This is a genomic window from Streptacidiphilus sp. MAP12-33 (assembly GCF_041261265.1).
Lineage (GTDB): Bacteria > Actinomycetota > Actinomycetes > Streptomycetales > Streptomycetaceae > Streptacidiphilus.
The window spans coordinates 54,587-159,278 of record NZ_JBGCCA010000019.1 but is presented as its reverse complement, the minus strand read 5'-3'; the positions used below and the strand labels follow the sequence as shown (position 1 = coordinate 159,278).

86 protein-coding genes, 1 tRNA gene and 4 pseudogenes (1 of these 91 only partly in view) are annotated in these 104,692 nt (G+C 72.8%); 48 read left to right on the top strand and 43 right to left on the bottom strand.

Going from position 1 to position 104,692, the window contains the following annotated elements:
• From ABH931_RS20315 to ABH931_RS20275, 9 genes and pseudogenes are all read right to left on the bottom strand, one after another.
• Positions 1-1,436: pseudogene (locus ABH931_RS20315) on the bottom strand (hypothetical protein); the annotation flags it as partial.
• Positions 1,437-1,640: 204 nt separating this feature from the next.
• Positions 1,641-2,246, bottom strand: coding sequence for a hypothetical protein (locus tag ABH931_RS20310; protein ID WP_370115187.1), 606 nt, complete (start codon positions 2,244-2,246; stop codon positions 1,641-1,643).
• Positions 2,247-2,334: 88 nt separating this feature from the next.
• Positions 2,335-2,559, bottom strand: coding sequence for a ferredoxin (locus ABH931_RS20305; protein WP_370115185.1), 225 nt, complete (start codon positions 2,557-2,559; stop codon positions 2,335-2,337).
• 5 nt (positions 2,560-2,564) lie between these two features.
• Positions 2,565-3,902, bottom strand: coding sequence for an NADH-ubiquinone oxidoreductase-F iron-sulfur binding region domain-containing protein (locus ABH931_RS20300; RefSeq protein ID WP_370115184.1), 1,338 nt, complete (start codon positions 3,900-3,902; stop codon positions 2,565-2,567).
• The gene (locus ABH931_RS20295) at positions 3,899-4,639 is read right to left on the bottom strand and encodes a ferric reductase (RefSeq protein WP_370115182.1); all 741 of its coding nucleotides are present in this window, start codon (positions 4,637-4,639) and stop codon (positions 3,899-3,901) included. The genes ABH931_RS20300 and ABH931_RS20295 overlap by 4 nt, the downstream gene beginning before the upstream one ends.
• The gene (locus ABH931_RS20290; protein ID WP_370115180.1) at positions 4,636-5,799 is read right to left on the bottom strand and encodes an FAD:protein FMN transferase; all 1,164 of its coding nucleotides are present in this window, start codon (positions 5,797-5,799) and stop codon (positions 4,636-4,638) included. The genes ABH931_RS20295 and ABH931_RS20290 overlap by 4 nt, the downstream gene beginning before the upstream one ends.
• Entirely contained in the window at positions 5,796-6,272 is a 477-nt protein-coding gene (locus ABH931_RS20285) for a hypothetical protein (protein ID WP_370115179.1), read from the bottom strand. The genes ABH931_RS20290 and ABH931_RS20285 overlap by 4 nt, the downstream gene beginning before the upstream one ends.
• Positions 6,273-6,412: 140 nt before the next feature.
• Positions 6,413-7,810 carry a sensor histidine kinase gene (locus tag ABH931_RS20280; protein WP_370115178.1) on the bottom strand — a complete coding sequence of 466 codons (1,398 nt, stop codon included), beginning with the start codon at positions 7,808-7,810 and terminating at the stop codon, positions 6,413-6,415.
• The gene (locus tag ABH931_RS20275) at positions 7,807-8,631 is read right to left on the bottom strand and encodes a response regulator transcription factor (RefSeq protein ID WP_370115176.1); all 825 of its coding nucleotides are present in this window, start codon (positions 8,629-8,631) and stop codon (positions 7,807-7,809) included. The genes ABH931_RS20280 and ABH931_RS20275 overlap by 4 nt, the downstream gene beginning before the upstream one ends.
• Before the next feature lie 119 nt (positions 8,632-8,750).
• On the opposite strand from ABH931_RS20275, the gene ABH931_RS20270 reads away from it, so the two are divergent.
• The 4 genes from ABH931_RS20270 to ABH931_RS20255 all read left to right on the top strand — a co-directional run bounded on the left by ABH931_RS20270 (position 8,751) and on the right by ABH931_RS20255 (position 11,413).
• Entirely contained in the window at positions 8,751-9,089 is a 339-nt protein-coding gene (locus ABH931_RS20270; protein WP_370115174.1) for an alkylmercury lyase, read from the top strand.
• Positions 9,090-9,121: 32 nt separating this feature from the next.
• Positions 9,122-9,195, top strand: a tRNA-Met gene (locus ABH931_RS20265).
• Between the two features lie 85 nt (positions 9,196-9,280).
• Entirely contained in the window at positions 9,281-10,960 is a 1,680-nt protein-coding gene (locus ABH931_RS20260; RefSeq protein ID WP_370115172.1) for a DEAD/DEAH box helicase, read from the top strand.
• A 159-nt stretch (positions 10,961-11,119) separates the two neighbouring features.
• The gene (locus ABH931_RS20255; protein WP_370115171.1) at positions 11,120-11,413 is read left to right on the top strand and encodes a DUF2568 domain-containing protein; all 294 of its coding nucleotides are present in this window, start codon (positions 11,120-11,122) and stop codon (positions 11,411-11,413) included.
• Between the two features lie 34 nt (positions 11,414-11,447).
• Here ABH931_RS20255 and ABH931_RS20250 read toward each other — a convergent pair whose 3' ends face one another.
• On the bottom strand, positions 11,448-12,278 hold the full coding sequence (locus tag ABH931_RS20250; RefSeq protein WP_370115169.1) for a transglycosylase SLT domain-containing protein: 831 nt from the start codon (positions 12,276-12,278) through the stop codon (positions 11,448-11,450).
• A gap of 578 nt (positions 12,279-12,856) precedes the next feature.
• Here ABH931_RS20250 and ABH931_RS20245 point away from each other — a divergent pair.
• Both ABH931_RS20245 and ABH931_RS20240 read left to right on the top strand, forming a co-directional pair.
• Positions 12,857-13,201 (top strand): hypothetical protein, encoded by a 345-nt coding sequence (locus tag ABH931_RS20245; protein ID WP_370115167.1) that lies wholly within the window; start codon positions 12,857-12,859, stop codon positions 13,199-13,201.
• A gap of 157 nt (positions 13,202-13,358) precedes the next feature.
• On the top strand, positions 13,359-15,035 hold the full coding sequence (locus ABH931_RS20240) for a penicillin-binding transpeptidase domain-containing protein (protein ID WP_370115165.1): 1,677 nt from the start codon (positions 13,359-13,361) through the stop codon (positions 15,033-15,035).
• 37 nt (positions 15,036-15,072) lie between these two features.
• On the opposite strand, the gene ABH931_RS20235 is transcribed toward ABH931_RS20240, so the two are convergent.
• Positions 15,073-16,461, bottom strand: a complete 1,389-nt coding sequence (locus ABH931_RS20235; protein ID WP_370115163.1) for a DUF1254 domain-containing protein — start codon at positions 16,459-16,461, stop codon at positions 15,073-15,075.
• A 227-nt stretch (positions 16,462-16,688) separates the two neighbouring features.
• Here ABH931_RS20235 and ABH931_RS20230 point away from each other — a divergent pair, with 227 nt between their 5' ends.
• Positions 16,689-18,392: a SulP family inorganic anion transporter gene (locus tag ABH931_RS20230; RefSeq protein WP_370115161.1), complete on the top strand. Its 1,704-nt coding sequence runs from the start codon at positions 16,689-16,691 to the stop codon at positions 18,390-18,392.
• On the opposite strand, the gene ABH931_RS20225 is transcribed toward ABH931_RS20230, so the two are convergent.
• Positions 18,381-19,430, bottom strand: a complete 1,050-nt coding sequence (locus tag ABH931_RS20225) for a GlxA family transcriptional regulator (RefSeq protein ID WP_370115159.1) — start codon at positions 19,428-19,430, stop codon at positions 18,381-18,383. The two genes, ABH931_RS20230 and ABH931_RS20225, sit on opposite strands and share 12 nt — an antisense overlap.
• 45 nt (positions 19,431-19,475) lie before the next feature.
• On the opposite strand from ABH931_RS20225, the gene ABH931_RS20220 reads away from it, so the two are divergent.
• Positions 19,476-20,063 (top strand): isochorismatase family protein, encoded by a 588-nt coding sequence (locus tag ABH931_RS20220; protein WP_370115157.1) that lies wholly within the window; start codon positions 19,476-19,478, stop codon positions 20,061-20,063.
• Positions 20,064-20,139: 76 nt separating this feature from the next.
• Here ABH931_RS20220 and ABH931_RS20215 read toward each other — a convergent pair whose 3' ends face one another.
• A complete protein-coding gene (locus ABH931_RS20215; RefSeq protein WP_370115155.1) occupies positions 20,140-21,867 on the bottom strand; it encodes an alkaline phosphatase family protein in 1,728 nt (575 codons plus the stop codon).
• Between the two features lie 211 nt (positions 21,868-22,078).
• Between ABH931_RS20215 and ABH931_RS20210 the strand changes: the two genes are divergently transcribed.
• From ABH931_RS20210 to ABH931_RS20195, 4 genes are all read left to right on the top strand, one after another.
• Positions 22,079-23,242: a 4-hydroxybenzoate 3-monooxygenase gene (locus ABH931_RS20210; protein WP_370115196.1), complete on the top strand. Its 1,164-nt coding sequence runs from the start codon at positions 22,079-22,081 to the stop codon at positions 23,240-23,242.
• 82 nt (positions 23,243-23,324) lie between these two features.
• The gene (locus ABH931_RS20205; protein ID WP_370115153.1) at positions 23,325-25,052 is read left to right on the top strand and encodes a methyltransferase; all 1,728 of its coding nucleotides are present in this window, start codon (positions 23,325-23,327) and stop codon (positions 25,050-25,052) included.
• Between the two features lie 9 nt (positions 25,053-25,061).
• Positions 25,062-25,682 carry an L-threonylcarbamoyladenylate synthase gene (locus ABH931_RS20200; RefSeq protein WP_370115151.1) on the top strand — a complete coding sequence of 207 codons (621 nt, stop codon included), beginning with the start codon at positions 25,062-25,064 and terminating at the stop codon, positions 25,680-25,682.
• Between the two features lie 7 nt (positions 25,683-25,689).
• On the top strand, positions 25,690-25,866 hold the full coding sequence (locus tag ABH931_RS20195) for a hypothetical protein (protein WP_370115149.1): 177 nt from the start codon (positions 25,690-25,692) through the stop codon (positions 25,864-25,866).
• Positions 25,867-25,904: 38 nt separating this feature from the next.
• Here ABH931_RS20195 and ABH931_RS20190 read toward each other — a convergent pair whose 3' ends face one another.
• Positions 25,905-27,077 carry a serine hydrolase domain-containing protein gene (locus tag ABH931_RS20190; protein ID WP_370115147.1) on the bottom strand — a complete coding sequence of 391 codons (1,173 nt, stop codon included), beginning with the start codon at positions 27,075-27,077 and terminating at the stop codon, positions 25,905-25,907.
• 61 nt (positions 27,078-27,138) lie between these two features.
• On the bottom strand, positions 27,139-29,703 hold the full coding sequence (locus ABH931_RS20185; RefSeq protein ID WP_370115145.1) for a phosphatidylglycerol lysyltransferase domain-containing protein: 2,565 nt from the start codon (positions 29,701-29,703) through the stop codon (positions 27,139-27,141).
• Between the two features lie 164 nt (positions 29,704-29,867).
• Here ABH931_RS20185 and ABH931_RS20180 point away from each other — a divergent pair, with 164 nt between their 5' ends.
• The 3 genes from ABH931_RS20180 to ABH931_RS20170 all read left to right on the top strand — a co-directional run bounded on the left by ABH931_RS20180 (position 29,868) and on the right by ABH931_RS20170 (position 33,050).
• On the top strand, positions 29,868-31,211 hold the full coding sequence (locus ABH931_RS20180) for a lipase family protein (protein ID WP_370115143.1): 1,344 nt from the start codon (positions 29,868-29,870) through the stop codon (positions 31,209-31,211).
• Between the two features lie 85 nt (positions 31,212-31,296).
• Positions 31,297-32,286, top strand: coding sequence for an ATP-binding cassette domain-containing protein (locus ABH931_RS20175; RefSeq protein ID WP_370115142.1), 990 nt, complete (start codon positions 31,297-31,299; stop codon positions 32,284-32,286).
• Positions 32,283-33,050 (top strand): ABC transporter permease, encoded by a 768-nt coding sequence (locus ABH931_RS20170; RefSeq protein ID WP_370115140.1) that lies wholly within the window; start codon positions 32,283-32,285, stop codon positions 33,048-33,050. Before ABH931_RS20175 ends, ABH931_RS20170 begins: the two co-directional genes overlap by 4 nt.
• A gap of 43 nt (positions 33,051-33,093) precedes the next feature.
• Here the strand turns inward: ABH931_RS20170 and ABH931_RS20165 are convergent, their stop codons facing one another.
• Positions 33,094-36,336 (bottom strand): BTAD domain-containing putative transcriptional regulator, encoded by a 3,243-nt coding sequence (locus tag ABH931_RS20165; protein ID WP_370115138.1) that lies wholly within the window; start codon positions 36,334-36,336, stop codon positions 33,094-33,096.
• A gap of 77 nt (positions 36,337-36,413) precedes the next feature.
• Here ABH931_RS20165 and ABH931_RS20160 point away from each other — a divergent pair, with 77 nt between their 5' ends.
• Positions 36,414-37,793, top strand: a complete 1,380-nt coding sequence (locus ABH931_RS20160) for a YhgE/Pip domain-containing protein (protein ID WP_370115136.1) — start codon at positions 36,414-36,416, stop codon at positions 37,791-37,793.
• On the opposite strand, the gene ABH931_RS20155 is transcribed toward ABH931_RS20160, so the two are convergent.
• Positions 37,687-38,670, bottom strand: coding sequence for a LysR family transcriptional regulator (locus ABH931_RS20155; protein ID WP_370115135.1), 984 nt, complete (start codon positions 38,668-38,670; stop codon positions 37,687-37,689). The genes ABH931_RS20160 and ABH931_RS20155 overlap by 107 nt on opposite strands.
• Before the next feature lie 144 nt (positions 38,671-38,814).
• Between ABH931_RS20155 and ABH931_RS20150 the strand changes: the two genes are divergently transcribed.
• Genes ABH931_RS20150 through ABH931_RS20140 form a run of 3 tightly spaced genes read left to right on the top strand, consistent with a single transcriptional unit; the run spans position 38,815 to position 41,176 of the window.
• Positions 38,815-39,288 (top strand): RidA family protein, encoded by a 474-nt coding sequence (locus ABH931_RS20150; RefSeq protein ID WP_370115133.1) that lies wholly within the window; start codon positions 38,815-38,817, stop codon positions 39,286-39,288.
• Complete coding sequence (locus tag ABH931_RS20145; protein ID WP_370115131.1) at positions 39,285-39,983, top strand: DUF1028 domain-containing protein; 699 nt, start codon at positions 39,285-39,287, stop codon at positions 39,981-39,983. Before ABH931_RS20150 ends, ABH931_RS20145 begins: the two co-directional genes overlap by 4 nt.
• Positions 39,980-41,176: a M20 family metallopeptidase gene (locus ABH931_RS20140; protein ID WP_370115130.1), complete on the top strand. Its 1,197-nt coding sequence runs from the start codon at positions 39,980-39,982 to the stop codon at positions 41,174-41,176. The genes ABH931_RS20145 and ABH931_RS20140 overlap by 4 nt, the downstream gene beginning before the upstream one ends.
• Here ABH931_RS20140 and ABH931_RS20135 read toward each other — a convergent pair.
• Positions 41,154-41,759, bottom strand: coding sequence for a TetR/AcrR family transcriptional regulator (locus ABH931_RS20135; protein ID WP_370115128.1), 606 nt, complete (start codon positions 41,757-41,759; stop codon positions 41,154-41,156). The genes ABH931_RS20140 and ABH931_RS20135 overlap by 23 nt on opposite strands.
• 128 nt (positions 41,760-41,887) lie before the next feature.
• Between ABH931_RS20135 and ABH931_RS20130 the strand changes: the two genes are divergently transcribed.
• From ABH931_RS20130 to ABH931_RS20115, 4 genes are all read left to right on the top strand, one after another.
• Complete coding sequence (locus ABH931_RS20130) at positions 41,888-43,387, top strand: aldehyde dehydrogenase (RefSeq protein ID WP_370115126.1); 1,500 nt, start codon at positions 41,888-41,890, stop codon at positions 43,385-43,387.
• A gap of 38 nt (positions 43,388-43,425) precedes the next feature.
• Positions 43,426-44,781: an aspartate aminotransferase family protein gene (locus tag ABH931_RS20125; RefSeq protein WP_370115125.1), complete on the top strand. Its 1,356-nt coding sequence runs from the start codon at positions 43,426-43,428 to the stop codon at positions 44,779-44,781.
• Positions 44,782-44,884: 103 nt separating this feature from the next.
• A complete protein-coding gene (locus ABH931_RS20120; protein ID WP_370115123.1) occupies positions 44,885-46,435 on the top strand; it encodes an APC family permease in 1,551 nt (516 codons plus the stop codon).
• On the top strand, positions 46,432-47,859 hold the full coding sequence (locus ABH931_RS20115; RefSeq protein WP_370115121.1) for an aspartate ammonia-lyase: 1,428 nt from the start codon (positions 46,432-46,434) through the stop codon (positions 47,857-47,859). The genes ABH931_RS20120 and ABH931_RS20115 overlap by 4 nt, the downstream gene beginning before the upstream one ends.
• 252 nt (positions 47,860-48,111) lie before the next feature.
• On the opposite strand, the gene ABH931_RS20110 is transcribed toward ABH931_RS20115, so the two are convergent.
• On the bottom strand, positions 48,112-49,368 hold the full coding sequence (locus ABH931_RS20110) for a flavin-containing monooxygenase (RefSeq protein ID WP_370115119.1): 1,257 nt from the start codon (positions 49,366-49,368) through the stop codon (positions 48,112-48,114).
• Positions 49,369-49,548: 180 nt separating this feature from the next.
• On the opposite strand from ABH931_RS20110, the gene ABH931_RS20105 reads away from it, so the two are divergent.
• Complete coding sequence (locus tag ABH931_RS20105; RefSeq protein ID WP_370115195.1) at positions 49,549-50,235, top strand: alpha/beta fold hydrolase; 687 nt, start codon at positions 49,549-49,551, stop codon at positions 50,233-50,235.
• Between the two features lie 86 nt (positions 50,236-50,321).
• On the opposite strand, the gene ABH931_RS20100 is transcribed toward ABH931_RS20105, so the two are convergent.
• From ABH931_RS20100 to ABH931_RS20090, 3 genes are all read right to left on the bottom strand, one after another.
• On the bottom strand, positions 50,322-52,229 hold the full coding sequence (locus ABH931_RS20100) for an alkaline phosphatase family protein (RefSeq protein ID WP_370115117.1): 1,908 nt from the start codon (positions 52,227-52,229) through the stop codon (positions 50,322-50,324).
• Between the two features lie 329 nt (positions 52,230-52,558).
• Positions 52,559-53,107 carry an Lrp/AsnC family transcriptional regulator gene (locus ABH931_RS20095; protein WP_370115115.1) on the bottom strand — a complete coding sequence of 183 codons (549 nt, stop codon included), beginning with the start codon at positions 53,105-53,107 and terminating at the stop codon, positions 52,559-52,561.
• A 59-nt stretch (positions 53,108-53,166) separates the two neighbouring features.
• Entirely contained in the window at positions 53,167-53,424 is a 258-nt protein-coding gene (locus ABH931_RS20090) for a hypothetical protein (RefSeq protein WP_370115113.1), read from the bottom strand.
• A 224-nt stretch (positions 53,425-53,648) separates the two neighbouring features.
• On the opposite strand from ABH931_RS20090, the gene ABH931_RS20085 reads away from it, so the two are divergent.
• Positions 53,649-55,385 carry a flavin monoamine oxidase family protein gene (locus ABH931_RS20085; protein ID WP_370115111.1) on the top strand — a complete coding sequence of 579 codons (1,737 nt, stop codon included), beginning with the start codon at positions 53,649-53,651 and terminating at the stop codon, positions 55,383-55,385.
• On the opposite strand, the gene tatC is transcribed toward ABH931_RS20085, so the two are convergent.
• Together tatC and tatA are read right to left on the bottom strand one after the other, a co-directional pair.
• Positions 55,376-56,170 carry a twin-arginine translocase subunit TatC gene (gene tatC, locus ABH931_RS20080; RefSeq protein WP_370115110.1) on the bottom strand — a complete coding sequence of 265 codons (795 nt, stop codon included), beginning with the start codon at positions 56,168-56,170 and terminating at the stop codon, positions 55,376-55,378. The genes ABH931_RS20085 and tatC overlap by 10 nt on opposite strands.
• Before the next feature lie 20 nt (positions 56,171-56,190).
• A complete protein-coding gene (gene tatA, locus ABH931_RS20075; protein WP_370115108.1) occupies positions 56,191-56,442 on the bottom strand; it encodes a Sec-independent protein translocase subunit TatA in 252 nt (83 codons plus the stop codon).
• 126 nt (positions 56,443-56,568) lie between these two features.
• Here tatA and ABH931_RS20070 point away from each other — a divergent pair, with 126 nt between their 5' ends.
• Positions 56,569-57,855 (top strand): agmatine/peptidylarginine deiminase, encoded by a 1,287-nt coding sequence (locus ABH931_RS20070; protein ID WP_370115106.1) that lies wholly within the window; start codon positions 56,569-56,571, stop codon positions 57,853-57,855.
• 141 nt (positions 57,856-57,996) lie between these two features.
• On the top strand, positions 57,997-58,599 hold the full coding sequence (locus tag ABH931_RS20065; RefSeq protein ID WP_370115104.1) for a TetR/AcrR family transcriptional regulator: 603 nt from the start codon (positions 57,997-57,999) through the stop codon (positions 58,597-58,599).
• Between the two features lie 62 nt (positions 58,600-58,661).
• On the opposite strand, the gene ABH931_RS20060 is transcribed toward ABH931_RS20065, so the two are convergent.
• Genes ABH931_RS20060 through ABH931_RS20040 form a run of 5 tightly spaced genes read right to left on the bottom strand, consistent with a single transcriptional unit; the run spans position 58,662 to position 63,280 of the window.
• Positions 58,662-60,428 (bottom strand): urease subunit alpha, encoded by a 1,767-nt coding sequence (locus ABH931_RS20060; RefSeq protein ID WP_370115102.1) that lies wholly within the window; start codon positions 60,426-60,428, stop codon positions 58,662-58,664.
• Complete coding sequence (gene ureA, locus ABH931_RS20055; RefSeq protein WP_370115101.1) at positions 60,425-61,132, bottom strand: urease subunit gamma; 708 nt, start codon at positions 61,130-61,132, stop codon at positions 60,425-60,427. The genes ABH931_RS20060 and ureA overlap by 4 nt, the downstream gene beginning before the upstream one ends.
• A 37-nt stretch (positions 61,133-61,169) precedes the next feature.
• Entirely contained in the window at positions 61,170-62,351 is a 1,182-nt protein-coding gene (locus ABH931_RS20050; RefSeq protein ID WP_370115099.1) for an agmatine/peptidylarginine deiminase, read from the bottom strand.
• Positions 62,352-62,378: 27 nt separating this feature from the next.
• Complete coding sequence (locus ABH931_RS20045) at positions 62,379-62,666, bottom strand: sec-independent translocase (RefSeq protein WP_370115098.1); 288 nt, start codon at positions 62,664-62,666, stop codon at positions 62,379-62,381.
• Positions 62,651-63,280 carry a TetR/AcrR family transcriptional regulator gene (locus ABH931_RS20040; protein WP_370115096.1) on the bottom strand — a complete coding sequence of 210 codons (630 nt, stop codon included), beginning with the start codon at positions 63,278-63,280 and terminating at the stop codon, positions 62,651-62,653. The genes ABH931_RS20045 and ABH931_RS20040 overlap by 16 nt, the downstream gene beginning before the upstream one ends.
• Positions 63,281-63,427: 147 nt before the next feature.
• Here ABH931_RS20040 and ABH931_RS20035 point away from each other — a divergent pair, with 147 nt between their 5' ends.
• The 7 genes from ABH931_RS20035 to ABH931_RS20005 all read left to right on the top strand — a co-directional run bounded on the left by ABH931_RS20035 (position 63,428) and on the right by ABH931_RS20005 (position 71,516).
• On the top strand, positions 63,428-64,429 hold the full coding sequence (locus ABH931_RS20035) for an agmatine/peptidylarginine deiminase (RefSeq protein ID WP_370115094.1): 1,002 nt from the start codon (positions 63,428-63,430) through the stop codon (positions 64,427-64,429).
• A 76-nt stretch (positions 64,430-64,505) separates the two neighbouring features.
• Entirely contained in the window at positions 64,506-66,167 is a 1,662-nt protein-coding gene (locus ABH931_RS20030; protein ID WP_370115092.1) for an ABC transporter substrate-binding protein, read from the top strand.
• The gene (locus tag ABH931_RS20025; RefSeq protein ID WP_370115091.1) at positions 66,164-67,123 is read left to right on the top strand and encodes an ABC transporter permease; all 960 of its coding nucleotides are present in this window, start codon (positions 66,164-66,166) and stop codon (positions 67,121-67,123) included. The genes ABH931_RS20030 and ABH931_RS20025 overlap by 4 nt, the downstream gene beginning before the upstream one ends.
• The gene (locus ABH931_RS20020; protein WP_370115090.1) at positions 67,120-67,989 is read left to right on the top strand and encodes an ABC transporter permease; all 870 of its coding nucleotides are present in this window, start codon (positions 67,120-67,122) and stop codon (positions 67,987-67,989) included. The genes ABH931_RS20025 and ABH931_RS20020 overlap by 4 nt, the downstream gene beginning before the upstream one ends.
• On the top strand, positions 67,986-68,981 hold the full coding sequence (locus ABH931_RS20015; protein ID WP_370115088.1) for an ABC transporter ATP-binding protein: 996 nt from the start codon (positions 67,986-67,988) through the stop codon (positions 68,979-68,981). Before ABH931_RS20020 ends, ABH931_RS20015 begins: the two co-directional genes overlap by 4 nt.
• The gene (locus tag ABH931_RS20010) at positions 68,974-69,795 is read left to right on the top strand and encodes an ABC transporter ATP-binding protein (RefSeq protein ID WP_370115086.1); all 822 of its coding nucleotides are present in this window, start codon (positions 68,974-68,976) and stop codon (positions 69,793-69,795) included. The genes ABH931_RS20015 and ABH931_RS20010 overlap by 8 nt, the downstream gene beginning before the upstream one ends.
• A 95-nt stretch (positions 69,796-69,890) precedes the next feature.
• Positions 69,891-71,516 (top strand): protein kinase, encoded by a 1,626-nt coding sequence (locus tag ABH931_RS20005; RefSeq protein ID WP_370115084.1) that lies wholly within the window; start codon positions 69,891-69,893, stop codon positions 71,514-71,516.
• Here the strand turns inward: ABH931_RS20005 and ABH931_RS20000 are convergent.
• Positions 71,477-72,127 (bottom strand): hypothetical protein, encoded by a 651-nt coding sequence (locus tag ABH931_RS20000; protein ID WP_370115082.1) that lies wholly within the window; start codon positions 72,125-72,127, stop codon positions 71,477-71,479. The genes ABH931_RS20005 and ABH931_RS20000 overlap by 40 nt on opposite strands.
• Before the next feature lie 159 nt (positions 72,128-72,286).
• Between ABH931_RS20000 and ABH931_RS19995 the strand changes: the two genes are divergently transcribed.
• On the top strand, positions 72,287-73,522 hold the full coding sequence (locus ABH931_RS19995) for an agmatine/peptidylarginine deiminase (protein ID WP_370115080.1): 1,236 nt from the start codon (positions 72,287-72,289) through the stop codon (positions 73,520-73,522).
• Positions 73,523-73,576: 54 nt separating this feature from the next.
• On the opposite strand, the gene ABH931_RS19990 is transcribed toward ABH931_RS19995, so the two are convergent.
• Entirely contained in the window at positions 73,577-74,848 is a 1,272-nt protein-coding gene (locus ABH931_RS19990; protein WP_370115078.1) for an ATP-binding protein, read from the bottom strand.
• A gap of 214 nt (positions 74,849-75,062) precedes the next feature.
• On the opposite strand from ABH931_RS19990, the gene ABH931_RS19985 reads away from it, so the two are divergent.
• Both ABH931_RS19985 and ABH931_RS19980 read left to right on the top strand, forming a co-directional pair.
• Positions 75,063-75,503, top strand: coding sequence for a DUF6325 family protein (locus tag ABH931_RS19985; protein ID WP_370115076.1), 441 nt, complete (start codon positions 75,063-75,065; stop codon positions 75,501-75,503).
• A 6-nt stretch (positions 75,504-75,509) separates the two neighbouring features.
• Entirely contained in the window at positions 75,510-75,863 is a 354-nt protein-coding gene (locus ABH931_RS19980; protein ID WP_370115074.1) for an SHOCT domain-containing protein, read from the top strand.
• 58 nt (positions 75,864-75,921) lie between these two features.
• Here ABH931_RS19980 and ABH931_RS19975 read toward each other — a convergent pair whose 3' ends face one another.
• A complete protein-coding gene (locus ABH931_RS19975) occupies positions 75,922-77,544 on the bottom strand; it encodes a cellulose binding domain-containing protein (RefSeq protein ID WP_370115072.1) in 1,623 nt (540 codons plus the stop codon).
• 166 nt (positions 77,545-77,710) lie between these two features.
• Between ABH931_RS19975 and ABH931_RS19970 the strand changes: the two genes are divergently transcribed.
• Positions 77,711-79,621, top strand: a complete 1,911-nt coding sequence (locus tag ABH931_RS19970) for a protein kinase (RefSeq protein ID WP_370115070.1) — start codon at positions 77,711-77,713, stop codon at positions 79,619-79,621.
• Between the two features lie 29 nt (positions 79,622-79,650).
• On the opposite strand, the gene ABH931_RS19965 is transcribed toward ABH931_RS19970, so the two are convergent.
• On the bottom strand, positions 79,651-81,921 hold the full coding sequence (locus ABH931_RS19965) for a SpoIIE family protein phosphatase (RefSeq protein ID WP_370115068.1): 2,271 nt from the start codon (positions 81,919-81,921) through the stop codon (positions 79,651-79,653).
• 485 nt (positions 81,922-82,406) lie between these two features.
• Between ABH931_RS19965 and ABH931_RS19960 the strand changes: the two genes are divergently transcribed.
• Together ABH931_RS19960 and ABH931_RS19955 are read left to right on the top strand one after the other, a co-directional pair.
• A complete protein-coding gene (locus ABH931_RS19960; RefSeq protein WP_370115066.1) occupies positions 82,407-83,939 on the top strand; it encodes an FMN-binding glutamate synthase family protein in 1,533 nt (510 codons plus the stop codon).
• Positions 83,940-84,010: 71 nt separating this feature from the next.
• Positions 84,011-84,769 carry an alpha/beta hydrolase family protein gene (locus tag ABH931_RS19955; protein WP_370115064.1) on the top strand — a complete coding sequence of 253 codons (759 nt, stop codon included), beginning with the start codon at positions 84,011-84,013 and terminating at the stop codon, positions 84,767-84,769.
• Between the two features lie 15 nt (positions 84,770-84,784).
• Here ABH931_RS19955 and ABH931_RS19950 read toward each other — a convergent pair whose 3' ends face one another.
• The 3 genes from ABH931_RS19950 to ABH931_RS19940 form a co-directional block, all read right to left on the bottom strand.
• Positions 84,785-86,296, bottom strand: coding sequence for an APC family permease (locus tag ABH931_RS19950; RefSeq protein ID WP_370115193.1), 1,512 nt, complete (start codon positions 86,294-86,296; stop codon positions 84,785-84,787).
• Between the two features lie 172 nt (positions 86,297-86,468).
• Positions 86,469-86,918: a DUF3237 domain-containing protein gene (locus ABH931_RS19945; protein WP_370115062.1), complete on the bottom strand. Its 450-nt coding sequence runs from the start codon at positions 86,916-86,918 to the stop codon at positions 86,469-86,471.
• Complete coding sequence (locus tag ABH931_RS19940; protein ID WP_370115060.1) at positions 86,915-88,081, bottom strand: flavin-dependent oxidoreductase; 1,167 nt, start codon at positions 88,079-88,081, stop codon at positions 86,915-86,917. The genes ABH931_RS19945 and ABH931_RS19940 overlap by 4 nt, the downstream gene beginning before the upstream one ends.
• A 93-nt stretch (positions 88,082-88,174) precedes the next feature.
• On the opposite strand from ABH931_RS19940, the gene ABH931_RS19935 reads away from it, so the two are divergent.
• The 5 genes from ABH931_RS19935 to ABH931_RS19915 all read left to right on the top strand — a co-directional run bounded on the left by ABH931_RS19935 (position 88,175) and on the right by ABH931_RS19915 (position 94,844).
• A complete protein-coding gene (locus tag ABH931_RS19935; RefSeq protein ID WP_370115058.1) occupies positions 88,175-88,708 on the top strand; it encodes a MarR family winged helix-turn-helix transcriptional regulator in 534 nt (177 codons plus the stop codon).
• Between the two features lie 263 nt (positions 88,709-88,971).
• Positions 88,972-90,804, top strand: coding sequence for an ABC transporter substrate-binding protein (locus tag ABH931_RS19930; RefSeq protein ID WP_370115056.1), 1,833 nt, complete (start codon positions 88,972-88,974; stop codon positions 90,802-90,804).
• Positions 90,805-90,841: 37 nt separating this feature from the next.
• Positions 90,842-91,795 (top strand): ABC transporter permease, encoded by a 954-nt coding sequence (locus tag ABH931_RS19925; protein WP_370115054.1) that lies wholly within the window; start codon positions 90,842-90,844, stop codon positions 91,793-91,795.
• Positions 91,782-92,747 carry an ABC transporter permease gene (locus tag ABH931_RS19920; protein ID WP_370115052.1) on the top strand — a complete coding sequence of 322 codons (966 nt, stop codon included), beginning with the start codon at positions 91,782-91,784 and terminating at the stop codon, positions 92,745-92,747. The genes ABH931_RS19925 and ABH931_RS19920 overlap by 14 nt, the downstream gene beginning before the upstream one ends.
• 33 nt (positions 92,748-92,780) lie before the next feature.
• Entirely contained in the window at positions 92,781-94,844 is a 2,064-nt protein-coding gene (locus tag ABH931_RS19915) for a dipeptide ABC transporter ATP-binding protein (protein ID WP_370115050.1), read from the top strand.
• Positions 94,845-94,955: 111 nt separating this feature from the next.
• Here ABH931_RS19915 and ABH931_RS19910 read toward each other — a convergent pair whose 3' ends face one another.
• Complete coding sequence (locus tag ABH931_RS19910) at positions 94,956-95,828, bottom strand: hypothetical protein (protein WP_370115049.1); 873 nt, start codon at positions 95,826-95,828, stop codon at positions 94,956-94,958.
• Between the two features lie 102 nt (positions 95,829-95,930).
• Here ABH931_RS19910 and ABH931_RS19905 point away from each other — a divergent pair, with 102 nt between their 5' ends.
• On the top strand, positions 95,931-96,494 hold the full coding sequence (locus ABH931_RS19905; protein ID WP_370115191.1) for a Chromate resistance protein ChrB: 564 nt from the start codon (positions 95,931-95,933) through the stop codon (positions 96,492-96,494).
• A 9-nt stretch (positions 96,495-96,503) separates the two neighbouring features.
• Here the strand turns inward: ABH931_RS19905 and ABH931_RS19900 are convergent, their stop codons facing one another.
• The 4 genes and pseudogenes from ABH931_RS19900 to ABH931_RS19885 form a co-directional block, all read right to left on the bottom strand.
• A complete protein-coding gene (locus ABH931_RS19900; RefSeq protein WP_370115047.1) occupies positions 96,504-96,722 on the bottom strand; it encodes a hypothetical protein in 219 nt (72 codons plus the stop codon).
• Positions 96,719-97,492 (bottom strand): COG4280 domain-containing protein, encoded by a 774-nt coding sequence (locus tag ABH931_RS19895; protein WP_370115046.1) that lies wholly within the window; start codon positions 97,490-97,492, stop codon positions 96,719-96,721. The genes ABH931_RS19900 and ABH931_RS19895 overlap by 4 nt, the downstream gene beginning before the upstream one ends.
• 89 nt (positions 97,493-97,581) lie before the next feature.
• Positions 97,582-98,538: pseudogene (locus tag ABH931_RS19890) on the bottom strand (chitinase); the annotation flags it as partial.
• A gap of 222 nt (positions 98,539-98,760) precedes the next feature.
• A pseudogene (locus ABH931_RS19885) lies at positions 98,761-99,204 on the bottom strand (carbohydrate binding domain-containing protein); the annotation flags it as partial.
• Between the two features lie 254 nt (positions 99,205-99,458).
• On the opposite strand from ABH931_RS19885, the pseudogene ABH931_RS19880 reads away from it, so the two are divergent.
• Positions 99,459-99,683: pseudogene (locus ABH931_RS19880) on the top strand (hypothetical protein); the annotation flags it as partial.
• A gap of 25 nt (positions 99,684-99,708) precedes the next feature.
• Here ABH931_RS19880 and ABH931_RS19875 read toward each other — a convergent pair.
• The gene (locus ABH931_RS19875) at positions 99,709-102,480 is read right to left on the bottom strand and encodes a molybdopterin-dependent oxidoreductase (protein WP_370115044.1); all 2,772 of its coding nucleotides are present in this window, start codon (positions 102,478-102,480) and stop codon (positions 99,709-99,711) included.
• Positions 102,477-103,301, bottom strand: a complete 825-nt coding sequence (locus tag ABH931_RS19870) for a xanthine dehydrogenase family protein subunit M (RefSeq protein WP_370115042.1) — start codon at positions 103,299-103,301, stop codon at positions 102,477-102,479. Before ABH931_RS19870 ends, ABH931_RS19875 begins: the two co-directional genes overlap by 4 nt.
• Positions 103,302-103,485: 184 nt before the next feature.
• On the opposite strand from ABH931_RS19870, the gene ABH931_RS19865 reads away from it, so the two are divergent.
• Positions 103,486-104,692, top strand: the 5' portion of a protein-coding gene (locus tag ABH931_RS19865; RefSeq protein WP_370115040.1) for a metallophosphoesterase. Its footprint extends 38 nt past the window's final position; the window shows 1,207 of its 1,245 coding nt (coding positions 1-1,207); it begins with the start codon at positions 103,486-103,488; the stop codon falls past the right edge of the window.

Genomic DNA, 104,692 nt, shown 5'->3' with positions numbered 1-104,692 from the left:
AGCTGCTCGGCTTCAGCCTCGGCGGCGACGGGCTCGGTCTCGGCTTCGGTGACCGGCTCCGTGTGAGCGTCGGTGTCCTGCGCCTCGGGCGCGGTTGTGGCGAGCTGCTCGGCTTCAGCCTCGGCGGCGACGGGCTCGGTCTCGGCTTCGGTGACCGGCTCCGTGTGAGCGTCGGTGTCCTGCGCCTCGGGCGCGGTCGTGGCGACCTGCTCGGTCTCGGCCTCGCCGACGAGCTCCGTGTCCCGAGCCTCCGGCTCGGTCGTGGTGGCCTGGTCGGCGGCCGCCTCGGCGACCAGCGCCGGCTCGGCCTCGGTGACCGGCTCCGCGTCAGCGGCGGTGTCCGGTGCGCTCGCGAGGGCGGTGGACGACTCGGTCTCGTCGGCGTCCTGCGCCTCCGCCTCGGCGGCGAGCGCCGGCTCGGCCTCCGCCTCGGTGACGAGGTCTGCCTCCGCCACGTCGGCCGCGCCCGGCAGGAGCTCGACCTCCGCGTCCACGAGCGCTGCCACGTCGCCGGCCTCTTCCGCGTCCAGCGACTCCGCCGCAGGCGGGGTGCGCTGGGCGAGGAGGGTGGTGGTGGCCGTGGCGTCGGCCTGTTCGGCCGTCAGTTCGGTGAGGAGGGTGGAGAAGCCCTGGGCCGTGAGGGAGTCGTGGAGCTCGCGGAGGCGGGGAAGGCGGTAGAGGGTGCCCTCGTCCGCCGCCAGGGAGTCCAGGAGAGAGGTCAGGACCGCCAGGGGGAGTTCCTCGAGCGGGGTGGTGGGCTGAAGGAGCAGCGTCAGCTGCTCCAGGCCCGCGAGGGCGGCCGTGGCCGCGTCCGCCGCGGCGTCGAGGAACGCGAGGTCGGCGGGGAGGGACGGCGGGGTGTCGTCGCCGGTGAGGGCCTGCCACTTCGCGCGGGCGGTGGACGCCTCGACCAGCGCCGCGTGGAGGTCCTCGCGCCGGACGCGGCCCGTCGCGGCCAGCGCGCGGGCGCGGCGGCCGAGGCGGGCGCGGTGCCACCAGGACTGGCCGACGCCGCGCTCCGCGCGCCATGCGGCCGTCGCGGTCGCGGCGGCCAGCGCCTGGAGGGTGTCCGAGGAGGCGACGTAGGCCTGCGGCTGAAGGATCGAGAGCGTGGCGCGGACCCGCGCGAGGACGGCGACGACGGCCGCCGTCTCGTGGACGGTCGCCGGCGTGTGGAGGTCGCGCACCGACTCCAGCCGTTCGGCGGCGTCCCGCAGGCCGGGGACGTCGCGGCCGCGCAGCTCCGTCAGGACGGTGGAGGCGGCCCGGGCCTCGTCCATGCGGGACACGAAGTCGAACGCCGCGTACCAGGGGTGGGTCTCGGCGCGGAGCGTGAAGCCGCCTGCCTCCGCGTAACGGTGCAGGTCCTCCCGGGCTTCGGGCGACAGGAGTGGTGCGGGAAGGGCGCTGCTGCTGTGGACGGACGCGACAGTCATAAGCGGAAGGTTCCCTGGCTGAGTCGGTGACGGGTGGCGGTGGACACACACGATAGGGGTAGTGACCGACGCCGCGTCGGGCACGTCCCCGCGAGTCGCGACGGGCGCGTCGCGACTCGCGGACCGGTGCGGTCCGGCCCCGCCGACCTGCGGCGGGCGCCGAAGGCAACAGCCGCCGTTGCCTGCCGGGGAGTTCGGCCGGGCTCAGCCCCAGTTGGCGGCGAGGTGGACGCCTGCCAGGGCGACGACCGCGCCGGTGGCGAGGGACGCCGTCAGCAGGGTCCAGCGCAGGGCGCGGCCGGAGACCGGGTCCTGGCGGCGCAGGTCCGCGGTGACCAGGCGGGGCAACCGCAGCAGGTGGGCCAGGACGTGGATCGAGGTCAGCGCGACCCAGAGGTAGAAGGCGGCTTTGTGCAGGAAGAGCACGGTATGGGCCAGGTCGCCCGGGCCGACCAGCGCGAGCGTGCAGCCGGTGGCCAGCACCGCCACCGTCAGCAGGATCTGGAGCGGGCCGAGCAGGCGCAGCGCCATCGGCGGGGCGCCGTGGCGGCGGTAGGCGGGGTCGCCCGTGTAGTACCGGTAGACCCGGTAGCCCGTCGTGCCGATCTTGAGCGCGACCGGGCCGGTCAGCATCAGACCGACGAAGAAGTGGACGGTCAGCAGCCGCGTCACCGACAGGATGGTGAAACCCTGGACGGCCAGCAGCACGAGCAGGACCGTGCCCACGGAGGCGGTCAGCCGCGTGTTGCCCTCGGGGCCGCGTGACTGCCGCTGCTCCTGACGTGAGGGGGCGACGGGCGCAGTGGTCACCGGATGTTCCTTTCCACACGGACCTGGGGACGTGCGCTGAGTCTGCATGATCGGTGACTAAGAACTCGTTCAGCCCCTGCCTCGGCGCTCAGCCGCCGGAACGTTCCAGCCGCAGCGCCAGCACCGGGCAGGCGGCCACCGCGCGGCGCGCGTGCGAGCCGAGTTCGGGCGGCACGGCCGTGCCGTGGACGATCGGATAGCCCCATTCGTCCGGTGAGAGCAGTTCGGGCAGCAGCTCCGTGCAGGCACCGTGGCCCTCGCAGGCGATGCGGTCGAGCCGTAGGGTCAGTTCACGCGCGCGTGTGAAGGGCACGAGGTTCACCTCCACTCTTCGGGGCCGGGCACCGCGCCCTGCGGCACGGTGAGCAGCGATGGTTCCGCCGCCCCCGCGCACGGACCGAACCGCCGGTGCCACGCGACGTCCTGCGCGAAGGTGCGCAGCGCCGTCGCGGCCAGGCGGGAGGCGCCGTCCGGGTGCCGGCAGGCGCCCCGCCCGGCCAGCAGGCCGACGCGTCGCTCCAGCCGCTCGTACGACGCGTCGTCGAGCCGGCCGGCGGCGAGCGCGGCGAAGTCCTCGGCGACGGCGGGCAGGCCGAACCGGCACGGCCCGCACTGCTGGGCGCCGTTTCGGGCCAGGAAGCCCAGCACCGCCGCCGTTTCGGCCAGTCCGCAGGCGCGCTCGGGCAGGGCGACCAGCACCCCGGCGCCGGGACCCGCGCCGAGCTCGGCCAGCCCCGGCCCGGTGAACCGGGCCGGGAGTGCCGCGTCGGCCGGCAACCAGCTGCCGAAGTAGCCGCCGACCAGCACGGCGGAGAGCCGTTCGGTCGGGCCGCCCGCCAGGTCCAGCAGCGCGCCGACGGCCGCGCCGGTCGGGGCCTCGTAGACGCCGGGGTGGTGGACGCCGCCGGTCAGCGTGACCAGCGTCGTACCCGGCGCCTCCGCAGCGCCCTCCTCCCGGTACCAGGCGGGACCGTAACGGGCGATCAGGGCGAGCTGGGCCAGCGTCTCGACGTTGTCGACCAGGGTCGGACGCTTCGCGACGCCCTTCTCGAACGGGCGCGGCGGCGTCGCGGTGGGGCGCGCGTCGCCGCCGTTCAGCCAGTTGACCAGTGCGCTCTCCTCGCTGGAGACGTAGTGGTGCGGCAGCTCGTGCAGTCGCACCGGGACCGGGTCCAGCCGGAGCCGGGCACGTTCCGCGAGCGCGGCGCGCAGCTCGCGCACCTGCTCCGTCCGGGTCCGGGCGACGCACAGGTGGGCGGCGTCCGCGCCGACGGCGCGCACGGCCAGTGCGATGCCGTCCAGGACCAGGTGCGGCGCCAGGTGGAGCAGCGTCTCGTCCTTGCGGCTGGCCGGCTCGCTCTCCATGCCGTTGGCGAGGACGACGGCCCGGCCGCGACCGGCGGCGACGGTCCGTAGCTTGCGGCCGGTGGGGAAGGCGGCCCCGCCGCGGCCGGTCAGCCCGGCCTCCTCGACGGCGTCGCGCAGCGGTGCTGGCGGCGTCTGCGGGAGCGGGCCGTAGCGGTCCCGGTGGTCGCTCAGGTCGGCGGCGTGGCCGGTGGTGAACCAGCCCGCGAGGAGCCGGGTCCCGTGCGGGCCGGGGCGGGCGCCGTCATCCCGCGTGAGCGGCAGCCGCCGGGTGGTGTCGAACGTGGTCATCGGGTCACCTCCGCGACTCGCACCTGGTGGTCCGTCACGGGCGCCGCACCGAGGGCGCGGTGCGACCAGCCCGGGGCGAGCGGACCCGCGTGCAGGAAGCCGACCAGGGCCAGCGGTACGACAAGGGTGCCCAGGGCCGCCGTCAGCCGGGCGGGCGCGCGTCCGGGCCCGGCCCGGAACAGCCGCCACCAGACCGCGAGCACGACCACGCCCAGGCAGCCCAGGTAGAGGGCGAGTTGGAGGGTGTCGCGGGTGTCCGTCCCGGTCCCGGCGGCGTGGAAGAGGGCGACCGGCCAGGACGCGTAGGCGAGCCAGTGCAGCGCCTTCCAGCGGCGCTGCCCGAACCGCAGCCGCAGGCCGCTGGTCGCGCTGGTCAGCGCGACGGCGAGGAGCAGGTCGAAGGCGACCGTGCCGAGCCCCAGCCACAGCGTCCGGTAGCCGGCGGTGAACGGCACCAGCGTGATCCACCAGCCCAGGTGGACGAAGCTGTCCAGGATCGCGGTGACGATGTGGATCGCCAGGAAGACGAGCGTCAGGAACGCCAGGTTGCGGTGCAGCGCGGTGATCTCGAAGCGGGCGACCACGCGGGGCGCGTGCCGTCCGCCGACGGCGACGCCGAGCGCGACCGTCGCCGTCAGCAGCACCAGCGCCACGGTGCCGCCCGCGCGGGTGGCGAACCACAAGGGGCTCGGGGCGGTGCTCGCCGCGCTGCCGGCGGCCAGCAGGAAGCCGTTCATGCGGCACCTCGCGGGGTGGCGTGGGTCGGGGCGTCGTGTGTCGGCGCGTCGTGGGTCGGGGTGTCCTCGGGCCAGCCGCAGACGCGCAGCACGCCGCCGTCGTCGTGCACGAGCCGCGCCGGGAGCCCGGCGTGCCGCAGCATCGCCGGGGCGTCCGGGCCGAGCACGAGGGCGGCTGTGGCCGCGGTGTTCGCGGCCAGGCAGGTCGCGGCGGCGACGGTGACGGTACGCCAGCAGGCCTCGGGGTTGCGTCCGGTGCGCGGGTCCACGACGTGGTGCACGGGGTGGCCGTCACGCCACCAGGTGCGGACGGTGGTGCCGGAGGTCGCCAGGCCGCCGCCGGTGACGGCGACGACGGGGGCGTCGGGCGCGGGCGCGCGGTGGTCGTCGGCGACCGCGATCCGCCACCCGCCGTCCGGGCTCCCGCCCACCACGGCCAGGTCCCCGCCGAGGTTCACCAGCACGCCGCAGCCGAGGGCCGCGGAGAGCAGCCGCGCGCTGCGGTCGGCGGCCCAGGCCTTGGCGGTCGCCCCGAGATCCAGCGCGACCCCCGCGGGCACCCGTAGCCGCCGCTCGGTTGGGTCCCACTCCAGCGCTCGCGCGCCGACGCCGGGGAGGTACTGCGCTCGCGCGGCGGTCGGGCCGCTCGGGGACCAGACGGTTCCGGTGCCTGGGCCACCGCCGGGCTCCGACCAGTGGCCGGGCTGGGACGCCTGCGAAGCGGGGCCGCCGGCCTGCTGCGCTCGCGCGGCGGTCGGGCCGCTCGGGGGCCGGGGGGCGTCGGGGCGGATCGGGGCTGCTGCCGGGGCGGGCGGGAGCCCGAGCTGCTCTGGGCGGAGGGAAGCGAAGGTGCGGTCGTAGCCGAGGTTGATGACGGCGGTGCCGACCGTCGGGTCGACCAGGCCGCCGGTCCGGGCCGAGGCCTGGAGGGCCGCGTCCAGGGCCTCCGCGAGGCGTGGGCCGACCGTCACGGCGCGGCCTTCGGCGGCGGCCGTGTTGGCGCGGGAGAGCTCGGAGTCGGGGCGGAACCGGCTGCAGGCCGCGTCGATCGCGGCCAGCTCGGTGCGCAGCAGCCGCAGCGCGCGCGGCAGCGCGTCCGGGTCGGTGACCAGCAGGTGCGCCGTGGTCCCGAAGACCGGGAAGCTCGCCCGGCCGGTCACGAGCCACCCGTGGTGGTGTGCGTGGGCTGCGGCGTCGGGGCGGGCGGGGGCGCGGCCTGCGTCGGGACGGGCGGCGGTGCGGCCTGCGTCGGCGGCGCGACCGTGGTGGGGGCCGGCGCGGGCGGGACGTAGGCGCGGGTGGTCGCCGGGGCGGGCTGCACGGGCACGGTGGTGTGCGTGGGGTGCGGGGTCGGCCGCGGCGTCGTCGGGGTGACGGACGGGGACGCGCTGTGGCGGGGACTCGCGCTTGCCGAGGCCGAGGCCGTCGTCGGGGCCGCGGTGGACGGGGAGGGCGACGGCGTCACGGCGCTGCCGCCGGCCGTCGAGGCCTGCGCGTAGCCGGTGGCGAGCGCCACCGATCCGGCGGCCGCGGCCACGGTCACCCAGCGGGTGGCGCTGCCGACCCGGCGCACCGACCGGTCCCGGCGGTGGGCGCGGGCCCTGGCGGCGGGCTGCTGCTCGGACGAGTCCATCCTGGCTCTCCTCGAACGGTCGGCGACGGCTGGTCTGCCCGTCCAGCGTGCCGAGCGGCCCGTGGGGTTCCGGTTCAGGAAGTACTAAGAACTGGCAAGCATCGGCCGCCGCCCGTGACCGCGGGGACCGCACCACCGCCTCAGCCGCCGGGGCGCTCCCTGCGGTCGCGCCGGTCGCGGCGTTCCGTGCGGGAGGAGGCCGGGGCGGCGAGGAACCAGAGGTGGACGGTGAGGCCCCCGCCCGGGGTGGGCTCCAGCGCGGCGCGGCCGCCGTTCGCGGACACCAGGCGGTGGACGATGGCGAGGCCGAGGCCGGTGCCGCTCTCCCGGCCGGTGTCGAAGCGGAGGAACGCCCGCTCCCGCGCGGCCTCGTCCATGCCCGGGCCATTGTCGACGACCGAGAGCCGGACCTCGGCCTGGCGCGGGTCCGGCGTGGTGCGGACCACGATCTGGCCCCCGGCGGGGACCGCCTCCAGCGCGTTCGCGAACAGGTTGTCCAGCACCTGCTCCAGATCCCCGTTGGTCAGCAGCGCGCTCACCCCGCTGGGGCCCTGCGCCGCGAGCCGTACGCCGCGCTCCTCCGCCACCGGCTCCCACGCCGCGATCCGGTCCGAGACCACCGTGTCGAGCCGTACCGCCGACTGCCGCGGCACGGAGTTCTCCGCACGGGCGACCGCGAGCAGGCCGTCGACCAGGCGGGACAGCCGGGCGATCTCGTCCTGCGCGCCGCCCAGCTCCTGCGCGGTGTCCGCGTCCGCGTCGGCCGCCAGCAGGTCCAGGCGCAGCCGCAGCGCGGTCAGCGGGGTGCGCAGCTGGTGCGAGACGTCGGCGATCACGGCCCGGTGGCCGTGCATGAGGTTCTCGGTGCGGGAGGCCATGGTGTTGAAGGTGGTCGCGAGCCGCCGCACCTCGGGCGGCCCCTGGGTGATCGTCGCGCGGGCGTCCAGCCGGCCCTCGCCGAGCCGGGCGGCCACCTCGTCCAGTTCGACCAGCGGGCGCCCGACCCAGCGGGCCAGCCGCACCGCCACCAGGACGCCCGCGCCCAGCGCGCCCAGCGCGCACACACCGAGCCAGCCCCAGATCGCCAGCAGCTGGTCGTCCAGACCGTCGGTGGAGCGGGAGTAGAGGAGGGCCCCGGCGGGCGGCACGGTGTCGCCGACCGGCACGGCCATGGTCAGCCAGTTGCCGTTCTGCGCGGACTGCTGAGTCCCGGTGCGCAGCACCTGTGCGAGCGCGCCCTGCGGGAGCGCGTCGGCGTGGCAGGGCGTGGCGAGGAACAGGGCGCCGTGGGCGTCGAAGACCTGCGCGCAGTCGCCGTGGGCGGCCGCCGCGTCGATCTGCTCGCGGGCGTCGGCGTCGGAGCGATTGTCGGAGAGGTGCTCCTCGGCGGCCGAGGCGACCGTGCGGGCGCGGGCGGCGGTCTCCTCGCGGAAGGAGTCGTTCTCCCGGGCGGTGATCGAAATGCCGAGGGGCACCACCGCGAGCACCAGCAGCGCCACCACGAGGCTCAGCACGCTGACGGCGATGCGCCTGGTCACCGGCCGGGCTCCGGCGTCCGGGTTCCCGGCTGCGTCGTTCCCGGCTCCCTCGTTCCGGTCCCGGTGGCCGTTTCCGGTCCGGCCTCAGCCTCGACTCCGGCTTCCGCTTCGGTTCCGGCCTCGCCGAGGCGGAAGCCGCGTCCGTAGACGGTCTCCACCAGGCCCGGCACGCCCAGCTTGCGGCGCAGCGCGGCGATGTGGACGTCCAGCACCTTGGTGGGCCCGTACCAGTGGGCGTCCCAGGCGCGCTCCAGGATCTCCTGGCGGGTCACCACGCGGCCGGGATCGGTGGCCAGTACCCGCAGGATGTCGAACTCCTTCGGCGTCAGCGCGATCTCCTGCCCGCCGACGGTGACCCGCTGCGTGCGCGGGTCCACGGTCAGCGGGCCGTGGACGACCGGCTCGCCGCCGCTGGGCCGGGTGCGGCGCAGCACCGCGCGCAGCCGGGCCAGCAACTCGGCCAGGCCGAACGGCTTGACCAGGTAGTCGTCGGCGCCCTCGTCCAGCGCCGCGACCCGGTCGGCCTCCTCGCCGCGCGCGGTGACCACGATGATCGCCGCGTCGGACTGGCGGCGCAGTCGGCGGCAGACCTCCACGCCGTCCAGGTCCGGCAGGCCGAGGTCGAGCAGCACCACGTCCGGCGTGGGCCGCGCGGCCAGGGCCTCGGCGCCCGTCCCGGCCCGGCGCACCGCGTAGCCGGCCCGGGTCAGGCCCCGGACCAGGGAGTCCGCGATGCCCTGGTCGTCCTCGACGACCAGGACGGCCAGCGCGGGCCCCGCCGTCGCCCCCGCCGCCGCTGCCGTGTCGCTGACCTGTGCCATTGGGCCAGCGTAGAACGCGGGAGGGTGCCGGAAGGGCACCGCAGGGGACCTTTACCGCATCTGAACCAGGGCCGGGGAGACACTGGAGACCCGGCGAAGCCGACCCCGAGAGGGAGACGATGCGGATCACCGTGCTGACGGTCCCCGACTGTCCCAACGCCGCCGTCGTCCGCGAACGGCTGGCGCAGGCGCTGGACGGTCGGGACGTGCCGGTCGAGTGGGTCGAGGTGACCGACGCGGCACAGGCCGCCGCCACCGGGATGACGGGCTCGCCGACGCTGCTGCTCGACGGGGTCGACCCGTTCGCCGCGCCCGGTGCCGCCCCGAGCGTCTCCTGCCGCCTCTACCGGGGTGCGGACGGGGCGGTCCAGGGAGCTCCCGGCGTCGCGGAACTGCGCAGTGTGCTGGGCGCGGCCCCGGGTGGGTGGGCGCCGTCACACCGTGCCGATCCGACGTGAGCGCCGGAATTCTGTTACGGTTCAAGTACCGACGCGGGGTGGAGCAGCTCGGTAGCTCGCTGGGCTCATAACCCAGAGGTCGCAGGTTCAAATCCTGTCCCCGCTACTACATCCCTGTGGGCCCGGCCGAACGGCCGGGCCCACAGGGCTTTTTGTGGCTTCTTTGTGTGGCTTCTTGTGGAAGGTCCGTCGTGAACCACCGCACCAACCGTTCCAACGATCAGCGTCCGGCGACCCGTTTCGGTCGCCCGCTCTCCCCCGAGGAGCGTGCCGGTAAGAAGCGTGGTGGCGGGCAGCGGGCGAGCGCGGAGGCCGGGCAGCGCCGCGGCGCAGGCTTCGCCGCGCCCAACCGGCGTCCGGTGAAGCGTCAGACGGTGGCCCCTCAGGGCGAGTTCGAGGTGGTCGCCCCCGAGCAGCCTGCGCTGCCGGCGGCCGCGTCCTTCGCCGAGATGGAGCTGCCGCGTGCCCTCCAGACGACGCTGACCCGTCAGGGCGTCACCGAGCCGTTCCCGATCCAGGCCGCGACGCTCCCCAACGCCCTCGCCGGACGCGACGTGCTGGGCCGCGGCCGCACCGGCTCCGGCAAGACCCTGGCCTTCGGCCTCGCGCTGCTGGCGCGCACCGCGGGCCGTCGCGCGGACGTCAAGGCGCCGCTGGCGCTGGTCCTGGTCCCGACGCGTGAGCTGGCGCAGCAGGTCAACGCCGCGCTCACCCCGTACGCGACCGCCGTCAACCTGCGCATCGCCACCGTCGTCGGCGGTCTGCCGATCGGCCGCCAGGCGGGCGAGCTCAAGCGCGGCGTCGACGTGCTGATCGCCACCCCGGGCCGACTGCGGGACCTGCTCGACCGCGGCGACGTGCGCCTGGACCGGGTCGAGATCACCGTCCTGGACGAGGCCGACCAGATGGCCGACATGGGCTTCCTGCCGCAGGTCACCGCGCTGCTGGAGCAGGTCCGCCCGGACGGCCAGCGGCTGCTGTTCTCGGCGACCCTGGACCAGAACGTGGACCGCCTGGTCCGCCGCTTCCTCAGCGACCCGGTCACGCACTCCGTGGACCCGAGCGCGGGCGCGGTGACCAGCATGGAGCACCACGTGCTCTACGTCACCGACCAGCACAAGCGCGACGTCACGCTGGAGATCGCCGCCCGCGAGGGCCGCGTGATCATGTTCGTGGACACCAAGCGCGCCACCGACCGGCTCGCCAAGGACCTGCTGGCCAACGGCGTCCCGGCGGGCGCGCTGCACGGCGGCAAGTCGCAGCCGCAGCGCAACCGGGTACTGGACCAGTTCAAGCAGGGCCAGGTCACCGCGCTGATCGCGACGAACGTCGCGGCCCGCGGCATCCACATCGACGACCTCGACCTAGTCGTCAACGTCGACCCGCCGACGGACCCGAAGGACTACCTCCACCGGGGCGGCCGCACGGCCCGCGCGGGCGCGTCCGGCACCGTGGTGACGCTGGTGCTCTCGCACCAGCGGCGCGACATGACGCAGCTGCTCAAGGACGCCGGCGTGCGTCCCAACGACGACCGTGTCCGCCCCGGCGACCCGGAGCTGGTCCGGATCACGGGCGCGCGCCGTCCGTCGGGCGTCCCGGTCACCCTCCCGGTCCCGACGCCGCCGGCTCCGCCGGCGCAGCGTGCCCCGCGCGCGACCTCCGCCCGCGGCGGCCGTCCGGGCAGCAGTGCCCGCCCGGACCGCGCCGGTGGTCGTACGGAGCGGCCCCGTCGCGCCTCGGGCGCGGGTGCGGGCGCGGCTGGGGAGCGTACCGAGCGCACGGGGCAGCAGTCCCCCCGCCGCTCCGGCGCCGCCCGCCCGGACGCCCCCCGTCGCACCCAGCGCCGTCCGGACGGCCCGGCCAAGGGCTGAAATCCGCCTGTCGACGTCATGAGGCCGGGGCCCCGTACCAGGGGTCCCGGCCTCTTTGCGTCGCTGCCCCTTTGCGTCGCCGCCTCTTGACGTCGCTCACCAGGAGGGTGTTACTGTCTCCATATCATTCACAGCTCGAATGATTATGGGGGAGATGAGATGAGCATGGTGGTGGACGTCCTCGGCTTCGCGGCGGAGCTCGCGGTCTACGCGGCGGCGATCTGGTGGGCCTGGACCCTGAGGCGTCCCCGGGTGGTCCGGCTGGCCGTCGCGGTGGTGGCGCTGGTGCTGCTCGCCGCGGTGTGGGGGGAGTGGGCGGCCCCTACGGCGGCGCATCCGCTGCACGGGGCCGGGCGTGCCGCCTTCGAGATCTGCTGGTTCGGTGCGGGCGCGCTGGCCGCGCTCCGCGCCTGGAACGCAGAACGTGCCCGCCGGCAGCGGGATCGCTGCTGACGGGCACGTTCTGCGTGCTACGGGGAGGGCGGGATCAGTAGCCGCTCGTGCCGTAGGCGATGTTCTCGAAGGCGCCGTAGGTGGCGTTCGCGTAGCGGACCGCGGCGACGATGTTGTCGACCGGGTTCCAGATGTCGTTGTGGCCCGCCAGTGCGTAGGTGTCGAACGTCGGCTGGATGACCTGCATCAGACCGATGGACGGCGTGCCGGCGGCCGCGTTGGAGTCCCAGTTGTTCTCGGCGCTGGGGTTGCCGGAGGACTCGGTCATGGCGCGGGCCTCGATGGCGGCGGCCGGCGGCACGTGGTCGCCGTCGGCGGCCAGGATGGCCTGGGCCTGGGCGATCCAGCCGCTCATGTCGTTGGAGTAGGTCGGCGTCGCGGCGGCGGCAGCAGCAGCGGCAGCGGCGGCCTTGGCCTTCGCGGCGGCAGCGGCCTGCGCCTGAGCCTGGGCCTGCGCGGCAGCGGCGGCCTTCGCCTGAGCGGCGGCAGCGGCCTGCGCCTTCGCCTTCGCGTCGGCCTCGGCCTTGGCCTTGGCCGCGGCGTCCGCCTTGGCCTTCGCGGCGGCGTCGGCCTTCGCCTTCGCGGCGGCGGCGGCCTTGGCGGCGTCCGCGGAGGCGGAGGCCAGCGGCGCGCGCTGCTCGGAGCGGTTGGCGGTGTCGGTGGTGGGGCGCGCCACGGCCGAGGTGGAGGCCACGGCGGCGGTGTGCGGCGCGGAGTCGCTGCCGGTGAGTGCGACGGCGGTGCCGGTCGCGGCACCGGTGACGAGCAGGGCGGCGCCGACGCCCGCGGTGATGCGCTTGTTCATGCGCACCACGGAGAGGCGCTTGTTGAGGTGCACGAGGGAAAGACGGATCCGGGGACGCATGACACTCCGATGTCGAGGGGGCTGCCCACAGCCGCAGGGCGCACGGAGCCACGCGCTCGCCGAGGCGGCGTCGCAACGCGGGGTGCGCCCGGTGGCACTCGGGACTGGCCCGACCGAGCAGGGGAGCAGCGAGGCGTTTGACAGGTCGGCGCGCTGGGCGCCGGTCGCCGTGCTCCCGGCAGGCTTTCCGTTCGCCTGCCTTCAGCACCCTCACACGGCCTTCACAAGCGGAGCAAGCAATACCGCCGGTAACGTGCGTCATGCCACAGACGGCCCGTGAGCTGTGTCTCAGCGGTCTCGCGGAGGTCACGGGCGGCCGGCGGGGCAGGGGTGCCTGCCCGGCCGTGCGGGCCAAGGCCGGGACGCCCACGAACGGGTGCGGGCGGAGACCACCCGATAACGCCCCGGTCACGAGGGTGGCCCGGCGGCCCTTGACGGGGGACCGCCCCCGACCCTCTGACGGGGCGTCGGCCATGGGAAAGCCCGCCGGAACGGGGGACGGCGCACGGCGTTTGCACTACGCTCTGCCCCGCCCGTGCGCCCGTGATGCGGCCCCGTGACGTGACCAGGAGAGCGTGATGACGACGACGGCCCGACGTGGCAGACACCTGCCGGCTGCGGCGGTCACGCTGCTCGCCCTCGCGGGCGTGGCCGGCTGCGGCCCGGACACCGACGCCTACTACGAGCTCCAGAACGCGATGAAGTCCCACATCACCAACGTGGACCACCGTCCCGTGGACTCCGTCTCGTGCACCCCGCACGTCCAGGGCACCATGCGCGGGGACACCGCACACCTGCACTGCGTCGTGGTGTTCAAGGACGGGACGTCCTACACCGCCAACGCCTCGATCGAGAACCAGAACTCCGGCGGGCGGCACAACATGCCCGACCTCTACACCTGGGACAGCCCGCCGTCGAAGTGACACCACCGCGGCGTCCCCACGCAAATGGCACGGCGTGTAACAGAACGTCCACAATCCGGGACCGGCGTCGGGGCGTTCGCGAAACCCCCATACGATCTCCCTGATTCCGTTTCGGATTTCGGATTCGCCCGACCGCACCCAGCACACCGGGGAGATCATGCAGCGCGACCGCGACCTCGACATGCCCGTGTGGTCGGGGGACGCCCCCACGCCCCGGCGCCGGAGCAGGAAGTGGCTGATCGTCTCGGTGGCCGCGGTGACCGTGGCCGGGGCCGGCGGTGTCGCGGCCCTCGCGTACGCGCGCGGCTCGCAGCCGGCCGCCAAGCCGGCCGCGCACGTGCCGGTGGTCACCGCGCCCACCGCGGCGCAGGCGGTGGCCGCCACCCGCCAGTTCGTCACCTCCTGGGCCGGCGGGGACGCGACGGCCGCCGGCCAGGACACGGACCAGCCCACCTCGGCGCAGCCCGCCCTGCAGACGTTCGCGATCGGCCTGCACGCCACGGCGGTCGCCTTCGGCGCGGTCGCCGCGGGCACGTCCGACCCGGCCGTGCCGCACGCGCTGCGCACCTCCTTCAAGGCCACGGCCACCCTCGGCGGCGGTGGGACCTTCGGCTGGACCGGCACCGCCGACGTGCTGGTCGTCGACGGCAAGCCGCTGGTGCACTGGGCGCCGTCGGTCCTCTACCCGGGTCTTCAGGCCGGTCAGACGCTGACCTACGGGAGCGTCCCGGCCACGAGCGCCAAGGTCGTGGACCGGCACGGCGCCACGCTGACCGCCGCCGCCTACCCCTCGCTGGCCGGTGTCCTCCAGGGGCTGCAGAAGCGCTACGCGGGCAAGGCGACCCGCACGCTCGGGCAGGGCGTCGCCATTGTCGGGGCAGGTGGCAGTGGGACCGTCAAGGTCGTCGACGTGGTCCGCCCGGCGAAGCCCGGCACGATCCGCACCACCCTCGACGCCGGCCTGCAGGCCGCCGCCGAACGGGCCGTCAAGGACTCCCACATCGGCACCATGCCCGCCGACGTCGTCGCCATCGACTACACCACCGGGGAGATCCGCGCCCTCGCCTTCCGTGGCGGTGACGCGGCCCTGAACGGCGCGGCGGCGCCCGGCTCGACGATGAAGATGATCACTTCGGCGGCGCTCTTCGACAAGGCCGGCCTGACCCCCTCGTCCTCGTCCCCGTGCGTCAAGAGCACGGTGATCAACGGTCAGACCTTCCACAACTTCCAGAACGAGAGCGACCCGAAGGCCGACATCGTCAAGGACTTCGCGATCTCCTGCAACACCGGCTTCATCGACGCCGCCACCGCGCACCTGCACTCCGGTGACCTGCGCGAGGAGGCCCAGGACGTGTTCGGCATCGGCGACTGGAAGATCGGCGTGCCGACGACCGACGGCAACGTGCCCGACGAGAACGGCAGCACCAACCAGATCGCCGCGCAGTCGATCGGGCAGGGCCAGGTGACCATGAACACCCTGGCGATGGCCTCCGTGGCGGCGACGATCGCCGACGGGGCCTTCCACCAGCCGATCGTCGTTCCCGGCCTGCCCCAGCAGCCCGCCAAGCGCCCGATCTCGGCGGCGACGGCGCAGGCGCTGCGGTCGATGATGGTGGTCACCGCGACCGCGTCGTACGGCACCGCCGAACCCCGCATGGCGGGCATCCCCGGCGGCGCCAAGACCGGCACCGCCGAGACCGCCACGGCCACCAACGGCTGGTTCGCGGCCTACGACACCGCCAACCACCTCGCCGTCGACGCCCTCGTCATCGGCGGCAAGGAGGGCGTTCTCACCGCCGGCTACGTCGCCCGCGACGTCTTCCTCGCGGGCTGATCCCGGCCCGGTCTGCCCGGCGGCGGGCCCGGGCCGGTCAGCCGAGCGGCTCGAAGTCGCCCGGCTTCCAGGAGCCGTCGAACGCGGCCTGCTCCGGGCCGTAGACGCGGAAGTAGGCGAACCAGCCGTGGCCGGGCCGGGTCCGGATCCAGCGGCCCTCCGCCCCCGGCGGCTGCTCGGGGCCGAAGTAGAGGTCGACGTGGTCGGCGCCCTCCGGCTCCAGCTTCTCGAAGAGCGAGCGCAGGGCCGCCTGGTTCTGCTCGGTCGCGACCTCGGAGCGGGTGCGCGCGTCGTAGGCGGTGACGGACCAGAACAGCGAGTACGGCACCGGCAGCGGCACCCGCAGCCGGTAGCCGCGGCCGCCGTCCAGGTAGCCGCCGGAGGCGTCGCGGTGGCCGAGCCAGTACAGCGAGCCGGCGCCGGGGCCGCGGCGGAACATCGCGGGCGAGGCGACGATCGCCTGCGCGAACCAGCGGTCCTTGGCCTCCACGTCCAGCGAGCCGTCCCGCTCGAAGGTGCCGTTCTCCGGGCGCAGGCCCACCCACTCCCAGGCCCGGTCCGGCCACGCCATGCGGTCCGGGCGCCGGGAGGCGAAGGCCGATACCAGCATCTCGTCCCGCCCCCGCCGGGCCGCCTCGGTGAGGATGCCCGCCATCCGCTCGTCGGGGGCGAACGGCCGGCCCGCCTCGATCCCGAGTTCGGCCAGCAGGCCGAGCATGGGGCGCAGTTCGTCGACGGCGGGCTCGGTGTCGACGACGGAGTGCAGCACCCGCCAGAACTCCAGGTTGTCCTCGACGGCCAGGGGCGTGGTGTCCATCGGCATGTCGTCGTCGCGCAGGAAGGTGAACGCCGGCGGGTCGTCCCGGCGGTCCCACGGGTAGATCCTCACGGTCCGCATCAGCTCGACGGCCTGCTCCAGGTCGCCGTTGAGCGGCAGGGCACGCAGGGCATAGAGCACCTGCCAGGTGTCGCAGCGAACGACCTCGTAGCCCTCGGACCCGGCCGGCGGCTCGCCGTCGTGGCCGGGCGGCAGCAGCAGGACCCTGCCGCCCTTCGGGCCGTTGCGGCCCGGCAGGCCGAGGTCGACCAGCCAGCGGTGGTAGTGGTCGTCGACCAGGCCCACCAGCGGGCCCGGAGGCAGCTCGATCACCATCGGGCCGGACTCGCGCAGATCCAGGCCCGCGCCCAGGTAGGGGGTGTCGGAGTTCAGGGTGAAGCCCACCTGGACCGGCCCGGCCACGATGATCCCCGCGGCCGCGTTGCTCGCGCCGATCGCGCGGGTGCCGCGCAGGATCATCTCCAGCGAGACCGTGGGGTAGAAGAACCGGTACGCCTCCACCGCCCGGCGCCGGTCGCTGACCTCGAACGACGCCTGCGCGCTCGCCTCGACCGGGAAACCGTCCCGGAACTCCACCTGCTCCGTCATGACTGCGCCTCTTTCCCACCTGGCTTGTTCCCACCTGGCTCGCGTCCCTGAGCGCCACCCTTGCCGTTGGCCCGGCCCCCGGCGACCGGCGCCCGCCGAACGGGTGACGCGTGGCGGGGCGCACGGGCCGGTCCGACGCACGGCGGGTGTCACCCGTCCGGGTCACCGCTCTCGCGCCACGCTGCGCCGTCCGAAGGATGGGGAGCAGCGGGCACGAGGGAGGGCGGATGGCGGAGAACGCGACGGAGGCCTCGGCGGGGCGGGACTGGCCGGTGGCCGGGTGGCTGCGACGGTACCGGTGGCACCGCTTCGGGCCGGACTCGCTCGGCGCGGCCACGGCGTGGGCGCTGATCGTGCCGGAGTGCGTCGCCTACGCGCAGATCGCCGGGGTGCCGCCGCAGAACGCGTTCTACGCAGCGCCGATCGCGCTGCTCGCCTACGCGCTGTTCGGCACCTCGCGGTTCCTGATCGTCGGCGCCACCTCCGCCGCGTCCGTGCTCTCGGGCGCGACGGTCTCGGGGCTGACGACGGACCCGGGCAAGGCCGCCGTCTTCTCCGCCGCGCTGGCCCTGATGGCCGGGGCCGCGCTGATCGTGGCGGGGCTGTGCCGGCTCGGCTTCATCGCCGACTTCCTGGCCGAACCGGCGCTCGTCGGCTTCCTCTTCGGCATGGCGCTGACGATGATCGTCCGCCAGCTGTCCAAGCTCACCGGCCAGTCCACCGGGGACGGCGACTTCTTCCGACGCCTGTGGCACGTGCTGTCGGAGATCGGTCAATGGAGTTGGACGACGGTGCTGGTGGGGGCGGCCTCGATCGTCGCGCTGCTGGTGCTGGAGCGGTTCCTGCCCAGGCTCCCGGCGGCGCTGGTCGTCCTCGTCGTCGGCATCCTGCTCTCCGTCGCGCTCACGCTGAAGGACCACGGCGTCGACATCGTCGGCACGATCCCGCGCGCCGTGCCCACCCCGGCCTGGCCGGACCTGCCGCTGCACGACTGGCTCACCATGGGCTCCGGCGCCATGGGCGTCGCGCTGATCTGCTTCGCCGAGGGCTTCTCGATCGCCGGGAGCTTCGCCCGCAAGCACGGCGACACCGTCGACGCCAGCCGGGAGATGACGGCCATGGGCGCGGCGAACGCCGCCGTCGGCCTGTTCAGGGGCTTCGCCGTCTCCGGCAGCGCCTCGCGCTCGGCGGCGGCCGAGAGCGCGGGCGGCAGCAGCCCGATGGTCTCGGCGGTCGCGGCCGTGCTGGTGCTGGTGACCGGTGCGTTCCTGACGCCGCTCTTCACCGACCTGCCCGAGCCGGTCCTCGGCGCGATCGTCGTCGTCGCGGTGCGCGGCTTCCTCAACGTGGCCGAGCTGCGCCGGTACTGGGAGCGGGACCGGCCCAGCTTCGCCGTCGCCATGACTGCGCTGCTCGGAGTCCTGGTCTTCGACCTGCTCCCCGGGCTGCTGCTGGCGGTGCTGCTGTCGCTGCTGTTGTTCATCGCCGCCGCCAGCCGCCCGAAGGTCTCCGTACTCGGGCACCTGCCCGGCACCACGGTCTACGCGGACGCGGGCGAGCACACCGCCGCCGTCACCACGCCCGGCCTGCTCGTCGCCCGCCCGGACGGGACGCTCTTCTTCGGCAACGCGGCCCGGGTCAAGAACGCGGTGGTCGACCTGGCCGCCCGCGACGGGGCCCGCGTCGTCGTGCTGGACCTGACGGCCAGCTACCGCTTCGGCGTCGAGGTGCTGGACACCATCGGCGAGCTGCGCGAGGAACTCGCCCACCACGACGCCGACCTGTGGCTCGCCCGGCCGCGGGTGTGGACGCGGGAGTTCATCGAGACCAGCCGCCTCGGCGCCCAGCTCGGCCCGGACCGCATCTTCGACACCGTCGGCGACGCCGTCGGGGCCTTCGGCCGCGTCGGGCCCGCAGCCTCAGCGGACTGACCCCTCGGCGGGATCGGGCTCCGGAGCTCCACGGATCCGCCGGCGGTACTCCGCCGGGGTGGTGTCCAGCCTGCGGCGGAACGCGCGGATCAGGGTGTCGACCGAGCGGAAGCCGCACGCGGCGGCCACCCGGTCCAGGGTGTCCTCGGCGGCCTCCAGCCGGTTGCGCGCCGCCTCCACCCGTAGCGACTCCACGTAGGCGGCGGGCGTCATGCCGAGCTCCGCCTTGAAGACGCGAGCCAACTGCCGTTCGCTGACGTTGGCCTGCCGGGCCAGATCGGGCAGGGTCAGCGGGGCGTCCAGATGGCGCAGGATGTGCAGTCGTAGTTCGTCCGTGCGGCGGGTGGTGGTGGCCGTCGGCTGTGTCGGCACGCTGAACTGGCTCTGCCCGCCCGTGCGCTTCAGGTACATCACCAACTGCCGTGCCACGCGCAGCGCCACGGCCTCGCCGAAGTCCTCCACGACGAGTGCCAGGGCGAGGTCCAGGCAGGCGGTGATGCCCGCGCCGGTCCAGACCCGGCCGTCGCGGACGAAGATCGGGTCCGCGTCCACCCGCACGGCTGGGAACTCGGCGGCGAGCTGTCCGGCCGTCGACCAGTGCGTGGTGGCCCGCTTGCCGTCCAGCAGGCCGGCGGCGGCGAGCAGGTGCGCACCCACGCAGACCGAGGCCACCCGTCGCGAACGCGCGGCCAGCTCCCTCACCTGTGCCACCAGTTCCGGGTCCGTGAGGGCGCGCACGTTCCGTTCCGCGTCCAGCTCGACGGCGCCGGGGACGATCAGGGTGTCGATCCGGCGCTCGGCCGCCTGCGCGAAGGTCACGTCGGGCACGACCCGCACGCCCGCCGCCGTCCGGACCGGCTCCAGGGTCGCGGCGGCGAGCAGCACCTGGTAGCCGGTCGCGTCCGGGGTCTCCCGCCGCAGCAGGGCGAAGACCTCCGGCGGACCGGTGACGTCGAGCAGGTCCACCCCCTCGAACAGCATGATGACCAGGCGTCTGCCGAGCACGTTCCGCTCCCCCGGGTGTCCGATTCTGCGCATCGGATGACATGGTGCGTCATTCCGCCCGGATCGTAGCGTCGAGGCATGACGACGACCCTGCGTGACCTCAACGCCCTCGACCCCACCCCGGCCGCCCTCGCCGATTCGACCCTGATCCTCATCGACTACCAGAACACCTACACCCAGGGCGTGATGGAGCTCGACGGCTGGAAGGAGGCCCTGAATGCGGCCGCCGGTCTGCTGGCACGCGCCCGCGCCGCCGGTGCGCCGGTGATCCACGTCGTCAACGACGGCGGCGCGGGAACCCCGTACGACGTGCGGGCCGAGATCGGCCGGATCCACCCGGCCGTCGCCCCGCTCGCGGGGGAGCCGACGGTGGTGAAGACCGCGCCGAACGCCTTCCTGGACACCGAGCTGGGCGGGCTCGTCGACGCGGCCGGCCGGCGCAGGCTGGTCGTCGCGGGGTTCATGACCCACCTGTGCGTCGCCTTCACCGCCCAGGGCGCGTTCCTGCGCGGCGACCAGGTCACCGTCGTCGCCGACGCCTGCGCGACCCGGCCGCTGGACACGCCCGTCGGCACGGTCACCGCCGGGCAGCTGCATGACGCCGCGCTGGCCACGGTCCACGACCTGTACGGCGTGGTCGTGCCGTACGGCGCGTCCCTCGGCTGACGACGCACGACGGCAGGGCCGCCGGGGAGGGCGGCCCTGCCGGGCGGATCAGCGGGAGTGGATCAGCGGGCGTGGGTCAGGAGGCGGTCAGCGCCGTGTCGTCGACGACGAAGCTGGTCTGCGCCCCGGAGCCCTCGACGCCGGTGAACTTGACTGTCACCGTCTGGCCCGCGTAGGCGGACAGGTTGAAGGAGTACTGCGCGTAGCCGGAGGCCGCGTTCAGGTTGGAGTAGGTCCCCAGCGTCGACAGCACCGTGCCGGAGGCGTTCAGCACCTGCACCTTGAGCGTGTCGGAGGCGGTGGTGCTCGTCTTGTCCGAGTCGACGTGCAGCCAGAAGGAGAGGTTCGCGGCACACCCGGCCGGGACGGCCACCGACTGCGCGAGGGTGTCCGTGTGGGCGCTGCCGTAGCCGTCCAGCCACGCGTCCCAGCTGCCGGAGTGCGCGGGCTCGGAGGAGGTGTCGCTGTTGAGAACACCGGACGTCATGCTCCACGGCGTGGCGCTGCCGGTCTCGAACCCGGGGTTGCCGAGCTTCTGGCCGGGGCCGGTGCAGCCGCCGCCGCTGCTCGGGTTGACCGTCCAGGTGAAGGTGGCGGAGCCGGAGGCGCCGGTGGTGTCCGTGGCCGTCACGGTGACGGTGGAGCTGCCCGCCGTCGTCGGGGTGCCGGAGACCAGGCCCGTCGAGGAGTTGATCGAGAGGCCGGCCGGGAGGCCGGTCGCGGCGTAGGTGAGCGTCTGGCCGGAGGCGGAGTCGCTCGCGCCGAGCTGGAGCGAGGCGGCCGTGCCGACCGTGGCCGTCTGCGTGCCCGGGTTGGTCACGGTGACGGTGTTCGCGCCGCTGCTGCCGCCGCCGAAGGCGTCCGTGATCGGCGTCGCGCTCGCGGCGTTGCCCGTCGCCGCCACGCCGAGGCTGTCCTCGACCGTGCGCAGCACGTTGTCGTGGGTGATGTTCTCGCTGTACTGACCGGCCGTCACGCCCGCGCCGACCATCAGGGTCGGAATCTGGTTGCTGGCGCTGGAGTCGTCCTCGTCCCAAGTGACCACGAGCAGGCTGTTGTGGGTCTTGGCCCACTGGGCGTAGCTGTCGATGTTGTTCTTCAGCCAGGTGTCGCCCTGCTGAATCGTGCCGTCGTGCATGTCGTCCAGCAGGTTGGGGACGACGAAGCCGAGCTTGGGCAGCGTGGTGTAGTCGGTCGGGTAGGCCGCGAAGGTGCGGTTGTCGGCCGCCGGCACGTCGGTGAAGTTCGACCAGGGGTTGTGCTTGCGGGCGTACTCGCCGCTGGTGCAGCCGGTGTAGCCGTCCGAGGGCATCGACTCGGAGTAGCCGGTGAAGCTGTCGCCCGCCGCCAGCGCCTCGCCACCGAGGTCGGGGCCGGAGAAGGTGTGCGGGCAACTGTCGTCGGAGACGCCCTGCGTCGAACCCGAGAAGAGCTCCAGGTAGTTGGGCTCACTGGGGTGGGTGACCGCGAAGGACTGGGTGAAGACGGCGCCCTGCGAGGCGAGGGTGTTGATGTAGGGCGCGGAGGAGCTGCCGATGATCTCGTCGTAGGCGTGGTTCTCCTCGATGACCACCAGGACGTGGTCGAAGTGCGGCACCGACGTGGCGGCGGTGGCCGTCACGGACGCGGGTGTCGCGTGTGCGGCGGGCGCGGTGAGGGCCGCCAGCGCTGCGGCGGTGGCCGCGAGGGCGACGGCCGCTGATCGGATCTTCCGGTTCACGATGGTCTCCCGAAGGCTTCGCGAATCGCTCTGGGGCGACCCGGTCCGGCCGCCCCCGACACGGTCGTCGAGCCGCGTGGGCATGACAAGAGGAATCGGCTACTCCTACGCGGAAGTTCACTTTCTGTGCGTTTCCTGTGAGCGAGGTGAACAGGTGAAAACGCCGCTGATTGCTCAGAATTGCTAGGCATTGCCTGCATACGGGTGAATTCTGTCGGTCGACCCTTGCCGGGCTGCTTATGATCCACTTCCTGTGACGCCAAGTCAGAGCTCAACCCGTACGGACGCCGCCGACGTGGTGATCCTCGGCGCCGGACCCGCCGGGCTGGTGCTGGGCAACCTCCTGCACGCGAACGGGATCGACTGCCTCGTCCTGGAGCGGGCCGAGCGCTCCCACCTGCACGCCCGCGCCCGCGCCGGGTTCCTCGCCGCGAACACCGTGCGCGTCCTCGCACGCCACGGACTCGCGGACGGCCTGCTCAGGCACGGCACCCGCCACGCCGTCTGCGAGTTCCGCACCGAGGACGGCCGGTTCCGGCTCGACTACGGCACCCTCGGCCGCGGCGAGCAGCACACCGTCTACCCGCAGCAGGAGCTGGTCGCGGACCTGCTGGCGCGCTACCTCGACGCGGGCGGGCGGATCAGCTTCGGCACCGAGGCCCTCGCCGTGCTCGGCGCCGAGGGCGACCGTCCCGTCGTCACCGTGTGCGGCGCGGACGGCCGTCCGGGCCGGGTGCCCGCCCGCTACGTCGCCGGCTGCGACGGCCGGCACGGAGCCGCGCGCCGCTCGCTGCCGCCCGAGGCCGTCCGCCACCGCCGCGACCACGGCGTCTCCTGGCTCGGCCTGCTCGCGCAGGCCCCGCCGAGCCTCGACGCGGTCGGCTACGCGGTGCACGAGCGCGGCTTAGCCGGGCACATGGCGCGCACCCCCGACGTGACCCGCTACTACCTGCAGTGGGAACGCGGCGTCCCGGCCGAGGCCTGGTCCGAGGAGCGTGTCTGGGACGAGCTGGCGCTGCGCATGCGCGCCGCCGACCACGGCCCGCTGCGGCAGGGCCGGATCGTCCAACGGGCCGTCGTCGACCTGGAGTCCGACGTGCTGGAGCCGCTGCGGTACGGCTCGCTGTTCCTGGCCGGCGACGCCGCGAGCCTGCTCGCGCCCGCCGCCGCCAAGGGCGCGAACCTCGCCGTCCTGGCAGCGGAGCTGCTGGCCGAGGCCCTGCTCGACGACCTCGTCCACGGCGACCCCTCGGGGCTCGAGCGCTACTCCGCGCGCTGTCTGGAGCACCTGTGGCGGGCGCAGGAGTTCTCCCACTGGATGGTCCAACTGCTGCACCACCCGTCCGGGGTGGGGGGCGAAACGTTGTTCCACGACGCGTTGCGGCGTTCGCGCCTGACCTCCCTGCGCACCTCGCGCGCGCACCAGGACTGGTTCGCCGAGAACTACGTCGGCGTCTGACCACCGCGGCCACCCGGCCACCTGCCACCTGACCACCTGACCACCTGACCACCTGACCACCTGACCCCCGAGGTTGCCCGTGATGACGACGATCCCGACCGACGCCGCCCGCCTGCGCGCCGCGGTCGCCTTCGTCCGGCAGCAGGACACCGCCGCGTTGCTGGCGCTGCTGCTGCCCGGCCTGGACGGACCCGAGCTGCGTGCGCTGGTCGACCGGTGCCGGTTCTCCCACGCCGCCCTGCTCGTCTTCCCGGAGTCCGAGCGGGCGCTCCGCGCCCAGCTGGCCGACTGCGGCCTGGCCCCGGACGTCGAGGCGCTGCCCAGCGTCGTGGTCCGCGACCGCCTCGCCACGCGGCACGGACACGAGGCCGGCCGGCTCGCCGTCACCATCCTGCGTCCGCCCGTACCCGGGCCGGAGGCAGAGCCCCGCACGGTCGAGATCTTCGCGCTGACGGTGCCGCCCGGCTCGCCGCTCGCCCCGGTCGCCGCGCGCGAGCGGGTCGAGCAGCACGAGGCGCACCTGGCCTTCGAGGTCGACCGGCCCGACCCGCTGGTGCTGCGCGGCATGCGCGCGCTGCTCGCACGCCACGGCGCGGTCGCCGACGGCGGCGGCTACAACCCGCACGAGGACGGCACGGTCTTCTACTTCACCGCGCCCGCCGACTCCAAGGCCGGCTACGGTCGCGTCGAGCTCTACGCGCCGGGCGACCACCGCGAGGTGCTGGCGGCCCACCTGGCCGAGCACCGCGCCCAGCAGCCGGCCGAAACGTTGCTGCGCCTGCTGACGGGCGCCTGGACCACGCAGGCGCTGGCCGTCCTCGCGCAGCTGCGGGTGCCCGACGCCATGGCGCTCGACACCGCGACCACGCCCGAGGGCCTGGCCGCGCGGGTGGGCGCCGATCCCGAGTCCCTGGCCCGGCTGCTGCGCTACGCCGGCATGCTCGGCGCCGTCGTGGCCGAGGACCACGTCGAGCACCAAGGCGTGAGGGAGGCCTACCGGCTCACCCCGCTCGGCGAGCTGCTGCGGGCCGACGCCCAGGGCTCGCTGCGACCGCTCGCCCTGATGTACGGGGGGCCGTTCTACCGCTCCTTCGGGCACCTCGCCCACACCGTCCGGACCGGCGAGGTGGCCTTCGACCACCTCTTCGGCGAGAACCACTTCGACCACTTCGCCCGCGATCCGGAGCTCGCGGAGCTGTTCGACCGGTCCATGGCCGCCAGCTCGCGCCTCTTCGAACCGCTCACCGCCCACCCGGTCGTCACCGCGGCGGCCGCCACGCCCGTCCCCGCCACCGTCGTCGACGTCGCGGGCGGCAACGGCGAGCTCCTCGGGCGCCTGCTCACCGCGCACCCGCGGCTGCACGGCGTCCTCCTGGAACGCCCCCACGCCGTCGCGGCCGCCCGCCGGGCGCTGACCGCCGCGGGTTGCGCCCCCCGCTGCGCCTATGTGACGGGCGACTTCGCGGACGTCCCGCCGGACGCCGACGTCTACGTCCTCTCCCGCGTCCTGCACGACTGGGACGACGACCGCTGCCGCGCCATCCTGCGCCACTGCGCGGACGCCATGCCGCCCCACGCGGACCTGCTGATCGTCGAGCGCCTGCTGCCCACCGACGGCTCGCCCTCGCTCGCCACCGCCTGGGACCTCCACATGATGTGCAACGTGGGCGGCCGCGAACGCACCGCGCCCCACTACGCCCGCCTTCTCGCCGACGCCGGTCTCACCCTGGTCGGCCACACCCCCCTTCCGCTCGACGCACACGTTCTCCACGCCCGCGGCATCCACGCCCGCCGGACGGAGGGCCGGTAGCCTCGGGGGATGGCGAAGTACTTCGACGTGCATCCGGAGAATCCGCAGGCGCGCATCATCGACAACGTGGTGGACCTGGTCCGGTCGGGATCGCTGGTCGCGTATCCCACGGACTCGTGTTTCGCGCTCGGCTGCCAGCTCGGCAACCGGGAGGGGATCGCGCGGATCCGGACCATCCGGCAGCTGGACGACCGGCACCACTTCACGTTGGTGTGTCAGAACTTCGCGCAGCTCGGCCAGTTCGTGCAGATCAACAACAACGTCTTCCGGGCGATCAAGGCGGCGACGCCCGGAAGCTACACCTTCATCCTTCCCGCGACGAACGAGGTGCCGCGCCAGTTGCTGCACCCGAAGAAGAAGACGGTCGGGGTCCGCATCCCCGACCACGTCGTCACCCAGGCGCTGCTGGCCGAGCTGGGGGAGCCGCTGCTGTCGAGCACGCTGCTGATGCCGGGCGAGGAGGAGCCGATGACGCAGGGCTGGGAGATCAAGGAGCGCCTGGACCACGTCGTGGACGCGGTGCTCGACTCCGGGGACTGCGGCACCGAGCCGACCACGGTCGTCGACTTCTCCTCCGGCGTCGCCGAGATCGTCCGTTACGGCGCGGGCGATCCCACCCGGTTCGAGTAGGAGCGCCGTGCCGGAGGAGGGGCGGCAGCCGACGAAGCGCCCGCTCACCCTGCGGCTGCCGGCCGATCTGGTCGAGTGGTTGCAGGAGTTCGCCGAGATCTCGCACCGCACCGTCGAGGACGTGGTGCGGCCGCTGGTCGAGGCGGAGCGGGCTCGGGTCGAGGAGAACTGGGACCGGGACTGAGCGGGTCGGCCCGTCGACTCTCCTCGGGTCAGGCCCGCTCAGTTCTGGTCGGAGGCGTCGGCGTAGACGTTCCCCGGGGTGACCACCTGGGTGATCGCGCGGCCGAGCAGGGTGCTGGGGTTCTCGTCGTTCGAGCGGATGTCGGTGTTCAGCAGGATGACCAGCGTGGCTCGCTGGGCGGGCAGGTAGATCGTCAGGCTCTGGTAGCCGGGCAGGGAGCCCGCGTGGCCGATCCAGCCGTGGTTGATGTCGATGCCCAGGCCGTAGGCGTCACCCGGGGCCGGGGTGGGCACCGCCGCCAGGCGTTCCGCCTGGGTCTGTGGCGTCAGCAGGCGGCCGGTCGCCACGTCCGCCGCCCACGCGTGCAGGTCCTCCAGGTCCGAGATCATCGCGCCGGCCGCCCAGCCCCAGCTGGGGTTGAAGTCCGTCGCGTCCGCCTCGGCGCCGGTGGGCGTCTGGTCGGTGTAGCCGTGGGCGTGCGGTGAGGGGAACTCCGCGGCCCTGGGCAGGAAGGTGCGGTCCAGGCCCAGCGGACGGGTGATCATGTCGCGGATGTCGTCCCGCAGCGCGCGGTGGGTGACCTTCTCGACAACCAGGCCGAGCAGCACGGTGTTGGTGTTGGAGTAGTCGAACTGCGTGCCCGGCGCGAACCGGTTCGGGTGCGCGAACGCGAAGGCCAGCAGTTCCCCGGGGGTGTACTGGCGGTGCGGCTCGGTCTGCAGCAGGTGCTGGAAGCCGGTGTCCGCACTGTAGGGGAACAGGCCGCTGCGCATCTCCGCGAGCTGCCGCAGCGTGATGTGGCGCCCGTCCGGGACACCCGGCACGTAGTCGGCGATCGGGTCGTCGAGGCCGACCGCGCCGCGGTCGACGAGCTGGAGCAGCGCGGTGACGGTGAAGGTCTTGGTCTCGCTGCCGATACGCATGAACAGGTCGGGCCGCATCGGGGTGCAGGCGTCCTTGTCGGCGAGGCCGAAGGCCCGGACGTAGCGCGGCTGCCCCTGCCGCCACAGCCCGACGATCACGCCGGGCACCCCGGCCCGCGTGGCGGTGTCCTGGATGACGCGGTCGAGCCTGGCCGCGAGGTCCGCGGGCTGTCGCGGGGCGGCGGGGGCGGCGGTCACGGGCAGGGCGGCGGTCAGGCAGGCGGCGACGGTCGTGGCGACGGCGCGCAGGGTTCGGCGGGGCAGGCCCCGGCGGATTCGGATACGCATGCCTCCTCGATAGGCCCGCGCGGGCCCGGAGGCGCCGCGCCACGCGCGGCCGTCCGGGGGATCAACCCGATCGGGTCTCCCCGGCCCCCTCCTTGGCCGTGGCCTTTCGCTCCGGCTTGCGTGCGGGCGGTCCGGCGGTGAACTTGCGGCTGAGCCGCAGCATCTGGGCGGGTGTCACGTGCGGCAGGTAGGCCTTGCCGATCGCGTTCGCCAGGGCGGGGAGCTGGGCCGGGTCGGGGTAGACCATGTAGAGCGGCAAGTAGGTGGGCTGGAACTTGGCCTTGAAGGCGAGCAGCGAGCGGAAGCCGTAGGCCGGTTCGAGCGCCCGGCCGAGCACGTCCAGCAGGCGCTGAAGCGCCGCCGGCTGCTCGCCGCGGTCCATCCGGGCCAGCGGGGCGCCGGAGAGACTCATGAACCGCGCGCCCTCCTCCTTGAAGGTCGTCGCCGCCGTCGCGATCAGGTACTCCATCACGCCCTGGAAGGACCCGTTGCCCCGGCGCATGAAGTCCAGCGTCCAGCCGACCGGCTCCCCGTCCTCGTGGCAGGGCAGCCAGCTGGTGATCCCCTGGAGGGTGCCCTCCTCGTCGAGAGCGACCACGATGCGTACCCGCGGGTCCTCCAGCTCGTCCAGGCCGCCGAGGGTGAAGCCCATCTCCGGCAGGCCCTTGTCGGCGACCCACTCCTCGGACAGTGCGCGGACCTGCTCCTGCACGGCGACGGGCGCGGTCGGCCAGGTGTACCAGTGCGCGGTCACCCCTGCCTTGCCCGCCCGGTTCAGCGCGCTGCGGACGTCCTGCCAGCGCTTGCCGGTGAAGGCGAGGTCCGGCAGGGGCAGCACGGTGTCCTCGGCCACCTGGAGCGAGGACCAGCCCAGCCGGTCGGTGACGTCCTTGGTCTCCTGGGTGACGCTGTAGAAGCACGGCGTCCAGCCCCGGTCGTCGCAGACGTGGGTGAACTCGGCGACCGCCGGGCCGCGGGCGGCCGGGTCGCCGTAGGGGCCGCCGAGCGTCAGCGCGGTGCTGCCGATGACGCGGAAGGCGATCGCGGCCCGGCCGTCGGGGGAGAGCCAGTGGTCGTTGCCCGGCCAGGTCGTCATGTACGCGAGCGTGGATCCGCCGTACCGCAGCAGCACCTCCTCGGCGAGCGCGGACCGGTCGACCCGGCGGCGCACCCCGGCCCGCCAGAACGCCACGAACAGCCCGATCAGCACGATGATCCAGAACACCGGTCCGGCGAACTCCCACAGCAGCCTCGCGTGCGCGGTCTCCGGCAGGAAGGCGCCCAGATGCTTGCCCAGCAGCGGCAGGTAGACCGGGGGCACCAGGCGCTTCGGGTAGTCCGAGACGATCTGGTGGAAGACCGGCACGGGGGCGAACTGCGTCCGGGCGTCGTAGGTGAACTTGATGTACACCGCGCCCACCACGACGAAGCTGAGCACGGCGATCCCCAGGAAGGTCAGGACCGTCTCGCGCTCCGCCCTGATCCGGAAGTGGCGGCGGGTGAGGAAGAGGACCAGCAGCACGCTCACCGGAATGCACATCTGCAGGATCGAGTAGAAGGTGAACGGGCCGGAGGAGGAGGGGCGTTTGAGGAAGTAGTAGCGCAGTTCGGCCAGGATCATCAGGACGCGCAGCACGACCGCGGCCCACCAGGCCATGCTGCGTCCGCGCCACAGCCCGACGGCGATGACGACGATGAGGCAGAGCGGGACCCAGTAGACGAAGACGGCCGGACTGTTGGCCAGCGCGTAGTCCACGCGGGCGTTCGTGCAGGTCTGGGTGTGCGCCAGGGCGCCGGCGCAGGAGGCCTCGACGTAGGCGGCGGAGGTGTTCACCCCGATGAAGAGCTCGCGGTAGAGCGCGAGCGGCCCGTCGGTGTCGTGGGTGAGCCAGGTGATCAGGGGGCCGAGCGCCGCGACCGAGGCGAAGACGGCGACCAGCAGCCGCGTCTCCGCGTGGGAGGAGGGCAGCAGCCGCACGCCGCGCAGGGAGTGCCGGTCGGTGAGCAGCAGCACTCCGGCGACCAGGCCGATCAGTGCCGCCCCGGTGCGGGCGAGGTCGATGACTTCCCCGGCGTAGAAGAGGAAGAGCAGTGTCGCCGTCACCAGCAGCAGGCGCAGCCGGCGTCGCCACAGCGCGGTCAGCGAGGCGCTGAACGCGAGCCCGACCCCGACCAGGCCCGGCGTCGGGCCGACGGTCCGGTCGCCGATGAGGCTCCCCAGCCAGGGATCGGCGGTGGCGCCGCCGATCTCCATCGCGGCGATCGCCAGCAGGGCACCGCCCACCTGGCAGACCAGGAAGAGCGAGGCGGCCGTGAACGAGCCCAGTCGCCGCTCGGCGGGCAGCAGCGTGATCAGTGTCAGGCCGGTGGCGACGAGGTAGCCGAACCAGCCGTGTTGCCACAGGCCGTAGGTGAACAGCGTCCACCAGCGGCCGCCGGTGATCGTGTCCGTGCCCAGGCCGGCCCAGTGGGCCGCTCCACCGGCCCCCAGGCCGAGGACGAAGAAGACCACGACCAGGCCGAGCGACACCGGTGCCTTCCGCAGGACACCGAGCACGCCGACACCCGCGGTCCACCAGCGGTGCAGCCCACCACCACCCGTCTGCTCAAGAGCAGCTCCGGTCATGCCTCCAGGATTCCACCGTCTGCTCCGGCGGGCGCGCGTACCGGCTCCGACCAGCGCAAACGATGATCTTTGGTCGAACCTCTGGGCATAGTCCTTACTTGACGGTAACTTACTCGGGCGTCAGGTCCAACTGTGATCCGTTTCACGAACCTGGGGGCCCACCCATGCCCAGCACTCCCATGCGCAGAACCGCCTCGCGCCTCCTGGCCGTCGCCGTGGTCGCGGCGATGACCGGTGCCGCCGCGCCGATGGCCGCGGCCGCCGCCGCCCGTTCGGCGTCCACGGCGGACGACTCCTTCTACAGCTACGACGGCAGCGCGCCCCTCGCGTCCTACGCGCCCGGCGACGTGCTGAAGGAGCGGACGCTCCAGTACCACCTCCTCGGCCTGCCGACGCCGGTCCAGGTGATCCAGATCCTGTACCGCACCGTCGACGCGCAGGGCCGACCCGCGGCCAACGTCACCTCCGTGGTCCGCAGTCTGACCGGCGACCGCACCAGGGCGGTGTCCTACCAGTCGTTCTACGACTCGCTGAACCCCGCGGACAGCCCCTCCCGCGCCATCGCCGGAAACCTCACCCTGGGCGGGGCGATCCCCAACGCCGAGGCGATCCTGCTGGTACCCCTGCTGGCGCAGGGCTACAGCCTGGTCATCCCCGACACCGAGGGGCAGACGGCCGACTTCGCGGCCGGTCCGGAGTACGGCGCCACCACCCTGGACTCGATCCGCGCCGCCACCAGGGCCGCCGACACGGGCCTGACCACCGACACCCGCTTCGGGCTGATGGGCTACTCCGGTGGCGCCATCGCCACCGACTGGGCCGCCGCCATGGCCCCCGCCTACGCGCCGGAGGTGAACCGGAAGCTGGTCGGCTTCGCCGAGGGCGGCCTGCTGGTGGACCCGGCGCACAACCTGCGCTACGTCGGCGGCTCGCTGGTCTGGTCGGGCGTCATCCCCATGGCGATCATCGGGGTCTCCCGCTCCTTCGGCATCGACCTCACGCCCTACCTCAACAGCTACGGCCTCAGCGTCTACAACTCCCTGCAGCAGGGGTCGATCGTCAACGCGCTCGGCCGCTACCCCGGGCTGAGCTGGAAGTCGCTGGCCAAGCCGCAGTACGCCAACCCGGACTCGGTGCCCGCCTTCGTCGACGCGGTCAACCGGATCAACCTCGGCTCCGCCGCCACCCCCACCATCCCGGGCTATATCGGCCAGGGCGACGGCGGCGTCCTCGAGGGGACCTTCAGCAACCTCCCGGGCGTCGGCACCGGGGACGGGGTGATGGTCGCCGGGGACGTCAGGGCGCTGGCCCGGCAGTACTGTGCCACCGGCGACCAGGCGATCCAGTACCAGCAGTTCGACGCGCTCAGCCACATCGGGACCGCCGTGGCCTGGGCGCCCACCGCCATCGGCTGGCTCGCGGACCGCTTCGGCGGCCGGACGGCCCCCTCCGACTGCGGCGGCATCGAGGCGGGCAACTCGCTGGCCCCGGAGGCCGTCACGCCGTAACGGACGCGCGGCCTGTCAGCGCCCCTGTCACCCGTGTCAGGCGGGTGACAGGGCGGTGACAGCGCCGCTCGCGACCGTTGTCCTCATGAGGAACTCGGCGATAGCGGTCTCGGGACTGCGCAAGGCATACGGCGACAGGGTCGTGCTCGACGGCATCGACTTCGAGGTCGCCACCGGATCGGTCTTCTCCCTGCTGGGCCCGAACGGCGCCGGCAAGACGACCACGGTCAACATCGCGACGACGTTGACGAAGGCGGACGCCGGCACGGTCCGCGTCGGCGGGCACGACGTCGCCGCGGCGACCCGGCAGGTGCGCCGGGTCATCGGCGTGACCGGCCAGTTCGCGGCGGTGGACGAACTGCTGACCGGCCGCGAGAACCTGCGGATGATGGCGGACCTCAGGCGGATCCGCTCCGCCGACCGCCTCGTGGCGGGGCTGCTGGACCGCTTCGACCTGGCTGGTTCGGCCGACGCGCTCGCCTCGACCTACTCGGGCGGCATGCGCCGCAAGCTCGACCTGGCGATGACGCTGGTGGGCGATCCGGAGATCATCTTCCTGGACGAGCCGACGACGGGCCTGGACCCGCGCAGCCGCCGCACCATGTGGGAGATCGTCCGCGACCTGGTCGCCGACGGCACCACGATCTTCCTCACCACGCAGTACCTGGAGGAGGCCGACCAACTGGCCGACCAGGTCGCGGTGCTCGACCAGGGCCGTGTGGTCGCCCAGGGCACCCCCGCGGAGCTCAAGCGCCAGGTGCCCGGCACCCACGTCCGGCTCCGGTTCACCGCCGAGGCCGAACTCGACGCGGCGGCGCGGGTCCTGGCCGGCGCGGCGCGCGACGACCAGGAGCTGACCCTGCGGGTCCCCAGCGACGGCGGCTCGCGGTCACTGCGCGCCCTGCTGGACCGGCTCGACGAGTACGGGCTCAGCGCCGAGGAGTTCTCCGTCCACACGCCGGACCTCGACGACGTCTTCCTGGCCCTGACCGGGCACAGCGGGCGCACCGGGCACGCCGGGCACTCGAACACCCCTGACACGCAGGAAACCACCTCGGAGGCGATCGCACGATGAGCACCCTGACGACCTCGCTCGGCGACTCGGCCATCATGCTGCGCCGCAACTTCCGGCACACGGTCCGCAACCCCGTCACGGTCTTCCAGGCGGTGCTGTTCCCCATCGTGATGATGTTCATGTTCGTCTACGTCTTCGGCGGCGCCTTCGACGTCGGCGGCGGCAGGTACGTCGACTACGCGGTGCCCGGCCTGCTCGTGATGGCCCTCGGCTACGGGCTGGGCCCGACCGCGGCGGCCGTCAACGGCGACATGACCAAGGGCGTCATCAACCGCTTCAAGGTCATGGACGTCTCCCACGGGGCCGTGCTCTCCGGCCACGTCGTCTCCACCACCGCGCGCGGTCTGATCGCCGACGCGGCGATCATCGGCGTCGGCTTCGCGATGGGGTTCCGTCCGCACGGCAGCGCGCTCGACTGGGTCGCCGCGATCGGCGTCATGGCGCTGCTCGGCTTCGCGCTCAGCTGGCTCACCGTCGCGATGGGCCTGGCGGCCAAGACGGTGGAGTCGGCGGGCATGGCGACCGTACCGCTGATCATGCTGCCCTTCCTGAGCAGCGCGTTCGTGCCCGCCGACAAGATGGGTCCCGGCATCCGGCAGTTCGCCGAGTACCAGCCGTTCACCCCGATCATCGAGACGCTGCGGGCCCTGCTGTCGGGCGGACACGCCTCGACCACCCAGGCGGTCGCCGCCGTCGCCTGGTGTGTCGGACTGGGCCTGCTCGGCTACGTGTGGGCGGTCTCCACCTTCCGGAAGCGTGCCTGATCCGCCCCCGGGTTCACGGCGTGAGCGCTCACGGCGCGAGCGCTCACGGTGCGAGCGTGAGTTCGACCAGAGCGGACCAGTCGCCCGTCGCACCCTCCCGAGCCGCCTCGGCGAGGATCTCCCCGATCCTCTCGCCGAGGCGGTTCCGCACGTCCCGCTCGATCCTGGCCGCGTCCACGTCCGAGCGGTCGGGCAGGCCGCGCACGGTCTCGCTCGCCGCCAGCAACCGCGCGGCGCGCTCGGGTTCGTCGCGGCGCAGGGCCAGGTCCGCGACGCCCACCAGCACGCGGGCGACCAGGGGCGCGTGCCCCGCCTCGCACGCCGCCGACCAGGCGGCGGCCCGGTGGACGCGGGACTCCTCGACGTCCGCGGCGAGGTACCCGAACAGCTCGTGGGTCAGGGCCCGGATCTGCGGCTGCTCCGCGTCCGCGGCCAACAGGGTTGTGGTGATGCCGAGTTGTCTGCGCGCCTCGGTCACGTCTCCCGCCCAGCGGGCCAGCTCCGCCTGGGCGAGGGCCAGTTCCGCCAGCGCGTTCGGCCAGGTGACCCGGGCCGCCCAGCGCCGCGCCTCCGCGAGCGCGGCGTCGGCCGCGGGGTCGTCGCCGAGCAGCCGGTGGAGCTTGGCCTGGGCGGCCCGCATCCGGATCACGTCCTCGGTGGCGCCGAGCTCGGTGACGACCGCGATCGCGCGCTCGTAGTGCGCGCAGGCGGCGGCGAAGTCGCCCCGGACCGCGATCCGGTCGGCGAGTTCGGTCAGCGCGAAGGAGATGCCGAAGCGCTCGCCGAGCTCCTGGAACCGGTCCAGGGCCGCCTCCAGGTAGGCGTCGGCCTCGCGGCCCTGCTGCCCGATCATGATGCGGGTCTTGCCCAGGTGCAGGCAGGCCAGCGCCCGCACCCACGGGTCCTCGTTCTCCAGCAGCGGATCGAACGCCGTCAGGAAGGCGTCCGGGCCTTGCAGCAGGTGCTCGACCGCGTCGATCAGCGCCAGCAGCGGGTAGCCGCCCCTGCCGTTCCGACCGCTCCGACCGCTCTGACTGTTCCGGCTGAGCCGGTAGGCCTCGTGGATCCACTCCGCCGCCTGGTGCTCGTCCCCGCGCCCGGAGCTCACGAAGAGCACGATCAGCCCGTGGACCATGGCCCGGACGTCGTCCGGCGCCTCGCCCGGGGTCCTGGCGGCGGCGGTGATCAGCTCCATGCCCTCCGAGCGGTGCCCGCCGAGCCACCAGTACCAGCCCGCCCCCGCTGCCAGCCGCAGCGCCGGCTCCGCCTCACCCGCGGCGAGGGCGCCGCGCATCGCCGAGGCGATGTCGTCGTGCTCCGCCTCCAGCACCGCGAGCCACTCCAACTGCTCGGCGCGCCGCAGATGCGGGTCGGCCGTCTCGGCCAGCTCGGTGCACCAGGCGAGATGGGCCCGGCGGGCGCTGACCGCCTCGCCCGCCTCGGCGAGGCGCAGCGCGGCGTACTCCCTGATGGTGCCGAGCATCCGGTACCGCGGCGCCTCCCGGTCGCCCTCGGCGCGCAGCAGCGACTTCTCCGCCAGGGAGGTCAGCAGCTCCAGCACCTCGTCCGGCTCGACGTCCCCGCTGTCCTCGCCCGCGCAGACCCGCTCAGCCGCTTCCAGGGTCGCGCCACCGGAGAAGACCGCGAGCCGGCGCAGCACCGCCCGTTCGGCGTCGGACAGCAACTCCCAGCTCCAGTCGACCACCGCCCGCAGCGTCCGGTGGCGCGGCAGGGCGGTGCGGCTGCCACCGGTCAGCAGGCGGAACCGGTCGTCGAGCCGGTGCGCGAGCTGCTCGACGGACATGGTGCGCAGCCGGGCCGCGGCCAGCTCGATGGCCAGTGGCATGCCGTCCAGCGCCCGGCAGACGCGTACCAGCGTCGCGAGCGAGGCGGGGGAGTTGTCGGCGGCGGCGAGGTCCGGGCGCACCGCTGCGGCGCGGTCCCGCAGCAACCGGACGGCGGGGGAGGCCCCGACCTCGTCCGGGGATGCGTCCGGCTCCGGCAGCGTCAGCGGCTCGACCGGCCACAGCGCCTCGCCGGTGATGCCGAGCGGCTCCCGGCTGGTGGCGAGGATCCGTAGCCGGCGGCAGTCGCCGAGCAGGCGGTGGGCGAAGACCGCAGCGGCCTCGATCAGGTGCTCGCAGTTGTCCAGCACCAGCAGCGTTCCTCGCTCGCGGACCGCGGCGACGAGCCGGTCGGTCGCGTCCGCGTGCGGGGTCTCCCCCAGCAGGGTGTCGCGCAGGCCCAGCGCGGTGAGCGTCGCCTGTGCCAGGTCGGCCTCCGTCCCGCCCGGGCCGATCGCGGCGAGCTCCACCAGCCAGGCACCGTCCGGCAGTTCACCGAGCACCTGGCGGGCGGTCTCGGTCGCCAGCCGGGTCTTGCCCGAGCCGCCGGGGCCGATGAGCGTGGTGAGCCGGTGCCCGCCCACCAGCGCGCGAACGGCCGCGAGGTCGGCCTCCTTGCCGACGTAACTGGTCAGCTCGGCCCGCAGGTTCGTCCGCGCGGCCCGTGCCGCCGGCTCCTGGGCCTGGGCCGGTCGCGCTCTCCGTGGAGTCAACTCGCCGCGCAGCAGCGCGACGTGCAGCGCCGACAACTCCGGCGAGGGGTCGACGCCGAGCGCGTCGGCGAGTGCCTCCCGGGCGCGCTGGAAGACTAGCAGCGCCTCACTGTCCCGCCCTGCGGCAGCCAGCGCCCGCATCAGCGCCGCGACGAGCCGCTCCCGCACCGGGTGCGCGGCCACCAGGTCGCTCAGCTCGGTGACCAGCGCGGCTCCGTGTCCGAGCGCGATCTCGGCGTCGGCCCGCTCCTCCGTCGCCGCCAGGCGCATCGCCTCCAGCCGCACGGCCACGGCTTCGCACGCGGCGCTGTCCGGCAGCCCCACGTCCTCCAGCGCCGCGCCCCGCCACAGCTCCAGCGCCTCACCCAGCAGGCGCGCCCGCCCGGCGGCGTCCTCCCCGCGCGCCTGTCCGGCGCCGACGAGCCGCTCGAACCGCACGGCGTCGACGTCCTCGGGCGCCACCAGCAGCCGGTAGCCGTCCGGCTGTCCCTCGATCACCCCGGCTGGCAGCAGTTTCCGCAGCCGCGACACCAGCCGCTGCAAGGCGTTCGCCGCGTCCACGGGCGGGTGCTCGCCCCAGATCCAGTCGACGAGTGCGGCCTTCCCCACCACCCGTCCGGGCCTGAGCGCGAGCGCCACCACCAGCCCCCGCAGCCGCGCCCCCGCCACCTCGGCGACTCCGTCGTCGCCCGTCCGCACCTCCAACGGCCCCAGCATCGCGATCTGCACCCGCTGATTTTGCCACGGGGTCCGCAGGTGCGTGTCGGGGTGGGAAGGTCGGTGGGGGCGCTCTAGCGTGGGTTCTCATGGCCTCTTCGATGACACCGCGTGGTCGTGCTCCCCGGCAGCAGGTGCGGGTCGGTGCGCTGTTGCGCAGACCGATGCTGTGGCTGGTGCCGTCCGTGCTGGCCGCGTTGGTCGCGCTGGTGCTGTCGCTGCTGTACATGGGCGGGGTGATCGACCCGAACGGGAACCTGCACCGGCTGCCCGTCGCCGTGGTGGACGAGGACACCGGTGCGCCGCTGCCGGGGCAGCAGCAGAACCTCGGGGCGCAGGTGGCACGTCAGATCGTCGCGGCCTCGCCCTCCGGGTCGGTCGGGTGGCGGGAGGTCGGCGAGGCGCAGGCGCGGGACCTGCTGGCGTCCGGCAAGGTGTACGGCGCGCTGGTGATCCCGGCGGACTTCACCGCGTCGGTGACCGCGCTGACCACGACGCGGGCGACGGCACGGCCGACGATCACCGTGCTCACCAACCCCGGTGTCGGCAGCCTCGGCTCCTCGCTCGCCGCCCAGATCAACCAGAACGCCGCCCACCAGGCCTCGCTCGCCATCGGCAAGCAGCTCACCGCCTCGCCCGCGACGGCGGCCGCCGACCCGACCACCAGGCTGCTGCTCGCCGACCCGGTGGCCGTGGTGACGCAGGTGGGCCATCCGATCGGGCAGCACAGCGGTCTCGGGCTGAGCGCGTTCTACTACACGCTGCTGCTCGTGCTCAGCGGCTTCATCGGCGGCAACCTCGTCCACAACGGCGTCGACACCGCGCTCGGCTACGCGGACAGCGAGATCGGCCCCTGGCACACCCGCCGGCCGACGGTCCCGATCGACCGCACCCGGACCCTGGTGCTGAAGATGGTGATGACCGCGGGGATCTCAGTGCTGACCACCAGTCTGGTCATGGTGGCCTGCATCGCCGTCCTGGGCATGGACGCCTCGCACATCCCGCTGCTGTGGCTCTTCTCCTACTGCGCCTGCCTCGCCGTCGGTCTCGGCGTGCAGGCCATCAACGCCGCGTTCGGCTCCATCGGGCAGCTGGTGTCGATGTTCGTCTTCATCGCGCTGGCCCTGCCGTCCTCCGGTGCGACCGTACCGCTGGAGGCGACCCCGGCCTTCTACCGCTTCCTCGGCGCGTTCGAGCCGATGCGGCAGCTCAGCGCGGGCGTCCGGTCCATCCTCTACTTCGACGCCCGGGCCGACGCGGGCCTCACCCGCGCCTGGGTCATGATCGCCGTCGGCTTCGTCGCCGCGCTGCTGTTCGGCTTCGCGATGACGCGCTACTACGACCGCAAGGGGCTGGAGCGGCTCACTCCGCAGCCGCAGCACGACCAGCCGCAGCACGATCAGCCGCGGCACGACGAGGCGCCGCACGACCGGCCTGAGGGGCCAGCAGCTCCTGCGCCAGGCGCATGACGGCGGTGGACCGGGCGGTCTGGCGGACGCCGTCCACCCGGGCCAGGACCAGGTCGAGCGGCGGGTGCTCGTTGGTCAGGGCGAGGGCGGCGACGCGGGCGCCGCTGTAGGTGTGGTCGGTCGCCGGGCGCTGGTGCAGGACGGAGAAGCCGTGGCCGAGGGCCACCAGGGAGCGGACGGCCTCGTAGTTGTGAGAGCGGTGCCGGACCACGGGGGTGATCCCGGTCGCGGTGACCAGCGACCAGAAGTAGTCGCGGCTGTGCGGCAGGTCGAGCAGGACGAACGGCTCGTGGGCCAGCTCGGCCAGGTCGATCGAGCCGCGCGAGGCCAGCGGGTGGTCCGCCGCGACGAGGGCGTGCGCGGGCAGCGAGGCGACGGTCTCGCGGGTGACGCCGGCGCCGAGGCCCAGGTCGTAGGTGAGGGCGAAGTCGATCCGGCCGGTGCGCAGGGCCCGGTCGAGCTCGTCGGCCTCGCCCTCCAGGACCTCGACCTGGAGCTGTGGGTACCGTTCCGCCGAGGAGACCAGCAGCTCGGGCAGGACGAACGGCGCGAGCGTGACGAAGCAGCCCAGCCGGACCGGGCCGCTGAGGCCTCCCTCGCCGCCGCGTGCCTCGGCCGCCACGTCGAGGGCGTGGCTGAGCAGCTCCCGGGCCTGCAGCAGCAACCGCTCCCCGGCGGGCGTGGCCACCAGTCCCTTGCCCTTGCGGCGGATGAACAGCTGCACACCCAGCTGGTGCTCCAGGTTGGAGACCGCCGTGGAGACGGCCGACTGGGCGATGAGCAGCCGTTCGGCGGCCGCGGTCATGCTGCCCGCCTCCGCGGCCACGACGAAGTAGCGCAGCTGCGCGAGGGTGAATCCGACTGCCGCCTCCGCCACGATCCGGCTCCTTGGCTCATCTGTTTACACGATGACCCAACCCTAAAAGATCTGCTTTACCAGGGGAAGCCCGGCTTCCATAGTGGTGGTGCGGCCCCTTCGGCCGCCGACATCCCACCCCACCAGCCCCGGGAGCGGTCACTGATGGTCCATCACCGGCTGCGGCGCTTCAACACGGCCGACACCTACCCCGAGCAGCAGCTCGCCAACGACCTGGCCCAGGCCGTCGTCGCCGAGGGAACCGTCTACCTGCGCGGCCAGATCGGGCAGGACCTGGACACCCGCGAGAGCGTCGGCGTGGGGGACGTCGAGGCGCAGGCGGAGCGGGCCATGGCCAACATCGCCATGCTGCTGGAGGAGTCCGGCAGCGCGCTGGACGAGGTCACGAAGATCACCGTCTACCTGACCGACATCCGCTTCCGCGAGCTGGTCTACCGGGTGATGGGCCGCTGGCTCAAGGGCGTCCACTACGTCTCGACCGGCTTGGTGGTCTCCGCCCTCGCCCGGCCCGAGTGGCTGGTCGAGATCGACGCGACCGCCGTCATCCCGGCGTCGCGCAGGGCCGAGGCCGCCGGGATCCGGCACGCGAAGGCGGCCGAGCGAGGGGAGCTCCTGTGACGCTCTCCATCGCCGCCCGGTGCGCCCGGACCGGGCAGGTCGGGGTGGCCATCGCCTCCTCCAGCCCGGCCGTCGCCTCCCGCTGCGCCCACGTGCGGGCCGGCGTGGGGGCGGCCTGCACGCAGAACGTCACCGACCCCAGGCTCGGCCCGTGGCTGCTGGACCTGATGGCGGCGGGCTCGACCGCCCGGGACGCCGTCCGGCACACCGCCGAGACCGAGCCCCTCATCGCCTGGCGGCAGTTGACGGCCGTCGGGATGGAGGGGAGCCCGGCCGCGTTCTCGGGCGAGCACGCGCTCGGCACCTACGCGCAGGCGGTCGGCGCGGACTGCGTGGCCGCCGGGAACATGCTCGTGAACGACGGGGTGCCGCAGGCGATGGTCGACGCCTTCGCCGGCGCCGGTGCCACTGGTGCCATGCCGGCGGAACTGCCGCTCGCGGAGCGACTGCTGGACGCGCTGACGGCCGGCCTGGCGGCGGGTGGTGAGGAGGGGCCGCTGCACTCGGCCGGCCTGCTCGTCGCCGACGCCGTACCGTGGCCCGTCGTCGACCTGCGGGTCGACTGGACCGAGGGCGAGCCGGTCGCGGAACTCGGCCTGCTCTGGCGCCTGTGGGAGCCGCAGCAGGACGCGTACGTCCAGCGCGCGCTGGACCCGGGGCTCGCGCCCAGCTACGGCGTGCCGGGGGACCTGTGAGCACCGCTCCCGCCCCGGCGCGGGAAGCAGCGCAGGCGCCGGACGCCGCGCGGACGGTGCTCCGCGACACGATCGGTGCTCTCGCAGGCGATCTCACCGGCCTCTCCCGCCGCCTGCACGCCAACCCCGAGACCGCGTGGGAGGAGGAGAAGGCGGCCCGCTGGACCGCCTCGCTGCTCGACGACCTCGGCTACACCGTCACCCCGGGCGTCTGCGCGCTGCCCACCGCCTTCTCCGCGCGGATCGGCAGTGGTCCGCTGCACGTCGCGCTCTGTGCGGAGTACGACGCGCTGCCCGGACTCGGCCACGCCTGCGGCCACAACCTCATCGCCTCCTCGGCGGTGGGCGCCGCCGCCGCGCTGGCCCGGGTCGCCGACGATCTCGGGCTGACCGTCACCGTACTCGGCACCCCCGCCGAGGAGGGTGGCGGCGGCAAGATCCTGATGCTGGAGCGCGGCGCCTTCGAGGGCGTGGACGTGGCGATGATGGTCCACCCCGGGCCTGTCGACGTCGCCGAGGCAGAGCCGTTCGCCGTGGCTCACCTCAACGTCCAGTACACGGGCCGTGCCGCGCACGCGGCCGCCTACCCCGAACAGGGCCGCAACGCCGCCGACGCCTTCACCGTCGCCCAGGTCGGCATCGGGCTGCTGCGTCAGCAGTTGCCGCCGACCACCCGCGTGCACGGGTTGGTCACCCGTGGGGGAGAGGCGCCCAACGCCATCCCGGAGCGGACGGAGGGGCGCTGGTACGTGCGCGCCGCCGACCTGGAGGAGCTGGAGCGGATCCAGGGCCGGGTGGAGAACTGCTTCCGCGCCGGGGCGCTGGCCTCGGGCTGCGCGCTGGAGATCGAGCCGGAGAGCCCGCCCTACTCGGAGTTCCGCAACGACGCGGAGCTCACGGCGCTCTACCGCCGCAACGCCGAGTCTATCGGCCGCCGCTTCGCCGCGCCGGGTGATCCGGCCGCGCGGATGAACCGGGCCTCCACCGACATGGGCAACGTCTCCCGGGTGCTGCGCGCCCTGCACCCCTATATCGGCATCGACTCGCTGCCGGCCGTCAACCACCAGCGCGAGTTCGCGGCCGCCTGCGCGACCCCGGCAGCGGACGCGGCCCTGCTGGACGGCGCACTCGCGCTGGCCCTGACGGCGGCCGACCTGGCCGCCGTGGCTTCTAGAGGTCCGGGCACCCGGTGACGGCGCGCGCGTGGGCGCTCAGCAGCGCGAGCGCCGTGGTTCGGTCCACGACCGGGTTACGGGCGACGATGTGCAGGCCGTAGCCGTCCTCCAGGGCCACGAGGTTGCGCGCGGCGTCGGCCACGGGGGTGGTGAGCGTGAACGCGCCTGCCACCGTGCCGACTTCGAGCAGCGTCGAGTAGAGGGCGACTTCACGGGCGAAGAGCGATCCCATCAGCGCGGCGTGCCCGGTGCTGCGGTCGGCCAGGCCGTGCAGTTCGAAGAGCAGCCGGTGCACCGCGTCGTCGGGGCCCTGTGGCAGGCCGGAGGCGAGCGCCGCCCGCATCCGCGCCACCGGGTTGCCGCCCAGGCTCTCGGTCTCGGCTTGGCGCTGCGTCAGATAGCGTTCGACGGCGTCCTGGTGGACGGCCAGGACGAGGTCGTCGAGCTCCGGGTAGTAGTACAGGACCGAGCCGGCCGAGACGCCGGCCGCGGCCGCGATGTCCTTGATCCGCAGGCCGGCCATGCCGCGCTCCGCGATGGCCCGCCCGGCCGCGTCGATCAGCGCGCCGCGGCGGGCTCCTTGGTTCTTCGGTCGTGCCATGGCACACATTCTCTGACACGGACATCAAAAAATCCAAGACAATCTCGCGACAGTCATTGACGTGGGCGTAACCCATTGTTTGAATCTCGCATCAAAGAACTCGCGAGCACACCTGAGGACCCCCTCCCATGAGTGACTCCACCAGCTCCCCCTCCCACGCCGACTGGCAGCGCCTCGCCGCCGGCCTCGCCCCGCAGACCCGCGCCTTCGTCGACGGCGAACAGCGCGACGCGCGCTCCGGTGCCACCTTCACCGACACCGACCCGGCCACCGGCAAGGCGCTCGCCGAGGTCGCCGCCTGCGACGCGGCCGACGTCGACGACGCCGTCCGCTCCGCGCGGACCGCCTTCGCCGACGGCCGCTGGTCCGGGCTCGCCCCCGAGGCGCGCAAGAAGCGCCTGCTGCGGCTGGCCGAGCTGATCGAGCGGCACGGCCACGAGCTCGCCCTGTACGACTCGCTCGACATGGGCAAGCCCGTCGCCGAGGCACTCGCCGTCGACGTCCCCGGCGCGGCGGGCTGCTTCGCCTGGCACGCCGAGGCCGTCGACAAGCTCTACGACGAGGTCGCCCCGGCCGCGCCCGGCAACCTGGCGCTGGTGCGCCGCGTGCCGCTGGGCGTCGTCGGCGCCGTCGTGCCGTGGAACTTCCCGCTCGACCTCGCCTCCTGGAAGCTCGCCCCGGCGCTGGCCGCCGGCAACAGCGTGGTGCTGAAGCCCGCCGAGCAGTCGCCGCAGTCCGCGCTGCTGCTCGCCCGGCTCGCCGTCGAGGCGGGCATCCCCGAGGGCGTGCTCAACGTCGTCCCCGGCCTCGGCGAGACCGCCGGGCGCGCGCTCGGCCTCCACCCCGACGTGGACGTGCTCGCCTTCACCGGCTCCACCGCGGTCGGGCGGATGTTCCTCTCCTACGCCGCGCAGTCCAACGGCAAGCAGGTCTGGCTGGAGGCGGGCGGCAAGAGCCCCAACCTGGTCTTCCCCGACGCCGACCTCGACGCCGCCGCCGAGCGCGCCGCCTTCGGCTTCTGCTTCAACGCGGGCCAGGTCTGCTCCGCCAACACCCGGCTGCTCGTCCACGCGGACATCGCCGAGGAGTTCACCGCCCGCGTCGCCGAGCACGCCGCCGCCTACGTCCCCGGCGACCCGCTCGACCCGGCCACCCGCCTCGGCCCCCTCGTCGACGAGGCACAGGCCCAGCGCCTGCTCGCCGCCGTCGACGCGGCCCGTGCCGCCGGCGGGCAGGTCGTCCACGGCGGCACCCGCCCCGACCGTCTCGGCGCTTACCTGCACCCGACGATCGTCACCGGCCTGCCCGAGACCGCGTCCCTTGCCCGCGAGGAGCTGTTCGGCCCGGTGCTGACGGTCCTGCCGTTCCGCGACGAGGCGGACGCCGTCCGGATCGCCAACGACTCGCCCTACGGGCTGGCCGCCTCCGTGTGGACCCGCGACCTGGGCCGCGCCCACCGCCTCGCCGAGGCGCTCCACGCCGGCACGGTCTCGGTCAACACCGTCGACGCGCTCAGCCCCGCCACCCCGTTCGGCGGCTTCAAGCAGTCCGGCTACGGGCGCGACCTCTCGCTGCACTCCTTCGACAAGTACACCGGCCTGAAGACGACCTGGGTCTCCTACGCCTGAGCGCCACCGAGCGCCACCCCCTCGTGAAAGGCACCACCATGAGCCGCACCCCCCTCACCCCCGACCAGCTGCGCGACGCGGACCGCGCCCGGATCATCCACCCCTACCTGCCCGGCTCCGTCACCGAGCGCGTGGTGATGACCGAGGGCTCCGGCTGCCGCCTGACCGACATCGACGGCCGCTCCTACCTCGACGCCACCGGTGGCCTCTGGCTCGCCCAGATCGGCCACGGCCGCGAGGAGGTGGCCCGCGCCGCCTACGAGCAGATGGCCAAGCTGGAGTACTTCACCAGCTTCTGGGAGTTCTCCAACGACCCGGCGATCGAGCTGGCCACCAAGCTCACCTCGATCGCGCCCGAGGGCCTGGGCCACGTCTACTTCACCTCCGGTGGTTCGGAGGGCAACGAGGCCGCCATCAAGATGGCCCGCTACTACCACCACCGCCGCGGCGACACGGACCGCACCTGGATCCTGGCCCGTGACAAGGCCTACCACGGCATCGGCTACGGCGGCGGCTCGGCGACCGGCTTCCCGGTCTACCACGAGGGCTTCGCCCCGATGATGCCGCACGTCTCCCACCTGACCCCGCCGTGGCCGTACCGCAGCGAGCTCTACAACGGCGAGGACCCGACGGACTTCCTCATCGCCGAACTGGAGCAGCGGATCGCCGAGATCGGCCCTGGCAACATCGCCGCCATGATCGGCGAGCCGATCATGGGCGTCGGCGGCATGCTCGTCCCGCCCGCCGACTACTGGCCGCGTGTGCGCGAGGTGCTGGACCGCCACGGCATCCTGCTCATCCTGGACGAGGTCGTCACCGCCTACGGCCGCGTCGGCAAGTGGTTCGCCGCCCAGTACTTCGACGTCCGCCCCGACATCATCGTCACTGCCAAGGGCATCACCTCCGGCTACATCCCGCTGGGCGCGCTGCTCGTCGGCGACCACGTCGCCGAGGCGCTGCTCGCCGACCACGGCTTCCCGATGGGCTACACCTACAACGGCCACCCCGTCGCCTGCGCCGTGGCGCTGGAGAACCTGGACATCATCGAGCGTGAGGGCCTGCTCGCCCGTGCCACCGAGATCGGCGGCTACCTGCACCGCGAGCTGGAGGCCCAACTGGGCGACCTGCCCGTGGTGGGGGAGATCCGCTCCGTCGGCATGATGCTCGCCGTCGAGCTCGTCGCCGACCGCGCCACCCGCGAGCCGCTGCCGATGCTCCAGCCGATGCTGCCGGACGTGATCCGCCGCGAGACCGGCGTCATCGTCCGCGACTGCGCGCACTCCCTCGTCCTCTCCCCGGCGCTGATCATGACGGAGGGGGAGGCGAAGGAGGCCGTCGCCGCCATGCGCCAGGTCCTGGAGCGCGTCCAGCCCAACGGCGAACTGCGCGGCTGACCCGAACGCCGCCGGGCCGTTCCACCACCCCCACATCCGCCGCCGGAACGGCCCGGCCCCTCCTCTCTCCTCCTCCACCTCCCCCACACCCCGAGGAGTTCGCGTGTCCTCCACCTCCGCACCGGACAGCCAGGTACCGGCCGACAGATCCGACGCCGACCCGGACTCCGTGCCGAACCTGCATCGCAGCCTCGGCCGGTTCGACATCATGGCCCTCGGCATCGCCGCCGTGATCTCCGCCGACGTGATCGGCCAGATCGCCACCGGCGGTGGCGAGGCCGTCACCTGGACCGCCCTGCTGGCCGTGCTCTTCCTCGTGCCCTACGCGCTGCTCTTCGCCGAGACCGGCGCCGCCTTCCCGCAGGAGGGCGGCCCCTACGTGTGGGTCAAGCTCGCCTACGGCCGCACCACCGCCGCCCTGACCACGCTCTTCTACTGGGTCACCAACCCCGTCTGGCTGGGCGGTTCGCTCGTCTTCGCCGCCGCCGCGGCCTGGGACGGCCACGTCACGCACCTGGGCAGCGGGACCGTCGCCGACTACGTCTTCAAGCTCACCTTCATCTGGGTCTCCATCCTCACCGCCGTGGTCTCCCTGCGGCGCGGCAAGTGGATCACCACCGTCGGGGCGATCGCCAAGGTCGGCGTGATGCTGACCGTCACCGGAGCCGCCCTCGTCTACGGCCTCCAGCACGGATTCAAGGGCCTCTCGGGGACCAGCTTCGCGCCCACCACGGGTGGTCTGCTCGCCCTGGCACCGATCCTGCTCTTCGCCTACGTCGGCTTCGAGGCGCCCAACGCCGCCGGCGAGGAGATGCGCAACCCCAAGCGCGACGTGCCGATCTCCATCGGCGTCTCCGGGGCGGTGGCCGCCTGCTGCTACCTGCTGCCCGTCTTCGCGATCCTCGCCGTCGTCCCCGCCAGGCAGATCACCGGCGTGGCCGGCTTCCTGGACGCCGCCGCCCTCGTCTTCGGCAGCTACGGCGCCGCCGGACACACGCTGCTGACCGCCGTCAGCGTGACCTTCGTGTTCGTCCTGATGACCCAGGGCAGCGCCTGGATGATCGTCAGCGACCGCATGCAGGCCATGGCCGCCGCGGACGGCGGCTTCTTCAGCCGCTCGCTGGGCGCCTTCCACCCGCGGCTGGGCACGCCCGTGCGGATGAACCTCGTCTCCGGCGTCACCGCGACCGTCTTCATGCTGGCCGCCACCCTGCTGGTCAACGGCACGGCCGCCGCCGACTTCAAGGTCGTCCTCACCGTCGCCGTCACCACTCTGCTCCTTTCCTACCTCACCGTCATCCCCGCACTGGGCGCCCTGCGCCGGAATCACCCGAACGTGTCACGCCCGTACCGGGTGCCGTTCGGCGCGTGGGGGTTCCGGATCAGCCTCGGCCTGGTCTATGTGTGGATCGTGCTGGGCTCCTGGATCGCGCTCTTCCCGGGCGTCCTGGAGAAGGTGCTCGGCGTGGGCTACGACTTCACCGGCACCTGGGGCGTCTCCCGGACCGTCTTCGAGGCGTTCACCCTCGGCACGGTGGTGGTCCTGCTCGCCGTCGGCATCGTCGGCCGCCTGGTGGCCGCCCGCCTGGACCGCCGCGGCGGGGTGGCCGACGCCGCCGACGATACCCATGCCGTCGAGGAGCTGCGCGCATGAGCGCCCCGCTCGCCCTGTCGCACCGTACGGAGCACGACCTGCTGGGCGACCGTGAGGTCCCGGCCGGGGCCTACTACGGAGTCCACACCCTGCGGGCGGTGGAGAACTTCCCGATCACCGGGATCCCGGTCAGCGCCCACACCGAGCTCGTCGTGGCCCTCGCCTGCGTCAAGCAGGCGGCGGCGCTGGCCAACCAGGAGCTCGGCCTGCTCGACCGGCGCCGCGCCGACGCGATCGTGCGCGCCTGCCAGGAGATCCGCGCCGGGCGGCTGCACGAGCAGTTCGTCGTCGACGTCATCCAGGGCGGAGCCGGCACCTCGACCAACATGAACGCCAACGAGGTGATCGCCAACCGGGCCCTGGAACTCCTGGGCCACCCGCGCGGTGCCTACGCCGAGCTCCACCCGCTGGAGCACGTCAACCTCAGCCAGAGCACCAACGACGCGTATCCGACGGCCGTCCGGGTCGCACTCCAGCTGTGTGCGCGCCCGCTGGCCACCGCGCTCACCGCGCTCGCGGACGCCTTCTCGGCGAAGGCCGCGGGGTTCGCGCCGGTGGTGAAGATGGGGCGCACCCAGCTCCAGGACGCGGTCCCCATGACGCTGGGCCAGGAGTTCGGCGCCTTCGCCGTCACCGTCCGCGAGGACGTCGAACGCCTCACCGAGGCCTGCCGGCTGCTGCTGGAGATCAACCTCGGCGGCACCGCCATCGGCACCGGCCTCAATGCCCCCGACGGTTACGCCGCGACCGCGTGCGCGCACCTGTGCGAGCTGACCGACCTGCCCGTCACCACGGCGGCGGACCTCGTCGAGGCCACCTGGGACGTGGGTGCGTTCGTCCAGCTCTCCGGGGTGCTCAAGCGGATCGCGGTGAAGCTGTCGAAGATCTGCAACGACCTGCGGCTGCTGTCGTCCGGTCCACGGACGGGTCTGGGAGAGATCAACCTCCCTGCCGTGCAGGCGGGGTCGAGCATCATGCCCGGCAAGGTGAACCCGGTGGTGCCTGAGGCGGTCAACCAGGTCGCCTTCCGTGTCGTCGGGCACGACGCCACGGTCACGATGGCGGCGGAGGCCGGGCAGTTGCAGCTCAACGCGTTCGAACCGGTCATCGCGCACAGCCTGCTGGACTCGTTGGCGGTGCTGACCAGCGCCTGCTGGACCCTGACCGAGCGCTGTGTCACCGGCATCACCGCCAACCCGGCGCACCTGCGCCACCAGGTCGACCACTCCATCGGCACGGTCACCGCCCTCAACCCCTTCATCGGCTACACCGCCGCCACCTCGGTGGCGGCGGACGCCCTGGCGACGGGCCGCACTGTCCGCGAGCTCGTCCTGGAGCGGGAACTCCTGACGGAGGAACAGCTCGACCTGCTGCTCAGCCCCGAGCGTCTTGCCTTCGCGCCGTCGGCCGTGCACGAGGGCTGACCACACCCGACGGCCCCGCCGCACCCCGGATGTTCTGACGGGGTGCGGCGGGGCCGTTGTCATGGCCTCGAGAGCCGGGGGTGAGAGCCTGGCAGGCATCGGGACTGTCCTCGTCGTGGCCGGGCATCCGGCCGAGTGGCCGACCGAGCGGCCGGGAGCCGAGCCCCGCTGAGCACGCGCGCAACGGCCGGCCCGGATGCGTTGCTTCGCATCCGGGCCGGCCGTCGGGGTTCGCCGTATCGGCGTCGTGCGTTACCGCTCCTGCGCGAGGTAGCCGCGCTGGACGGTGATGTGGTCGGCGACGTGGCGGGCGTCGTGCCAGACGCCCCAGATGAAGCTGGAGCCGCGGCGGGAGAGCCAGGGCAGGCCGAGGAAGTAGACGCCCGGCTCGGTGGAGACGCCGCGGCGCTGCCGGGGGCGGCCGCGCTCGTCGAAGGCGTCGACCTCCAGCCAGCTGTAGTCCGCGGCGAAGCCCGTCGCCCAGACGATCGACGTGACGCCCGCTTCGGCCAGGTCCAGCTCCAGGCGCGGGTCGGTGACGCAGGACGGCTCCGGGCCAAGGACGTGGGCCTCCGGCTCCTGCGGGAGATCCAGGCCGTTGCGCTCGACGTAGGCGTCGGCCGCGCGGAGCAGGTCGAGGTACTTCGCGTCGCCCGCTGCGATGTTCGCGCCGAGGTCCGGCGCGAACCGGAGCACGCCCGCGTCGTGGGAGGCGGTCATGCCGACCAGCTCGATGCCGGTGGCGGCCAGGTCGCGGAAGTCGACGGTGTGGCCGCCACGGGCGCCGCTGACGGCGATGGTGACGTGCTCCGCACCCTGGGGCGGTGTCTCCGCGTCCCACAGGCCGAGCACGCCGAGCCACCAGCAGAAGTCACGCCCCCGGTACTGGCGTGGCGGACGGTCGTGCGGGCCCACCGAGAGGAACACCCGACGTCCCGAGCGGCGCAGCTCGTCGGCGATCTGCACGCCCGAGGACCCGGCCCCGACCACGAGGACCGCGCCGTCCGGCAGTTGGCCCGGGTTGCGGTAGCCGCTGGAGTGGATCTGCACGGGGACGGCACCGTCGGGGACGACGGGCGGGATCACGGGCCGCTGGAACGGACCGGTCGCCGCGACGACGTAACGGGCGTCGATCGCGCCCTGCGAGGTCTCGACCCGGAACCCGGGGCGTCCCTCGTGCCGGCGCACCGAGGTCACCTCCACGCCGCAGCGGACCGGCGCGCCGATCTTCCCCGCGTAGGCGGCGAAGTAGTCCGCGACCCGTTCCTTCGGCGCGAAGGCGTCGGGGGCGACGTCGTCGAACTCCAGCCCGGGGAACCGGTCGTGCCACGCGGGGCCGTTCGCGACCAGGGAGTCCCACCGCTCCGAGCGCCACCGCTCGGCGATCCGGTGCCGCTCCAGCACGACGTGCGGGATACCGGCGGCGCCCAGGTGCTCGCTCATCGCCACGCCCGCCTGGCCCGCCCCGACGACGACCACGTCCGTCACTTCGGGCTGTTCACTGGGCATCTCAACCTCCGCTCGGGCGGTAGTCGTTGGGTGCTACCGCACACAACGATCCTCCGGCCGGACGGAAACCCTGTCCAATAGAGGTTTTCGTTATGGGTCATCTGATTGGCAGATGTGTCAGAGGCGCCCGCTAGCGTGCGAACGGTACTGGTCATCCGCATCGTCTCCGGGAGCACCACTGTGGACATCCTGCTCATCGCCGGCCTCTGGCTCGACGGCTCCGCCTGGGACGACGTGGTGCCCGAGCTCACCGCGCACGGCCACCGCCCTGTCGCGCTCACCCTCCCGGGCCAGGGCGACGGTGCCGCCGCCGCGACCCTGGACGACCAGCTCGCGACCGTCCTCGCCGCCGTCGACGCGGCGCCGGGGCGGGTCCTGGTGGTCGGGCACTCGGCCGCGTCCACGCTGGCCTGGCTCGCCGCCGACGCGCGGCCGGAGAAGGTCGCCAAGGCGGTCATGATCGGCGGCTTCCCCGCCGCCGACGGGCGGCCCTACGCCGACTTCTTCGCTCTGGAGGGTGGCGTCATGCCGTTCCCCGGCTGGGGTCCCTTCGAGGGCCCGGACTCCGTCGACCTCGATCAGCAGGCCCGTGACCGGATCGCCTCCACCGCCATCCCCGTTCCCGGGGCGGTCGCCAACGGCGTCGTCCACCTCACGGACGACCGGCGCTTCGACGTGCCCGTCCTGCTGGTCTGCCCCGAGTTCACCCCGGCCCAGGCCAAGGAGTGGATCGTCGCCGGAGAGGTCGCCGAGCTCGGCCGCGCGGCCCACCTCGACTATGTGGACATCGACTCGGGCCACTGGCCGATGTTCACCCGCCCCGAGGAGCTCGCCCGCATCCTGGCGGGCGCGGCAGCCGGCTGCTGACGCGCGACGACACCCTGCCACGCGGTGCGCGTGGCAGGGTGTCCAGGGTCGCCGTGGGAGGGGGCCACCGTGCCGGGGTGCCTGGATCAGCCCTTTCGGGCCGGCTGCCAGATGCCGGTGATCGGCTGGGCGTAGAGGTCGTTCTTGGTGAGGCTGGGCAGGTGCAGCGCGGCCTCGATGGTGCGCAGCACGCTGTAGTGCGTGTAGCGCAGGTCGCTGGTGGAGCCCGGGCGGACGCCCTGGGAGCCGAGGATCAGGGTCGGGATGCGCTCGAGCTGCTGCTGGCCGTCGGCCGCGTCCTCGTCCCAGGTCAGGACGATCAGCGAGCGCTGGCTCTTCCAGGCGGGGGAGTTGAGGATCGGCGTGAGGGTGTTCTTCAGCCAGATGTCGCCGGCCGCGACACCGCAGCCCTCCATGTCGTCGCAGTCGTCCGCGCTGAGCCAGGAGAAGGTGGGCGTGGTGCTGGTCTTCTGCAGGTCCGTGGTCAGCTGCGTCAGCGGCAGCAGGTGGGACTTGCAGTTCGCCGGGTTGTCCTTGACGTCCTTGAAGAAGTAGAACGGCAGGTCGTCGACGGTGTAGGCGCCGTGGGCCGTGGTGTCGCACGGGCCGGCCGCGTTCTCCATGTAACCGCGCCAGCTGCCACCGGCCTTGGTCACCAGGTCGCCGATGTGCGGCGCGTTCACGGTGCTCTGGAACGGGGTGTTGTTGTTGACGTCGAAGAGGCTGCCACCGGCCAGCGCCACGTAGTTCGGGTCGCTGGGGTGGGTCTCGGCGATCGCGTTCGTCAGGCTCGCGCCCTTGGGTACCAGGCTGTTGACGAACGGCGCCGCCTTGTTGCCGATGATGCCGTTGTAGTCCTGGTTCTCCATCATGACGACGAAGACGTGGTCGTAGCCGGGCACGTGGGCGACCGGCGGCTTGACCGGCTTCGGCGCCGGGACGGCCGCGGAGATGTGCAGCGACAGGTTGTCGACGTAGCCCTGGGCGTGGCCGAGGCGGTCGTGGGGCTGCGGGCCGGTGACCGTCATCACCGTGCGGATCGCGCGGGTCCCGCGCGGCAGCTTGCCGCGGGCCTGCTCGGGCAGCAGCTCGGTGGCGAAGCCGCGCATCTGCCGGGTCACCGGGCCGAGCGTGGCGTGGCCGAGCACCTTGCTGTGGGCGTCGAGGAAGTAGCTGGTGACGGATGAGTCGTCGCTGATCGCGCCGGATCCGCCGAGGTAGCCGGTCAGGTCGTAACCGACGTCCCCGCGGTCGATGCGGTGGGCCGCGGCCGAGACGCTGACGGTCTGGGTGCCGGTGCTGACGCCGCCGCCACCGCCGGAGAACACGTTGTGGCCGCGGTGCTGCGGGCCGGGCGTGGTGGCGGTCGGGTAGTCGGTGATGCCCTCGCCGCCCTGCGCGCCGTAGGCGACGGAGTTGAGCAGGCCGCTGACCTGCCAGCCGGGGACGGTGTTGGTGTCCACGCCGACCTCGGTGCCCGCGCCCGTCTCGGCGTCGCCGTTGACGATCAGGTTCGGGCCGGGGCCGACCTTCGGCGCGGGCGGCTCGGGCGTCGGCTTCGGGGTGGGCGCGGGGTTGACGGCCAGGGAGACCGGGCCGGACAGCACCGTGTAGCCGTTGTCGGCGAAGAGGTAGACCTGGTAGGTGCCGGCGGGCAGCGCGCTGGTGTCGAAGGTGACGCTGCCGCTCGCGGCGGGGGTGTACTGCCAGCTGGTGGAGCTCTGGACGCCGGGCTTCGCCCCTGGGGCGTAGAGGCCGACCCAGTTGGTGGAGCTGACGGCCGAGGCCGGCACCGCGTAGGCGAAGGAGACGGTGTCGCCCTTGTAGACCGGACCGGTGGTGGTCTCGGTCAGGGTGGGCGCCGACACCGAGGCGGCGGCGGGAGCGGGGAGCGCGACGGCCTGGTAGCCGCCGGCGGCGACCAGCGCGACCGAGAGGGCCGCGGCGGCGGCGAGGGTGCGACGCTTGCGAAGAACGGGGAGTTGTTCGGACATGTAGGCGAGCATCGATGCCTTTGGCAACGTTCCCGGTGGCCTTCCGGTGACGGGAATCCGTCGCCGTCCGGAACTCTTGCGCGGCTGGACCGGACCTGTGGTGACCGGCGAGTAGCGCGCACTTGTCCGAGGGCGAAGGAACGACGATCCGTCAGATCGCCTTGTCAAGGACCCATGTCGCACAACACGGCGCCGCCTGGCCGGTGATTTGTCCGGACAAGACTGTGCCCGGCGCGCGTGCGTGTCCGGGCCCCGCCGGGCCGGCCCGCACGGAGGCGGGCAGCCCTGGGGGCTCGGGAGTCAGGCCACTCGGCTGTGCGCAGCCAAGGTCACGACGCGTCCCCCGCCGGAAGGTCGAGCATGGAGGTCTCGACCTCGCCCACACCCCAGCCGTACGCGAGCTTGTGGACCTCCAGGACCAGGAAGGACTCCGTCGAGACCACCCCGTCCACCCGCTGCAGGCGGTTGGTGACCAGGTCGGTGAAGTGGGCCGTGTCCCGGCAGATGACCTCGGCCATGACGTCGAACTGGCCTGCCGTCAGGATCACGTACGAGGTCTCCGGCAGCTCGCGCAGTGCCCGGCAGACGTTCTGGGCCTCACCGGCGCGGACCCGGATGCCGATCATGGCGAGCCGGTCGAAGCCGATGTTGAGGGGGTTGGCGATGCCTACGATCTGCAGGATGCCGCTCTCCTCCAGCCGCTGCACGCGGTAACGGACCGAGGAGGGCGGGATGTTGAGCTCCTCCGCCATATGGCTGTAGGGGCGCCTGCCGTCCGCCTGGAGGATGGCGATGATGCGGCGGTCGAGTGCGTCCAGTTGGAGGGCGGGCGCGCGGCCGGGGCGTGCCGGGGTCGGGTCCGCGTCAGGGGTGGCCATCGTCGGTCTCCGGTTCGGTATCGATATCACCGCTTCGTGGTCAGGTCAGGAGTCGAATCCTAGGCCCAGGCGGTCGGGGGTCCGCAGCCACAGCGTGCGGTGGCCGGTGCGGTCCTCGTGCGCCAGGGCGCGGCGGGTGTCGGCGACGGCGAGCCGGCGGGCGGGTTCCGGGGGAGCGGCACCGGCGGGCGGCGCATCATCGTCAGCTCGGTCAAGCCACCGCCGACGACGGCCAGGTCGCAGACCACGTCGCCGGTCAGGGCGGGTCCGGGCGCGGGCCGCTCCGGCCGGTCGAGCCAGTAGGGCGCCTGCTTCATGTGGGGCTCTCCCGGTGCGAGCGGCGACGCGTGGCAGTCATGGTTGTGGGCCGACGCCGAATCGTCAACGTCTTCGTCAAAATGCTGCTCATTCACGAGCATTGACACGTGTCCATTGACGCTTCTATAACCGATCCCCAAAGAAGCTGTTTCTTTCGCTTCCCGCACGGCACACGGGAGTTCATTCCGGCTCGCTCCACTCGGCACACCGATCAGGAGGGTCCATGTCCCGCGCCCACGGCCGCACCATGACCTACTCGCCGGCCGCCAGACTCATGCAACGCCTCTTCTCGGCCCATCAGGAGTCCGCCTCCAGCGGCGTCCCCGTCGACCACGTCCTCGGCGCCATGGACGAGCGCGACGCGGTGCACCGCCGCTCCCGGGAGCTGGCGCGGGAGCGGGCCGCCGAGGCCGCCGAGACCGGGGACGCCGTGGCGTTCGGCGGCCCCAACCGCCGCGACCTGCTGCGCTACGGCGCAGCGACCGGCGCGGCCGTCCTCGGGGTCGGTGCGCTCAGCCGGATGACGCCGGCCCGCGCCGCGACCGCGCCGCGGATCGCGATCGTCGGCGGCGGCCTGGCCGGCATCCGCTGCGCGCACATGCTCTGGACCGGCAGCAGCTCCAAGGGTCCCGTCGCCTCGACCGTCTACGAGGCCGACACCACCCACGTCGGTGGCCGCTGCTGGTCCCTGCGCGGCTACTTCGACGGTGGCCTGGTGGGCGAGCACGGTGGCGCGTTCGTCAACAGCAACCAGAAGTCGACCCTCAACCTGGCCCGGGCGCTGGGCCTGTCGACGCAGATCGAGAACGGCGGCGACCTGCCGGTCGGCAACCAGATCTACTGGTTCGACGGCAAGCCCTACACCTACGACCAGGCGAACGCCGACTGGTCGGACATCGGGTACCCGGTCTTCAGTGCGGCGGGCAAGGCGGCCCCCTGGGTGCAGACCTACGACAGCTACACCGCGGCCGCACGGCAGATCGACCAGCAGACGGTCCCGCAGTGGCTGGATTCCACCGGGATCGGCCAGGCCACCCTGTTCGGCCGCCTGATGATGGCGAACTCGGTGTCGGAGTACGGGGGCGACCCCTCGCTCCAGTCGGCGCTCAACCTGGTCTACCTGCTCTACAAGAACTCGCAGAACCAGCTCCAGCCGATGACCGGGTACGACGAGAAGTACCACATCGTCGGCGGCAACGACCAACTGGTCAGCGGCATGGTCGCGCAGCTTCCGGCGGGCGCGGTCCAGCAGGGCTACCAGCTGGTCGCCCTGGCCCGGAACTCCGACGGCAGTTACACGCTGACGTTCCAGCAGCCCGGACACGGCAGCCCGACGACGGTGGTGGCGGACCACGTGGTGCTGGCGTTGCCGTTCACCGCGCTGCAGAGGGTGGACTTCTCGCAGGCCGGTCTCTCCGCGTTCAAGACCTCCGTCATCAACACCGGCGTGCTGGGCCAGAATGCGAAGATCCACGTCGAGCTCTCGCGGAAGACCTGGCCCGCGCTGGGCTACAGCGGCAGCGCCTACAGCGACTGGAACTCCTTCTGCGTCGCCTGGGACGACTCCGTCCCCAGCGGCACCGACGGCGCCCCCGCCGTCCTCCTCGGCTTCCCCGGCGGGAGCACCGCCCAGCACATGCTGACCGGCGCGGCCCACGGCCCGGCCCCGACCGCGGACGTGAACTGGTTCCTGCGCCAGATCGAGCCCATCTATCCGGGCACCACCGCGGCCTGGACCGGAAAGGCGTACGAGGACCACTGGTCCGTCGACCCCTGGCACTTCGGCGCGTACTCCTACAACAAGCCCGGCTACTACACCTCGATGTTCGGCTACGAGCACGTCCAGGAGGGCAACGTCCACTTCGCCGGTGAGCACACCAGCATCCAGAACCAGGCCTTCCTGGAGGGTGGCGTCACCTCCGGCGAGGAGGCGGCGACGGAGATCCTCGGTCAGATCTGAGACGCGGTGTCGGGGTCCAGTGCGCTGTCGGAGTCGGCGGCGCGCTGGGCCTTTCGGCGGTCGTGGAGGGTGGCGACGGCGAGCGCCCCGAAGAAGAGCAGGCAGATCGGCGCGGCGAGCACGGTCATGGTGAGGGGGTCGCCGGTGGGCGTCGCCACCGCCGAGAAGACGAAGATCAGCATGACGATCGCGCGCCACCACCGCCGCAGCCGTGCCGCGCTCAGCACACCGATGAGGTTGAGCGCGACGAGCAGGACCGGGAGCTCGAAGGAGATCCCGAAGACGAGCACCATCCGCAGGAAGAAGCTCAGGAACTCGTCGCCCGGCAGGGCCAGCGAGAAGGAGCCGGGGTTGAGGCCCGCGAGCACGGCCAGCGCCTTGGGGAAGACCCAGTAGGCGAGGTAGCCGCCGAGGCAGAACAGGGGCACGGCCGCGGCGGTGAACCCCAGACCGAAGCGCTTCTCGTGCTTGTAGAGCCCGGGAGCCACGAAGGCCCACACCTGGTAGCTCCAGACCGGGCTGGCCAGGACCAGGCCGACGGTCATGGAGATCTTGAAGCTCAGGGAGAGCGGCGCCAGGATGCCCTGGTTCACCAGCAGGCCGTTGGGGCACCCGGGGCCGGGCTGGCCGACGCCGTGGATGCCCTTGATCGAGCAGGCCGGATCGCTGAGCAGTTGGAGCACCTGGTCGTGGGCGAGCCAGCCGAGCACGGTGGTGACCAGCAGCGCGCCGACGCAGACCAGCAGGCGCGTGCGCAGCTCCCGCAGGTGCTCGGCGAGTTGCATGGTGCGTTGGTCGGCCGGCACTAGTTCGGCTTCGGCTCGGCGGGGGTGGCCTGGCCGGCCTGGAGCGGCTTCGGGTCGGTCGCGGTCACCGTCACGCCCGACTCGACCGGCGCCTCCGGCGTCTCCGGCGACTTCATCGCGCCCACCTCGGACTTGAGGATGCGCAGCGACTTGCCGAGCGCGCGGGCGGAGTCCGGCAGCCGCTTGGCTCCGAAGAGGAGCAGGACGACGACGGCGATGATGATGATCTCGAGAGCACGGTTCTCCAGCATCGGTGACCCTTTCCTGTGTGGTTTCTGTGTACCTGTCCCGGGCAAAGTATTGACCGAGCGCATGGTCAGTTATAGCTTTCGCGGCAACCGCGTGGGAAGTCCCGCGGTCGTGGAAGTGGAGGCAGCATGAACGAGCACATCGAGCCGGACCAGCCCGTGGAGGCAGTGGAGGCGGCAGCGCCGGCCGAGGTGCGGCAGGCCCGTCGGGTGGACCGACGCAGTTTCCTCGCCATCGCCGGTCTGACCACGGTGGGCGTCGTCTGGGCGGCCAACAGCGCCGGCTCCCAGGTGGCCCGGGCCGACACACCGACCGCCTGCGGCTCGCCCACCCCGACGCCCACCGGTACCGGCGGTACCGGAACGGGAACGGGAACCTTCGCGGTCCCGCTCGACAGCGTGACGCACACCCGCACCTGGATGGCCTGGCCCGACGACCCGACCATCTGGACGGGTGGCAGTGGTGGCCGCCGGGGCTCCTCGCCGTCGCTCCGGCAGATCCAGTCGAACATCGCGCTGGTCGCCAACACCATCGCCAAGTACGAGCCGGTCATCATGTGCGCCAACCCGGCCAGTGCCGCGGCGGCGCGGGCGGCGTGCACCAACCCCAACGTCACGGTGATCACCAGCATCCCGGTCAACGACTGCTGGATGCGCGACTCCGGCCCGGTCTTCCGCACCAACGGCGCCGGCGGCCTGGACGCGGTCGGCCTCAACTTCAACGGCTGGGGCGGGCGCCAGATCGCCACCAACGACTCCAAGGTGGCGGCGGCGGTCGCCAACTACGTCGGTGTGCCGTTCACGGCGGCCGGGTTCACCGGTGAGGGCGGCGCCATCGAGGCCGACGGCGCCGGCACGCTGATGGCGACCAAGAGCAGCCTGGTCAACACCAACCGCAATCCGAACATGACGCAGGCCCAGATCGAGGCGGCGATGTGCGCGGCGTACGGCGCCTCCAAGGTGATCTGGTTCCCCGGCATCGCCGGGCAGGACATCACCGACGACCACGTCGACGCGACCTCGCGGTTCGTGGGCGCGGGCACCGGGCTGGTGCAGACGCCGAACCCCGCCGACCCGTCCGACCAGTGGTCGAACGACGAGCAGCAGCAGTACACCATCCTGTCCGCGGCTACCAACGCCCAGGGCGCGCAGATGCAGGTCACCAAGCTCCAGTCGCCCGACTACAACTACATCCGCCAGACGAGCAGCAGCTTCGTCGACGCCTACGCCAACTACTACGTCTGCAACGGCGCTGTCATCTCCGCCCAGTACGGCGACAGCACCGCCGACGCCAACGCCAAGGCCGTGCTGACGAGCCTCTTCCCGGGCCGCGTCATCGAGCAGATCAACATCGACTACATCGGCCTCGGGGGCGGCGGCATTCACTGCGTCACCCAGCCGCAGCCGGCGCCGTAGTCGGACGCCGCACGGTTCACCCCTCGCACGCGACGCGGTGGCATCCATCGCGGGAACCTCTGGAGCTCCGCGTCGTGTGCGGACTATAATTTCAGTCAGCTCGGATGGAACCGAGGGGACAAACAAAGAGGGTGTCCGGCCGTGGCCGACCGAAGGACGACGCTGTTGGAGGCCGCCGCGCGGGTCATCGCCCGTCGTGGCGTGCGCGGCCTGCGGGTCGAGGAGCTGGCAGCGGAGGCAGGCGTGTCCACCGCGCTCATCTACTACCACTTCAAGCACCGCATGGGCATCGTGCGGGCCACGCTCGAGTTCATCAGCGAGCGGGCCGATCGCTACACCGCCGAACGCGATCCGGGCGCCCCGCCGCTCGACGCCCGCGGCGACCTCCTGGAGACCCTCCTGCTGGAGTTCCAGGACGTCCCCGAGGTCCGCGAGAACAGCACCGCCTGGGGCGAGTTGCGAGCCTGTGCCGTCTTCGAGCCGGAGCTGCGCGAGGAGGTCGCCAAGGCCACTCTGGTCTGGGTCCAGGACGTGGCCGAGCTGCTCGGCCGGGTCCGGCCCACGGTGGGGGCGGCGGCCCTGGCCATGGCGGCGGAACGGCTCACGGCCCTTGTCGAGGGCCTCAGCATCCGTTGGCACAGCGGCAGCCTGCCGCTCGCGCACGCCCGCGAACTGCTGGTCGGCGCGGTGGAGGTGGAGCTGGCCCGGTTGGCGGCAGTCGGAGCCGTGCCGGTTGTCTGTTGACGGTCGGGTCATGCCGAGGGCCTCGCCTCCCGGATGGGAGGCGAGGCCCTCGGCATGGTGCATCAGAGGAAGTAGAGGCGGCTGAGGGAGACCGTCTCGGCGGGGTGGGAGTGCAGGGGGTCTCCGTCGAGGGTGACCAGGCCGGTGGTCGCGTTGACGTCGACGGTGCCGAGGCGGTGGTTGCGGAGCATGTCGGCGGGGCCGATGCCGCGGGTGTGCTTGACCGCCACGCGGCGTCGGCGGGTGGGCAGTTGGTCGCCATTGGCCACAGCTGCCCCGGCGACGAAGGCGACGGAGAGGTCCGCGGCCGCCGCGCCGTGCGCACCGAAGAGCGGGCCCAGCACGAGGGGTTCGCAGCGGTCGGTGGAGGCGTTCGGATCGCCGGTCACGCCGTAGGCGGGGAAGCCCGACTTCAGCACCATTTGCGGCTTCGCGCCGAACAAGCTGGGCCACCAGAGCACGATGTCGGCGAGTTTGCCGATCTCGATGGAGCCGATCTCGTGGGCGAGGCCGTGGGCGAGGGCGGGGTTGATGGTGAGTTTGGCGATGTAGCGCAGGACGCGTTCGTTGTCGTCGCCGGACTCGTTGGTGCCGTGGGAGCCTTCGCCGTCGAGGGGGCCGAGTTCGTGTTTCATCTTGCCGGCCATGGCGAAGGTGCGGCGGACGGTTTCCCCGGCGCGGCCCATGCCCTGGGCGTCGGAGGAGGTGATGCCGATGACGCCGAGGTCGTGCAGGACGTCTTCGGCGCCCATGGTGCCGGCGCGGATGCGGTCGCGGGCCATGGCGGCGTCGCCGGGCAGGTCGACCTTGAGGTCGTGCGCGGAGACGATCATGCCGAAGTGCTCGCCGAGGGCGTCGCGGCCGAAGGGGAGGGTGGGGTTGGTGGAGGAGCCGATGACGTTGGGGACGCCGGCCATCTTCAGGACGTTGGGGACGTGTCCGCCGCCGCAGCCCTCGATGTGGAAGGCGTGGATGGTGCGGCCCTCCAGCACGGCGAGGGTGTCCTGCACGGACAGGCACTCGTTCAGTCCGTCGGTGTGCAGGGCGACCTGGACGTCGTGGTCCTCTGCGACGCGCAGTGCGGTGTCCAGGGCGCGGGTGTGGGCGCCCATGTCCTCGTGGACCTTGAACCCCGACGCGCCGCCCTCCGCGAGCGCCTCCACCAAGGGTCCGGCGTCGGAGGACGAACCACGCGCCAGGAAGCCGATGTTGACCGGCCACGCGTCGAACGCGTTGAACGCGTGCCGCAACGCCCAGGGGGAGTTGACGCCGACCCCCCAGACCGGCCCGATTTCCTGGCCGATGATGGTGGTGACGCCGGAGGCCAGCGACGCCTCCATGATGCGCGGGGAGAGCAGGTGGACGTGGGTGTCGATGGCACCCGCCGTCGCGATCAGACCCTCACCGGAGACGATGGTGGTGCCCGTGCCGACGACGACGTCGACGCCGTCGAGGGTGTCGGGGTTTCCGGCGCGGCCGACGGAGACGATGCGGCCCTCGCGGATGCCGATGGACGTCTTCCTGATGCCCTGGATCGCGTCGATGACGGTGACGTTGGAGATGACGACGTCGCAGGTGGCGCGGACGGTGGTGGCCTTGAGGTGCATGCCGTCGCGGGCGGTCTTGCCGAAGCCGGCGAGGAACTCGTCACCCGACGACTGGGAGTCGGACTCGACGCGGATGATGAGGCCGGAGTCGCCGAGGCGGATGCGGTCGCCTGCGCGGGGGCCGTGGACGGCCATGTAGTCGTGGGGGTCGATGGCGCCCCAGGGGGCGACGGGGCCGGGACGGCCGTGACAGCCCTGGGCGTCGAAAGCACTCCCGCTCATCGCGCCTCCTCCTCTTCGAAGTTCGTGAGATAGCCGCAGGCGTGGGCCTTCTCCAGTGCGGCCTCGCGGGCGCCGGGGGCGTCGAGCGGGCCGTCGACCAGTCCGGCGAAGCCGATGGCGACCCGCTCGCCGCCGATCGGCACGAGGCCGACCTCGACGACGGCGCCCGCGTCGAAGCGGACCGAGGACCCGGCCGGGACGGCGAGCCGCAGGCCGAACGCGGCCGCGCGGTCGAACGCCAGGCGCGGGTTGGTCTCGAAGAAGTGGAAGTGCGAGGTCACCGTGACCGGCACGGGCGCGGTGTTGCGCACCGGCAGGACCACGACCGGCTCCGCCGGCTCGTAACCGGCACCCGAACCCGGCAGCGCCGCCCCGGGGGCGTCCGCGCCCAGCGAGCCCTCGGCCCCGAAGGGCGAGTCGATGACGCACAGGCGCGTGCCGTCCTCGAACACCGCCTCGACCTGGAGCTGGGTGACGATGTCCGGCACCCCCGGCAGGACGTCCTTGGCGCGCAGGATCGTGCGGCCGGCCTCGATGGCCTCGGCCAGCCGTTTGCCGTCGCGGGCGGCCTCGCAGACGGTGTCCGCGATCAGCGCGGTCGCCTCCGGCACGTTCAGCCGCAGGCCGCGGGCGCGGCGAGAGCGGGCCAGCTCGGCGGCTGTGAACAGCAGCAACCGGTCCTGCTCGGTGGGTGTCAGTCGCATGGTGCCTCGTCAGAGAGGGGAGGGGACAGGAGGGACTTCAGGCGGCGGGCTGGTCGTGGGTGGAGCAGTGGATGCCGCCCCCGCCGGAGGCGATGGTGTCGATGGAGAGTGCGACGATCTCGCGGCCGGGGAAGTGGTCGCGCATGATCGCCTGGGCGTTCGCGTCGGCGTCCGCGTCGCCGAACTTCGGCATGAAGACCGCGCCGTTGCCGACGTAGAAGTTGAGGTAGGACGAGACGAAGGCGTCTCCCTTGCCGGTGATCTTGTCCGGGTCCGGCTGCGGGATGTCGACGATCTGCAGCGAGCTGCCGCGGGCGTCCGTCGCCGACTGGAGCACCTGCCGGGCCTGTGCCGAGGCCTGCGACCAGACGTCGGCGGGAGCACCCGGGAAGGGCTGGTCGAGCAGGACCACGCCCGGCTTGGCGAAGCGCAGCATGCAGTCGACGTGGGCGTCGGTGATGTCCTTGCCCCTGACGCCCTTCAGCCAGATGACCTTGGTGACGCCGAGGGCCTTCATCAGCTCGGCCTCGACGTCGTCGCGGCTCATGCCCGGGTTGCGGTTGTCGTTGACCACGGAGCTCTCGGTGACCAGCAGCGTCCCCTGGCCGTCGGTCTCGAAGGCGCCGCCCTCGGCGACGATCGGGGTCTGGATCCGGGGGACGTGGTACTTGGACAGCAGGGTGGCGGCGAGCGCGGAGTCGTTGCCGTGCTCCTTCTGCTTGTCGCCCCAGCCGTTGAAGTTGAAGTCGACGCCCTTGAGCGTGTCGCCGTCGCGGACGAAGACGGGCACGGTGTCGCGGGCCCACAGGTCGTCGACCGCCATGGGCACGACCTCGACGTCGGAGCCGCAGGCCTGTTGCGCGTCGTCCGCCTGGTCGGGCCGGGCGAACAGCACGACGGGCTCGTAACCGGCGATCGCCCGGGCGAGCCCGGCGATGTCCTGCCGCACGCCCGGGAGCTGGTCGCCCCAGATCCCGTCGGAGGCGGGCCAGCTCATGAAGGTGCGCTCGTGCTTCTCCCACTCGGCCCCGAAGATGCGCCCCGGCGTCGCCGCGGAGTCCGTCGCCCCGGACGAGGCGCCGGAACCGTCGGCGTCACCGGACGGGCCGGACGAGTCGCCGGACGAGTCGGACGAGGAGCAGGCGGTGGCGCCGAAGGCGATCAGGCCGATACCGGCCAGCGACTGCAGTACGGCGCGACGGGGGAGCGAGCGGTTCATGGCAGCACTCTGGCATCGACTGAAAATTCAGTCAAGCTCGGGTGCCGGTGCCGGTGCCGGTGCCTGCGGCTGCGCCTGCTCGCCGAGCTGCTTGCGCACGAAGGTCCTCGGATTCAGGTCCTCGAACTCGAAGTCCCCGAGCTCGGGTCCGAGCCCGTCCCGGACCTCCTGCTTCGCGCTGTCGGCCAGCTGCCGCAGCTTGCGCAGCAGGCCGACGCCCTCGGCGACCAGCTTCGGCAGCTTGTCCGGGCCGATGAGCAGGACGGCGACGACCGCCAGGGCGGCCAGCTTCCACATGCCTATGTCGAAGAACACCGATCGGCCTTCCGGTCGTGTCCGAGCTCCGCGGCGACGGCCTCGGAGAGAAGGTGGCGGGCGTGCTCCAAGGGGAGGGAGCCGCTGAGCCAGCGCTGGCTCAGGCCCTCCAGCAGGGCGGTGAGCCGCTCGGCGGCCGCCGCGTGGGCGGGGGCGGTGCCGCCCGGGCGGCTGCGGCCGAGCAGGTCGGCGGTGCCGTGGACCCAGGTCAGCGTGGCCGAGGCGAGGTCCTCGCGCAGGTCGGGGTCGAAGACGGCGCTGGCGCGCAGCTCGCCCCAGGCGGTGCTGTTCTCGCGCACCTCGGGGATGTCCTGAAGCTCCAGCAGCAGGGCCTGCGCCAGCTCGGAGCCCGGGGCGAGGGCGTCCGTCGGGTCGTTGTCGGGCTCCGTCGTGTAGCGGTCCGCGCGCTCGCTGATGAACTCCAGCGTGCGGCGCAGCAGCCCGGCGCGATCGCCGAAGTGGTAGTAGATCAGCGCCACGGAGACGCCGGCCTCGGCCGCGAGCTCGGCGACCCGCAGGCCGCGCACCCCGCGCCGGGCGATGACGCGCGTGGCGGCGGTGAGGATCTCGGTACGGCGGTCCGGGGCTCGTTGGTCGGATGCTGGCGCTGGCATACACGGAGTATTGACTGAAGTTTCAGTTCGGTGCAAGATGCGGATCACTATCGCAGCCGCTATGGCGTGCCAAGCGAGCTACAGGCCACGGCGTGCCGCAAGGGCCCCGAAGTGCCACGGACGATTCACAACAAGGGAAGAGCCCTCATGACTCTGCGTATGCCTGCCGAGTGGACCGAGCACGAGCGCTGCCTGATGGCCTGGCCGACCAGGCCCGAGCTCTGGGGCGAGACCCTGGACGAGGTGCGCGGCGAGTACGCGAACGTCGCCCGCGCGATCGCCGAGTTCGAGCCGGTCACCATGGTCGCCCTGCCCGGCCAGGGCGAGCAGGCCGCCGCCCTGTGCGGCGAGGGCGTCGAGGTGATCGAGCTGCCGATCGACGACTCGTGGTTCCGCGATTCCGGCCCGATCTTCGTGCTCGGCGAGGACGGCCGCCGCGCCGGTGTCGACTTCCGCTTCAACGCCTGGGGGCAGAAGCACTTCCCCTGGGACACCGACGACAAGATCTCCGGCCGTCTCCTTGAGCACTTCGACGTCGAGCGCGTCGGGTCCTCGATGATCCTCGAGGGCGGCGCTATCACCGTCGACGGCGAGGGCACGCTGATCACCACCGAGCAGTGCCTGCTCCACCCCAACCGCAACCCCGGCATGAGCCAGGACGAGATCGAGGCCGAGCTGAAGGCGCGGCTCGGCGTCACCAAGGTGATCTGGCTGCCCTACGGCGGGCTGCTGGACACCGAGACCGACGGCCACGTCGACGGCGTCTGCGCCTTCGTCGCGCCCGGCAAGGTCGTGGTGCAGCTGCCCAGCGACCCGCAGCACCCCGACTACGAGCGGATGCGCGTCAACCGCGCCGTACTGGAGGCGGCCACCGACGCCCAGGGCCGCTCCTTGGAGATCATCGACCTCCCGCAGAGCGCCTTCGTCGACGTCGAGGGCAAGGAGACCGAGGTCGGCTACCTCAACTTCTACATCGCCAACGGTGGCGTCGTCGTCCCCGTGGCCGACGTCCCGGAGGACGAGGGCGCGCTCGCCGTGCTTGCGGCCGCGCTGCCCGGCCGGAAGGTCGTCGGCGTCCGCTCCCGTGTCATCGCCTTCGGTGGCGGCGGGGTGCACTGCATCACCCAGCAGGTCCCCGCCGCCCGGTAAGCGACGCGCCTTCGAGCAACGGTCGCCCGCTCCGCCCTTCGCCCCTCCCCAGCGTCGCGCACGAAAGAGAGCACCGATGTCCAGAGACCCACTCCGGCCCGCCTCGGCGAGCGAGGCCCGCAGATCCCGCCGGCCCCTGGCCGTGGCGGTCACCGCCGCCGCCCTCGGACTGGTCGCCGCCTGTTCCGGGCCGCCGTCCACGGGCACCGGCGCGCAGGCCGACGCCTTCAAGCTGTCGGCCGGCACCCCGGTGCCCGCCGGTGACATCTCCTCGTTCACCTGGGCCTCCTACGCGGAGCCGCTCACCCTGGACTACGCGATGGCCTTCGACTACCCGTCGAACACCATCCTGTCCAACGTGTGCGAGTCGCTGATGAAGTGGACCCCGCAGCTCAAGGAGGTGCCGGGCCTCGCGCAGCGGGCCTCGCACCCGGACCCGACCACCTGGGTCTACGACCTGCGTCCCGGCGTGCACTTCCACGACGGCTCGACCATGACGGCCGACGACGTGGTCTACAGCCTGAGCCGTCAGATGGACCCGAAGGTCGGCGCGGCCTGGGCGGGCGTCTTCCAGAACGTCACCTCGATCACCAAGACCGGCCCGCTGGAGGTGACGGTCAAGCTGAAGACGCCCGACGCCGTCTTCCCGCAGTACATGGCCACCGCCGCCGGAGTCGTGGCCAGCGAGAAGGGCGTCAAGGCGGCCGGCGCCAACTGGGGCAGCGGCACCCTGGACTGCACCGGACCGTTCAAGCTCGGCGCCTGGAACAAGGGCCAGTCGATCGAGCTGGACCGGTTCGCCGACTACTGGGGCACCCCGGCCAAGTCCGGCAAGGTCACCTTCGAGTTCCTGACCGACCCCTCGGCGCGCACCAACGCCATGCTGACCGGCGCGGTCGACGGCGGGTACCTGATCCCGACCGAGAGCTACCAGCGGCTGCGCACCAGCGGCGTCGGCACGCTCTACTTCGGCGAGAGCCTCAGCACCGTCAACGTCAACGTCACCAACATGAAGGGCGTGCTGGGCGACGCCCGGGTGCGGGAGGCGCTGTCGCTGGCGCTGGACCGCGCGGGCTTCGTCAAGCAGGGCCTGGCCGGCAACGGCCAGGTCACCAACGCGCTGACGGACAAGGCCGCGTGGGCCATGGCCGACCCCTCGACGCTGAAGAGCGCGTTCGACCTCCCCTCCACCACGCCGGACCTGGCCAAGGCCAAGGAGCTGATCAAGGAGGCGGGCGCGGCGGGCAAGACCGTCACCGTCGCCACCAGCGCCATCGGCCAGGACGTCTCGCTGCTGGCGACCGCGATCCAGGCGGCCGGCACCGAGATCGGCCTGAACGTCCAGGTCAAGACGATCGCCCCGGACGCCTTCTCGGCGCTGTTCACCGATCCCAAGGCGCGTGTGGGGATCGACATGTTCCCCGAGACGTACTACCTGTCCATCACCGACCCGATGGACCTGCTCGCCAACTTCCAGACCGGCAACTACCAGAACTACGCCGGCTACAGCAATCCCGCCTACGACAAGCTGGTGCAGCAGGCCACCGGCACCGACGACCCGGCCTCGCGCCTGGCCGTCGAGGCCAAGATGCAGCAGATCGCCGTGCAGCAGAACCTGTGGATCCCGGTCGCCGACTGGCCCACCGCCGTGTTCCTGAACAAGCGGATCACCGGCGCCCCCACCAGCATCTCCTACCTGTACTACCCGTGGGCGGCCGACATCGGGGCCGCGAGATGACCTTCCTGCGCTTCGCCCTGCGGCGTCTGGCGGAGATGGTCGCCACGCTGCTGGCCGCCTCGTTCCTCATCTTCGGGGCCATGTACCTGGCCCCGGGGAACCCGGCGAGCTTCCTCCTCTCGGGGCGCTCCGCCTCCCCGGAGGCGCTCAAGGCGATCAACGACCAGTACCACCTGAACGACCCCTTCTGGCAGCAGTACCTGCGCTGGCTCGGCCAGGTGCTGCACGGCGACTTCGGCCGCTCCATCGAGTACCGCACCCCGGTCTCGACCCTCCTCGGGGCCCGACTGCCCAGCACGCTGCTGCTGGTGGCGATGGCCCTGGTGCTGGTCGTGGTCGTCGGCCTGGTGTTGGGGTGGATCGGCTCGGTGCGCGGCGGCGCCGTCGACGGAGCCATCCTGGTCGGCACCACCTTCGCCGTCGGTACGCCGTCGTTCGTCGCGGCTGTGCTGCTCCAGGGCCTGTTCTCGGTCAAGCTCGGCTGGTTCCCCAGCAGCGGCAGCGGCAGCGGGTTCGGCGACATGGTCTGGCACCTGACGCTCCCGGCGCTCGCCCTCGCGCTCTACCTGATCGGCATGCTCGCCCGGGTCACCCGCAGCGCGATGCTGGAGGTCATGGGCCACGAGCACGTCACCGTGGCCCGCAGCCGCGGCGTCCCGGAGCGGGCGGTGATCCGCCGTCACGTCTTCCGCAACACGCTCGGCACGGTGCTCACCATGGGCGGCCTGATCGTCTCCACCCTGCTCATCTGCACCGTCCTGGTGGAGACGGCCTTCAGCGTCAACGGCATCGGGCAGCTGCTCGACCTGTCGACCACGACGAAGGACTTCCCCGTCGTCCAGGCCATCTCGCTGATCATCGTCGGGATCTTCATGCTCGTGAACTTCTTCGTCGACCTGCTGCTCCCGCTGGTCGACCCCCGGGTCAGCCTCGGCACGAGAGGAGCGAGCGCATGACCGACGCCCTCGTGCGCCGTCCGGGGCTCGCCCGACTGCGAATCTCCAAGGACAGGACGGGTCGCTCCTGGCTCTACCTGCTCTGCCTCGGCTTCCTCGGTGTCGTCGTGCTGATGGCGGTCCTCGCCCCGTGGATCTCCCCGCACGACCCCAACGCCGTGGACCTCGGCAACGCGCTGGCCGGCCCGTCCGGCACCCACCCGCTCGGCGTCGACGGCTCCGGACGCGACACCGCGTCCCGGTTGATCACCGGCGCGCGTACCTCGCTGCTCGGTCCGCTGGGCGTGGTGGTCTTCTCCACCGTTGCCGGTGTGGCGGTCGGCCTCGCGGCCGGCTGGCGCGGCGGCTGGCTCGACTCGGTGCTCTCCCGCACCACCGAGCTGGTCTTCGCCTTCCCCGGCCTGCTGCTCGCGCTGCTGATTGTCTCGATCTACGGCGAGGGGCTGATCGCCCCCGTCATCGCGCTCGGCATCGCCTACCTGCCGTACGTCAGCCGCCTGACCCGCTCGCTCGTCCTCGCCGAGCGCGAGCGGCCCTACGTCGAGGCGTACCAGGTCCAGGGCCACTCCGGCCTGCAGATCTGCCTGCGCCACGTGCTGCCCAACATCGCGCCCGTGGTGCTGGCCCAGTCCACCATCAACTTCGGCTACGCCCTGATCGACCTGGCCGGCCTCTCCTTCCTCGGCCTCGGCGTGCCCGCGCTGACGCCCGACTGGGGCCGGATGGTCTTCGACGGCGAGAGCGCGATCCAGTCCGGATACCCGCTCTCGGCGATCCTGCCCTGCGCCGCGATCGTGCTGACCGTCGTCGCCTTCAACGTCGTCGGCGAACGCTGGGCCGACCAGGTCGCCCGGAGGGACCGATGAGCACCGACACTCTTCAGATCCAGGGCCTGCGGCTCCACCTGCCCGGTGCCGCCCGCCCGGTCCTGGCCGGGATCGACCTGACCGTCGGCGAACGGGAGACCGTCGCGCTCGTCGGCGAGTCCGGCTCCGGCAAGTCGCTGACCTCCCGCAGCGTGCTGCGGCTGCTGCCGCCGGGCGCGACCACCGAGGGCACGGTGGCGGTCCAGGGCGAGAACGTCCTGGCCATGGACGCCAAGGCGCTGCGCAGGCTGCGCACCCACACGGCGGCCATGATCTTCCAGGACCCGCGCGCCGCCATCAACCCGCTGCGCCGCATCGGCGACTTCCTCACCGAGAGCCTGCGGCTGAACGCCGACCTCCCGGAGGCGGAGGCGACCGAGCGCGCGGTGAGGATGCTCGACGCGGTGGGCCTCGGTGAGCGGGTGCTGGGGCAGTACCCGGGCCAGCTCTCCGGCGGCATGCTCCAACGCGTGATGATCGCCTCGGCGTTGATGGGCGACCCCGCGCTCATCCTCGCGGACGAGCCCACCACCGCGCTCGACGTCACCACTCAGGCCGAGGTCGTCGGCCTCCTCGACGACCTGCGCGAACGCTTCGGCACCGGGCTGCTCTTCGTCACCCACGACCTGGGCCTGGCCGCCGCCATCAGCGACCGCGTCTACGTCATGTACGCCGGGCGGATCGCCGAGACCGGCCCGGCCGAGGCGCTGTTCGAGCGGCCCCGCCACCCCTACACGGCCGCGCTGCTGCGTTCCACGCCGCGCCTGGACGCCCCGCAGGGCCGGCTTGCCGCGATCAAGGGCCAGCCACCGAGCCTGAAGCTGGAACTGACGGGCTGTCCGTTCGCGGCGCGCTGCCCCTTCGCCACCCAGGTGTGCACCGAGGAGCTCCCGCCGCACCGGCCGGTGCCGGAGGAGTCGGGCCGTCTCGTCGCCTGCCACCACAGCGAGAAGCTTGCCGACCAGCTCGCAGGGAGCGCCACCGATGACTGAACTCGCCAACGACGACGTGGTGCTGGAGGTGACCGGGCTGCACCGGGCCTTCGGCAGCGTGCAGGCCTGTCACGACGTCTCGTTCAGCCTCGCCCGGGGCGGATCGCTGGGCATCGTGGGGGAGTCCGGCTCGGGCAAGACCACCACGGCCCGGATCATCGTCGGCCTCGAACGCGCCGACTCCGGCTCCGTGCGGGTGCGCGGCCGGAACCGGTTCGCGGCGGCGGGACGCGGCCGCGCGGCCCGGCTGGAGCGCGCCCGCGAGGTCCAGATGGTCTTCCAGGACCCCTTTCTCTCCCTCGACCCGCGCGTCACCGTCGGCAGCGTGCTGCGCGAGACGCTGCGGCTGCACTTCCCCCGGACCAAGGGCGACCACGGCCGCCGGGTGGAGGAGCTGCTCGACCAGGTCGGGCTCGGCGCCCGGGAGGCCGACGCCATGCCGCGCCAGCTCTCCGGTGGCCAGCGCCAGCGCGTCGCGATCGCCCGCGCGCTCGCGGTCGAGCCGGCCGTGCTGGTCCTGGACGAGGCCGTGGCCGCGCTGGACGTGTCGGTGCAGGCGCAGATCCTCAACCTGCTCGCGGACATCCGCCGGGACACCGGGATCGGCTACCTGTTCATCACCCACGACCTGGGCGTGGTCCGCTGCGTCACCGAGGAGGTCGTGGTGATGCGGCACGGCGCGATCGTCGAGGCGGGCCGTACGGCCGACGTCCTGGCCGATCCGCAGCACGCCTACACCCGCCTGCTGCTGGACTCCGTGCCGCGGCCCGGCTGGAACCCCAAGGCCATCGCCGCCGCACGGCGGGCCCTGTAGGGCCCGGTCCGTCCGCACCCGGCTTTCGAGGGGGAGCCGGGTGCGGACCGAGAACGTCATCCGCACCACACGCACTACGGACGGCCCCGAACCACATGCTTGCTGACCGTTACGAACTCCAGCACGAACTCGGCAGGGGCGGCATGGGCACCGTCCACCGCGCCGTCGACCACCGCCTGCGGCGGCTCGTCGCCGTCAAGACGCTCGCCGCGGAGCTCGCCCACGACCCCGCCTGCCGGGCCCGCTTCCAGCGCGAGGCGCACGCCGTCGCGGCGCTCAACCACCCCGTCGTCGCGACCATCCACGACGTCGCCGAGGACGAGCGCGACGGCGCGCGGGTTCCGTACCTGGTGATGGAGTACGTCGACGGCGTCACGCTGGCCGATCTGCTGCGGGACGGCCCGCTGCCGGTCGACGAGGCCGTCGACGTGGGCCTTCAGGTGCTCGACGCGCTGGCGCACAGCCATGGGCAGGGCATCCTGCACCGCGACATCAAGCCCGCCAACATCATGATCACGCAGGCCGGCGCGGTGAAGGTCCTTGACTTCGGCATCGCCCGCGCGCTGACCGACACCTCGACCCGGCTCACGGGCACCGGCCTGGCCCTGGGTACTCCGGCGTACCTCTCCCCGGAGCAGATCAACGGCCTGGACGTCGACCAGCGCGCGGACCTGTACGCGGTGGGATGCCTGCTCCACGAGCTGCTGACGGGCACTCAGCCGTACGTCGGGGACTCGCCGTTCGTGGTCATGCACCAGCACCTGACCGGCGAGCCGGTCCCGCCGTCGCACCGTCGCCCTGGTGTCCCGGCGGGGCTGGACGGCGTCGTCCTGACGGCCCTGCGCAAGAACCCCGCGGACCGCTACCGCGACGCCGCCGCGATGCGCTCCGCGCTGGCCCACCCCTCGGTGGGCCCCGCCGCAGGCGCCGCGGACGCCTCGACGGTCCTGCTGGCCCCCCTCACGGCCCCGACCCTGCTGGAGGCCGGGCAAGCGGCGGTACCAGTCGTTGCACCACCAGGCGTTGCACCACCAGGCGGCGCGGCCGCCAGGGGCACGGGGAACCGCGCGACAGGCCACCTTGCGCGTTCAGTTCCCGAGCGGACAGGGCCATCCGCCCCGGGTGGGTTGCTCGCGCCCCGCGGCGGAGCCGCTGATCAGCAGAGCCCCGCGCCCCTGAACGCCGCCCCGCGCGCGTGGGCGGTGCGGTTGCGTCCCAGTGCCGAGGGTGTGCTCGCGCTGCTCGGGTGTGTGCTCGCCGCGCTGTGTGCGCGCATGCGGTACGTGGAGGCGCCGCACTTCGCGGCCGTCGCGCTGCTGGCCTGCCTGCTGGGCGCGGTCGCGCTGCTCTGGTCGGCGCGACTGTCCTGCGCGATCGCGTGGGGGCCGGTGGCCGAGACCCTCGCCGTGCAGTCCGAGTTCCGCCGTGCCTACCTCGGGTTCGAGACCAAGCCCGTGCTGCTCGCCCTCGGACTGGCCGTCACCGCGGTCCTGTGCGTCCTCCGGTGCTGCTCGCGCCGAACCCGTGACGGCGGGTTCGCCGCCGTGGGGGCGTGGCTCACGGGGACGGCGGCCCTGTGGTTCTTCCTGGACGACCCGAGCAAGACCGCCGTCTTCTACGCGATCCTCGCCGTCGTGGTGCTGGGCATGGCCGCGCTGGAACCGGCCCGCCGCCGCGCCGCTCAGGCGGAGAGCCGGTCCGCCCCTGCCACCAGGCCGTAGACGAGGGCGCGGACCACGGCGGCGGCGTTGACCTCCGAGCCGAGGGACTGGATCGCGGCCAGCCCGTCCGCCGCCGCGGCCAGCGCCTCGCCGAGGGTCTCCGCGTCGACGAGGGGCCGGGCGTCTACGCCGCCCTCGCGCTCGGTCGCGAGGACGCGGTACAGCTCCACGAAGCACGCGCGCCAGCGCGCGTACTCGCCCTCCAGCGCGGCGCGGACCCGCTCGTCGGTCAGCGAGAACCAGTGCAGCGCCGCGTGCATCCGGGCCAGGTCCGCCGCCTCCGGCTGCGAGAGCAGCGCGATGACACGCTCCGCGCGCTCGTCGAAGCTGCCGGGGCCGGCCACGGCCTCCTCCATCGGCGTGACCCACTCCGGACGGATGTCCGCCACCACCGCGACGATCAGATCCGTGCGGTCCTTGAAGTGGTAGTGGCACATCCCGTGCGTCACCCCGGCCAGCGCCGAGACGTTGCGGGTCGTGAACGGCACGTCGTCCTCGCCTGCGAGGAGGCTGCGCGCCGCGACGATCAGACGGGCCCGCGTCTGCTCGCCCTTGACCGAGACCCGCGGCTTCCGCGCCTGCCGAGCCTCCTGAACTGCCCCGTTACCCACGTCTTCCCCAGTTCCCGTTGCCACCCGCCCACCTTAGCCACGGCGGGCCGCGGCAGGGGGCGAACCTGTTACTGCGCAGTCTCTTGACCGAGCGCATGGTCAGTTATACCTTCCGGGTCAGCCGCGCAGACGCGCGCCCCGGCCAAGGGAGGCCCCAGCATGGACCAGCACGGCATGGAGCAGCACGGCAGAGCCGAGGACCCGCAGGCCCTGAGCACCTCGTTCGTCCGCCCGCTCGACCGGCGCCGCTTCCTGGCGGCCGCCGGACTCACCGCCGCCGGTGCCGCGTGGGCGGTCACCGGTCTGGGCGGCACCGCACGCGCCGCGACCCGCGCCACCGCCGTTCGCGGCGTCCGGGCGAACGCCGCCGCCGCTGCTGCCGGCACCTTCGCCGTCCCGCTCGACAGCGTCACCCACACCCGCACCTGGATGGCCTGGCCCGACAGCACCGCCATCTACGGCCGCAAGCTCTCCGGCATGCAGGCCAACATCGCGCTGATCGCCAACACCATCGCCAAGTACGAGCCGGTCTACCTGCTCGCCAACTCCGCCAGCGTCAGCGCCGCGAAGAAGGCGTGCACCAACCCGAACGTCACCGTCATCGGCTCCATCCCGATCGACGACTGCTGGATGCGCGACTCCGGTCCGATCTTCCGCACCGACGGCGCGGGCGGTCTGGACACGGCCGGCCTGAACTTCAACGGCTGGGGGAACAAGCAGACCCACGCCAACGACGCGCTCGTCGCGCAGCGCGTGGCCGCCTACCTGGGCGTCAACTTCACGGCCGCAGGGTTCACGAGCGAGGGCGGCGCCATCGAGGCCGACGGCGCCGGCACGTTGATGGCGACGAAGAGCAGCATCATCAACTCCAACCGCAACCCCGGCAAGACCCAGGCCCAGCTGGAGGCGGCCATGTGCGCCGCCTACGGCGCCTCCGAGGTCATCTGGTTCACCGGGATCACCGGCCAGGACATCACCGACGACCACGTCGACGCGACCTCGCGGTTCCTCGCCGCCGGCGCGGGCCTGGTGCAGACCCCGAACCCGGCCGACCCGTCGGACATCTGGTCCAACGACGAGCAGCAGCAGTACAACACCCTGTCCACGTCCAGGGACGCCCAGGGCGCCGCCATCGCCGTGACCAAGCTCCAGTCGCCCGACTACAACAAGATCCGCGCGACCAGCGTCGACTTCGTCGACTCCTACGCCAACTACTACGTCTGCAACGGCGCGGTCATCTCCGCTCAGTTCGGCGACAGCACCGCCGACGCCAACGCCAAGGCCGTGCTGCAACGCACCTTCCCGGGCCGCACCATCGTGCAGCTCAACATCGACAACCTCGGCAACCAGGGCGGCGGCATCCACTGCGTCACCCAGCCCCAGCCGGCGCCGTAAGGCGCCGACCGGATCCGTGCGGAGCCGACCGGAGCCGACCGGAGCCGTGCGGGCTCACAGGCGGGCGTGCGAGCCGATGTCGGCGCGGAACGCCTCGACCATCGCGGAGGTCACCGTCGGGCGGCTGGTGCCGATCGCGGCGAGGTAGTCCGCGGTGGTCGCCCCCGGCACCGCGTCGTCGCGCTCGAAGGCGGTCTGCGCCGCCAGCCGCGCGGCGTGCTCGATGTCGGCGGGGGAGAACCGCTCGCTCGCGTCGACCAGGGCGGTGACGTCCACGTCGACGCGGTCGGTGCCGAGCGCGTAGCGCGACCAGATGGCGTCCCGGGCGTCCGGGTCCGGGGTGCCGATCGGGATGACGTAGTCGAACCGCCCGGTGCGCAGGAAGGCCGGGTCGAGCGAGCGGACCGAGTTGGTCGCGCAGACCAGCAGCCGTCCGTCGCGCTCGCGGAAGCCGGGGATCAGCTTCAGCAGCTCGTTGGTCACCCCGTGCATCGCGCCCGTCTGTCCGGCTTCCCCGCGGACGGGCGCGATCTCCTCCACCTCGTCGATGAAGACCAGCACCCGCTCCAGCTCGCCGATCCGCGCGAAGGCGGCGCGCAGCGCGGCGGCGAGGTTGCCCTCGTCGGCGAGGCGGGAGGGCAGCAGCTCCACGAACGGCCAGCCCAGGCGGGAGGCGATGGCCCGGGCGAAGGTGGTCTTGCCGGTGCCGGGCGGGCCGAACAGCGTGATCGCGCGCGGCGGCCGCACCCCGTGCCGGGCCGCGCGCTCGGGTTCGGCGAGCGGCAGCACGACGCGTCGCTCGATCAGCTCCTTCTCGGCCGTCATCCCGGCCACGGCGTCCCACAGGTCCCCGCTCAGCACGCGCCCGCCGAGCTCCTCCAGCGAGCCGGCCGCCGAGCCCGCGGCGGGCTCGGTCTTCTCGAAGTACGCGGCGGCGGGCCGCCGCTCGTAGCCCGCGTTGCGCAGGCCCTCGCCCAGCAGCTCCTCCTCCGGCAGCACGTAGGCGATCCGCCGGACCCGCGCCTCCACCAGACGCCGCTCCAGCTCCCGCAGCAGCGCGCTGGCCAGTCCGCGTCCGCGCCAGGCCGGGGCGATCGCGACGCGCATCACCCACGCCCGCTCCCCGGCCGCCGCCACCTGCGCGAGCGCCGCGCCGATCGGCACGCCGTCGTGCACGGCGACGACGGCGGGCTGACGTGCGGTCAGCGCGGCGATGCACTCGGCGAGAGAGAAGACGGACTCCTGTCCGAGCTCTGCGGTGGAGTCGATCAGGTGGACGACGGCGGCCAGGTCGTCCTCGCGGTAGTCGTGGATGAGCCAGTTCACGATGTCGCCTCCTGGGGTCGGTTCGGTCCCGGTTCGGTCCGGCGAATCTAGGGGCGCCCGGCGGGGGCCGTCCCGCTCCGCTTCGGACAACGCGACGTGGACGAACCGTACGCCGCATCAGCTTGACCGGCCCCCAAGGATGCGTCAGCCGTCATCGGACCTTAGGCTCCACCCATTGCACCTTTTGTCTGATTTGTAGAGGGGCGGTTTCCCGATGCCCGAGGGACTGAGGGCGGACACGGTCGGTCCGGTGGACGTCGCCGTCGTCGCCTTTCCCGGCAACCAGTTCAACGGCGACGTCGCTCCGGCGCTGCGCGAGCTGCAACAGAGCGGGATGGTCAGGATCCTCGACCTGACCTTCGTGACCAAGGACGCCGACGGCAGCGCCGCGGTCGTGGAGCTGGCGGACACCGGCCTCGCGGACGCGTTCGAGCAGCTCACCGGCACCGAGTTCGACCTCCTCAGCGATCAGGACCTGGACGAGGTGGCGCAGTCGCTGCCGGAGGAGTCCTCGGCCCTGGTCGTGGTCTGGGAGAACACCTGGGCCGCGCGGCTGGCCGCGGCGCTGCGCGCCTCCGAGGGGCAGCTGGTCATGCTGGAGCGCGTCCCGCGCGAGTTGGTCGTGGCCGCCGTCGACGCACTGGAAGAGGGGTGACGAGAGATGATCCGTCGCAGGGTGGGACGCCCGGGCCTGCTGGGCACCGCGGCGCGCACGGCCGTCATCGCGGGTACGGCGACAGCCGTCTCCGGCAACGTGCAGCGCAGGGCCGCGGGGCGCGCGGCCGACCAGCAGCAGATGGCCGACTACCAGCAACAGCAGCTGGCCGACCAGGCCGCCGCGCAGGCGGCGGCCCAGCTCGCCGCCCAGCAGCAGGCCGCGGCCCCGGCCGCTCCGGCGGCGTCCACGGGTGAGGACCGGATCGCCCAGCTCACCAAGCTCGCCGAGCTGAAGTCCCAGGGCATTCTCACGGACGGGGAGTTCGCGGCCGAGAAGGCCCGCATCCTGAACAGCTGAGGCGTGTGCTGCCGCCCCCGCCGCGTGACGACCGTCGCGGCGGGGGCGGACTGCCCGGTCAGCCGGTGAAGCCGGCGAAGATCCTGGAGAACTCGTACGGCGTCTGCGTCACGTTGGTGCACTGGGACAGGCCGCCGGTGCAGGCGTCGGCATCCCGGGTCATCTCCCAGAAGGCCAGCTCGCCCAGGTGGTTCTGCTGGGCGAAGGTCACCAGCTGCGAGGCGTCGGACAGCCCGAACACCTCGGAGGTGTTGTCGTTCTGGCCGAGCATCGGGGTGACCCCGACCTTGGCCCAGGCCTGGGCCGCCGTCAGGTTCGGCCAGACGGACAGGATCTGCGCCTGGGTGGACTGGGCCGACTGGATCGCGTAGGCGCCCATCTTCCCGGCGGGGTTGGGCGCCTCGGAGTCGCCGAAGTCCATGGCCATCACGTTGACCACGTCCACGTTCAGCCCCGCCGCCTTGGCGGACTGGAGCACGTAGAGGCCGTCGGCGGTGAGCCCGGACGGCAGCACCGGCAGGGTCAGGCTGACCTTGAGGTCCAGGCCCTTGGCCGCCTGCGCGGCCTGGAGCTGGGCGAGCGCCTGCGAACGGCGGTCGATGGAGGCGTGGTCGGTGACGGCCGAGCCCTCGATGTCGAAGTCGATCCGGTCCAGCCCGTAGGCGTCGACGACCTTCTGGTACTGGGTCTCCAGCGCCGCCACCGTGGTGCAGGACTGGGCGAGCTCGGTGCCGTTGGCCCCGCCGAAGGAGACGCGCACGTCCCCGCCGGTGGCCCGGAACGCGTCGATGTCGGCCTTGTCCCAGCCGGTGGTGGCGTCGTAGGCGCCGAACCAGCTGGCGCTGCACGCCGAGCTGCCGTTGATGACGAACGCGAGCGAGAACTGCTTGAGGCCGCTGTTGGCCGCGAGCGTGGTCAGGCTCGGCGTCGGGTAGGCGCCGAGGTCCACGTACGGCGCGGCCGCGCCGGGCACGGTGCCGCTGCCCGCGACCGCGGTGACCGGGGGCGAGGTGGGGGACTCGTTCCCGGACGGGTCGAAGGCGGAGACGCTGACGGACCGGCTGCTGCCCTGGATCAGGCCGGTCAGGGTGGCGCTGGTGCCGGTGACGGTGGCCAGCAGCGTGCCGTTGGACCACACGTGGTAGCCGGCCACCGACCGGTTGTCGGTCGAGGCGTTCCACGAGAGCGAGACCGAGCCGGGCGCGGAGCCGGTGACGGCGAGGCCGGTGGGCGTGGTCGGCGGAGTGGTGTCGGCGGGCAGACCGGCGCAGGGTGCGTTGTTGATGGTGCAGTTGGCCGGATCCGTGGCCGGGTTGCTGCCGTTGGACACGTCGAAGCCGACCACGGCCGCGGTGGCGCCGGGTGCCAGCGCACCCGCCCAGCCGGGTGCGGTGATGGTGTAGTGGGTGCCGCTGGAGGTCAGCGTCCCGTTCCAGGCGCTGGTGACGGACTCCCCGGCCGGCAGGTCGAAGGAGAGCGACCAGGTGTTGACCGTGGCATTGGTGTTGTTGGTGATCGTGTAGCTCGCCTCGAAGCCGCTCGACCAGGTGGAGGTGACGGCGTAGGTCGCCATCAGTCCGGTCAGTCCGGTGGCGGCTCGGGCACTTTGGGCGCCGAGCGCGGTGAGCGGCACGGCCAGCAAGGTTGCGGCCGCGACGAAGGGCAAGGTGACGCGCCTCATGGGCGTGTCCTCCTGTCTGAGGTGTGGGGGTGTTGATCAACCGCGCGGCCCTTTCAACATGGTCCAGACCAATGCTCGGCGTCAATAGGTGGGTTTCTTAACAGTTGATAAGGCGTCACCTCGATGCCAACTACAGTGGGCGCCGACAGCAGGAGGGGTGGGCGCGGTGTCCGACGGGGAACGGGTGGTCGCGGGCCGGTACCGTCTGGTCGCGCAGCTGGGGCGCGGCGGGATGGGGACCGTGTGGCGGGCCGAGGATCTGCTGCTGGGGCGCCAGGTCGCCGTCAAGGAGGTGCATCCGCGCGGTGGCGGCGACGACGCAGAGCAGCGCGAGCGGACGCTGCGCGAGGCGCAGGTCGTCGCCCGGATCAGCCACCCCAGCGTGGTGGGTGTCCACGACGTCGTCGAGCAGGGCGGCCGTCCCTGGATCGTGATGGAGCTGGTGGACGGCGCGTCGCTGGCCACCCGGATCGCGACGGAGGGTCCGCTGCCCGCCGACGAGACCGCGCGGATGGGCCTCGCGGTCCTCGACGCGCTCTGCACGGCGCACGCCCTGGGGGTCCTGCACCGGGACGTGAAGCCCGCCAACGTGTTGTGGGAGCGCGACAAGGACCGCTGGGTGCTGACCGATTTCGGCATCGCCAGGGTCGACGGCGAGGCGACGCTGACGGAGGCCGGCGCCTTCCTCGGCTCCCCGGAGTTCACCGCGCCCGAACGCCTGCACGGCGACGACGCCGGCCCGGCGGCGGACCTGTGGTCCCTCGGCGCGCTGCTGGTCGCCGCGCTGGACGGGCGGTCGCTCTTCCACCGCACGGCCATCACGGCGGTCCTCCACGCCGTCGCCTTCGGCCCGATCACGCTGCCGGACCGGGCCCAGCCGCTGGCGCCCGTCATCGGCTCCCTGCTCCACCGCGACCCGCGGGCGCGGCCCCAGGCCGCAGTGGTGCGCGCGCAGTTGGAGCAGTTCCTGCGCGACGGCGCGGTGGACGCCCCGCCCGGCGCCCCCGACGCCACGCTCCGCGGAGCACCCGGCGCCTCGGGCATGCGGTCGGCCTACGGGGGCCAGGTCGCGCCAGCCGGACCGGCGCACCAGGCCGACCACGACGCGCAGGCGGGTCGTGCCGGCCAGGAGGCGCTCACGGGCGGGACCGGGTCGGCCGTGCAGGCGGGCTTCGCCGCGGAGGCCGTGCAGGCAGGCTTCGACGCGCAGGCGGGTCGTGTCGGCCAGGAGGCGCTCACGGGCGGGACCGGGTCGGCCGGGCAGGCGGGGCGGGGCGCGTGGGCGCGCGATGCCGCCCCTGTCCCGCAGGCGGGCCATGTCAGACACGCTGGGCACGCCCCGCAGGCGGGCCGAACCGGGCAGGCCGGGGAGGCGACGGGGGCCGCGCAGATGGGCCCTGCGTCGCCGGCTCCGCAGGCGGGCCGAACCGGGCAGGGCTCCGCGCGGCGGTCGGGGCGGCGGTGGTGGAGGTCGGTCGGGGCCGGCGCGGTCGTGGTGGCGGCGGCGGTCGGGGGGTCGTTCGCGGTGGATGTCTGGTCGGGGGCGCCCACGCCTTCCGCGCGGAGCGGCGGCGCTTCCGCCTCCGCCTCCGCAAGCCCCGCGTCGGTCACTGTCGTGCCCGCGGGGTTCGCGCGGTACCGGGACTCGCACGGGTTCTCCGTGGTGGTCCCCGCCGGGTGGGACCGGCAGGTCGACACTGGTGACGGCACCCGGGTCTACTACGTCTCACCCGGGCAGGGCACCACCCCCGAGGCGCTCTTCAAGATCGGCATCCGGGTCCAGCCCGGCGTCGCCGCGACGCCGCTCACCGCACAGGTCTGCCCCAGCCCGACCGGCTACGCCGCCTTCCGGGCGACGCCCCCACGCGTCACCACGCTCAGCGGCCACCGCGCCGCGTCCTGCAGCTTCACCTGGAGCGGCACCCCCGGTGGGCCGCCGCGCGTCTCCGACCTGCTGCTGTGGACCGACGCGGGCGCCACCTACACCCTGTGGGCCTCCGGCCCGACCGGCGACCGCGCCCGCGTCCAGCAGTTGCTGGCCACCGCCGCAGGCGGCTTCACCCCAGCGCCCCGCTGACCCGCTGACCCACTGACCCGACGCGGGCCTCACTCCGCGACCAGCACCAGCACCGCCTGGTCGTCGTCGGTGAGGCCGCCGGTGAACGCGTCGACGGCGTCGGTGACGGAGTCGAGGACGCTCCGCGCGTCGGCGGCGTCAGCGGCGTCGGCGGTGTCGGTGGCGTCCCCCGGCGGACGCAGCGCGGCGAGGAGGCGTTCCTCGCCGAAGAGCGCGCCCGAGGCGTCGCGGGCTTCGAGGATGCCGTCGGTCACCAGGACCAGCCGGTCCCCGCTCTGCAGGGTGAACGACTCCAGCGCCAGGTCGAGATCGGGGGAGACGCCGAGCAGCCGGCCGGCCGGAGCGGGGCAGGAGAGGGTGCCGTCGGCACGCTGGAGCACTGGCGGCGGATGGCCGGCCCGGACCAGCGAGACCGCGATGCCGTCGCGGACCCGGCGCAGCTCGGCGTAGATCAGCGTCACGAAGCTCTCGGTGCTGTCCGGCCGCGCCAGCAGGGCGTCGTTGACCGCCTGTGCGACCGCGCCCGGCGTGGGCAGCAGCGGCGCGACGGCGCGGGCGGTGTTGCGGACCAGCGCGGTGGTCGTCGCCGCGGCGGCGCCGCGGCCGCAGACGTCGCCGATGACCAGGCCCCACCAGTCGCCGGGGAGCGGGAAGACGTCGTAGAAGTCGCCGCCTATGTCCAGGCCCTCGCCCGCCGGGCGGTAGGAGGCGGCGAGCCGCAGGCCGGGCACGTCCGGCAGTGCGGCGAGCAGCAGTCCGGCCTGGAGGTCGTGGGCCAGCCGGGCCCGCTGCGCGTGCTGGCGGGTGGTCTCGGCGCCGGCCGCGGCGGTGCGGGCGAGCTCCTCGGCGAGCGCGATCGCTCGCGCCCCGAGCGGCCGCTCCGCGGTCGCGACGACGGTCAGCGCGCCGAAGGTGTGGCCGCGCGCGGTCAGCGGCACGCAGACCTGGCCGGTGATCTCCAGGCCCAGCTCCCGCCAGGCACCGCCCGGGGCGGTGCGGCTGACCTCGGTGCGACCGGTCGCCAGCACGCGGCCGACCGGACCGTCCACGGCGGTGGCCCGGCCCTCGGCGGCCAGCAGCGCCTCCGCCTGCTGCGGCAGCTCCGGGGCGAGCGCGACGGCCACGCGCCGGACGCGGCCGTCCTCGCGCACGTCGATCACGCAGACCGGGCCCAGCGCCGGTACGGCCAGCCGGGCCAGCCTCTGCAGGTTCTGCGGGTAGCGGGACTCCTCGCTGACCGCCGTGCTCGTGCGCAGGACGAACTCCAGGTCGGCGCTCAGCTCGTGCTCGCGCTCGGCCGCCTGGCGGCGGGCCACCTCGGTGCGGTGGCGTTCGACGGCGAGTGCGGCCGTCCGGGTGAACACGATGCTGAGGTCGAGGTCCTCCTCCCGCAGCGCACGGGGGGAGCGGTGGTACATGGCGAAGGTGCCGAGCAGCTCCCCGGCGGTGGAGAGGATCGGGGCCGACCAGCAGGAGCCCAGCCCGGCCTTGGCGGCCAGCTCCCGGTAGTCCGCCCAGAGCGGATCGTCGGCGATGTCGTTGACCACGACCATCTCGCGCCGGAACGCGGCGGTGCCGCAGGAGCCCTCGTGGGGGCCGATCGGGCTGCCGTCGATCGCCTCCTTGTAGAAGTCCGGCAGGCTCGGCCCGGCGCCGTGCAGCAGCCGGGTGCCGGTCCGGTCGAGCAGCAGCACCGAGCTGATCACCCCGGGCGAGAGCTTCTCGATCGCCCGGCACATGCCGTCCAGCACCTCCGCGAGCGGCGCGTCGCGCGCGATCTGCTCCAGCAGCGCCTGCTGCTCGGCGGCCAGCTTGTGGGCCGCCCGCTGCCGGGTCACGTCCACGGCGAGGAAGGCGACACCGCGTACGTCCCCGTTCCGGTCCCGCCACGGGTCGAGGCTGACGTCGAAGTACCGCAGGCGGCGGCGGCCGGGCGGTCCCAGCAGGACGCCCGCGCCCTGGGTGACGAACGGCTCGCCGTCGTTGTGGACGGAGTCGAGCAGCGACAGCAGGCCCTGCTGGACCAGCTCGGGCACCACCTCGGCGATCGGCCGCCCGATCACGCTGCCGGGCCGTCCGAGCTCGACCGCCTCGACGAACGCCTGGTTCGCTCCCCTGACCACGTGGGAGGGGCCGCCGAGCACCGCGAAGATCACCGGGGCGTGCGCGAACATGCCGGGCAGCGGATCGACCCCACTGAGGCCCATGGCGCCGGCCGTGTCGGCGCCGGCCCCGTCGCGTGGCTCGTCCACAGGCCCGTCGGACGCGCCGTCGCGGGCGCCGCGCAGGGCGTCGGCCACCCCTGAGCTCCAGGCAGCGCCGACGCCGGGCCGTCCCTTTCCTGCGGCCCCGCGATCCCGTTGCCCCGGCTTCATGGGATCAGCCTGACCCGCCGAACACGCGTTTTACAACTCGGCAGGCCCCGGGCCGGACCCCTTCGGTCGTACTCGGGGGCCGGCTCGGGGAACCGGTCGGCCTCGGCGATGATCAGGCGGCGCAGCCGCAGGAGGGCCGCACCGGGGCGTCCGTCCGGCGACTGATGCCCCGGGGCGGGGTGCTGCGCGGCCCGAACGCCACCGGCGGGGTGATCACCTCGGCGGGGTCGCCGCCCTGACGTACGACCTCGGGCCACGGCGACGACGGCGACAGCCGTGACGGCCGCCACCCTGTTCACCGTTTTGCCCACGTTGCCCCCTAGGATCATCCGGCAGTGCTCGACGGTCACGACTTCACGACCTCCATCGCCCCGCGGTGGAGGTCGTGCCTCGATGGGGAGGAAACGTTCATGCAGGCCCGGAAGATCGGCGCGGTCGCCGCGACGGCCCTGGCGGCTCTGGCCGCCCGCGACCTCATACAGAAGCGGCACGCGCTTCAGCGGAACTTCCCCGTGCTCGGGCACGCCCGCTACCTGCTGGAGAAGATCGGGCCCGAGCTGCGGCAGTACATCGTGACCTCCAACGAGGAGGAGCGGCCCTTCAGCCGGGACCAGCGCAGCTGGATCTACGCCTCGGCCAAGGAGGAGAACAACTACTTCGGCTTCGGCACCGAGGTCGACGTCGAGCACGTCCAGGGCCACGCCTACATCAAGCAGCGCACCTTCGCCTCCGGCACCCTGCCCGACGCGCACGACCCGCAGGCGGCGCTGCCCTCCGCCAAGGTGCTGGGGGGACCGCGCGGCCGCGCCAAGGCGTTCCGCCCGGCCAGCGTGGTCAACATCTCCGCGATGAGCTTCGGTTCGCTCTCCGGCGCGGCCATCACCGCGCTCAACAAGGGCGCCGCCCAGGCCGGCACGATGCACAACACCGGTGAGGGCGGCCTGTCGCCCTACCACCGCAACGGCGGCGACCTGGTCCTGCAGATCGGCACCGCCTACTTCGGCTGCCGCAACGAGGACGGCACCTTCAACCTGGACAAGCTCAAGGAGGTCGTCGCGAGCGCCCCGGTCCGGGCGATCGAGATCAAGCTCTCCCAGGGTGCCAAGCCGGGGCTCGGCGGCATGCTGCCGGGCGCCAAGGTGACCGAGGAGATCGCCGCGATTCGCGGTATCCCGGTCGGCAAGGACTGCGCCTCGCCGTCGCGCCACTCCGCGTTCGGCGACGTCGACTCGATGCTCGACTTCGTCGAGCTGATCGCCGCCGAGACCGGGCTGCCGGTCGGGGTCAAGAGCGCGGTGGGCGAGATGGGCTTCTGGCAGGACCTCGCGAAGCTGATGTCCCAGGGCGACCGCGGTGTCGACTTCGTGACGATCGACGGCGGCGAGGGCGGCACCGGCGCGGCGCCGCGGATCTTCGCCGACTCGGTGGCGCTGCCGTTCCGGATGGGCTTCTCCCGGGTCTACGGCACCTTCGCCGAGCTGGGTCTGACCGACGAGCTGACCTTCATCGGCTCCGGCAAGCTCGGCCTGCCGGAGAACGCCGCGGTCGCCTTCGCGCTCGGCGCCGACATGCTCAACGTGGCCCGCGAGGCGATGCTGTCGATCGGCTGCATCCAGTCGCAGAAGTGTCACACCGACACCTGCCCGACCGGCATCGCCACCCAGAACGCGTGGCTGGCCCGGGGCCTGGACCCGGCCTCGAAGTCCACCCGGGCCGCGGTCTACCTGCGCACCCTGCGCCGCGAGCTGATCAAGGTCTCCTCCGCCGTCGGCGTCGCCCACCCGGGCCTGATCACGGCCGACGACGTCGAGATCATGAACGGCGACTACGAGGCCCGTACCCTGGCTGGTGTCTACGGCTACAAGGACGGCTGGGGCGCCCTCGGCCCGCGTCTCGCCGACGAGATCACCGCGCTGATCGCGGCGCAGCACACCGCCCCGTAGCGGACCCCCGGCCGCAGACCGCCCAGCCGTCGACCTCACGCACCCCAGAGAACCTGCCGGAGAGAAGCACCGTGCCCGAAGAAGTCAGATTCAAGAGCGTCGTCGGCCCCGAGCTGGCCGGGTCGATCGACCTGCCGGAGGGCCCGGTGCGGGGCTGGGGCATCTTCGTCCACGGCTTCACCCTCGGCAGGAACTCGCCGGCCGCCTCGCGGGTCAGCAAGCAGCTGGCCCGCGAGGGGATCGGCATGCTCCGCTACGACAACCTCGGCATCGGGGACTCCGACGGCGACTGGGGCGACGGCTCCTTCACCATCAAGGTCCAGGACACCATCCGTGCGGCGCAGTTGATGGCCGAGCGGGGGACGCCGGCCGACCTGCTGGTCGGCCACTCCTGGGGCGGCGCCGCCGCCATCGCGGCCGCGGCCGACGCGCCGGGTGTGCGCGCGGTCGCCACGATCGGGGCGCCGTCCGACCCCAGCCACGTCGAGCACCAGTACGACGCGGTCGTGGACCGCGTGCTCAGCGAGGGCGAGCACGAGTGGTTCGTCGGCGGGCGGACCCTCGTCCTGAAGCGGGCCTTCGTCAACGACGTGCGGCAGGCCAAGCTGCGGGACAAGGTCCGCGCGCTCGGCCGCCCGCTGCTGGTGATGCACTCGCCCACCGACGACACCGTCGACATCGGCAACGCCGGGGAGATCTTCCGGGAGGCGCAGCACCCGCGCAGCTTCATCTCCCTCGAAGGAGCGGACCACCTGCTGACCGCACGCGGCCAGGCGAAGCGGGCCGCGCACATCATCAGCGCCTGGGCCGACCAGTACATCGACGGCTGAGGGCCCGCCCTCGGCTCACGCCGGGATTCCCTCGCGGGTGGTCCGGTCGGCCGTGCCGTGGGCCGCGTGGCCGGACGGGGACAGGGTGCCGGGGAGCGCGTCGGCGTCGGTGCCGCGGCCGGTGGTGAAGTAGGCGGAGCGGCGGCCCCACTTGGCCCAGGCGGCGGCCGCGAGGCCGCTGACGATGATCAGTGCCGGGGTCAACAGCTCGAACCAGCCGTTGTTCGCGTCCAGGGCGAAGTGGTCGGTGGAGGTCGCCAGGGTCCAGCAGAGCGTGCCGCCGACGTAGAGCAGCGCGAGCGCGCTGAGGCCGGGCACGACCACGGAGAGCAGCGCGCTGCGGGGCGCCGTGCGCAGCTCGGCCCGGAAGCGCCAGGCGCAGGCCAGTGCGGTGAGCGCGTAGCCGAGGGCGACGACCACGCCGATGGCGTTGACGGCGGCGCCGATCAGCTGGTTGACGGTCGGCAGCACCAGCGAGACGCCGGCGATGGCCGCACCGGCCAGGCCGATCAGGACGGTGCCGCGGGCGGGGGAGCCGTAGCGGGGGTGGATGCGCGTCCAGACCCGGCCCATCGTCCCGTCGCGGCCCATGGCGAACAGGCCGCGGGCGGTCGGGATGACGGAGGCCTGGAGCGAGGCGACCAGCGAGAAGGTCAGGGCGACCAGGGGCAGGGCGGCCAGCGGCTGGCTCGCCAGGCGGTCGCCGAAGAACATCAGCCCGGTCGCGCCGTTCCCGGCCAGGTCGTCCAGCGGCAGCACGCGCTGGAAGGAGAGGCCGGCCAGCAGGAAGACGCCGAGCACCAGCAGCAGCGAGAGGACGCCTCCGCGGCCGGCCTGGCGCGGGTCCTGGACCTCCTCGGAGGTGGCGAAGGCGGAGTCGAAGCCCCAGTAGCAGAACAGCGCCAGCACCAGGCCCTGGGCCAGGGCCCCGGTCGAGGGGGCACCGAAGGGGTCGAACCAGCTCAGGTGGAAGGGCTGGTGCCCGGCGAGGAGGCCGTAGCCGCAGAAGCCCAGCAGCACCAGGTACTCGAAGGCCAGCAGTACGGTCTGGAAGCGCGTGGCCTTGTGCACCCCGGAGACCGCGGTCAGGGTGACGGCGGCCAGCACGGCCAGGCCGAGCACGGTCGACTGCCAGCTGGAGTTCGGGTCCAGTGCCAGCCCGCCGAGGTGGTGCAGTCCCGCCTCGCCGCCGAGCTGGAGCAGCGCGGAGCCGGTCAGGGTGGTGGTGTAGGCGAGGAAGACGACCGTGCCGACGATGTTGATCCAGCCGGTCAGGAAGCCGAGCCACGGGCTCAGCGTCCGGCCGACCCACACGTAGGAGTTGCCGCAGTTCGGCTCCACGCGGTTGAGCCGCGCGTAGCCGACGGCGATGCCGAGCACGGGCAGGAAGCCCAGCAGCATGATCCCCGGCAGGTGCGGCCCGACCACACCCGCGATCAGCCCGATGCCGACGCCGACACTGGAGGTCGCGGCGATGCTGGAGGCGGCGACGGCGAGGCTGTCGCGGGTTCCGATGGACCTGATCATGGCCTGGTCGTTGCCGACGCTCGTCGGTTCCTTCGGTTCCTGCACGGGATCCACCGCCTTCACGGGTGCACGAGGTGGGCGGGGCCCGGTGGGTCGGAGGTCACGGGCCCGGCTATACGGAATCAGTGGGTCCTCATATGTGTCAATGGTGTTGACATATCTTTTCGGCTGGTCAGCCGAGGGTGTAGGCCTGGTAGCGCACCGAGTCCGGGGTGCGGGCCGCGGAGGCGACGGCGAGGGTGTGGTTCAGCCAGGCGTAACGGGGGTCGCCCGTCTCGAACCGGCAGAAGAGGCGGAAGTAGTACTCGGCCGGGTCGACCGGCTCGCCCGCGCCGAGTCGGCGCAGCACCTCGGGCGGGCCGTGGCGCACGCCGGTGGTGGTCAGGTAGAGGTGCGCGTCGTCGTGGGTGCGCAGCGTCGAGCGGGTGTCGATGGACGCCGAGCCGTCGGGGTGCAGTACCTGCCAGTCCGCGCCCCCGGGCAGGATCACGCCGGACAGGCGGGGGCCCTCGAAGGTGCCGCCGATGATGTTGATCACCCGGCGGCGGCCGGAGGGCGCGTCGCCGAGGTCGAGCAGCGGGTCGAGCCGCACCTCGAACGCGGCCAGGGGATCGAGCCTCACCGCACGCTCCAGGAGGGGCGCTCGTTGAGCTCCGCGGGGTCGAAGCCGGCGGTGCGCTTGTAGGCGGCGGCGATCCCGGCGCGCTCGGCCAGCGGGACGACCGCCTCGATGTCCGCGAAGCCGTCCGGCGCGCGTTCGTGGGCGAGCCGCATGACGACCTCGGGCCCCTGCTGCCGGTTGGCCCGTTGAAGCGCGGTGGTCGCCGGACGGCGCAGTTCCTCGTAGGCGGCGGTGGACCCGGTGGTGGCGAGCGAGTGCGCGAGCACCCGGGCGTCGATGATCGCCTGGGAGGCGCCGTTGGAGCCGACCGGGTACATCGCGTGGGCGGCGTCGCCCAGCAGGACCACGTCGTCCTTCGCCCAGAAGGGGAGCGGCTCGCGGTCCACCATCGGGTACTCGTAGGCGGCCTCGGCCGTGGCGATCAGCCCCGGGACGTCGAGCCAGTCGAACCGCCAGTCCGCGAAGTGCGCCACCACGGTCGCCAGGTCGGCGGGCCGGTTCCAGTTGCCGCGCTCCGGCGGCTCGCCCTCCAGCGGGCGCTCGGCGATCCAGTTGACCAGCCGTCCGTCGCCGATGGGGTAGGCGACGAACTTCTGGGTGCCGTCCCCGGCCATGATCATGGAGCGGCCGGTCAGGAACGGGGGAGCCCAGGTCGTGCCGCGCCACAGCACCAACCCGTTCCACGGCGGCGCGCCCTCCTGCGGGAAGAGGGCGGCGCGGACGGCCGAGTGGATGCCGTCGGCCCCGACCAGCAGGTCGCCGTCGTGGCGCAGGCCCTCGACGCGGACGCCGGTGCGCACCGCGTCGGTGCCGAGACGCTCACGGACGGCGTCCAGGAGCAGCAGTTGCAGGGCGCCGCGGTGAACCGAGTACTGCGGCCACCGGTAGCCGGCGTCCAGGCCGCGCGGCTCGGACCAGACGGGCTGTCCGTGCCGGTTGAAGTAGGCCAGCTCGGCGGTGCGGACGCCGATCGCGGCGAGCCGGCCGGCCAGGCCGAGTTCGGTCAACTCCCGTACCGCGTGCGGCAGCAGGTTGATCCCGACGCCGAGGGGCCGGATCTCTGCCGCCGCCTCGTGGACGACGACCTCCCCGAATCCGGCGGCATGGAGGCTGAGGGCGGTGGCGAGGCCGCCGATGCCGCCGCCCGCGATGGTGATGCGCACAGCTCGCTCCGATCCTGGCGATCCTGATGGCCGAGGGAGATTGTTACGGCCGTAACAATCTCCCAGTGCGTCGCGATGCGCAAGACTTCTCCCGTGGACAGCTCAGACCGATCGGACGCCTTCGACCGCCCCGACCTCAGGTATGCCGACTTCGCGCGCGAGCGCGTGGCGCAGCTGCCGCCTCCGGCCGATCCGGAGACCTTCGCGCTCGCCTACCACCTGCTCCACCTGTCCTACCTGGTGGTGGCCGACCTGGAGAGCCAGATCCACCGGCCGCGCGGCTGGACGCTGCCCGGGTTCCGGTTGATGTTCAAGCTGTGGCTGCTCGGACCCACTCAGCCGGCCCGCCTCGCGGAGATCTCGGTGATGTCGCGGGCGGCGGTCACCAACGCCGTCAACACCCTGGAGCGGGAGGGCCTGGTCGAACGCCGGCCGCTGCCGGACGACCGGCGCGCGGTCGTCGCCGCGCTCACCCGGGCGGGGGAGGCGGCCGTGCGCGAGGCTTTCGCCGAGCAGACCGGCCGCGAGCAGCAGTGGTTCGCCGCCCTGGATCCGGCGGAGCGGGCCACTCTCACCGAGCTGGTCCGCCGCGTCCTGGCCGCGCGCCCCCATGGGGCTCAGGACTGATTTCACGTCAGGTGACCCCACTGGCCGTGGTGCAGGCTTAGCAATCCTGCAACATCCCGAGTATTGAGACTCGCTGAAGGCCGCTGCTATCAATGGAGCGTGATCACGGAGACCGGGTCACCGGCCCCGGGGGATCGCGCATCGTCCACGCATGAAACAGGCGTCCCACGGGTAGATCGGTGCCACACGGCTGTCATGGGCATGCCCTCCAGCCTGCGTGAACACCTTTTGACGCGACGGCGGGAGGCAGGAACAACATGCGCGTGGGACGGATACTGAGAGCCGCGACGGCTGCGACGGCGATCGCACTCGTGGCCGCGGGCTGCTCGGGCAGCGGCGGCGGCAGTGGCACGATCGGCAACGGCGAGAGCGCGGCCGCGAGCAAGAAGCCGGTCAAGCCCGGCGGGACGGTCACCATCGCCCAGGTCGGCGCCACGCCCGACTTCGTCTTCCCGTTCGCCCCGGCGACCAACCAGAACGGTTGGAACGTCAACCTCACCCAGCCGCTGTGGCCGTTCCTGGTGTACTCGGGCGACGGCGCCGACTCGGTGGTCAACAAGTCCAAGAGCCTGTTCAGCAATCTGGTCTACAGCAACGGCGACAAGACGGTCACCATCACCCTCAAGAGCTGGAACTGGTCGGACGGGAGCCCGGTCACCAGCCGGGACTTCACCTTCGTCTACAACCTGCTCAAGGCCAACTACGCGAACTGGAACGCCCACCTCGTCGGCCTCTTCCCGGAGGACGTCGCGTCGGTGTCCACCCCGGACGCCCACACGGTGGTGCTGAACCTGACCCAGGCCTACAACCCCGACTTCTACACCGACGACGTGCTCAGCACGATCCCGCTGCTGCCGCAGCACGCCTGGGACAAGACCTCCGCGACCGGCGCCGTCGGCGACGACGACACGACGACGGCGGGCGCCAAGGCCGTCTACTCCTACCTCCAGCAGGAGGGCGCGAAGACGACCGAGTTCGCCACCAACCCGCTCTGGCAGGTGGTCGACGGACCCTGGAAGCTGTCGGACTTCCAGGCCAGCGGCGCGTACGGCTACGTGCCCAACACGGCCTACTCCGGCGCCAAGCCGACCCTCGACAAGGTCGCTTTCGCGCCCTTCACCACCGACACCCCCGAGATCAACGCGCTGCGCGCGGGCAGCTCGCTGGACGTCGCCTCGCTCCCGCTGAACGACATCAAGCAGGCGCAGGCCCTGGAGTCCAGCGGCTACTCCATCGCCAGCGTGCCGATCCCCGGCGTGGCCGAGATGATCCCCAACCTCTACAACGCCCAGGTCGGGCCGCTGCTGCGGCAGTTGTACATCCGTCAGGCGATGGAGTACCTGATCGACCGCAACCAGATCGTCGACAAGGTCTACAACGGCTACGCGGACCCGGGCAACGGTCCGGTGCCGGTCAAGGCCGAGGGGGCCTGGGCCTCGCCGTTGGAGAAGTCCGGCGGCCCGTACCCGTACGACCCGGCCAAGGCGACCGCGCTGCTCCAGGCGCACGGCTGGAAGGTGGTCCCGAACGGGACCACCACCTGCGCGAGCCCGGGCACCGGGGCGAACCAGTGCGGCGACGGCATCACCGCCGGCCAGGCCCTGACCCTCAGCCTGGTGTACTCCTCCGGCCGGTCCACCACGGACGTGCAGAACGCCGCCATCAAGTCCTCCGAGGCCCAGGCCGGCATCACCGTCAACCTCAAGTCGGAGCCGTTCAACACCCTGATCAGTGAGATCGGCACCTGCACCGCCTCGTCCCACCCGGCCTCCGGCTGCGGCTGGCAGCTCGCCGAGTTCGGCTACGAGCCCTACTCGCTCTACCCGAACGGCACCGGCTACTTCGACACCGGCGGCAACGGCAACTCCGGTGGCTACTCCGACCCCACGATGGACCAGCTGATCAAGGCCACCGAGTACGGCTCCTCCGCGGCCACCTTCACCCAGTACGAGGACTACGCCGCCAAGCAACTGCCGTGGCTCTGGCTGCCGTTGCGCGAGGGCATCCTGGTCTACCGGACCAAGCTCCAGGGCGTCGTCCCGCTCAACCCCTTCTCCGAGGGGCAGGACTTCGAGGACTGGGGCTACACGGCGTGAGTCTCGCCCCGGGGCGGCACCGTGTGAGGCGCACGCGGTGACCGCCTACCTCATCCGCAGGATCGGCCAGGCGGTCGTGGTGGTGGTCGGCGTGGTCGTGCTGACCTTCATCATGATCCACCTGGTGCCCGGCAGCGCCGCCCGGGCCACCCTCGGCACCCGCGCCACCGCCGAGCGGATCGCGGTCTTCAACGCCACCTACGGTCTCGACCGGCCGCTGGCGGCGCAGTTCTGGACGTATGTCCAGCACGCCGCCCGGGGCGACTTCGGCACCTCGTACTCCCTCCAGCAGCCGGTCTCCACGCTCATCGCGCAGCGGCTGCCGAAGGACGCGCTGCTGTTGGGGCTGTCCACGCTGCTCGCACTCCTGGTGGCGCTGCCGATGGGCATCTACCAGGCGGTGCGCCGGGGCCGGGCGGCCGACCACGTCTTCACCGTCGTGTCGTTCGTGCTGTACTCGATGCCGGACTTCTTCTTCGCCCTGGTGCTGGTGGCGGTCTTCTCGGTGCAGCTGCATCTGCTGCCGCCGCAGGCCCCGCAGGCGGAGTCCGTCGGCGGGATCCTGGCCGACCCGCAGGCCCTGGTGCTGCCGGTGGTCACGCTGACCCTGGTCAGCGTGGCCGGCTTCAGCCGGTACATGCGCTCCTCGGCCATCAGCACCCTGGGCGAGGACTACGTCCAGGTGGCGCGCGCCAAGGGCATGCCGGAGCGGATGGTGCTGATCCGGCACGTGCTGCGCAACTCGCTGCTGCCGGTGATCACGGTGCTCGGCCTGTCCGCGCCGAGCATCGTGGCCGGCGCGGTGATCGCCGAATCGGTGTTCAACTACCCGGGCATGGGGCTGCTCTTCTACCAGGCGGCCACCAGCAAGGACTACCCGATCATGCTCGGGTCGACCCTCGTCGTGGGTGTGGCCACCGTCCTCGGCAGCCTCTTCGCCGACATCGCCTACAGCCTCCTCGACCCCAGGATCCGCCATGTCGACGCTTGAACCACCGGTGGGCGCGCCCGAGCTCAGGGGCGGGGGCGCGCCCCCGCTCGCGTCCGACCCGCCGTCTACGCCGCCGTCTACGCCGCCGTCGACGCCGCGCCGGGCGCGGCGCGGTGGGCGGCTCTCGGTGCGGGCGTTCCTGGGCAACCGGCGGGCCGTGGTCGGGCTCGGCCTGGTCGTGGTCGTCGCCGCGTTCTGCTTCGTCGGCCCCCTGCTCTACGGGACCGACCAGGTCACGGTGCGGCTGGACCTCGCCGACCTGGGCCCCGGCGCGGACAATCCGCTCGGCACCGACGCCTCCGGGTACGACGTGCTGGGCCGGTTGATGACGGGCGGTCAGTCCTCGCTCGAACTGGGCCTCGCCGTGGCCGTGGCGACGACCGTCGTGGGCACCCTCTACGGCGCCGTCGCCGGGTACTTCGGCGGCATCGTCGACGCCCTCATGATGCGCGTCATCGACACCTTCCTGGCCGTGCCGAGCATCGTGCTGCTGCTGATGATGGTCAGCATGTTCACCCCCACGCTCTGGGGGATCGTGCTGCTGCTCTCGCTGCTGTCCTGGCTCACCTCGGCGCGGCTGGTCCGGGGCGAGGTGCTCACCCTGCGCACCCGGGAGTTCGTCCAGGCGGCCCGGATGATGGGCGGCGGTGGAGGACGCATCGTGCTGCGGCACCTGGTGCCCAACGCGGTGGGCGTGATCATCGTGAGCGCGACCTTCACCGTCGCCGACTCGATCCTGACGCTGTCCGCGCTCAGCTTCCTCGGACTGGGGCTGCCGCCCCCGCACGCGGACTGGGGCACCATGCTCTCCGCCGGCCTCAACTCCCTCTACGACGGCTACTGGTGGCAGGTCTACCCGCCCGCCGTGATCCTGATCGTCACCGTGGTGGCCTTCAACCTGATCGGCGACGCCGTCCACGACGCGCTGGACGCCCGTACGCGACGCTCCTGACCGCTGCCCGCATCACGACCGAGGACTCCACCAATGCCACCGCTCCTCGAGGTCCAGCACCTCACCACCCACATCCGGACCCGGCGTGGCGTCGTCAGGGCCGTGGACGACGTCTCCTTCACCCTGGAGGCGGGGGAGACCCTCGGACTGGTCGGCGAGTCCGGCTGCGGCAAGTCCATGACCGGACTGTCGGTCATGGGCCTGCTGCCGCCCGGCGGCGAGATCGTCGGCGGCTCCTCGGTCAGGCTCGACGGGCGCGAGCTGGTCGGGCTGCCCGACAAGGAGCTGCGCCGGGTCCGGGGCAACGAGATCGCCATGGTCTTCCAGGACCCGATGACCTCACTGAATCCGACCAGGACCATCGGCCACCAGGTGGCCGAGTCCGTACTGCTGCACCGCGGTTGCACCCGGGCGGAGGCGGCCGAGCGGGCCGTCGAGGTGCTCGGCCTGGTCGGGCTGCCGCACGCGCGCGAGCGGCTCGGTGACTACCCGCACCAGCTCTCCGGCGGCCTGCGCCAGCGCGTCCTGATCGCCATGGCGCTCGCCAACGAGCCGCGCGTGCTGATCGCCGACGAGCCCACCACGGCCCTGGACGTCACCATCCAGGCGCAGATCCTCGACCTGCTCGCGGACCTGCGCCGCCGCCTGGACATGGCGGTCGTCCTGATCACCCACGACATGGGCGTCACCGCCGGGCACACCGACCGGGTCAACGTCATGTACGCGGGCCGGATCGCCGAGAGCACCGGCACCGAACGGCTCTTCCGCGGCATGCGCCACCCCTACACGCAGAGCCTGCTGGCCTCGGTGCCCCGACTGGACCAGGACCCGGCGACCCGCCTCCCCACCATCCCCGGTATGCCCCCGGACCTGGTCGACCCGCCGTCCGGCTGCCGCTTCGCGGAGCGGTGCGCGTACGTCACCGACACCTGCCGCGAGAAGGAGCCGCAGCTCACCGGCACGGACGGCGGCGACGGCCCGGACGGTCACCGGTTCGCCTGCTGGCATCCGACGGACGGCCCGCTCCCGCGTGCCTCCGTTACTGCGACCCCGCGACCCGCCGACGCGCCTTCCGGTACGCCGTCCGTCGCGGCCGGGAGCGTGCCGCTGCTCGAAGCCCGGGACCTGGTCAAGGAGTTCCCGGTCCGCGGGGCCCGGCTGCCCGGCCGGCCCCGACGCGTCGTGCACGCGCTCTCCGGCGTCTCCCTCACCCTCGCCGCCGGGGAGACCTTCGGCCTGGTGGGCGAGTCGGGCTGCGGCAAGACGACGCTGGGCCGCATCCTGGTCGGCCTGGACCGGCCCGACGCCGGCTCGGTCACGCTGGAGGGGACCGAGCTCGGCCCGCTGCGCGGGCGCGAACTGCGGCGCCGCCGCCGGGACCTGCAGATGATGTTCCAGGACCCGTTCTCCTCCCTCGACCCCCGGATGCGGGTCGGCAGCATCCTGCGCGAGCCGTTGCAGATCCAGGGCATCGGCACCGCCCGCCAGCAGGAGTCCCGGGTCGCGGAACTGCTCGACGAGGTCGGCCTGCCGCAGCACGCCGTGGAGCTGTACCCGCACGAGTTCTCCGGCGGCCAGCGCCAGCGCATCGGCCTGGCCCGCGCGCTGGCCCTCACCCCCCGGGTGATCGTGGCCGACGAGCCGGTCTCCGCGCTGGACGTCTCGGTCCGGGCCCAGGTGCTCAACCTGATGAACCGTCTCCAGGCCGATCACGGCCTGTCCTACCTGGTCATCTCGCACGACCTCGCGGTGGTGCGCTACCTCGCCGACCGGATCGGCGTCATGTACCTCGGCCGCATGGTCGAGGTCGGCACCGCGGACGACATCCACCTGCGCGCCGTCCACCCGTACACGGCCGGTCTGCTGGACGCCGTCCCCGTGCCGGATCCGGGCGAGGAACGGGCCAAGGCCGCACGCGGCCCGGCCGTCAGGGGCGAACTGCCGAACCCGGTCGACCCGCCGTCCGGCTGCCGCTTCCGCACCCGCTGCCCGCTGGCCCAGGACCGCTGCGCGCAGCAGGAACCGGTCCTGCGCCCCTTCGGCCCCCGCCACTTCGCCGCCTGCCACTTCCCGCTCCAGGAGCCGCCCGCGGAGTGAGGACCCGCGCGGTACGCACGGGCCTGACGGTCCGTCGCCGGATACGGTGGGCGCTACACCCTGCACGTGGCGAAGGTGGAGCGCAGTCACGGATTCACCCGCGCGTAGCACTCACCCGTCGGCGAGGAGGTCGGCCAGGAGGTCGGCGCGGTGCTCGGTGAGGTCCGTCAGCTTCTCCGGGTAGGCGTTGGCGGTGTAGTACCTGCGGCCGTCCTCGTAGCTCGCCTCCGACAGCAGGTAGGTGTGCATCACCAGGCCGTAGGTCGCGTCGCCGGTGTACTTGCCCAGGACCGTGTCGCGGTCCCCGCGCAGGGCGGCGAAGGGGTGGGCGACGTCGCCGTACTCGATGGTGAAGGTCCAGTACACCATCCACCAGGCCGTCAGCTCCGCGACCGGGACCTGGCGCAGGTCGCCGCCCTCGACGACGGTGACCTGGCCTGCGGCGTCGACCTCCGCCCCGGCGGGGAGTTCGCGGCCGTCGACCACCGCGAAGGCGCGGGGGGCGTAGCCGTCGGCCTCGGCCAGCAGGCGCAGCCGCTCGTGCCGCAGCGCGAGCAGGTCGGTGCGGTGGACGGTGACGTCGGTGATCTCGTCGATTGGGAGCAGGGCCTGTCCGGTGTGCACGTGGCTCAGATGCCGCCGGGCGAACTCCTGGTCCGTGCCCTCGTAGCGGCTCCACACGCGCCCGCCGTCCCTCGTCCCCAGGCTCGCGAACGGCTCGCCGCGCCAGCGGAAGGTCCAGTGCGCCTCGAACCAGGCGTCCAGCAGCTCCGGATCGACCAGGTGGACGTGGCGCGGCTCGTCCTCGTCCGGCGACCGCTCCAGTCCCGTCGGTGCCCGGCCGTCGCCGCGGGCGCGCAGTGCCAGCCGTGGCCACAGGCTCGGCTCGGCCCTGCACGGGTAGGCGACTCCCTGCCAGACCGCCCACCCGTCGCGGGAGGTGAGCAGCTCCACGTCGTCGGGATCGTGTGCCACGTCGAACACCTGCTGCCTCCTCGTCGGCCGATCGGAATCCGGCCGACAGGATGTCACGTACTGTGGCGAGCGGAAGGGTGATCGGCTCGTCGTGGCGGGAGGCCGGGCGTGATGGGGCAGGAGGCCGCCGAGCGGCGGACCGGGGGCGTGCGCTGGCTGGTGCTGGTCTACAAGATCCCGGCGGAGCCGACGCGGCTGCGGGCCGGCGTATGGCGGAAGATCAAGGGCCTCGGGGCGATCTACCTGCAGAACTCCGTCGCGGCCCTGCCCGAGAGCGCGTCGGCGGAACGCGCGCTGCGGCTGCTGCGCAACGAGATCCTGGAGATGGGCGGCACGGCCTCGCTGCTGACCGCGGGCGCGCTCGGCGGTGGGCCGGAGATCGAGGAGCAGTTCAACGCGGCCCGCGACGACGAGTACGAGGAGATCGTGGACCGCTGCGAGGACTTCCTCGGGCAGATCGAGAAGGAGTACCGGGCCGAGCACTTCACCTACGCCGAGCTGGAGGAGAACGACGAGGACCTGGTGAAGCTGCGCAACTGGCTCGCCAAGGTGGTGGCCAGGGACGTCCTCGGCGCCTCTGGCCAGACGGCCGCGCAGACCGCGTTGGAGCGGTGCGCCAAGGTGCTGGACGAGTACGCGGCCCGCGTCTACGCCGAGGAGGGGGAGGGCCGCTGACGCCGCGCCTCAGCGGGCCCTGGTGCCGCGCACCGCGCGGGCCAGGGAGAGGCCGAGCAGGCCGGCGACGACCGGGGGGAGCAGCCACCAGGCGTTGATCCCGGCCCGGACCAGCCCCCAGGTGGCGGCCAGGGCGAGGACCACCCCGAGCGCGACGCGCCAGTCGTCGCCGACGACGAAGTCGTACCAGAACCGCAGGAACGCGCGGACGGCCGGGACGGGGTTCACGTGAGGCTCCCTTCGGAGCGCGCTGCCGCGGGGGCGACGGTGACGGCGTGGGTGTGGCGCAGGACCGCGGTGCAGCCCAGGGCGAGCGCGGCCACGGCCGGGACGAGGACCAGCAGCGCGGCGTCGGAGCCGGGCCAGCGGGCGCCCGTGCCCTCGGTGGCCCAGAAGACGCCGAAGGCGGTGAGCATCGTGCCCACCACGAACTTCATGGTGTTCTCCGGGACCTTGGCCAGCGGCGCCCGCACGGCCACTCCGGCGAGGGTGACGGCGGCGACCGCGACCAGTGCGCCGAGCACCGCGACCGGGATGTCGTGCTGGTTGTCGCCGAAGGTGACGACGATGAAGGCGACCTCCAGGCCCTCCAGGAAGACGCCCTTGAACGAGAGCGTGAACGCGTACCAGTCCTTGACCCGCCCCCGCCCGCCGGTGGCGGCCGCCGCCGCGGCGTCGACCTGGTGGGCGTAGGCCGCGCTCTCGTCGTGGAGCGCCTTGTGGCCCGAGCCGCGCAGGACGGCCTTGCGCAGCCACTGCAGGCCGAAGACCAACAGCAGCGCCCCCACGAGCAGCCGCAGCGGACCGAGCGGGAGGTGCCCGATCGCGGGGCCGAGCGCGGCGACGGTGACCGCCAGCACCAGCAGCGCGGCGAGCGTGCCCTGGAGAGCCGAGCCCCAGTGCCGGCTGGTACCGGCGGCCAGCACGATTGTCAGCGCCTCGACGGCTTCGACGGCGCAGGCGAGGAACACGGTGGCGAAGAGGACGAACGTGGTCACATATGAAAACTAACAGTCGTTACATCCACCGGGCAAGGGTGTACAGCCGGCGCGGGTGGGGGTAGGACCGACCGCGCCGGCTGCCGGGGTCAGCGCCCCTGGAGGGCCTTGACGTTGTCACCGAAGGTCCAGCCCAGGGAGCCGTCCCAGTTGATGGACCAGGTCATCAGTCCCTTCAGCGAACCGCCGAAGGCGTTCCACGACTGGCTGACCAGGCTGGGCGCCATGTAACCGCCGCCCGCGCCGGACTGGGCCGGCAGGCCGGGGACCTGCTTGTCGTAGGGCACCTTGACGGTGGTGCCCTGGATGGTGAGGCCGTTGTTCAGGCACGTGGTCTGCGCGGTGAAGCCCTGGACGGTGCCGGCGGAGTAGGAGTCGCCGGAGCAGCCGTACATGCTGCCGTTGTAGTACTGCATGTTCAGCCACCACAGCTGCCCGTTGTCGGCGTACTTCTTGACGATCGGCAGGTAGGCGCCCCAGATCGACCCGTAGGTGATGCTGCCGCCGGTGACGTAGGCGGTCTCGGGGGCCATGGTCAGGCCGAAGCCCGCGGGCATCTGCGACAGCACGCCGTCGATGATGCGCTCCAGGTTGGCCTGCGAGGTGGAGAGCGTGTTGATGTTGCCGCTGCCGGTCAGGCCGGTCTCGATGTCGATGTCGATCCCGTCGAAGTTGTACTGCTTCAGGATCGGGACGACGGTCGCCACGAACCGGTCGGCCACCGCGCTGGAGCTCAGGTCGATCCCGGCACTGGCGCCGCCGATCGACATCAGGATCGTCGCCCCGGCGGCCTTGGCCTGGCACATCTCGGCCGGGGTCGCGACCTTGACGTTGGTGTCCATGCCGTCCTGCCACTCCACGGTGCCGTCCGACAGGATCACCGGGAAGGCGGCGTTGATGACGTTGTAGCCGTGTGCGGCGATCCGGCTGTCGGTGATGGGGATCCAGCCGAGGCCGGGGTGGACGCCGTTCGCGGCGCCGTCCCAGTTCTCCCAGTAGCCCTGGAGCACCTTGCCCGACGGCCGGGGCTTGGTGGGGCAGGTGGCGCTCGTCGGCGAAGAGCTCGGGGAGGCGCTGCCGGTCGGCGAGGAGCTCGGCGAGGCGCTGGTGGTGGGGGAAGCACTCGTCGTGGGCGAGCTGCTGACGGTGGGCGAGGCGCTCGCGCTCGGTGAACCGCTGGTGCTCGGGGTGGGGGAGGGGCTTCCCGCCGGGCCGGTCAGGGAGACGTCGTCGGCGTAGTACGCCGGCTGCCCGTACCAGCCGTGCAGGTAGACCGTCACCGAGGTGGTGCTCGCGCCGGTGGTGAAGGAGACGCTGAGCTGGCTGTACGAGGTGCTGCTCGGCGTCCAGGTGGACGGGTCGCTGCTGCCTCCGGTGCCGGTGGCGCCCAGGTAGACGTAGCTGCCCTGGACGTAGGCGCTCAGCGTGTACTGGGAGTTGGGCTGCACGCTGACGGTCTGGCTGCACTGCGCGTCGTCCTGGCCGGCGGGGGTGGCCATGAGCGCCGAACTCCCGGAGTGGACAGGGCTGCTGACGACGGTGCCGGACCCGCTGGTGCAGGACCAGCCGGAGAGCCCGTTCTCGAAGCCGGGGTTGGCCACCAGGTTGGTGGTGGCCGCGCCCGCGGTGACCGGGCCGGAGACGGCCAGGGCGGCGCCGAGGAACGCGGTGGCGCTCACGGTGGCGAGGATGCTCGACCTGCGGCGGAACATGCGGTGCTCCCTTCCCACCGGGCGCCGTGGACAGATCCGAGCCGTGGGGGGCGTGGCGCCCGGCGCTGGGTGGTGGGGACATGTGGGGCTGTGCCGGATCGGATCGTAGGTGGGGTGGCATGTCCCGTCAATAGGTCTGGACCAATGTCGCACGGGTTGGCCGGTCGGGCGAAGTGCCGGATCATCAGCACGACTTGAGTCCCGCTCGGAGGCGGGGACCAAGGCGCCCGCTATGCGTTGGTCGGCCCCTCGGCATGATCGTCACCCACGACCCGGTCGAGGCTGTCGCCCTCGCCGACCGCACGCTGGTCCTCCAGGACGGCAGCGCACTGCAGTACGCCCCGTCGGCGCAGATCGCCCGCGCGCCGCGCCCGCCGTGGGAGGTCACTCCCGACGCCGCGGCGGAGCTGCGACTGGGCGAAGGGGCGGGTGTCTGGACCCAGGTGAAGGCCGGCGAGACCACCCTGGTCGCGGTCTGAACGGCTGCGGTCCGAACGGCTGCGGTCAGTCGGCCGCGCGGTGCGCGCCCCGGCGGTGGGCGTCCAGGGCCCGCCAGACGTGGTCGCGCAGGAAGGGAGCCTCGGTGAAGCGGATCCCGGTCGCGTCGCGCAGCGCGTTGGCGAACGCGGGCGGGACGGGGTTGAACGGGCTCTCGCTCATCGACTTGGCCCCCAGCGGGCCGATGGCGTCCGAGGTCTCGGTGAAGTGGACCTCGGTGCGCGGCGCGTCGGCGTAGGCGGGGAGCCGGTAACGGCGGAACGCGGCGGTGGTGACCTCGCCCCGCTCGTCCAGCAGCACCCGCTCGAACAGCGTCGCGCCCAGCGCCTGGGCGACGCCGCCCTCCACCTGGCCCCGGCACTGCAGCGGGTTCATCACCTTGCCGGCGTCGGCGCCGTGGACGCTGCGCAGGATCTTCATCTCGCCGCTGTCCGGGTCGACGGCGATCCGGAACCACTGCGAGTTGAACGCCACCGAGCGCGGCGAACCGCCCCAGTGCCCGTCGGCGCTGAGCACGACGCCCTTGCCGCGCGCGGCCTCGAAGACCTCCTTGAGCGTCACGACCCGGCCGTCGCACTCCACCGCGTCCGCGGTCAGCCGCAGCAGGCTGCGGGGGGTGCGGGCGTACTCGGCGGTGAAGGAGAGGATCTGCTCGGCGAGCGCGTTGGCCGCCTTCATCACGGCCTTGCCGGCCACCACCGTCCCCGCCGAGCCGAAGGCGCCGGTGTCGTGCTTCACGACGTCGGTGTCGGACTGGCGGATGGCGATCCGGTCCACGGTGGTGCCCAGCGCTCCGGCGGTGATCTGCTTGTGGACGGTGGTGGTGCCGTTGCCGAACTCGGCGGTGCCCACCGCGATGTCGTAGCTGCCGTCCTCCAGCAGCTTGACCGTGGCGTCCGCGAAGTGGCCGCCGGGCGGGCCGGTGGCGATCGCGGACATCGCGAAGCCCTGCCCCACCAGCCAGCCCTCGGGCGCCAGTTCGGCGCTGCGGTCGTCGGCGAGCGCGTTGCGCACCACACCGAGGCACTGGTCCAGGCCGTAGGAGGCGACGTGCAGGTCCTCCTCCTCGCCGCAGGGGCCCTCCATGTGGTCGCCGGGACCGATCACGTTCTTCTCGCGCAGGACGAGCGGATCGATGTCCAGGCGCCGGGCCAGCTCGTCCATCGCCGACTCCAGCGCGAAGGTGACCTGGCCCAGTCCGTAGCCGCGGAACGCGCCGGCGGGCACGCCGTTGGTGTAGACGGAGTACGCGTTGACCTTCTTGTTCGGCGCCTTGTAGACGCCCATCGACTCGCCGACGCTGTGGAACATCACGGCCGGGCCGTGGTTGCCGTAGGCGCCGGTGTTGGCGACCACCCGGAACTGGAGCGCGGTCAGGGTGCCGTCCTTCCGGGCGCCGACCTTCACCGTGACCTTGAACGGGTGCCTGGTCGTGGCGCCGTAGAACTGCTCGGGGCGGGTGAACTCCAGCTTGACCGGGCGGTGCAGCTTCATCGCCGCCAGCACCGCGATGTCCTCGGTGAGCATCTCCTGCTTGCCGCCGAAGCCGCCGCCGACCCGTCCGGCGACCACGCGCACCTTCTCCATCGGCAGGTCGTACAGATCGCACAGGGCGCGCCGGGTCAGGAACGGCACCTGCGTGCTGGAGCGGACGACGATCCGCTCCTCGCCCGTATCGCCCTCGTCCTCACCCTGCTCGAACCAGACGACGCAGCCGTGCGTCTCCAGGCTGGCGTGCTGGACCCGCTGCGTCCGGAAGGTCTCCTCGTAGACGACGTCGGCCTCGGCGAAGCCCTGCTCGACGTCGCCCATCTCGCCGTGCACCTCTCCGCACACGTTGTTCTCGGCGCGGAAGATCCGCGACTCAGGCCCCTTCGGGTGGATCACCGGCGCACCCGGGAGCATGGCCTCCTCCGGGTCGACGACGTAGGGGAGTTCCTCGTACTCGACCACGACCTGGCGACAGCCCTCCTCGGCGGCCCCCTCGCTGTCGGCTACGACGGCGGCGACCCGCTGGCCGACGAACCGCACCACGTCGTCCAGCACCCGCGTGTCGTCCGGGTCCTCGGTCGGGTGCTCGTGGCGCGCCGAGGAGTACAGCTTCTCCGGCGCGTCGTGGTGGGTCAGCACGGCGTGCACCCCGGGGACGCGCAGCGCGGCGGAGGTGTCGATGGAGACGATCCGGGCGTGGGGGTGCGGGGAACGCAGCAGCTTCATGTGCAGCAGACCCTCGACCTCGACGTCGAAGGTGTAGCGCGCGGTCCCGGTCACCACCTGCGGACCGGCGGGAGCACCGAGGCTGCGGCCCACGGCCTGGCCCGCCGCCGGCCGCTCGGTGTGCTTGACGCCGCAGATCGCGTCCTCGATGGCCCGGTACCCGGTGCAGCGGCACAGGTTGCCCTTGAGCGCCCGCGGCAGGTCGGCGCGCTTCTCCTCGTCGAAGCCCTTCGCCGAGGTGGTCATCAGGAAGCCCGCGGTGCAGAAGCCGCACTGGAAGCCCTGGGCGTCCAGGAACCGCTGCTGCATCGGGTGCAGCTCGCCGTCCTTGGCGAGCCCCTCGACGGTGGTCACCGCGCGGCCCTCGGCGCGCAGCGCCGGGTACAGGCAGCTGTGCACCGGCTCCCCGTCGACCTGGACGGTGCAGGCGCCGCAGTCGCCCGCGTCGCAGCCCTTCTTCACCCCGAACCAGCCGCGTTCGCGCAGATAGGTGCGCAGGCACTGGCCCGCTCTCGGCTCGGCGTCGAAGTCCTCACCGTTGACGTTGACGGAGAAGCTCATCTCCCGTCCTCCTCGATCAGCTCGCGCCGGATCTCCTCGGCGAAACGGAAGGTCATGTGACGGCGCCACTCCGGCAGGCCGTGGATGTCGTCGAAGTACTCGTGCGGCGCGATGCCGAACCCGACCGCCTCCCGCATGGCGTCGGCGTTCGGCGGCAGCGGGAAGCGCAGCCGGATCGGCCGCACGGTGGAGGCGGTCACGGTCAGCACCAGCTCGCCGTCGACCGGGTCGAGCGTGCCGACGAGCAGGGCGCCGGACCGTCCGAGCCCGTACAGCGACGCCTGCCGGAAGGCGGTCCGGGCCGCGAGCCCCCGCGCCGGTACGGTGATCGAACGCAGCAGCTCACCGGGTTCGAGCACCTTGACCCCGGCACCGACGACGAAGTCCGCCACCGGCACCTCGCGCCGGGAGCCGGACTGCGCCCACAGCTCGCAGACCCCGCCGAGCGCGGCCGTCAGCGAGATCATCGGCCCGGCCGGGAGCCCGTTGCACAGGTTCCCGCCGACGGTGGCCATGTTCCAGATCTTCCAGGAGGCCAGGAAGGCCCGGCAGCACTGCTCGAACAGCGGCGCCGCCGACCAGTCCGCGTCCTGGGCGAAGCGCGACAGCCGGGCGATCGTGCAGGTCGCGGCGATCTCCAGGTCGCCCGTGGGCGTCATCCGCACCGGCTCCCACTCCATCCGGCTCAGGTCGACCAGCCGGCGGACGTGCGGCTGCGGCTCCGAGAAGAGGTACGTGCCACCGCCGAGCCATGCGTCCCCCGGGCGCCACGTCTCGCGATGCCGCGCGTCACGCATCTCGACCACCGTGTTCAGGTCCACGCCTCGCACCGTCCTCTCACCGTTCCCGCAGGTCGACACCGTGATTGAAGCAACGGACGGGCGGGCGCAACGAGTGGGTGGGACTACCAAGCCGGGGGTGCGGAACTGGGTGATCGACCAGTGCGTTCGCAGGAGGGGGACAGGCGGACGGCATGGTTCAGGTACGGAGAGAAGGGGCGACGCGGTGGCAGACAGCGTGACCACGGGACCGCGATCGGTCCGCGACGCGAGCGAGCCGGCGGACGAGAGCGGGTCGGCGGCGGCCCCTGAAGCGCCACGGGCGCGCGGGTCGCTGCGTCGGCGGCTGGGCGGGGGAGTGGTCTTCCTCGTCCTGGGCCTGTTGTTCGTCCTGCCCTGGGGCACGCTCTTCGCGTTCGGCGTCGACTGGCCGTTCCCGGTCTTCCTGGCGGGCACCGTGCTCTTCGCGGCGGGCCTGGTCTCCTTTCCGTACCTGATGGCCGCGGGCCACGGGAAGCGGCACGACGACCGGGCCTCGCGGATCGCGGACACCATGCTGGGCGTCGTCTGGGTGCTGTTCACCTGGTCCGTCGTCGGTGGCCTGGCGCACCTGGTGCTGATGACGGTGGGCCTCGGCGGCGTCGGGCCGGCCCGGGCCGTGGCGGTGGCGGTCGCCGTGGTCTCGGCCGCACTGCTCGGCTGGGGGCACCACGAGGCGATGCGGGTGCCCCGGGTCCGGCGCCAGGACGTCACCCTGCCGCGCCTCGGCGCGGGCCTGGACGGCACGCGCGTCGTCGTCCTCACCGACACCCACTACGGCCCGATCGACCGGGCCCGCTGGTCGGCGCGCGTCACCGAGGTGGTCAACACGCTCGACGCGGACGTGGTGATCCACGCCGGCGACATCGCCGACGGCACGGCGGAACGGCGCCGTGAGCAGTCGGCGCCGCTGGGCGCGGTCCGCGCGCGGCACGCCAGGGTCTACGTGACCGGCAACCACGAGTACTACAGCGGCGCCGAGGGCTGGCTGGACCGCATGGGCGAGCTCGGCTGGGAGCTGCTGCGCAACAGCCACGTGATCGTGGAGCGGGGCGGCGACCGGCTGGTCGTGGCGGGCGTCGACGACGTGACCGCCGAGTCCTCCGGCCTGGCCGGCCACCGCGCCGACCTGCGGGACGCCCTGGCGGGCACGGACCAGGACCAGCCGGTCCTGCTCGTGGCCCACCAGCCCAAGTTCGTCGCCACGTCCGCGGCGGCCGGTGTCGACCTGCAGATCTCCGGCCACACCCACGGCGGCCAGATCTGGCCCTTCCACTACCTCGTCCGCGTCGACCAGCCCGTCGTCAGCGGCCTCTCCCACCACGGCGAGCGCACCCACCTCTACACCAGCCGCGGTACCGGCTTCTGGGGCCCGCCCTTCCGGGTCTTCGCCC

What these genes read in the sequence shown, in the direction of transcription:
- ABH931_RS20300 (WP_370115184.1), bottom strand. Translation starts at nt 3,902, where the DNA reads ATGACCACGTTCGACACCACCCGGCGGCTGCCGCTCACGCGGGATGAC.
- ABH931_RS20295 (WP_370115182.1), bottom strand. Translation starts at nt 4,639, where the DNA reads ATGAACGGCTTCCTGCTGGCCGCCGGCAGCGCGGCGAGCACCGCCCCG.
- ABH931_RS20285 (WP_370115179.1), bottom strand. Translation starts at nt 6,272, where the DNA reads ATGGACTCGTCCGAGCAGCAGCCCGCCGCCAGGGCCCGCGCCCACCGC.
- ABH931_RS20275 (WP_370115176.1), bottom strand. Translation starts at nt 8,631, where the DNA reads ATGGCACAGGTCAGCGACACGGCAGCGGCGGCGGGGGCGACGGCGGGG.
- ABH931_RS20270 (WP_370115174.1), top strand. Translation starts at nt 8,751, where the DNA reads ATGCGGATCACCGTGCTGACGGTCCCCGACTGTCCCAACGCCGCCGTC.
- ABH931_RS20255 (WP_370115171.1), top strand. Translation starts at nt 11,120, where the DNA reads ATGAGCATGGTGGTGGACGTCCTCGGCTTCGCGGCGGAGCTCGCGGTC.
- ABH931_RS20250 (WP_370115169.1), bottom strand. Translation starts at nt 12,278, where the DNA reads ATGCGTCCCCGGATCCGTCTTTCCCTCGTGCACCTCAACAAGCGCCTC.
- ABH931_RS20245 (WP_370115167.1), top strand. Translation starts at nt 12,857, where the DNA reads ATGACGACGACGGCCCGACGTGGCAGACACCTGCCGGCTGCGGCGGTC.
- ABH931_RS20240 (WP_370115165.1), top strand. Translation starts at nt 13,359, where the DNA reads ATGCAGCGCGACCGCGACCTCGACATGCCCGTGTGGTCGGGGGACGCC.
- ABH931_RS20235 (WP_370115163.1), bottom strand. Translation starts at nt 16,461, where the DNA reads ATGACGGAGCAGGTGGAGTTCCGGGACGGTTTCCCGGTCGAGGCGAGC.
- ABH931_RS20230 (WP_370115161.1), top strand. Translation starts at nt 16,689, where the DNA reads ATGGCGGAGAACGCGACGGAGGCCTCGGCGGGGCGGGACTGGCCGGTG.
- ABH931_RS20225 (WP_370115159.1), bottom strand. Translation starts at nt 19,430, where the DNA reads ATGCGCAGAATCGGACACCCGGGGGAGCGGAACGTGCTCGGCAGACGC.
- ABH931_RS20220 (WP_370115157.1), top strand. Translation starts at nt 19,476, where the DNA reads ATGACGACGACCCTGCGTGACCTCAACGCCCTCGACCCCACCCCGGCC.
- ABH931_RS20215 (WP_370115155.1), bottom strand. Translation starts at nt 21,867, where the DNA reads ATGCCCACGCGGCTCGACGACCGTGTCGGGGGCGGCCGGACCGGGTCG.
- ABH931_RS20205 (WP_370115153.1), top strand. Translation starts at nt 23,325, where the DNA reads ATGACGACGATCCCGACCGACGCCGCCCGCCTGCGCGCCGCGGTCGCC.
- ABH931_RS20200 (WP_370115151.1), top strand. Translation starts at nt 25,062, where the DNA reads ATGGCGAAGTACTTCGACGTGCATCCGGAGAATCCGCAGGCGCGCATC.
- ABH931_RS20190 (WP_370115147.1), bottom strand. Translation starts at nt 27,077, where the DNA reads ATGCGTATCCGAATCCGCCGGGGCCTGCCCCGCCGAACCCTGCGCGCC.
- ABH931_RS20185 (WP_370115145.1), bottom strand. Translation starts at nt 29,703, where the DNA reads ATGACCGGAGCTGCTCTTGAGCAGACGGGTGGTGGTGGGCTGCACCGC.
- ABH931_RS20180 (WP_370115143.1), top strand. Translation starts at nt 29,868, where the DNA reads ATGCCCAGCACTCCCATGCGCAGAACCGCCTCGCGCCTCCTGGCCGTC.
- ABH931_RS20175 (WP_370115142.1), top strand. Translation starts at nt 31,297, where the DNA reads ATGAGGAACTCGGCGATAGCGGTCTCGGGACTGCGCAAGGCATACGGC.
- ABH931_RS20170 (WP_370115140.1), top strand. Translation starts at nt 32,283, where the DNA reads ATGAGCACCCTGACGACCTCGCTCGGCGACTCGGCCATCATGCTGCGC.
- ABH931_RS20160 (WP_370115136.1), top strand. Translation starts at nt 36,414, where the DNA reads ATGGCCTCTTCGATGACACCGCGTGGTCGTGCTCCCCGGCAGCAGGTG.
- ABH931_RS20150 (WP_370115133.1), top strand. Translation starts at nt 38,815, where the DNA reads ATGGTCCATCACCGGCTGCGGCGCTTCAACACGGCCGACACCTACCCC.
- ABH931_RS20135 (WP_370115128.1), bottom strand. Translation starts at nt 41,759, where the DNA reads ATGGCACGACCGAAGAACCAAGGAGCCCGCCGCGGCGCGCTGATCGAC.
- ABH931_RS20130 (WP_370115126.1), top strand. Translation starts at nt 41,888, where the DNA reads ATGAGTGACTCCACCAGCTCCCCCTCCCACGCCGACTGGCAGCGCCTC.
- ABH931_RS20125 (WP_370115125.1), top strand. Translation starts at nt 43,426, where the DNA reads ATGAGCCGCACCCCCCTCACCCCCGACCAGCTGCGCGACGCGGACCGC.
- ABH931_RS20115 (WP_370115121.1), top strand. Translation starts at nt 46,432, where the DNA reads ATGAGCGCCCCGCTCGCCCTGTCGCACCGTACGGAGCACGACCTGCTG.
- ABH931_RS20110 (WP_370115119.1), bottom strand. Translation starts at nt 49,368, where the DNA reads ATGCCCAGTGAACAGCCCGAAGTGACGGACGTGGTCGTCGTCGGGGCG.
- ABH931_RS20100 (WP_370115117.1), bottom strand. Translation starts at nt 52,229, where the DNA reads ATGTCCGAACAACTCCCCGTTCTTCGCAAGCGTCGCACCCTCGCCGCC.
- ABH931_RS20095 (WP_370115115.1), bottom strand. Translation starts at nt 53,107, where the DNA reads ATGGCCACCCCTGACGCGGACCCGACCCCGGCACGCCCCGGCCGCGCG.
- ABH931_RS20090 (WP_370115113.1), bottom strand. Translation starts at nt 53,424, where the DNA reads ATGAAGCAGGCGCCCTACTGGCTCGACCGGCCGGAGCGGCCCGCGCCC.
- ABH931_RS20085 (WP_370115111.1), top strand. Translation starts at nt 53,649, where the DNA reads ATGTCCCGCGCCCACGGCCGCACCATGACCTACTCGCCGGCCGCCAGA.
- tatC (WP_370115110.1), bottom strand. Translation starts at nt 56,170, where the DNA reads ATGCAACTCGCCGAGCACCTGCGGGAGCTGCGCACGCGCCTGCTGGTC.
- tatA (WP_370115108.1), bottom strand. Translation starts at nt 56,442, where the DNA reads ATGCTGGAGAACCGTGCTCTCGAGATCATCATCATCGCCGTCGTCGTC.
- ABH931_RS20070 (WP_370115106.1), top strand. Translation starts at nt 56,569, where the DNA reads ATGAACGAGCACATCGAGCCGGACCAGCCCGTGGAGGCAGTGGAGGCG.
- ABH931_RS20060 (WP_370115102.1), bottom strand. Translation starts at nt 60,428, where the DNA reads ATGAGCGGGAGTGCTTTCGACGCCCAGGGCTGTCACGGCCGTCCCGGC.
- ureA (WP_370115101.1), bottom strand. Translation starts at nt 61,132, where the DNA reads ATGCGACTGACACCCACCGAGCAGGACCGGTTGCTGCTGTTCACAGCC.
- ABH931_RS20050 (WP_370115099.1), bottom strand. Translation starts at nt 62,351, where the DNA reads ATGAACCGCTCGCTCCCCCGTCGCGCCGTACTGCAGTCGCTGGCCGGT.
- ABH931_RS20040 (WP_370115096.1), bottom strand. Translation starts at nt 63,280, where the DNA reads ATGCCAGCGCCAGCATCCGACCAACGAGCCCCGGACCGCCGTACCGAG.
- ABH931_RS20035 (WP_370115094.1), top strand. Translation starts at nt 63,428, where the DNA reads ATGACTCTGCGTATGCCTGCCGAGTGGACCGAGCACGAGCGCTGCCTG.
- ABH931_RS20030 (WP_370115092.1), top strand. Translation starts at nt 64,506, where the DNA reads ATGTCCAGAGACCCACTCCGGCCCGCCTCGGCGAGCGAGGCCCGCAGA.
- ABH931_RS20025 (WP_370115091.1), top strand. Translation starts at nt 66,164, where the DNA reads ATGACCTTCCTGCGCTTCGCCCTGCGGCGTCTGGCGGAGATGGTCGCC.
- ABH931_RS20020 (WP_370115090.1), top strand. Translation starts at nt 67,120, where the DNA reads ATGACCGACGCCCTCGTGCGCCGTCCGGGGCTCGCCCGACTGCGAATC.
- ABH931_RS20015 (WP_370115088.1), top strand. Translation starts at nt 67,986, where the DNA reads ATGAGCACCGACACTCTTCAGATCCAGGGCCTGCGGCTCCACCTGCCC.
- ABH931_RS20010 (WP_370115086.1), top strand. Translation starts at nt 68,974, where the DNA reads ATGACTGAACTCGCCAACGACGACGTGGTGCTGGAGGTGACCGGGCTG.
- ABH931_RS20005 (WP_370115084.1), top strand. Translation starts at nt 69,891, where the DNA reads ATGCTTGCTGACCGTTACGAACTCCAGCACGAACTCGGCAGGGGCGGC.
- ABH931_RS19995 (WP_370115080.1), top strand. Translation starts at nt 72,287, where the DNA reads ATGGACCAGCACGGCATGGAGCAGCACGGCAGAGCCGAGGACCCGCAG.
- ABH931_RS19985 (WP_370115076.1), top strand. Translation starts at nt 75,063, where the DNA reads ATGCCCGAGGGACTGAGGGCGGACACGGTCGGTCCGGTGGACGTCGCC.
- ABH931_RS19980 (WP_370115074.1), top strand. Translation starts at nt 75,510, where the DNA reads ATGATCCGTCGCAGGGTGGGACGCCCGGGCCTGCTGGGCACCGCGGCG.
- ABH931_RS19975 (WP_370115072.1), bottom strand. Translation starts at nt 77,544, where the DNA reads ATGAGGCGCGTCACCTTGCCCTTCGTCGCGGCCGCAACCTTGCTGGCC.
- ABH931_RS19960 (WP_370115066.1), top strand. Translation starts at nt 82,407, where the DNA reads ATGCAGGCCCGGAAGATCGGCGCGGTCGCCGCGACGGCCCTGGCGGCT.
- ABH931_RS19950 (WP_370115193.1), bottom strand. Translation starts at nt 86,296, where the DNA reads ATGATCAGGTCCATCGGAACCCGCGACAGCCTCGCCGTCGCCGCCTCC.
- ABH931_RS19920 (WP_370115052.1), top strand. Translation starts at nt 91,782, where the DNA reads ATGTCGACGCTTGAACCACCGGTGGGCGCGCCCGAGCTCAGGGGCGGG.
- ABH931_RS19915 (WP_370115050.1), top strand. Translation starts at nt 92,781, where the DNA reads ATGCCACCGCTCCTCGAGGTCCAGCACCTCACCACCCACATCCGGACC.
- ABH931_RS19905 (WP_370115191.1), top strand. Translation starts at nt 95,931, where the DNA reads ATGGGGCAGGAGGCCGCCGAGCGGCGGACCGGGGGCGTGCGCTGGCTG.
- ABH931_RS19875 (WP_370115044.1), bottom strand. Translation starts at nt 102,480, where the DNA reads ATGAGCTTCTCCGTCAACGTCAACGGTGAGGACTTCGACGCCGAGCCG.